Below are 112,710 nucleotides of genomic sequence, written 5' to 3'. Positions count from 1 at the left end.
AGGAGAAAGAGGTGGACGTCCACGATCCTTCTCGGGTTTCGCGGCTGCCTCGTTACAGCGGCTCTTTCGCTTTGCTGGCAACACATCCCCGACGATCACTCGCCCGAGGGAACGGCTGAGCTGTTAAGCGCATCGGCGTTGCTGCGTTTGCCGTAGCGACCCTCACGTCAATTACCGACAGTGACAACAGCTCCGGCGGTGTGGTCGCGGATTGGGCTGAACGGCGGCATAACCCGGGAGGGGGTGCCGTAGTTGAACCGGGTGCGGCCCCACGGGGTCGTAACGTCGGGGCCCCGGGCTCGATGTGCGGGGCATCTGACGTCTCTAGTGGAGTGGAGTGCCGGTATGCGCGTCACCTTCGTGTGTCCGACACCGGTTGTCGGTGCGCAGGTGATCCAGGGATATGCCGACGAGTTGGCGGCCCGTGGCCACGAGATCAGCGTGGTCCGGCTGCGCGACAGGCTCGGGCTGCGGGTGCCCGGCTGGTCGCGCAGGGGACGCGGGCCGTCCTCGGTGCGGGTCGTGACGACCGCACGGCTGTCCCCGGACGCCGTGCCCGACGGGGATGTCGTGCTGGCGACCGATGCCAGCACGTCGAAGCTGCTGCCCGAGTTGTCCGACCGCCACGGTCGGGCAGGGCAGCTGGTTCAGTCCCGTGAGCAGTGGGGGGCGGACCCTGAACTACGACTGGCCGTGCCCAAGATCGCCACGTCGGAGCGCCTCGCCGGCGTCCTGAATGGACTCGGTGTGCCCAGCTCTGCCGTGACAGTCGTGTCGCAGGGGCTCAACCTCGCGGTCTTCCGGCCGCCACATCCGGCGCTACCGCGCGGGCACCGGGTGAGTGTGCTGGTCGAACCGGACTCCGGGGCGGCGACCGCGCTGGAGGCGTTGGAACGGACCCGGGCCTTGTTGCCCACGATGGAGGTCACCGCCTTCGGCTCCGGTCGCCGCCCGGAGCAGCTCCCCAGCTGGATCCGCTATCTGAGGTCGCTGCCCACCTACGAGCTGGTGCGCCAGGTGTACCAGCGCGACGCCGTCCACCTGGGAACCGCGGCCAGCGCGGCCCGGGCGATGGCGTGCGGCTCGGCGGTGGTCGGCGTCCGCGGCAGCGCCCTGTCCGACTTCGCCGAGCACGACCGGGACAGCCTGCTGGTCGAGCCGGACGACGCCAACGCGATGGCGGAGTCGCTGGTTCGGCTGATGCTGGACCGCGAGCTGCGCACCCGGCTGGTGGCCGGGGGTTTCCACACCGCGTCGGCCATGGACAGCGAGGACTCGGTCGTGGCGCTGGAGAAGGCGCTGCGCGGGTGGACCCTCAGCTCCCAGTCTGTCGGCTCTGCCCGCGAAACTCCGCGATGACGACACCGTCCGTTCGGCTGACCGTCACGTCGTAGATGCCGTTTCGGCCAAAACGATCGCGTTCGGTCGCCCTTGCGACGAGTTCGTCCCCCAGCACGGCCGGCCGCAGGAAGGTCACCTGACCCGACTGGGCGACGGTGACGGGCCCGTAGCTGTTGCACGCATAGGCGAACGCGGTGTCGGCGAGCAGGAACACGTAACCGCCATGGACGATGTCGTGGCCGTTGAGCATCTGCTCGGTGACGGTCATGGTCGCGGTGGCGGCGCCGGGCTCGTCCTGACGGATGACGATGCCCAGGGCCTTGCTGGCGTGGTCGCGGTCGTACACCCGGTCAACGATGCCGCAGCGCGATCTCCAGTTCCAGCCGGCGGACCGGGTCGTGGATGCGGTCGCCGACGAGCTGGTCGATCTGGTGCATGCGGTAGCGGACGGTCTGCGGGTGCACGCTGAGCCGCGCGGCGATGTCGTTGACGCCACCGCGTGTGTCCAGCCAGGCCAGCAGCGTGGCCTTCAGCCGCTCGCGCTGCTTGGCCGTGAGGTCGTCGAACGGGGCGAGGCTGCGGCGGCCGAGCTCGTCGAGCAGGAACTCGTCGGCGTGGCACAGCAGCGTGAGCAGGTGGTCGTCACATCGGACGATCGGACCGTCGATGACGCCCCGTTTCGCCAGCGCCACGGCCCGGCGCGCCAGCTTCAGCGACTGCCGCGCCTGGCTCAGCGGCACGGTCGGGCCAATCGCCAGCGCCAGCGGGAGGGTCAAGCTGCGGGCCAGCAAGCGGACGGTTCGGTCCGGATCGGCGGCGAGGATGCAGCCGCCGTCGGTGAGGCAGTCCGGGGCGTGAGGCGCGGGCGTGTCATCGGCCAGGGCGATCATGGCGGCCTGGGCCGGGAGCGGCCAGTCGGCGGCGATCGCCTGAGCCTCAATCGATTCCGTAGGGCTCGGCGGGTCGGCGAGGATCAGTCGCAGCAGCTCCGCCCGCTGGCGCCCGTCGCCGGCCTCGGCCCGGCGCTGCGCGTCCGCGTAGCCCTCGACGGCCACTCGGCACAGCTCGTCGACGTAGGCGAAGATCGCCTCCGCGGTGAGCAGCAGCACCTCCGGCGGGATGCCGAGCTCGCGGCCGGCCTTGGACAGGTTGCGCCAGGCGGCGCGGGCCCCGACCCGGACCGCCGTCTGCATCGACTCGGTGGTGCGGCCCTCGGTGAACTCCACCCGGCCGACGTAGCGGAACCAGGCCGTCCACTCCTGGGACGACACCTGGGGATTGCCGACGCTGTCGAAGCAGTGCACGATCGCCCGCTCCACCCCGCCCACCAGCACCTGGCCGAATTTCCCGCGCAGCGGCCGGGCATACGCCGGCACGGACCGCTGGATCTCGTGCACGACCTCGCGGGCCAGTCGGCCGGCATAGGGTCGGAAGCGGGCCCCGAGATGGCTGGGCAGCCGGGCCCACAGCTGGTTCGCGTCATTGCGGACAGCCGTCATGGCCTCGACGATACGGTCGCGTGTCAAAAAGATTCTGAATTCTTGTCACGAATGGAGCATGTTTCGGCGGGAATTTATATGGGGCTGACAGGGAAGGCCGCCGACGGCGGCCCTCCCTCGTGCTCAACTCGCTTTCAGGGTGAGATCGATCGTGTTGCCGGGGCCGGTGGCCAGTGCGCTGATGAACGGGGTGAACGGGCCGCAGCCGGTGAGCGGGGCGAGGGCGTAGTCGCCGGCCAGGGTGCCGCCCTTGAGCACGTCGAAGCCGGGGCCGGAGGTCATCTTGACCACCGACGGCCGGCTGGTGCCGCAGGCCGCGGACCGGCTGATCGGCAGGCCGAACACGCTGATCTGCGGCATCTTCACGGTCAGCTTCGAGGTCGCGTCCAGTGCGCCGTTGGCCACCGCGCCGGTGGTCGGGCCCTGGGGCTGGAAGGCGATCTTGGTGGTGACCGGGATGAAGCCGAACATGGCGAACCGGGCGCTGGTCGGGTCCAGGGCCAGATCGGCGGTGTACCTGCTGGTGCCCAGGTCGAGCTTGGCGGTGATGCCGCCGCGGATCGGCACCGTGCCGTGCAGGCGCTTGATCTCCGAGCTGCCCTTGATCGCGTAGCTGTAGGTGATGGTGCCGGGGGCCGCGGTGGTCGTGGTCGTGGGCTTCGTCGTTGTGGTCGTCGTGGTTGTGGTGGCGGGCGGGGGAGTTGTCGTGGTCGTGGTCGTCGGGGGCGGGGTGGTGGTCGTGGTCGGCGGCGGGCCGTCAGCGACCTGGAAGCTGATCAGCTGCGCGTCCTGGCCCGGGTTGAGCGTGCAGTCCGAGGTGAAGGTGCCGAGGCCGGTCGGTGTGCCGTCGGCCTTCTTCGGCGTGAGCGTGGTGGAGAAACCGCCGACCGTCACGGTCGTGGTGCCGGCCTTGGTGATCGTCGCCGTCGGCACCGGGCCGGAGGCCACCGTGTCGAAGGCGCCGGAGTCCGGCACCGGCGTCGACGGGATCACCAGGCCGGGAATGGTGATGTCCAGCGGCGTGCCGGCCTCGTTCAGCGTCACGCCGGCCTGCGCGGAGCCCTCGATCGTCTTGGCCCCGACCAACGCCAGCCCCTGCGTGGCGGTGGGCGGAACCGTTGCCGTGGCCGAGAAATCCGTCGTCACGAGATCGCCGCCCACCGTGGCCGGCGCGGCCATGCTCGCCTGGATCCGGACGTTGAGCGTCTGGTTGCCGATCAGCGGGAAGGGACACGTGAACGCCAGCGTCTTGTCCACCGGGGTGGATGCGGCCGACGACACGCCCGCGCCGACGGCAAGGCCCGTCAGCACGAGCGCGGCCGCCGTGGCCACCCCCAATGTTCGATGATTCACAGCCGTCCTTCTTTCGTGTGTTCACACGCGATTGGAGAACGCGTTCGCCCGAAGCTAATGAGGGCGTTCCTGGTCGGCAAGAACGGCTGTGAAAGTTGCGGCCCGCTGACAGGTTTGCCCGGTGCGGAATTGCTCACGCCGTGACAAGAACCTAGGCTCCTGTCGTGACGCACGACTACCCCTCGGCGCCGGTGCAGGCCGGCCACAGCGAGCCCGTGCCGCGACGGGTTCGAGCCGTCCTCGGCGGCCGGACGGTCTTCGACACCACGAACGCCCGCTACGTCTGGGAATGGCCGTTCTATCCCCAGTACTACATCCCGCTGGCCGACATCGACACCTCGCTGCTCGTGGACGAGGACCGCGAGCAGCACCTGCGGCACGGCCTCGCTCGCCGGCACGGGCTGCCCGGAAAGCCCGGCGCCGCCCACGTGTTCTCCGACGGCCTGGTCAAGTTCGACTGGGACGCCCTGGATTCCTGGTTCGAGGAGGACGAGGAGATCTTCGTCCACCCCCGCAACCCGTACACCCGGGTCGACGCGCTGCGGTCCACCCGCACCGTCCGGGTCGAGCTGGACGGCGTGGTGCTGGCCGAGTCCTCGTCGCCGGTGATGGTCTTCGAGACGGGGCTGCCCACGCGCTACTACCTCAACCGCACCGAGGTGGACTTCGCCCACCTGGTGCCGTCGTCGACCGAGACCGCCTGCCCGTACAAGGGGCGGACCACCGGGTACTGGTCGGTGCGGACCGGGTCCGGGGTGCACCCGGATCTGGCCTGGTGCTACGACTTCCCGACCCGGCAGTTGCTGCCCATCGCCGGCATGGTCGCCTTCTACAACGAGAAGGTCGACATCTTCGTGGACGGTGTCGAGCTGGAGCGGCCGGCCACGCACTTCTCGTAGTGCTTCCGTAAGGGTTTTCCGGGCCACCGTGCGGCTACGGTGGTGTGGTGCGGAAGTTGCTGCTGGCCATGGCTTTGCTGCTCGTCGGTGGCTGCGCCGCACCGATGGCGACTGCGCTCCCCTCGCAGTCGCCGGGCGCCGCCACGTGGGCTCCCTGGCCCTCTGCGCTGCACGATGCCCGCCACAGCGGTTCGTCCACATCGGACGGCCCTGTGCGCGGCGTCGTGCGGTGGCAACGACATCTGGAAGGCGCCGTCACGCCCGGGCCGGTGATCGGGCCCGGCGGCGCCGTCTACGCCTCGTCCACGGCCGGGATCCTGCACGCCATCGACCCCGTCAGCGGCGAGGACCGGTGGACGTACGACTCGCACTACACCGGCGGCGGGGACCTCTCCGTGTCGCCGCTGGTGCTGCCCAGCGGCGACATCGTGTGGCCGCTTCCGGGTCCACGGCTGTTGGTTCTGTCTCCATCCGGTGCGCTGCTGTGGTCGGCCGCGCTGCCCGGCACCCCGACCTCACCGGCCTCCGTCGACGGCAACCGGATCTACGTCGGCGACCTCTCCGGCCACGTCAGCGCCCTCGACGTCCGTTCGCACAGTCTGCTGTGGACGGTCAGTGTCGGCGGCACCTCCTATGGTTCCGTCGTCACCGATGGATCGCGGGTCTACACCACCGCCGACTCTGGCGTCACCGCCGTCGACGCCAATGGGGCGGTGGTGTGGCACCGCGACCCGCACGACGACATCACCGAGGTCTCCGCCGGGCTCGCTCCGGACGGCACGGTGTTGTTGGGCACCAACGGTTCTCACGAGTGGGCCTACCATCCGGACGGCTCCCAGGCGTGGAGCGCGCCCCGGTTCATCACCTACTCCTCACCGGTCATCACCACCACTGGCCTGGCCTACGTCGGCGATCATGGCGGCACGGTCACCGCCTTCGACGTCCGCACCGGCTCCGTGGTCAAGTCGTATCGGCTCAACGGCGCGGAGATCTGGAGTTCCACCGTCCTCGACCGGGCCTATCGCCTGTACTACGCCACCCAGACCGGGCACGTCTACGGGCTGGCCCCGGACGGCGGCACCCTGTTCGACGTGAACGTCGGCGGGCCGGTCGACTCCTATCCGGCGCTCTCGGCCGACGGCGCGTTGATCGTAGGCTCCCGCAACGGACTTCTCACCGCCATCGGCTAGAAACTGTGCGCCAGTGACAAATTCCGTGGTGTGCCTTGTCTGGTGCCGCGAGCCGGGATGACCCTGCGTGGATGATTCGCCTCGCGCCGCTGCTCAGCCTGTTCCTGATCGCCGCTTGCGCCGCCCCACCGCCGGCCCCCGACCCGGATGCCCCCGCGATCGCCTGGGCGGCAAAGGTTTGCGCCGCCACGCCGCAGATCACCGTGGCCCCGCAGGAGACCGCCGCCGACCTCGGGGCCTTCGTCGACACGCTCGCCGGTGCCCTCACCAAGGAGGCCGCGGCCATCCGGGCCGCCGGCCCGCCGCCCGTCCCCAACGCCGGGCCGACTGTCGCGCGCGCCCTAGCCACCCTCGACGCCGCGCAGGAGTCGTTGCGTCAGGCCAGATCCCGCTTGGGCCAGGTCCGGCCCGGGGACACGGGCTCCCTCCAGCAGGCCGTCGCCGACGTCAACGCCGGCATGGCCGGACTGGCCGACGCCGGCGATCCCAAGGCCACCCTGCGCCAGAACACCGCCCTCGACCGGGCCTTCGACAAGGCCATCGGCTGTTGAGTTCGTAGTGGCCACGACGTGGAATTTGTATCGGCTTGACAATTTCTCGGGGCCGGCGGGGAATTCCTTGTCGGGCTGCCTACCCGTGAGTAGCGTCCGGCGGCAGTCAATTTCTCGTCGATGGGAAATTCATGGTTAAGCGGTGGTTGGCGCTGGCCTTCCTGATCGGCTGCGCACTCGGCACGGGCCCCTCGGCCGGTGGGGCTCCGGCTCCGGCCACCGACAATCCGCCGATGCCCGTGCACTATCGCGTGGACACCACGACCCGGGTGGCCAAGCTGGGTTCGGACCTCGTTGTCGGGCCGGGGCGGCTGGACGGGCAGTTCGTGATCGTGCCGGGCAGCAACCCGCTGCGGGTGGAGATCACCGGCGATCTGGCGCTGCCGCCGGCCGACAGCTACTTCGTCGCCTTCAGCTTCATGCCGGCCACGGCGACGATCACCGTGACCTCCACCGCCCCGGTGGAATCCGTGCTGCTGAACGGAACCCTGACCGCGACCACCCGCCTGACCTTTGCGCTGAGCAACACCAAGGTGCACGGGGTGCCGCTGGCCGTGGGCCCCAACTGCCGCACCGACGAGGTGGCGATCGTGCAGAGCGGGCCGTTCACCAGCCCGCTGTCCACCGGCACGATCTCCGGCGCCTTCGTCATCCCGCCGTTCCACCACTGCGGCGTCACCGAGAACCTCGATCCGCTGTTCACCGGCCTCGTCTCCGGCCCCGGCAACACGTTGCGCACGATGCTGACGTTCCTCTGCGGCGGCACCGCGACCTGCGAGGAGCGCTGATGGGCGTGCAGATCGACGTGCAGGGGCTGTCGAAGTCCTTCGGCCGCCAGACCATCTGGCAGGACGTGTCGATGACCCTGCCGGCCGGCGAGCTCAGTGTCCTGTTGGGACCGTCGGGCACCGGGAAGTCCGTGTTCCTCAAGTGTTTGGTCGGCCTGCTGCGGCCGGAGCACGGGCGGATCATGGTCAACGGCGTGGATCTGTGCCGCTGCACCGAATCCGAGCGCTACCAGCTGCGCAAGCTGTTCGGCGTGCTGTTCCAGGACGGTGCGCTGTTCGGCTCGATTACCGTGTACGACAACATCGCGTTCCCGCTGCGGGAGCACACCCGCCGCACCGAAGCCGAGATCCGACGGGTGGTCCACGACAAGATGGAGCTCGTCGGCCTGGCCGGGGCCGAGCACAAGCTGCCCGGTGAGATCTCCGGCGGCATGCGCAAACGCGCCGGCCTGGCCCGTGCCCTGGTGGGAGACCCGGAGATCATCCTGTGCGACGAACCCGACTCCGGACTCGACCCGGTCCGCACCGCCTACCTCAGCCAGCTGCTGGTCGACCTGAACGCGCAGATCGACGCCACGATCCTCATCGTCACCCACAACATCAGCGTGGCCAGGACCGTGCCCGACAACCTCGGCATGCTCTACCGCCGCCGCCTGGTCGGCTTCGGTCCCCGCGAGATCCTGCTGACCAGCGAGGAACCCGTCATCGCCCAGTTCCTCGGCGGCCACCGCCACGGCCCGATCGGCATGAGCGAGGAGAAGGACGCCGTGCTCGCCGCCGCCGAGGGAACGTGGACCCGGACGCTGCCGGAGATCGTCCCGCAACTGGAGCCGAGCCCGGGATTGCCGGTGCGCCAAGCGGTACGCCGTCGTCAGGAACGGGTACGGGCGATGCTGGCGGTCGGGAGCGTGCCCAGATGACCGCCGTGGGGCAGATGTTCGCGCTGGGCCTGGAGGTTCTGCGACAGCTGCTGCGTCGCCCGTTCCAGTACCGCGAGCTGGTCGAGCAGTTCTGGTTCGTGGCCAGCGTTTCCATCCTGCCCTCGATGCTGGTGTCGATCCCGTTCGGGGCGGTGATCGGGTTGGAGCTGGGCTCGCTCACCTCGCAGATTGGCGCGGAATCGTTCGACGGAGCGGCCAGCGTGCTCGCGGTCGTGCAGCAGGCCAGCCCGATCGTCACCACGCTGATCATCGCCGGGGCGGGCGGCTCGGCCATCTGCGCGGACCTGGGGTCGCGGACGATCCGCGAGGAGATCGACGCCATGGAGGTGCTGGGGGTCTCGCCCGTGCACCGGCTGGTGGTGCCGCGAGTGCTGGCGGCCACGTCGGTTGCCGTGCTGCTGAACGGAATGGTGAGCGTGGTCGGGGTGGCCGGCGGCTACTTCTTCAACGTGGTGATGCAGGGCGGAACCCCGGGCGCGTACGTGGCGAGCTTCGCGGCCTTGGCCCAGCTGCCGGACCTCTGGGTGAGCGAGCTGAAGGCGATGATCTTCGGCTTCCTGGCCGGCGTGGTCGCCTCCTACCGGGGGCTGCACCCGCGCGGCGGCCCGAAGGGCGTCGGCGACTCGGTGAACCAGTCGGTGGTCATCACGTTCCTGCTGCTGTTCCTGGTCAATGCCGTGATCACCGCGGTGTACCTGCGGATCGTGCCGGCGAAGGGAATGTGATGAAGAGGGTGGGCGTTCGGCCGCCATCGGTCCTTCCGGTCGCGGCGGCGGTGATCTGATGGAGGCGCTCGGCGATCAGCTCCTGTTCTTCCTCCGCGCGCTGGCGGCCATCCCGTTCGCTGTTCGCCGGCACTCCAAGGAGGTCGTCCGCCTGCTGGCCGAGGTGGGCTTCGGCTCCGGCGCGCTGGCGGTGATCGGCGGCACCGTGGGCGTCATGGTCGGCATGACGGTGTTCACCGGCGTTGTGGTTGGCCTGCAAGGGTATTCGGCGCTGAACCAGATCGGTGTGGCGGCGTTCTCCGGCTTCATGTCGGCCTACTTCAACACCCGGGAGATAGCGCCGCTGGTGGCCGGGCTGGCGTTGTCGGCGACGGTCGGCTCCGGCTTCACGGCCCAGCTGGGGGCGATGCGGATCGCCGAGGAGGTGGACGCGCTGGAGGTGATCGCGGTGCGGAGCCTGCCGTATCTGGTCAGCACCAGGGTGGTCGCCGGCTTCGTTGCCGTGGTTCCCTTGTACGCCATCGGCTTGCTGTGCTCGTACCTGGCGTCGCGGGAGATAACCGTGGTGTTCTACGGCCAGTCGGCCGGCACCTATGACCACTACTTCGCTTTGTTCCTGCCGCCCGACGATGTTCTCTACTCGTTCGGCAAGGTGCTGGTGTTCAGCGTGGTCGTGATGCTCGTGCACTGCTACTTCGGCTACCGTGCGACCGGCGGCCCGGCCGGTGTCGGCATCGCCGTCGGGAAAGCGGTGCGCACGACCATCGTCGCCGTGAGCATGCTGGACTTCTTCCTCAGCCTGGCCATCTGGGGCGCCACGACCACCGTCAAGGTGGCGGGATGAAGAAGCTGCTCGGCGCGGTCTACCTGACGATCATGGTCCTGGTCGTGGCGCTGTCGGTTGCCGTGTACCGCAAGGACTTCTCGTCGGTGGCGCTGGTGACGCTGCGGACCGATCGCGTCGGCAGCCAGTTGCATCTCGATGCCGAGGTGAAGCTCCGGGGCGTGGTGGTCGGCGCGGTCCGAGACGTGCATACCAATGGCAGCGGCGCGGAGGTCGATCTCGCGCTGCGGCCGGATCTGCTGCCCCGGATCCCGCGTGATGTCACCGCACGCCTGCTGCCGAAGACGCTGTTCGGCGAGCGGTACGTGGACCTCGTCGCCGGCCGGTCCGGTCCCGCGCTGGCCGACGGCGATGTGATCACCCAGGACCGGTCGGCGTCGGCCGTGGAGGTGGAGCAGGTGATCGGCGACTTGATGCCCATGTTGCAGGCTGTGCAGCCGCAGAAGCTGTCGTCGATCCTCAGCACCCTGGCGGGGGCGCTGGCCGGGCGAGGCGCGGCGCTCGGCCAGACCCTGGCCTGGCTCGGCAGCGATGTCGACGAGTTCACCCCGCACCTTGACGAGTTCACCGCGGGCCTTCGGGAACTGGCGCAGGTGACCGACAACTACAGCCGCATCGCGCCCGATGTCGTGCAGGCACTGTCGGATCTCACCACCACCAGCCGCACCATCGCCGACCAGCGGGCCAACTTGGCCAGTCTGTTCCAGAACCTCACCACCGGCGCCCAGGACCTGGAAACCTTCCTGCGGCGTAACGGAAGCAACATCATCCGCCTGTCGCAGACCAGCGTGCCGACGCTGAACCTGCTGGCCCAGTACTCGCCCGAGTATCCGTGCCTGCTGCGGGCGCTCACGGCCTTCGCGCCGGAGATGGACAAGGTGCTGGGCCAGGGCACCAACGAGCCCGGCCTGCACGTCACCGTGAATGTCCAGCCACCCAAGGGAAAGTACGTGCCGGGCCAGGATGCCCCCGTCTACGACGACAAGGGCGGCCCGTCCTGCTATCCCGTGACGGCAGCGCCGAACTCCGCGCAGGAGAACACCTTCATCGGGACGTTGCTGGGCAAGGACGTGCCGAGTTGGGGCAGCGTGCTCGTCGGGCCGCTCTACCGGGGCACGGAGGTGACGGTCGGGTGACCACTCTGCTCGAAACCGTGTTTCGGTGTGCCGGACAGCGTGACTCGCGGGGGTGGTGGGTGTGAAGGCCGCGCTGCTGAAAGGGCTGCTCTTTGTGCTGGTGACTGCGCTGGCCACGGGTGCCTTGGCGGTCGCCATTGCCGGGCCGGGTGGTGGGGAGACGGTGAACTACACCGCACAGTTCAGTAATGCCGTTGCGCTGGCGGTGGGGGACGACGTGAGGATCGCCGGGGTGAAGGTCGGGCAGGTGGAGGGGATCTCCATCGCCGACCGGAGGGTGGCGGAGGTCGAGTTTTCCGTGCAACGAGATCACCCCTTGCCTGCTTCTGTCACCGCCGCGATTAAGTACCGGAACCTGGTCGGCCAGCGGTACGTCTCCCTCGGCCAGGGGGCCGGCGACCCCAACCAGGTGCTCCCGCCCGGCGGCCAGATCCCCCTCGCCCGAACCGCCCCGGCCCTGGACCTGACCGCCCTGCTCAACGGCTTCAAGCCGCTGCTGCGGGCCCTGTCGCCCGGGGACGTCAACCAGATGGCCGGCGAGATCGTGCAGGTGCTCCAGGGCGAGGGCGGCACCGTCGACGACCTGCTGGCCCACACTGCCTCGCTCACCTCCACCCTGGCCCAGCGGGACCAGGTCATCGGCGAGGTCATCGGCCACCTCAACTCCGTGCTGACCCAGGTCAACGCCCATGACGACCAGCTGTCCACCCTCGTCACCACCACCCAGCAGTTGGTCAGCGGCCTCTCCGCCGACCGGGGCTCCCTCGGCGACGCCATCGGCGGGCTGTCCGGGCTCGCCGACGCCACCACCGCGCTGCTGGCCCAGGGCCGCCAGCCCCTCAAGGACGACATCGCCCAGCTCGGCGGCGTCGCCAGCACCCTCGCCGCCAACGAGGGGCTGGTCGACCGGTTCCTCACCAACCTCCCGGCCAAGCTCGACGCCATTGGCCGCACGGCGTCCTACGGCTCGTGGCTGAACTTCTACCTGTGCTCCGCCACCACCGACGCGCCAGCGCCGCCTGGCGGCACGACGCCGGGAATCCCCGTGACCGCCGGGAGGTGCCGATGAAACGCAGCTTCCTCGAACTCAACCCCGTTGTCGTCGCGATCGTGGGCGTGACCGTCACCGCGCTGGTCACCGCCGCTGTGTTCTTCGCCGACGAGCTGCCGTTCGGCACCACCGGCTACACCGCCTACTTCACCGAGACCGCCGGCCTGAAGCCGTCCGATGAAGTGGCGGTGGCCGGCGTGAAGGTGGGAGAGGTGACCGCTGTGACCTTGGACGGAGCCCAGGTGCGGGTCGGCTTCCGGGTCCACGGCGCCTGGATCGGGGACGCGACCACCGCGTCGATCGAGATCAAGACCCTGTTGGGGCAGAAGTATCTTCAGCTGGACCCCAAGGGAAGCGCCGACCAGAACCCCGGACAGCCCATCCCACGCCGCCGCACCGCCGCGCCGTACGACGTGGTGGCGGCGTTCGACGACCTGGCCTCGACCGTCACGCAGATCGACACCGGGCAGCTGGCCCAGAGCTTCAGCGTGCTGGCCGACACGTTCCGCAACGCCCCCGCCGAGATCAGGGCCACCGTCGACGGCCTGTCCAGCCTGTCCCGTACGATCTCCTCCCGCGACACCGAATTGCGGCAGTTGTTGGCCGGCACCAACAAGATCGGGCAGACACTGGCCGACCGGGACGAGCAGTTCCGCCGGCTCATCGGCGACGGGGCCCTGCTGCTCCAGGAGGTCAAGCAGCGCCGCCAGGCCATTGCCGGCCTGCTCACCGGGAGCGTCGCCCTGGGCCAGCAGCTCAAGGGACTCGTCGCCGACAACGCCGCCCAGCTTGGCCCCACGCTGACCCAGCTCGACCAGGTAACCGCTGTGCTGCAACGAAACCAGGCCAACCTCGACAAGGGCCTGGCGTTGCTCGGGCCCTACTACCGGCTGCTGGACAACGCCCTCGGTAACGGGCGCTGGATCGACTCCTACCTGTGCGGCCTCGTGCCGGCCACACCGGGCCGCGACTGCGTGCCGCCCGGCGCGAAGGGGAACTGATGAACCAGCTGATGAGCGTGCTCCTGGTCATCGCCAGCACGGTGTTCGGGCCGCTGCGGGTCACCGAGCCGCTGCACGTCACGGCCTACTTCGCCGAGACGGTAGGGGTGTACGCGGGCTCGGACGTGCGGGTGCTGGGCGTTCGTGTCGGCACGGTGGACGAGGTGCGCCCGGCGGGGACACAGGTGCGGGTGCGGCTCACGGTAGATCCCGGGGTGCGGATCCCGGCGGCGGTCAAGGCCGTGATCATGGCTCCCAGCCTGGTGTCGGACCGGTTCGTGCAGCTGGCGCCGGCCTACACGAGCGGACCGGAACTACCGCCCGACTCGACGATCAAGGAGGACGACACGGCCACGCCGGTGGAGCTGGACCAGCTGTACGGCAGCCTGAACCAGCTGGCCGCGGCGCTGGGCCCGAGCGGCGCGAATGCCAACGGGGCGTTGTCGGAGCTGGTGCAGACCGGAGCCGCGGTGCTCGACGGCAACGGGGCCAAGCTGAACGACACGATCAAGCAGCTGGGGGCGGCCGCCGGCACGCTGTCGGGGGCGAAGGACGACTTCACCGGCACCGTCGACACCCTCCAGAAGTTCACCGCCACGCTGGCCACCAGCGACGATCAGGTCCGCGACGTGACCGATCGGCTGGGCGAGGTGTCGGAGTTCCTGGCCCAGGACCGGGCCGATCTGGGCGCGGCCCTCCAGGAACTGGTCGGGGCGCTGGCCCAGGTGAAGCAGTTCATCCAGGACAACCGGGGCCGCATCGCGTCCAATGTGGACAAGCTGGCGGCGGTGAGTCAGGTGCTGGCCAAGGAGAAGGCCTCGCTGGACGAGGCGCTGAAGGTGGCGCCGCTGGCCGTGGGCAATGTGCTCAACGCCTACGACCCGGCGACCAAGTCCCTGTCGGGGCGGGCGAACATCCGGGAGTTCGCGCCGGGTCAGCTGCCGGTCCTGCCGCTGCCGGGGGTGGGCTGATGCGAAAGTTCTTGGTACTGGCCACAGTTCTCCTCGCCACGGCCTGTGCGCTGCCCGGCGGCGCGGATGTGGGAAGCCGGCCGTATCACGTGACGGCGCAGTTCGGGGACGTGCTGGATCTGGTGCCGCAGGCGGCGGTGAGGGTGAACGACGTGCCGGTGGGGCGAGTGGACTCGGTGCGGCTCGCGCCGGACGGGTGGAGCGCGCTGGTGGCGATGGCGGTGAACGGCAATGTGCGGCTGCCGGCCGATGCCCATGCGTACCTGAGGCAGTCGAGCCTGCTGGGGGAGAAGTTCGTGGAGCTGGCGGCCCCGGCCAACTCCCGGGCGGCCCAGCTGGCCGACGGGGCGAGCATCCCGCTCAGCCGGACGAACCGGAACCCTCAGGTGGAAGAGGTCCTGGGCGCCCTGTCGATGGTGCTGAACGGCGGTGGCGTGGCGCAGGTCCAGACGATCACTCGTGAGGTGAACAACGCCCTGAACGGCAACGAGGGCAACGTCCGGGATCTGCTGTCCAAAATAGACACCGTCGTCAGGAATGTTGACAGTCACCGGGACGACATCGTCAAGGCGCTGGACGGCATGGCCAAGCTGGCCAAGACCTTGGACGACCGGAAGGGCCAGATCACCGCGGCGATCGACGGCCTGACGCCGGGAATGACCGTGCTGGCGGAGCAACGGGACAGCCTGACCAAGATGGTGGACGCGCTGGACCGGCTGTCCGCCACCGCGGTGGACACGGTCAACCGGAGCCGGGACGACCTGGTGGCCGATCTGAAGGCCCTGCAACCGACGCTGCAACAGCTGGCCAAGGCCGGCGACACCCTGCCGAAGGCGTTGCAGGTGCTGGTCACCTTCCCCTTCACCGACCAGGTGCTCGACGACATCAAGGGCGACTACCTCAACGTCTACCTCAAGGACCACTGATGCTGACCCGTGGAGTCCGCCTCAAAGTGGTCGCGTTTCTGCTGATCGGCCTCGCGGCGGTGGCCGTCGTCGCCGCGCGGTACGTGGGCCTGTTCGGCAGCGGCGGCTACACCGTGACGATGAAGCTGGCCGACGCCGGCGGCATCTTCCCCAACGCCGAGGTGACGTACCGAGGCGTGCCGGTCGGCCGCGTCCACACGGTCGACCTCGCCGATGACGGCGTGGACGTGGCGCTGGACCTCAACCAGTACGACATCCCCCAGGACGTCGAGGCCACGGTGGCGAACCGGTCGGCGGTGGGGGAGCAGTACGTGGACCTCAAGCCGAGGAGGCCGGACGGGCCGACGCTGCACCAGGGGTCGGTGATCCCCCAGAGCGCCACCAAGATCCCGCTGCCGGCGCAGACCCTGCTGACCAACATCGACAGCCTGGTGCAGAGCGTGCCGGAGGACTCGCTGCACACCCTCGTCGACGAGCTGGACACGGCAACCCACGGCACGACCACGGATCTGCAAACCCTGTTGGACAGCACGCATTCCTTCGTCGGGGCGGCCACCGAGCACATGCCGCAGCTCACGCAGCTGGTCCAGGACTCGGCGACGGTGCTGCACACCCAGAACGACGAAGCCCAGGCGCTGACCCAGTTCGGCGCCAACGCCAAGCTCATCGCCGACCAGCTCCGGAGTTCCGACGCCGACCTGCGCAGCCTGATCGGCACCGTGCCGCAGCTGTCGGTGCAGGTCAGCCAGCTGATCCGGGACACCGACCCGAGCCTGGGCGTGCTGATCGCCAACCTGCTGAGCACCGCCACGGTGGCCCTCGGCCGGCACGACGCCCTCCAGGAGCTGCTGATCTCCGCCCCGCCGGCGATTGCCGCCGGCGCCAACGCGATCGCCGGCGGAACGGCCAACTTCGGGCTGTCGCTGACCTTCTTCGATCCCCTCGGCTGCACCGCCGGCTACGACGGCACCGACCGTCGCACCGGCCTCGACGCCGCCGCGGGCCATCCCCTGAACACCCAGGCCCGCTGCACCCTGCCGCCCAGCTCGGGCACGGGCGTCCGCGGCGCCCAGAACGCCCCCAACGGATGAGCTTGGAAGGCGGCATTCCTGGCGTTCAACGACAGGAATGCCGCCTTCCGAGCAGCAAGGAGCCGAGATGAAGATCGTGGTGGTGCTGGCGGCGGTGTTCGCGGCCTGGGGCGGATGGTCCTGGTGGAGCGCCGCCCATGACGACGCGAGGCTGTTCGCCCTCGACCGCGAAGCCGTCACGCAGGCCGCGAGCCGGGACATCGCGGCGTTGAACACCCTCGACTACCGCAAGATCGACGACGGCCTGAAGCAGTGGCTCGCGGTCTCCACGGGTACCCTGCACGACCAACTGGCCCAAACCGGCGTCGACAGCAGGAAACAGTTGGAACAGGCCAAAACCGTCACCGCCGCGCAGGTCGTGGACACCGCCGTCACGGCCCTCGACCAACGAGCCGGCACGGCCCGGCTGATCGCCGCCGTGCAGCTCGACGTCACGCCGGAAGGCGGCCAGAAGACCGCCAAACGCACGAGGTTCCAGGCCGACCTCACGCGCACGGCCAACGGCTGGCAGGTCAGTGCCCTCGCCCCTGTGCAGGTGCAGTCGTGAAGTACCGCATTGCCACGGCGATTGTCCTGGTGTCACTGGGAATCTGGTTCCGTATCGAGGCGACGGGCCTGGCCGAGGACACCACCAACCAGGCGCTGACCGACCCGGGGACCACCAGCAAGGTCATCGGGGACGTGAACTCCGCGCTGGGCAAGGTGTTCTCGTACCGCTACGACAACACGGCCGCCACCGAGCAAGCGGCGCGGCAGAACCTCCGGGGCAACGCCGAGAACCAGTACAACGACCTGTTCGCGCAGGTGAAACAGCAGGCCCCGGCGCAGAAGTTGATGCTCACCACCAAGGTCGTGGACAGCGGCGTGACCAGGCTGGAGGGCGATCACGCGCAGTTGCTGGTGTTTCTGGACCAATCGGCCACCAGGGGCGACAACAACCAGAGCAGCCTGGCCGCGGCCGAACTCACCGTGACGGCTCAGCGTCAGGGCGACCACTGGGTGATCACCGATCTGCGGACGAGGTAGCGAACCGTTGTCCCGGAACTTACCGATGGGTAGCATGGCGGCAATGAGCGCGACGGAGCAGTCTGCGGCCCATCGGATCGGCCTGGCCGACGTGGTACGGGCGCTGCCCGCTATGGCGTTGGACGCGCCCAGCCTGCTGCACGGCGCGATCGGCCTGGTCACCATCGGCCCGACCAGCCGCGATTCGCTCGGCCACGTGTTCCAGCGGGCCGCCCACCGCCACCCGGACCGGCCGTTCCTGCGCTTCGAGGACACGGAACTGTCCTACGGCGAGGCCAATCGCTGGGTGAACCGCTACGCGGCGGTGCTCAACAGCCACGGAGTGCGACCGGGCAGCACGGTGGCCATCCTGGCCGAGAACCGGCCGGAGACGTTGCTGGCCGTGCTCGCCGTGGTCAAGCTCGGCGCCACCGCCGGCATGCTCAACCACCACCAGCGCGGCGATGTGCTGAACCACAGCCAGAAACTGCTCGACAGCACCGTGCTGATCTTCGGCAGCGAGTGCCACGAGGCCCTGGAATCCATGCCGGCCAAGGAGATTCGCGGCACGGTGCTGTGCCTGCCCGAGGGCGACACCGCGCCGCACGGCTACATCGACATGGACGAGTCCGCGGTCAGCGCGGACGACCACGACCCCGTGCAGACGGCCCTGGTGCACGCCAAGGACAAGGCGTTCTACGTCTTCACCTCCGGGACCACCGGCCTGCCCAAGGCCAGCTCCATGAGCCATTTCCGGTGGCTCAAGGCGATGACCGGCCTCGGCCACCTCGGCGTGCGGCTCACCGGCGGCGACACGCTGTACTGCTGCCTTCCCCTGTACCACAACAACGCTTTGACGGTGTCGCTGTCGTCGGTGCTGGGCGCCGGCGCGACTTTGGCTCTGGGGCGCAACTTCTCGGCGTCGAGGTTCTGGGACGACATCCAGCGCACCCGCTCCACCGCCTTCTGCTACATCGGCGAACTCTGCCGATACCTGCTCAACCAGCCGGTGCGGCCCAACGAGCGCACGCATCGGGTGCGGGTCGTGGTCGGCAACGGGCTGCGGCCGGAGATCTGGGACGAGTTCACCCAGCGCTTCGGCATCGGGCGGGTCGCGGAGTTCTACGGGGCCAGCGAGTGCAACCTGGCCTTCATCAACGCCTTCAACATCGAGCGCACGGCCGGCATGTGCCCGCTGCCCTTCGCCGTCGTCGCCTTCGACGCCGAGACGGGGCAGCCCGCCCGTGACGTCGACGGCCACCTGCGCAAGGTCGGCGCGGGCAACGTCGGCCTACTGATCACCAAGGTCACCGACAAGGCCCCGTTCGACGGCTACACCGACGCCGCGGCGACCGAGAAGAAGCTGGTGCGCAACGGTTTCCGTCGCGGCGACTGCTGGTTCAACACCGGCGACCTCGTCCGCGACCAGGGCTGGGGGCACGTGGCCTTCGTGGACCGGCTGGGCGACACCTTCCGGTGGAAGGGCGAGAACGTGGCCACCACCGAGGTCGAGGCCGCGCTGGACGAGTGGCCGGCGATCGAGCAGGCCGTGGTGTACGGCGTCGAGGTGCCCGGGGCCGACGGCCGCGCCGGCATGGCGGCGGTCAAGCTCCGGGACGGCGCCGAGCTCGACGGGCCCGGCCTGGCCCGGCACCTCGCGGGACGCCTGCCCGGCTACGCGATTCCCCTGTTCCTCAGGGTGATCGACGAGGTCGAGCAGACGTCCACCTTCAAGAGCCGCAAGGTCGCCCTGCGCGAGGACGGCTTTGCCGGCGGCGGCTACGTGCTGGCCGATCGGGAGACCGGCTTCGTGCCGGCCTACGAGGGCTATGCGAACGAGGTCGCCGCCGGGCAGATCCGCGTCTAGGCGGTGGCTGCGGCCTTCTTGCGCAGCTCGACCCGGTAGCCGACGACCACCGTGCAGATCAGCGACAGCGAGATCAGCGCCTCGGCGATGAAGAACGCCGCGAAGTCGATCACCGAGCCGATCGGCGGCCCGCCCGGCACCGCGTTGCGCAGCGGCACCAGCGCGAACAGCAGGGCGCCCATGAAGCTCATGGACGGCCACAGCAGGCCGTGCCGGCCGGCGATGGCGAAGGTCGCGGCGATCACCGCGGCGATGCTCAGGCACCACATGAACAGCATGATGAACAGGGCGAAGGCGAACATGCCGACGGTGCGGCCGGTGTCGGCCGAGAAGGTCAGCACGCCGTCGTCGACCTTGGTGGCGCCCGGGCGGATGGCGAAGAACGTGTCGCCGCTGGCGAAGGTGACGTCCACCGGCGCCGCCTCGCCCGCGCTCTCGGCCAGGAAGGCGAAGTCGATCTTGTAGCTGTCGAACGGGTAGTCGGTGATGACGCCGTCGGACAGCGGCACCTGCACGTCGTTGATGGTGGGGTTCTTGCCGGCCTTGAAGGTCAGCGTGTCGCCCTTGGTCGCGGCGACGTGCAGGATCACGTCCTTGGCCGGGGCGCCGTCCGCGTCGGCGTAGCGGCCCTTGGGGTCGATGCTGACCTGGGCCGACAGGGTCTGGCTCTGCGGGTCGAGCTTCTGCACGTAGAACAGCACCTCGACCCGGTCGGCCGGGCCCGCGTCGCCGAGCACCGTCTCGGACTGGCTCTGCGCGCGTTCCGCGAAGTACACGCTCAGGCTGGCCGCGGTGACCACCACGAGCACCACCGGCGCCACGATCCACAGCCAGCGCCGACGCGGCCGGGCCGCGGTTTCCTCGCTCATTTCCACCTTCTCGAAGTCGCGCTCCACTGCGCCAGGAGAGGCGACAAAAGGCTGGGAGCAGGGAAAAGCCGTGGTGGATGTTGGACAGGCGCGTCTGGAAAGTCAAGGAGCCTTGAAAGCGCGGGCAGATCAGTTTGCCCGTCCATTCTGGACGGTCCTGGATACGTGACCTGCCTCACCTGCATAGTGTGTGCAAGTTGCACGCGCATGGGTTACGGTAGATGTGTGCAGACGGCACGCAATGCGGGATCCGAGGAGGATGTCATGGGGACCAAGCCCGTCAGGCCGGAAGATGTGCTGCCCGACGGCGCGGAGGGCGCCGAATTCGACGGCGCCTACGTCCGCAAGGGCTCGGTCGCCGCGTTCATCGGCAACGTCCGCGCGCTGTCCGAGGTTGAACCGAGCACTCCTCAGTGGGAGGAGATCGTGGGGCAGCTGCGGGAGCTCAAGCCGGCGCTGGACCGCATCGGCGTGCTCGACGTGTTCGAGATTCGCGATCCCGCGGTTCGGGCCCTGGTCGGCGGCCTGTGATCCGGGCCACGAAACCGTGAGTTCGTGCCAACTCGGACGGACGAGCGGACGGATGGGCGATCGCGCCGGATTGAAATGCCTAGAGTAGTTGCTTGGGGGAAACCACGTCGAATCGAGGCATTTCATGTTGGGCGTTGCCATGGCCCGTGCCGTTTATTCCGGCCGGCGTCCGAAAACGGGTGACAACGGCACGGTGTCCACCTCGTATTTACTTCTGGTGCGGCGTGCCGGCCGCGGCACGGCTCGGTGACCCGTCATGAGTCAGTGCACCGAGACGATCGCCGGCCTCACTGTGGCCGAGGCCGTCGAGTACCGTTCCGAGATCGAGAATTCCCGCTCTGAGCAGGGGTTCTACCGGCTGCGGCATGCCCGGGTGGCCGTCATTGGCGAGGGGCCGGCGCTGGCCGCCGTGCTGCGGGCCGGCATCGGCAGCGGATGGCGGTGGACGCAGGTCTTCACCGCCGAACCCGCGCCGGAATGCGCATTGCGCGACGAATTCCAACACGTCTTGACCGATACGGTCGACCGGATCGGTGAGCACCTCGCCGACACCGATCTGGTCGTGCACGTAACGTCCGATTTCGGCGAGTTGGTGGAGATGGCCCGCCGCTGCCGGGCCGAGAATGCGTCGTTGGCCCAGGTCTTCGTGCGCGAACAGGACGCCTGGATAACGCCAGTCCACCCCGCGGGTGGCCGCCCGATCGAGGCCGCGTGGCGTCGATTGGCGCCCGAGGAAGCCGACGAGTGGCAGGCCGCCCCGGTTGTCCATCACGTGCGGTCCGCACGTGACAATGTCGCGTTGCCGAAGCGTGTGCCCGGCGCTTTGCTCGGGCCGGCGTACGAGGGCGCCCTGGATGAGCCCGCGGTTTCGGGCGTCGCGGTGCTTGAGGCGAAGCCGAAGGCCGAGTTGGCCGGTGTCACCGCCGCGCTGATCGGGGCACAGGTGGCGCTGACCTGCTTCCGGTATCTCACGGGGGCGGCGAAGGGCACGGAGCCGATGGTGCTGCGGCTGGACCTGGAGTCGTTGGAGATCAGCGAGCACCGGTACCAGTGGGGCGGGCCGGTGGCGGAGGCGCCGTCGGCACGGCCGCTGGAGGCGGGGGAACTTCTGGACCGGCTGCCGGCGTTTGTCGATCGACACGTCGGCCTGCTCAAACCGCCGTCGAGCAGGCCGGCGTGGTCAGCTGGGTGACGGTGGCCGACCCGCGCCGCCGCTGGCCGGCGCACCAGGTGCTGGGCTGGGCCGAGGATCCGCAGACCGCGCAGGTGCGGGCCGTGCTCGCGGCGATGGCGAGCTACGGCGCGCTGGCGGCGGGGCGGGGCTGGGCGTGGGGCACCGACCTGATCACCGGTAATCGCCGCCGGGTGTGGCTGGAGCAGCGCGGCCCGCACGCCGAGGTCGGCGCCGCGGCCGGACTGTGCTGGGACGACGCCCTGGCGGCCGGCCTGCAGGCGCACCTGGAGCAGCGTCAGGACCCGATGGCTCCGGTGCGGCGGTGGGCCGACGAGACGACACCGTCCGATGTGGACGCGCTGGCCAAGGCGCTCGCCGCCGAGACCGGCTGCACCCCGGTCGCCGTGCCCCTGACCACCGACCCGGCCGCGGCCCGCCTGCTGCCCTTCGTCACGCAGGTCGTGCTGCTGCCCTGACGCAGCGGGTCATCCCTCGACTCGGGGGTCGAGGAATGACCCGCTCCAAGATCAAGGGACCGATCCTCACGTTGAACGTCAGGAAGGACCCCTTCCTGACATCACGACCAAGATCAAGGGACGGATCCTGGCGTTCAACGTCAGTAAGGGGCCCCTTCCTGACCTCAAATTAGGCCCTGAACAGCAGGGTGAAGGTGTGGGCGGCGGGCCAGTTGGCGTGTTGGGGGAGGACGTCGGGGCCGCAGGCGGCGGAGCCGAGGCCGTGTTGGGCGTTGTCGACGAACAGGTAGACCCGGTCGCTGGACGGCAGCTCGTAGGGGTGGGCGGCGGCGGCGATCTGCTGCGGGGTGTGGCGGGAGAGGCTGAAGCCGGGGCGGTGGCCGGTGCGGTCGGGCACGGTGTCGATGCGCAGCCGGCCGTCCAGCTCCAACGACCGCAGCTGCGGCCGGTGCCCGGTCTCCTGGGGCTTGGAGTAGACGACGTTGAGGTCATCCACGGAACTGGTGAACCGGCCGACCTGGGCGGCGGTTGAACTGTCCGAATAGGACTCCAGCGGCCCGGTGCCGAACCACGAAGCCTCCTCCACGGACGGCAGCTCGAACCGGACGCCGAGGCGCGGCCATGTGCAGTCCCAACCCTGGCTCGGCACAGCGTCGACCCGCAACGCGACGCCGTCCTCCACGCCGAACCAGTGGTAGGTGACCTCGACGCAGCGAGCGGCCGTCGCGGCGGCGACGCGCATGGAGACGGTGATCGAGTCGTCGCCGATGAGAATGTCCCGGACGCGGTGTTCGAGCCGGTCGAGGCCCCGCTCATGCCACATCCATCCGCCGGCCCGGATGTCGTTGTCCGTGGGCGCCCGGTAGAGCTCCAGCCGAGGCCCGGTGATTTCCACGTTTCCGATACGCAGCAGCGAACCCGTGCGCGGATCGAACACGGCCCCGCCGAGCCCCTTGGCCCGCACGAGAGATACCGACGGCCGAGAGGACAACTGGTACTGGCGCGAACCGACGACGTGGCCGGAGACGGCTTCCAAGGTCAGCCACGTCTCGCCGGACGCGGCCACGTCCAGAGCCTCCGGCGGCAGTTCGAAACGGCCGGATTCGCCCGCGGGGACGGGGAAGACCTCCAGCTCGCCCCGGCCGACCTCGACGCCGTCGTCCTCACGCCGCCAGGTGAACTGCACGGCAGCGGTGTCGATGGAGTGGTAGCGGCTGCGCAGGGTGCCGGGCTCGTCGCCGAAGACGATCGGGGCGATCACGGCGGCGTACTCGGCCAGCCCCGGCGACGGGGTGCCGTCGGGCAGCACCATGCCGTCCATGACGAAGTTGCCGTCGTGCACGACCTCGCCGAAATCCCCGCCGTAGGCGTAGAACGGGGTGCCGTCGGCGGTCTTGGTGAGAATGCCGTGATCACGCCATTCCCAGATGAAACCGCCGTGCAGCCGCGGATACTGCTCGTACACGGCCTGGTAGTCGGCCAGGCTGCCGGGGCCGTTGCCCATGGCGTGCCCGTACTCGCAGTGCACGAACGGACGATTCCGTTGCCGCACAGCCTCTTCCGGACGCAGGTTGCCCTCGCTGGCATTGCCGGTGGTGGCGATCACCGCCAGCTCCGACAGTGTGGCGTACATCCGGGAGTGCATGTCGGTGTAGGCGCTGGCATGGTCGCGCTCGAAATGCACCGGGCGGCCGGGATCGCGCTCGTGGGTCCACTGCGCCATCGCGGCCATGTTGCGGCCGGTCGCGCATTCGTTGCCCAGCGACCAGATCACGATGGACGGGTGGTTCTTGTCCCGCTCGACCGTGCGCTCCATGCGGTCCAGGAACTGCTCCCGCCAGCGCACGTCCTCGGACGGATTGTCCGTGATGGACGGATCGAACTCGAAGCCGTGGGTCTCCAGGTCGCACTCCAGCATGACCCACAGGCCGAGCTCGTCGCACAGCTCCAGCACCCGCGGATCCGGCGGGTAATGACTCGTGCGGATGGCGTTGATGTTGTGCTGCTTCATCAGCAGCAGGTCCCGGCGAGCGTGGTCGAGGTCGAACACCCGGCCCAGCACGGGATGCGTCTCGTGCCGGTTCACGCCGTAGAACATCACCTTGCGCTCGTTGACCAGGAACTGGTCGCCGTCGATGCGCACGGTCCGGAACCCGAGTCGCAAGTGGACGGACTCGCCGGCCGAGGCCACCGAGCAGTCGTAGAGCCGCGGTGACTCGGCGCTCCACGGCTCCACGGAACCGACCTCAAGCGGCGCGACCTCGGAAGGTGACTGCCACGTCACCGAAACGTCGAGTTCCGGCACGGACAAGGTGATCGGGAACGAGCCGCTGACCTCGGGCGTGACGACGCCGTGGCCGTCGGTGAACGATGCCTGCAACCACACGTCGTCGATGCGTTTCGACGGCCGGCCCAGCAGGGTGACATCACGGAAGATGCCGGGCAGCCACCACTGGTCCTGGTCCTCCAGGTAGGTCGCGGCCGACCACTGGTGCACCCGCACCAGCAGGGTGTTCTCGCCCGGCGCCAGAAGATCCGTGACGTCGAACTCGGTGGCCAGCCGGCTGCCCTTGCCCACGCCGACCTCGGTCCCGTTGACCCACACCTTGAACGTCGACTCGACACCGTCGAAGCGCAGCACGAACCGGTCGATTCCCCAGTCCGGCAACGTGAACGTGCGGAAGTGGTCGCCGGTCGGGTTCTCGTCCGGGACGTACGGCGGGTCGACCGGGAACGGGTACTTGATGTTGGTGTAGATCGGCCGGCCGTAGCGGCCGTCGCCGTGCAGCACCCAGTGCGACGGGACCGGCAGCGTGTCCCATTCGGCCGGATCCTCCAGCGGCGCGTCGGCATGCGGCCAGAGCTTGAACTTCCAGTCACCGTTCAGTGACAGAACGGGAGCACTGGAGCGCACCCACGAGCGCGGCGGCAGCCGGTTCGAACCGGGGGAGAAGTCCTCGTAGTACGTCACGCCATCAACCCTTCACAGAACCATCTGTCAGGCCGCCGCGCCAGTACCGCTGCAAGAAGATCATGGCGATCCCCAGTGGGATGACCGACACCAGCAGGCCGCCGATGGTCAGCTCGTAGAACTGCGGCGACCGGTCGACCTGGCTGCGCCAGGCGTTGAGGCCCAGCGTGATGGGGTACAGCTTGTCGTCGGCCAGCATGATCAGCGGCAGCAGGAAGTTGTTCCAGATGCCCACCAGCTGGAACAGGAACACGGTGACCAGCGCCGGGGCCATGCTGCGCAGCACCAAGGTGTGGAAGATCCGCAGCTCGCCGGCCCCGTCCAGCCGCCCCGACTCCAGCACGGAGTCGTCCACGGTGGCCTGGGCGTAGATGCGGCACAGGTACAGCCCGAACGGCGACACCATCGCCGGCAGCAGCACACCCCAGTAGGTGTTGGCCAGGCCCAGCTTGCTGAACAACAGGAACAGCGGCAGGGCGGTGGCGGTGCTGGGCACCAGCACGCCGCCGAGCACGGTGCCGAACACCAGGTTGCGGCCGGGGAAGTCGTACTTGGCCAGCGCGTAGCCGCCGGCCGCGGCCAGGTAGGTGGCGACCAGCGCGCCGCCGCCCGCGTAGATCACGCTGTTGAGCAGCCAGCGCAGGTAGATGCCGTCGGACGCGGTGAACACCTGCGCCACGTTGGTGAACAGCTCCATGGTCCGGCCGAACCAGAAGCCGGGCGTGGTGAACAGGTCGCCCGAGGACTTGGTGGACGCGATCACCACCCAGTACACGGGCACCAGGAAGTACAGCGCGACAACGGTGAGCAGGCCGGTGACCACGATGGTCCAGCCGGTGTTCCTGGTGGTCGTCATGACCGGCCCCTCCGGTTGGTCCAGGCGAGAAAGCCGAAGGACAGCACGAACGCGGCCACCGCGATGATCACGGCCTCAGCCGACGCGATGCCGTAGTCGTTGTAGGCGAAGGCGTTGTTGTAGGCGCTCAGGTTGGGCGTGTACTCGGTGACGATGGCCGGCGAGACCGTCTTGAGCACCAACGGTTCCGCGAACAGCTGGAGCGTGCCGATGATGGAGAACACCACGCTGAGGACGAGCGCCGGCCGGATGAGCGGCAGCTGGATCGACAGGGCGATGCGCAGCGGGGACGCGCCGTCCACCTTGGCCGCCTCGTAGATCTCGGACGGGATCGACTTCAGCTGGGCCACGATGATCAGCATGTTGTAGCCGGTGTAGGTCCAGGTGACGATGTTGGCGATGGACCACAGAACGGCGTTGGGGCCCAGGAAGTCGATGTCCAGGCCGACCAGCTTGCCCACGTCGATGATCGGGCTCAGGCCGGGCACGTACAGGAACGACCACAGGATGGTGGCGATCACGCCGGGAATGCCGTAGGGCAGGAAGTACGCGGCCCGGAAGAACGCGGGCCAGCGCGCGGAGGCCGACTCCAGCATCAGGGCCAGCACGGTGGCGAACACCGTCATGACCGGAACCTGCACGATGCCGAACAGCAGCACCCGGCCGATGGCGCCGATGAAGTTGCTGTCCCCCAAGGCCTGCGCGTAGTTGGCGAAGCCGGCGAAGTCGCTGGACACGCCCTTCTCGCCGAACAGGCCGGCCCGGTTGATGTGGGTGAAGCTCTGCACCACGGCCAGGACCACCGGGCCGAGAACGGTCAGCACGAACAGCAGCAGGAACGGCGCGAGCAGGATCCAGGGCGCGCCGAGCAGCTTGCGCCGGTGCCGCTGCGGTGCTGTCGCCTTGACGGCGGCCGCGGATTTCACAGCGGTGGTCACTTCGCCTCCAGCACGGTGAGCCCGATCTGCCGCATGGTGTCCACAGTGGTCTGCTGCGTCCGGTGCAGACTGTCCACGAAGGACTGGCCGGCGGTCAGCTTGCGCCGGAAGTTGTCGGACAGCGTGTTGAGGGTGCGCTGGGTGATCGGCCCCCAGTGCCAGTCCTTGGGCTGCTGCTCGGCCGCCGGCACGAAGACCTCGCTGTTGTAGTTCTGGCCGCTGAAGAACTCGCTGGGCTGCTGCCGCTGCGCCCCGATGTAGTCGCGGGCGGGCGACCAGCCGATGCCGCAGTACTTGATCAGGGCGTCGATGGCCTCCGGGCTGGTGGTCATCCACACCGCGAAGTCCAGCGCCTCCTTGGGATGCCGGCTGTTGGCCAGGATCGCCGTGCTGGACCCGCCGACCGCGGAGGACCCGGAACCGGTGGACCACCGGGGCATCGGGGCGACCCGCCACTTGCCCTTGCCGGTGCCGATCGTCTCGACCAGCGCGTCGCCCCAGGACGCCCCGGTCAGCGCGGCGATCTTGCCGTTGCCGGCGGCGGCCGTCCACCCGGGACTGTAGGGATCGAAGCCGGTCTGCGAGTAGCCCTCGTCCACGGCCTTGTCGAAGAACCGGGCCACGGCAAGGGAAGTCTCGTCGGTGAGGTTGACGATCCAGCCGTCCTCGGTGGGGGTGAACCACTTCCCGCCGGCCTGCGCCGCGTAGGCCATGAAGGTCGACGTGTCGGCCACCGAGAAGGCCTCCAGGTACACGCTGGGATCCTGCTTGTGCAGCTCCTGAGCCAAAGTGGCCCATTCGTCCCAAGTGGTCGGTGGCCGTCCGCCCACCTTGGCCAACACCTCGGGCTGGTAGTACCAGGCCATCGGGCCGGTGTCCTGCGGAATGGCGTAGACGCCGCCGTTGAAGCTGACCTGGTCCCACGCCGCCTCGTCGTAGCGCGACTGGTACTGCTTGGCGCCGTAGCGGGACAGGTCGATCAGGCCGCCGACGAGCATGAACTCCGGCACGCTGCGCAACTCGACCTGGGCCAGGTCGGGACCGCCGCCGGCGGCCAGCGCGGAGTACATCTTCTGGTAGCCGCCACTGTTGCCGCCCAGGCTGAACACCGCCTGGACCTGCACGTTCGGGTTCTTCGCGTTCCAGATGTCGGCGACGGACTGCAGATCCTTGAGCCACGCCCAGTAGGTCAGCGTGATCTTCTCGCCGGGGGCGGCGGCCGGGATCGTCGGCTCCGTGTTCACCGGGGTGGCGCCCGGCGGGGCACAGCCCGCGAGCGCGGCGGCGCCCAGTGCGCCGAGTCCGAGTCCGAGCAGGCGACGGCGACCGATGGTCACGCGCTGCCCCCTTTCCGTCACGCGGCGGCGGTGAATTTGTTCACACAATCATAGATTCGGCTCTCGTACCAGCACGCACAGTGCCGCTACGATCACGGATCCATGACCAGGGTGCTGATCATCGGGGGTGGTGTCGCCGGACCGGCGACCGCCCTGGCTTTGCACAAGGCCGGCGTCGACGTCGGCGTCTTCGAGGCCTATCCGGTCGGCGGCGACGATGTCGGCGCCTTCCTGACGATCATGAACAACGGCATGGACGCGCTGGCCGCCGTCGACGCGGCCGGGGTGGTCGAGGCCGTCTCCTTCCCGGCCACCACAGTGGAATTCCTCAGCGGCAGCGGCCAGGTGTTGGGGCGACAGCACATCGCCGGCCAGATCGAGACCCGCCACGACCCGCGGACCATGCGTCGCTCGGCGCTCTACCGGGCGCTGACCGAAGAGGCACGCCGGCGCGGCATTCCGGTCGCCAACGGCAAACGGCTGGTCGACGCCGCGCCCGAGGGCGACCGGATCCGGGCCGTCTTCGAGGACGGTTCGACCGAGCTCGGCGACGTGCTGGTCGGGGCCGACGGCATTCACTCGCGCGTGCGGTCGCTGATCGACCCCGACGCGCCGGAACCGCGGTACACCGGGCTGAACATCCTGTACGGCTACACCGACGACCCGACGCTGCCGCTGTCCACCGACGCCTACCGGATGATTCAGGGCAAGCGGGCCTTCTTCGGCTACACCACGTCCCCGCAGGGCGAGACGTTCTGGTTCGCCCGGCTGTCCGGCGCGGAGCTGACGCGGGAGAACATCGCCGGCATGACGCTCGACGGCTGGCGTCGCCGGGCCGCCGAGTTCTTCATCGCCGACACGACGCCGTCGCGGCGGATCATCGAGGCCACCTGGGACGAGATCGTCGGCGGCAACGCCTACGACGTGCCGTCGACGCCGGTGTGGCACCGCGGCGCGATGGTGCTCGTCGGCGACGCCGCCCACGCCGCCTCGCCCGCGGCCGGCCAGGGCGCGTCGATGGCGCTGGAGGACTCCGTCGTGTTGGCCAAGTGCCTGCGGGACCTGCCGCGTGACGAGGCGTTCCTGGCGTACGAGCGGATCCGCCGCGAGCGGGTGGAGCGGCTGGTGGCGACCAGTGCCAACGACGGGGCCACCCAGGACAGCGGCGACGAGGTGCTGTCCGAGCAGTTGAACGATCGGCAGCAGTCCCGTGCCTGGTTGTACGCGCATCACATCGAGTGGGCGGAAGGCGTGGTCTGAGCGATCCGTCCCCCGCTACGGTGATGCCGGGCGAGTGAACGGGGAGACACGGATGGTGACCGTCGACCGAAGCTCCGTGGAGCAGCGGGGCATCGAGCACGTGCCGGACGAGGAGCGCTACGGCGCGCCGAGCCGCCAGTTCTGGGTCTGGTCGGCGGCCAACCTGAGCATGCTGCCGGTCGGCTACGGCCTGCTCGTGGTGGCGGTCGGGCTGAACTGGTGGCAGGCCATGCTGGCCGTGGTCATCGGCATCGGCCTGTCGTATCCGCTGGTCGGGGCGGTGGCCGTGGCCGGTACGCGCGGTGGTGCGCCGGCGATGATGCTGAGCCGGGCGGCGTTCGGCGTGCTGGGCAGCCGCCTGCCGACGTTGATCACCTGGCTCACGGTCGTCGGCTGGGAGACCGTCAGCGTCGCGCTTGGGGCGCTGGCCACCCGGACCGTGTTGGAACGGCTGTCGCCGGGGCTCGGCGGCACGGCGATGGTGGCGTTGGCCTTCGCGGTGATCGCGCTGGGCACGATCGTGCTCGGTGTGTACGGATATCACGTGATCCAGCGGGTGCAGCGCTGGCTGACCCTGATCACCGCTGTGGTCACCGTCGTCTACCTGATCGTGGTCCTGCCGCGGCTGCACTTCGACCTGAGCGGCGGCAGGGCCGGCTCCGTCGTGATCTTCCTCGGCGGCATCGTGCTGGTGATGGCCGGCACCGGGCTGGGCTGGCTGGCAGCCGGGGCGGACTACTCCCGCTATCTGCCACGAAACACGCCTTCGCGGCGCATCCTCGGCTGGACCGCGGCCGGCGGCGGCGTCACCCAGGGCCTGCTGGTGCTGGTCGGCGTGCTGCTGTCGACCAGCGACCCGGTGCTGGTCGCCGCGGTCGCCAAGGACCCGATCGGCGCGCTGGCCGCGCAGGCCCCGACCTGGTTCCTCGTCCCGTACCTGATCAGCGTGATCATCAGCGTCACCGCCGCCGGCGCGGTCGACCTGTACTCCTCGGGACTGGTGCTCCAGGCCATCGGCGTGCGGCTGCCGCGGCCGGTCACCGCCGGCATCGACGGGGTGCTGATGATCATCGGCGGCGTCTACATCGTGTTCGTCGCCCCGACCTTCGCCGGCGTGTTCATCGCGTTCCTGCTGATCACCGGCGTCGCCGCGTCGGCCTGGGCCGCGGTGTTCCTGGTCGACCTGTGGATGCACCGCCGTGACGGCTACGACACCGCCGCCCTGGACGACGTCAACGGCCGCTACGGGCGGTTCAACTGGGCCGGCATCGGATCCATGGTCGTCGGCACCGTCGTCGGCCTGGGCCTGGTCACCTCGGCCGACGCGCACCTGGCGGTGATCACCGGCTTCCTGCTGCCGGCCGGCGTCGCCAACAGCCCGCTGGCCATCACCAACCTGGGCATCGTGCTGGGCTTCCTGCTGTCCGGCCTGCTGTACGCCGTGCTGACGCTGCGGACCCGGACGGCCGCGCAGGAGGCCGTCGCCGGCTGACGTACCGTTATTGCGTGGACGTGATGACGGTGCTGACCGAACCCGAGTGGCGGGCTCGGCAGCGTGCGCACGTCGACCGGGTCCGGCGCTGGACGCAGCCGCACCGGGAACGCTCCCTGGCCAAGGAAAAGCACCCGGTGCACGACTTCCTGTTCACCTACTACTCGCAGCGGCCGGGGCGGCTGGAGCGCTGGCACCCCGGCCTCGGTTTCGTGCTGGCCGGGAATGCCTCGGAGTTCCTGGCCTACAAGGGTTATCACCGAGTCGACGACGGCGTGACGCTGGATCCCGCCGCCTGCACCGAACCTCGCATCCGCACGGCCGAGTTCTACCTGGCGCTGCTGGCCGCCACCGCTTCGCGGCCGCCGCGGCTGAACTGCTTCGGGTTGCACGAGTGGGCCATGGTGTACCGGCAGACGCCGGAGCAGGTCCGCCACTTCGGCTGGCCGCTTCGCCTGGGGCACAAGGGGACCGACGAGCTGGTGGAGTCGTCCCAGGTCCGATGTGGACACTTCGACGCGTTCCGCTTCTTCACCCCGCCGGCGCGGCCCCGCAACACCCTGCAGCCGACGCGGGACGGGCAGGTCGAGCTGGAGCAGCCGGGCTGCCTGCACGGCAACATGGATCTGTACAAGGCGGCGTACAAGCTGGAGCCGTACGTGCCGTCGGAGGTGGTGGCCGACTGCTTCGAGCTGGCCGCGCAGATCCGCGAGCTGGACATGAAGGCCAGCCCGTACGACCTGTCGGAGCTGGGCTACGAGCCGCTGCCGATCGAGTCGGCGGCCGGGCGGGCCGAGTACGCGCGGCGGCAGGCCGACTTCGCCGAGCGATCGAAACCGTTGCGGCACAAGCTGATCACCTGCTGCCGGGACCTGCTGCGGTGGCAGGAAGCGCACCGGCCAGCAGCTCCCTGACCGACCGGCTGCCGGTGGTGTCGTCCAGCTCCTCGTAGAGCGCGAGGGCCTGCTGCCAGGAGGCACGGGCCTCGTCACGCCGGCCCAGCTCGATCAGCACATCGCCGCGCCGGGTCAGCGCCTCGGCCTGCGCCCAGCGGTCCCGCAGTTCCCGGCTCGTCACGACGGTGTTGTCCAGCAACGCCAACGCGTGGTTGAAGTCGCGGCGGGCCAGGTGGATCTCCACCATCTTGCGCAGCACGTGCACCTGGCCTTCGAGCGAGGCGATGTCCGACATCATGCCCAGCGCCAGCGCGCACAGGGCGAGGCCGCCGTCGAGGTCGCCCCGCAGCCGCAGCACGTCGCCCCGGGTCATCAGGCACAGCGCCTGGCCCTGAATGTCCTTGTACTGCACGAAGATCTGTGTCGCCTCGTCGGCGAACTCCTGCGCCTGACCGTCATCACGCAGATCGGCGGCCAGGAACGCCGAGCCGGCAAGGGCCCAGGCCAGTCCGTAACGATCGTCCACATCGGACCGCAGTTGGCGGGCCTCGGCGTAGAGGCGGCTGGCCTGCTCCAGCTCGCCCATCCGCCGGTAGCCCTCGGCCATGTTGGTCACGACCCAGCCCTCGGCCGCCCGGTCGCCCAGGGCCTGCGCCGCCTGCCGGGCCAGCTCGTGGCTGCGGATCCAGATCGCCCACGGGCGTCGTTGCAGCAGGTACGTCCACAGCACGATCGGCAGCTGCCAGGCCAGCTTGAAATGGCCGTGGTCCATGGCCAGCTGGATGATCGGCACGAAGTTGGGCAGCTCGGCGTCGCACCAGCGCAGGGCGTCGAGGGCGCCCGCGTCGTCGGAGGTCCAGCCCAGCGGGTGCACGCCCCGGGGCAGCTCGTCCTTGGCCATCGGGTCGAAGCGGAACGGGGCCAGCACGTGGGTGGCGGCCGTTGTCGAGTGCAGGTACCAGCTGACCAGGCGATACACCGCCGCCGGCGTGTCCGTGACCTCGCGGTCGGCCAGCTCGGCGGCGTAGTCGCGGATCAGGTCGTGGAAGGTGTAGCGGTCACGACCGACGGCCCGCAGCAGGTGGGCGTGGGTCAGCCGGGCCGTGGCGCGGCGGGCGAAGGTGTGCGGCATGCCGGCGAACGCGGCGGCGGCCCGGCCGCTGATCTGCGGGCCGGGATGCAGGCCCAGCAGCGGGAACAGGCGGGCGGCGTCGGGGTCGAGGCGCCGCAGCGACCAGGAGAACACCGTCCGCACGTCCGCGTCCTCGACACCGAGCACGTCCAGGCGCTCCGAATCCAGCTCGGAGACCAGGTCGCGCAGGTCGTAGTCCGGGGTCGTGACGGCCCGTTCGGCGGCGACCCGCAGGGCCAGCGGCAGCCGTCCGCAGCGGGCGGCCAGCGAGGCCAGCGCCGCCGGTTCGCGGTCGGCGCGCTCCTTGCCCAGCACAGTCGTCAGCAGCGCCAGCGACTCGTCCTCGGACATCGGGCCCAGCGTGAGCCGGTGCGGGCTGGCCCGCAGCGTCAGACCGGACAGCCGCTCCCGGCTGGTGATGATCACCGCGCAGCGGGCCGTGCCCGGCAGCAGCGGCTCGATCTGCGCGAAGTCGGCCGCGTTGTCCAGCACGATCAGCATCCGCCGCTCGGCCAGCGCCGACCGGTACAGCGCCGCCAGCTGCTCGACATCGGCGGTCCCGGCGGCCGGCACGCCCAGCGAGCGCAGCAGGTCGGCCAGCACCTCCTCGGGCCGGGCCGGCCGGTCGTGCGGGCTGTGTCCGCGCAGGTCGGCATACAGCTGGCCGTCCGGGAAACGCGGGATGGCCTAGTGCTGCTGCACCAGGACGATCAAAGCCCTGATTATATGATATGTATTCATTCCGGACTATGTAGAATTGACAGGTGGTGTCAGACGTCAATTTTGACGGCCGAATTTTCTGTGGTGGATTCTACAGCTGGCCGTCCGGGAAACGCGGGATGGCCTTGTGCGCGAAATGCAGCGCCAGGGTGGTCTTGCCGGCTCCCGGCGGGCCGTCGACGGCGATGATCAGCGGCACCCGGCTGTCGGTGGGGCGTTCCAGGGCCGCGGTCAGGTCCCGGATCTCCGGCTCGCGGCCGACGAAGCCGCTCATGGCCAGCGGCAGCTGGGCCGGGCGGGGGAGCTGGCCGACGGTCAGCACCGCCAGCAGGGAGCCGTTGGCGCCGAGGGCGATGTCCAGCGTGCGGGCCATGTCGACCGAGGGCAGCCGGCCGTTCTCGATCTTGCTCAGGTAGCCCGGGGTGATGTGGGCGAGGTCGGCCAGGCCGCGCAGCGACAGCGCGTGTCGGGTCCGCAGCGCCCGCACGTGCCGGCCGAAGTCTTCCACCATGCCCTACCCCCGGAATCGAGGGTATTACACATGCCGCCCCAGGTCGGCGATGTCGGCGAGCAACTCGGACAGGATCCGCGCCGTGTCCGCGGCCACAGCCACCTCGGCCGGACGGCGCTTGGGCAGCTCAGTGCCCGGCAACCGCGCCGCCCGGCGGTCGACCAGGGTCGCCCCGCGCAGGTATCCGTGCAGCTCGACGACGACTTCGTGCCGCTCGTACCGGGCCAGGCCGGGGTTCAGGGCGATCGCCGCCGCCACCGGGTCGTACAGCAGCATGCCCGGGCTGCCGTGCTCCACGGCCAGCGTGCCCGAATAGAAGTCGAGGTACTGCTTGTGCCAGGCGGTCAGCGCCCGGGCCGCCGGGTTGTCGATCTTGGCCAGCTCGGCGATCCACGCCTCGTCGGCCCAGGCCTCGGCGACGGCGTCGATCGGCACCACCGTCGTCCGGAAGCCGGCGGCCAGGACCCGCTCCGCGCCCTCAGGGTCGTGCCAGGCGTTCGGCTCCTGGGCCACGCCGACCGTGCCGGGCAGGGTGAACACCCCGCCCATCCAGATCACGTGCTCGACCAGGTTCGGCAGGTCCGGCTCGATCTCCAGAGCCTTCGCGACGTTGGTCAGCGGGCCCAGGGCCAGCACTGTGATCTCGCCGGGGTGCTGCCTGGCCAGCCGGACCAGCTGCTCGGCGGCCGATTCCTGGGTCGGCCTCCTGGTCGGCGCCGGTCCCGCGTTGCCGCCGAGGCCGTCCTCGCCGTGCACGATCTGCCCCGACTGCATCTCCGGCCCCACCAGCGGTTTGGCCTCGCCCACCGCCACGGGGATGTCCAGGTCCAGCAGCTCGGTGATCCGCAGGGCGTTGTCCGCCCCCGGCTCCGGCGGCAGGTTGCCGTGCACCGTGCCGATCCCCAGCACCCGGCAGTCGCCCCGCTTGGCCCGGGCCAGCAACCCCACGAGCGCGAACGCGTCGTCCACGCCGGGATCCGTGTCCACAACGATCAGCACCGGCCGATTATGCGAGCCCCTTCGGGCGGACACGGGGGTGTTTCCTGGGTTGGCAACGGCCAACCCCTGGCCACCGTGACCGTTGTGTCCGCATAGTTGACGTACCGGGGATTTCGGGGTTCCCGGACCCGCTGGTCGAGGGGAGCGGCGGGTCCGGACCCCTTCTTTCACACTCGCGGGGGTCTGCCCCAAACCGCATTTCGGTGTGCCGGAGAGCGTGACTCGCCGGGGTTGGGGAACCTGCTTGATAGCTGTCCGGGAGCGGGACTCGCGGTTTTCAGGGGCGGGGGATGGACCGGAGGTTGCTGCGGGCCAGGTCGATCATCCGGCCTACGCCTCCGTCCAGGACCGTGCGGGTGGCGGCGAGGGCGAAGCCGCGGACCTGGGCCGCCGTGATGTGGGGCGGGATGGACAGGGCGTTGGGGTCGGTGCGCACGTCGACCAGGAACGGGCCGGGAGAGGCCAAGGCGGTCGAGAGGACGCCGCGCAGCTGAGCCGGATCGTCGACGACCTCGGCCGGCACGCCGCAGGCCCGGGCGATGGCGGCCAGGTCGGAAACGCCGTGGTCGGTCTCGAACGACGGATATCCCGCCACCATCATCTCCAACCGGATCATGCCCAGCGACCCGTTGTTGAAAGCGATGATCTTCACGGGCACATTCCGCTCCCGCACGGTGCGCAACTCGCCCAGCAACATGGTCAGACCGCCGTCGCCGGACATGGACACCACCTGCCGGCCGGGCTGGGCATGGGCGGCCCCGATGGCGTGCGGCAGGGCATTGGCCATGGTGCCGTGACGGAACGAGCCGATGATCCGCCGCCGGCCGTTGGGCGTGAGATAGCGCGCGGCCCACACGTTGCACATACCGGTGTCCACGGTGATCACGGCGTCGTCGGCGACCAGCTCGTCCAGCACGGCGGCCACGTATTCGGGATGCACAGGCCGCAGCTTCTCCACCCGGTCCGTGTAGGCGGAGACGACCTTCTCCAGGGCGGCGGCGTGCTTGCGCAGCATCCGGTCCAGGAACGACCGGTCGGTCTTCTGCCGCAGCAACGGCAGCACGGCCCGCAGCGTTGCGCCGACATCTCCCTCGACGCCCAGCTCCAGCCGGGTACGCCGGCCGAGCCGGGAGGCGTCGCGATCGACCTGGACGGTGTGGGCCTGCGGCAGGAAGGTGTCGTACGGGAAGTCGGTGCCCAGCAGGATCAGCAGATCCGCCTCATGGGTCGCCTCGTAGCAGGCGCCGTAGCCCAGCAGCCCGCTCATGCCCACGTCGTACGGGTTGTCGTACTGGATCCACTCCTTGCCGCCGAGCGAGTGCCCGATCGGTGAATGCACGCGGGCCGCCAGCTCCAGGACCTCGGCGCGGGCGTCGCGAACGCCGGCCCCGACGAACAAGCTCACCGTGGGCGCCGAATTGATCTTGGCGGCCAATGCCCGAACGGCCTCCTCGGCCGGCTCGGCCACCGCCCGCGTCTCCACGATGTGACTGGCGCCGGTGGGAAAAGCGGCCGGCTCGGCGGTGAGGTCGCCGGGCAGCACCAGGACGGCGACGCCCTGCTTGGCCAATGCCGTCTGGATGGCGATCCGCGGCAACCGGGGCAGCTGCTCGGGCCGTGACACCAACTCGCAGTAGTCGCTGCACTCCAGGAACAGGTGCTGCGGATGCGTCTCCTGGAAGTAGTTGGTGCCGATCTGCGTCGACGGGATGTGCGAGGCGATGGCCAATACCGGGGCGCCGCTGCGATGAGCGTCGTACAGGCCCTGGACCAGGTGGGTGTTGCCGGGGCCGCAGCTGCCGGCGCACACCGCCAGCCGCCCCGTGAGCTGCGCCTCGGCCGCCGCGGCCAGCGCCGCCGCCTCCTCGTTGTGGACGTGCACCCACTCCACGTCCGGGGTCCGGCGGATGGCGTCGGCGATCGGATTCAGGCTGTCGCCCACCAGGCCGTACACCCGGCGCACGCCGGCCTGCCGGAGGACCTCGATGAGCTGGTCGGCGACGGTCTGAGCCATGGGCCACCCTTCCCCGGTCGATGTGGCGCGACTCACCTCCTATTGGCGGGGCCGCACCCGATGTTCACCGAGGAATCTAGTGGCGGACATGCCGATGGCGCCCGCGGAGAGCGGGCGCCATCGTTTGGCCTTGCCTATTTGCTCAGCGTGTTCAGCTGCCGTGAGCGGCCTGGAACTTGGCCACCAGCTCGGCCGGGATGCGGCCGCGGTCGGAGATCTTCTCCCCCTGGCTGCGGGCCCACTCGCGAATGGCCTGGTTCTGCGCGCGGTCGCCGCCGGCCTTCACCGCGGTGGTGCTGCCGCCCCGCTGCTTGCGGCCACCGACTCGCTGAGCCTTCTCGACGAACGAGGTCAGGCCCTCGCGGAGCTTCTTCGCGTTCTCCTCGGACAGGTCGATGGTGTACTCGACACCGTCGAGCCCGAAGGACACGCTCTCGTTGGCCTCACCGCCATCGAGGTCGTCGATCAGCTGGACGATGGTCTTCTGTGCCATGGACGTTTCTCCGTCTGGGTCGGAACGTGGCGTAATACTCGCTGTCAAAGAGGCGTGCCCCGTCGACGCGACTGCGGCCAGTCTAGTCGATACTTCGCACAAAATGACTCACCGACTCGAAACCAAATTGAGCGGCTAACCGGGTGGGGTCGGTCACGCCCGAGCGGCCGATCGGGCAGCAGTTGTCACCACGCCGGTCCGCCCCTGGTACGCCGAACAGACCAGCGACGACAGTTGTCGTCACCGATTCTTCACCGGATCAGGTGGCGTTAGGTCCGGATTCGCCCGTGACCGCGGATTGCTTGCCCCGCTGCGCACGGAACGTGCCTGCCGCAGGATGGAGGGGTGAGCGAACCCGATCCCCGCCGGTGGAAAGCACTGGCGGTCAGCCTCGCCGCCGGCTTCATGAGCCTGCTCGACGTGAGCATCGTGAACGTGGCGCTGCCCTCGGTGCAGAACGGTCTTGACGCCTCCGCCGGATCCGTGCAGTGGATCGTGTCCGGATATGCGCTCACGTTCGGCCTGTCCCTGGTTGCCGGCGGCCGGCTGGGCGACGTGCTCGGCCGACGGGTCATGTTCCTCGTCGCATTGACCGCATTTGTGCTGACCAGCGCGGTGGCCGGCGCGGCCCCCAACGAGACGTTCCTGATCGGCGCGCGACTGCTGCAGGGACTGGCGTCGGGGCTGCTCACTCCGCAGAACTCGGGCCTGATCCAGGATCTGTTCCGCGGCCCCGAACGCGGCAAGGCGTTCGGCCTGCTCGGCGCCACGATCGGCATTTCCACCGCGACCGGACCGGTGCTGGGCGGCCTGATCCTGGCGCTGTTCGGCGACGAGACGGGCTGGCGCTGGGTGTTCTACGTGAACGTGCCGGTCGGTGTGCTCGCGTTCGTGTTGGCCCTGCGCTGGTTGCCGCGGGTGGATCGCCGTCACGTCGTTTTGCGCCGGGAGATCGACCACATCGGCGCGTTCCTGCTCGGTGTCGCGGTGCTGGGCGTGTTGCTGCCGATCGTGGAGTCGGAGAGCGGCCCGGTCGGCTGGTGGTGGCTATTGGCGGTGCTCACGCCCGTTTTCGCGGTGCTGTTCGTGCTGTGGGAGCGCCGTGTGTCCGCCCGCGGCGGGAAGCCGCTGCTCGACCTGCGGCTGTTCACCGAGGTTTCCGGCTACTCGTCGGGTTTGCTGCTGGGATCGGTGTACTTCTGCGGGTTCGCCGGCATTTTCCTGGTGATGTCGCTGTTCCTGCAGAAGGGTTTGCACTACACACCGTTGCAGTCCGGACTCACCGTGACACCGTTCGCGGTCGGTTCCTCGATCATGGCGGCGGTCGCCGGCCGGCTGGTTTCCCGCTTGGGTCGCAAGGTGACGGTGGCCGGGCTGAGTCTCATCACGATAGGGCTGGCCGCGGTCGCGGTGGTGGTGCGACTGGTCCCGCAAGACGTGATTGGCGGCGCGATCGCGCTGCCATTGCTGGTGGCCGGAATCGGTGGTGGCGCCGTGATCTCGCCCAACACCACGTTGACGCTGGAATGTGTGCCGAACCGCATCGCCGGTGTGGCCGGCGGCGCGTTGCAGACCGGTCAGCGGATCGGCACCGCGATCGGCACGGCGGTGCTGGCGACCGTCTTCTACTCGGCGGCCGCGGCCAGCTTTCCGGCCGCCGTGTCCACGACGTTGTGGTGTGCCATCGGATTCATGCTGGTGGCAATAGTCATCGCCGTGTACGAACTGCGGCGCACCACGGTCGGCCGGGCGGCGGTCCGGCCGACCGCCGGCGATTAGGGAGTCACCGCGATGGTGGTGAGCCCCTTCACCGCATTGGTGACGGTGTTCGAGGCGTAGACCACGTTCGGCGTGCCCGCGCACTTCGACACCGATGTCACGTCGATCGCGTACTGCCCGACCCCGCCCAGATCGGAAACGTTGTTCCGCCACACGTTTGCGCACCCGCTCGGGAACGACGGCGTGGTGCTCACGTTGTGCGTCTGGTAGCCGTCGGCGAAGGTGCCGGGGCTGGCGAACGTGCCGTGGTTGCCGTCGATGAGGTAGCCGGTGCCCTTCACGTCGACCCACGAGTCGGCCGAGTTCTCGCCGGTGATGCCCTGGCCGTTGAACGTGTTGCCACTGATCAGGCCGCCGGTGGTGCCCTCCTTGACGTCGATGAGCTCGGCCGCGATGTTCGGGCCCAGATGATTGTCGAGCACCTGCACGCGGTCGCCGCGGTCGACGCCGCCGGTGTTGCCGTAGCAGGGCCAGTTCGAGACCGCGGATCCGATGTAGACACCCTCGCCGTAACCCGGCTGCACGAGGCCGGTGTCGGTGACGGTGGAGTTGCGCACCACGGAATCGGCCGACGACCGCCGGAAGTGGATGCCTTCCTCGTCGGTGCGCCTCACCGTCACGCCGTCGATGACCGTGTGCGGCGAATTGTCGGCGATGATGCCCTTCTTGGAGTCGGCGACGGTGAAACCGCTCAGATTCCAGTAGGCCGCGTTGAACAGCCAGAGTCCGTAGCCGGAGTCGTAGCCGGCGGTCGGCTGGGCGCAGTCCGGCGGGTCGCCGGCCGGGCCGTCGTTGACCAGCACGGCGTCGGCCGGGCCGGTGAGGGTGATGGGCTCGGCCGCGGTGCCGGGTCGCTGCGTGATGAAGGAGCCGTGGTACGTCCCGGACGCCAGCTTGATCACCTGGCCGGGCTCGGCGCTGCCGAGGGCGGCGATCAGCTCCGCCGCGGTGCCCACGTTCACGGTCGGCCCGCTGGGCGGCGTGGTGGTGGTGGTCGTAGTCGTTGTCGTCGTCGTGGTGGTCGTGGTTGTGGTGGTCGTCGGGCCGCCGCCGGCGCAGTCGGCGCCGTTGAGCAGGCAGCCGGTCGGGGTGGCCAGGCCGCTCACGCCGAAGCCGAAGCTGGTGGTGGCGCCGGGCTTGATCGCGCCGTTGTAGCTGACGTTGGCCAGCTTGTAGTGCTGGCCGGTGTGGGTGAGCGTGGCGTTCCAGGCCTTGGTGACGGTGGTGCCGCTGGGCAGGTCGAACTCGACGACCCAGGTGCTGCTGGCGGCCGTGCCGCCGTTGGCGATCGTGTAGCTGCCGTTGTAGCCGTTGCTCCACGTCGAGGTCTGGCTGAACTGGGCGGTCAGCGCCGGGGCCGTTGCGGACGGCGCCGTGGCGTCGGCCGGGTGGGCCACGACCAGCAGCGCGGCCACTATGCCGACCGACGCCAGCGGCGCCAGCAGTCTTGTTCGGAACACGCGAGAACCTCCGGAAACGCAGGGCGGGGTCCACGCAGTATCAAGTCGTGTTGACGCGGCGGCAATGGGCGGAACGGGTAACTCCACGTATGTGAATTAAGAAAGCGGCAGTGCCTTTCCTGACCGTTTTTGTATGGGCAAACCTGCAGGTCAGGGCCCGTCTTCGGCTATCGCCTGGTCGTAGGCCCGCAGCGTGGCCACGAACAGTTCCCGCTCGTCGGAGGTGAGTGGCGCCAGCACCTTTCGCCACGCGTTCGCGCTGCCGGCCAACCAGGCCTTGACGGCCGCGCGGTGATTCTCGGCGATGCTCACGATGGTGCGGCGGCGATCGGCCGGGTCCTCGGCTCGGTCCAGCACGCCCTGCCGGCTCAGGTCTCCCACCATCAGGCTGGCCGTCGTCGGCGCCACCTCCAGCCGGGTGGCCAGCTCGTTGACGGTGAGCGGCCCGTCGCACAGCAGGTAGGCCATCAGTGCGATGTGCCGCGGGGCCAGGGAGAAGCCGTGCAGCTCGGCCGGCACCGGCAGCTTCTTGGCCCGCCCGACCAGCCGCGGCATGAGCAGCAGCAGCTCGCGCACGGTGGCGTCCACCGTTGACATGGCTTTGACTCCAAACTAGCTTTGCTTGCAAAGCTAATATCGTTCGACGGCCCATCGTAGGGGGAGCACCACCATGACCGTCCTCGTCACGGGCGCGCACGGCCGCATCGCGCGGTCCCTCATCAGCCGCCTGACCAGCGCCGGAACGCCCTTCCGGGTCGCGAGCAGCCGCCCGGAGCCGGGAGAGGTGCGGCTCGACCTGCGGACCGGGGAGGGCCTGGCCGAGGCCCTCGACGGCGTCGACCGGGTGCTGCTCTACACCCAGCCCGGCGGCATCGAGGCCTTTCTCCAGGCGGCCCACGGCGTTCGTCACGTCGTGCAGGTTTCGTCGTCGGCGGTGCTCTACGGCGGCGGCTCGATCGCCGCGCGGCACAAGGCCGTCGAGGATGCCCTGTTGTCCTCCGGGCTGCCGGTGACCGTGTTGCGGCCCGGCGCGTTCGCCGCGAACTCCTTGCGCTGGGCGGAATCCATCCGTGCCAGGTCCACGGTGGAGTTCGCGTATCCGGACGCCCGGCACGCGCCCATCGACGAGGACGACATCGCCGCCGTCGCCCAGGCCGTGCTCGGCGCGGGCAGCCACCTCGGCGAGGCGTTGACGCTGACCGGCCCCGAGGCGCTGAGCTACCGGCAGCAGGTGGCGATCCTGGCCGAGGTGCTGGACCGGCCGATCACCGTCGGCACGATCAGCCGGCAGCAGGCCACCGAGCGGCGGCCGGCGTTCATTCCGGCGGAGGTGATGGCCGAATTGCTGGACACCGACGCCCGCCGCGCCGACGAGCCGACACTCGTCACCGACACCGTGCCGGCGGTCACGGGTGCGCCGGCTCGGGACTTTCGTCGATGGGCGGCCGACCACCGCGCGGAATTCGGGGCACCACAAGGGTGAACTCCGCGCCGCCGGGGCTGGCGACGTCGATGCGGCCGCCGTGCAGGACGGCGTTCTCGTAGGCGATGGCCAGACCGAGGCCGCTGCCCTCGCCGCGGCGGGAGCGGTCGCCCCGGACGAAGCGGTCGAAGACCACGGGCATCAGCTCGGGCGGCAGGCCCGGGCCGTGATCGCGGACGGCCACACGGACCTCGGACGGGTCGGCGCCGTCGATGGTGATGGTGATCGGCGGGGCGCCGTGGTGCAGGGCGTTGCTGACCAGGTTGCGGACGATGGTGTGCAGCCGGCGGGGATCGCCGACCAGGACGCCCTCGCCGAGCAGCCGGACGGGGATGTCGGCGGCCACCATCTCCACCACGTCCACGCAGAGCTCTTGCAGGTCAACGGGTTCGGGCCGGAACTCGGCGGCGCCGGCGTCGAAGCGGGACATCTCAAGCAGATCCTCGACCAGCGCGCTCAGCCGCCGCGACTGGGAGGCGATCAGCTCGGCCGAGCGGTCGTGGTCGGGGCCCGCGAGGCCGTCGCTGGCGGCGATCAGCACGGCCATCGGGGTCCGCAGGTCGTGGGCGACGTCGGCGACGAACTGGCGCTGCTGCTCGTCCTTGCGCCGCAGCTCCTCGATGGACTCGCCGAGCCGCCGGGCCATGGCGTTGAACTCGCCGGCCAGATCGGCGAACTCGTCCTGGCCCTGCACGGGAAGCCGCGTCTCCAGGTCGCCCGAGCCGAGCTGGCGGGCGGCCCCGGCGGCGACCCGGACCCGGCGCTGGATGCGGCGCGCGGCCAACAGCCCGAGCCCGCTGCCGACCAGGATGACCAACAAGGATGCGGCGCTGAGCTCCAGCCGCACCCGGGCGAGCTCGTGATCGGTGATGGCGGTGCTGTAGAACTCGACCAGGAGCATGTCGGGCTCGGTCTGCTTGACGAAGATCAGTTGCGTGCTGCCCTGGACGACGTCGTTGAACACCACCGTCTCCAGCTGCTTGCGGGCCCTGTCGACCTGCTCCGCGTCGAGCACCACCGGCACGCCGGCGACAGCGACATAACCGGCGCCCTCCTGCCGGGAGATGGGACCGGTGGCCGGATTGAAGTTCACGATGGCCCAGTCCAGCGCCAGCCGCCCCTTGAGGTACACGCCGGCACTGTCCACTTTGGAGCCACCGCCGGCGGTGTTCACCAGCCACTGGTGCACGCCCTGCGCGTCCGAGTCGAAGTTGGCCTTTGCCGCGGCGGCGAAACGATTGCGGATCTCGCTCTGCTGCAACTGGTACGACAGGTAGGCCATGGTTCCGGTGGCCGCCACCGTGATCGCGATGACCGACAGCACGATGGACGTGCGCAGCCCGGGATGCCAACGCCTCACGGCTTGACCAGGCGGTAGCCGAGCCCTCTCGCGGTGCGCAGCAGCGTCGGGTTGCCCGGGTCCGGCTCGATCTTGGCCCGCAGCCGGGCCACGGCCGCGTCCACCAGCCGCGAGTCGCCGGCGAAACCGTAGTCCCACACCCGCTTGAGCAGCGTCTGCCGGGACAGCACCTGGCCCACGTGGTCGGTGAACTCCAGCAGCAGCCGCATTTCCGTGGAGGTCAGGTGCAGCTCCTCGCCGGACTTGGTGACGATCATGGCCTCGGCGTCGATGGACAGGTCGCCGAACGTCTGCACGCTGGGCTGTTCCTGGCCGGTCGAGGTGCGGCGGAGAATGGTCTTCACGCGGGCGTCGAGCACCCGCGGCTCGGCCGGCTTGACCACGTAGTCGTCCGCGCCGCCTTCCAGCCCCACCACCATGTCCACCGGGTCGCCACGCGCCGTCAACAGGACGACGGGAACGGTGGACCTGGCGCGGATCCTGCGGCACACCTCGAAGCCGTCGATGCCCGGCAGCATCACGTCCAGCAGCACCAGGTCGGTCGGGACGCGGTGGTCGAACAGCTGCTCAAGGGCCAGCTCGCCGCTGTGAGCGACCGTCACCTCGTGGCCCAGCGCGGTCAGCGCCCGGGCCAGGGCCTCGGCCAGCACGGTGTCATCCTCGACGAGCAACAGCTGGGCCACCGCGCCTCCTCCGGTCGGATACACAGTGGTTAGCACGAACGGCGTACCGGCGCCGCGCCGGGATGCGGTTGACGGGCCGGCCGGGTGGCGCACAGCTCGAAGTGCCACGGCTCGTTGTCGTAACGGCGGTACAGCTTGTGCTTGTCCCCGTTGCGCTCCAGCCACGCCGCGCCCTCGGACGGGCGGACGTCCAGCGCAGTGCCCTGCACGTGGCTCGACTCGTGCGGCGGCAGCACCCAGCGGCGGGCCTCCTGGTGCGAGCCCGCGCTGCGCACCGCGTCCTTGTACAGGCGGTACTGCTCGGCCGCGTCACGGTGACCCGACGTCAGCCCGATCAGCTGGCCGTCCCGCCAGAACGCCTCGGCGCGGGCCGCCTCGAACGCGCGGCGGGTCGTCGGGTGCAGGCCGGCCAGCGACTCGCGCGGGAACCGCAGGCCCAGGGCCCACTGGGCGGCGTGATGCCGGGCCGCGCCGCGGTGGCGCAGGACGGCCACCGGCAGGAGCACGCGGGCCAGCACCTTGGTCGCGGCTTCGAGCAGGATCGTTCGGGTCATACGGACAATCGTGAAGGCGGCGTGTGCTGGCTCTGACCTAGGAGTGTCACGGCTCTGTGACAGTGGCTCACAGTGGGGCCCGCAGCGGTCGGAAAAACTCCCGGATGTCGGCTACCAGCTCCTCGGGCCGTTCCAGGGCGGCGAAGTGCCCGCCGCGCTCGAACTCGGTGAACCGGGTCAGGTTGTAACCGCGGCGCACGAACTCCTCGGGCGGCGTCATGATCTCGTGGGCGAACGAGGCGAAGCCGGTCGGCGTGTCCACGTACCCCGGCGCGAGCATGCCCTCGTTGTGCTGGGCCTCGTAGTACAGGCGGGTCGAGGTGGCGGCGGTGTTGGTCAGCCAGTAGAGGGTGATGGTGGTCAGCAGCTCGTCCTTGCTGAACACGGACTCGACGTCGCCGCCGCAGTCGCTCCAGGCCCGGAACTTCTCCACCATCCAAGCCGCGAGGCCGGCTGGGGAGTCGGACAGCGCGGCGGCCAGCGTGGCCGGCTTCGTGCCCTGGAGCAGGCTGTACGCGCCCTCCTCGGCCTGCCACTGCCCGATCTTGGCCAGGAATGCCCGCTCGGCCGACGTGAGCGGCAGCGAGTTCTCGTCCAGCACCGGCAGCGCGCCCAGCAGGTTCAGGTGGATGCCGGCCAGGTGCTCGCCGTGGTCGCGGGCGAGGGCGGTGGTGATCATCGCGCCCCAGTCGCCGCCCTGCGCGCCGTAACGCTCGTAGCCGAGCACCTCGGTCATGAGGCGGTCGAACAGGGTCGCGATGGCCTGGGGGCTCAGGCCGGGCGTGCCCGGATGGGGGGAGAAGCCGTAGCCGGGCAGGCTCGGCGCGATCAGGTCGAAGGCGTCGGCCGGGTCGCCGCCGTGGGCCGCCGGCTCGGTCAGCGGTCCGATGATCCGGTGAACCTCGAAGAACGATCCCGGCCAGCCGTGCGAGAACAGCAGCGGGAACGGCTTCGGCCCGATTCCCTTGGCGTGCACGAAATGCACGGTCGTGCCGCCGACCTCGGCCAGGAACTGGGGCAGGGCGTTGATCCGCTGCTCGGCCGCGCCCCAGTCGAACACCACCCGCCAGTACGTGAGGAGTTCTGCGAGATAGTCCGGCGGTGTGCCGTGCGTCCAGGCGGATCCGGACAGTGCTGGCGGAAAGCGCGTTCTGGCCAGCCTTTCCCGCAAATCGGTGAGCTGCTGGTAGGTGGTGACGCTCCGAAACGGACGCACCGGTGTTCCCTTCGACGGCGTTGGCTCCACGTCTACGCCTGCCGCCCCGGGTTATCCAGGCCCCGCCGCGCTCCCGTCGGCCGGCGCCGGGAATGACTGTCCGAACACGACGTTCAAGACTGCCCGTTCATGCGCTGTAGCGGATCATCCACTCCGTGTCGGGGTCGACGCCCGTGAACTCGAACCGCTCCGGCGGCACGATCTCCACGGTGTGGTCGGCCGGCACGCGCGCCGGCAGCGTGCCGAAACGCTGGCGGCGGACGGCGGCCGCTTCCTGGTCGGTGAGCTCAGCCATGACTACCTCCGGACTTCCTGGTCGGCCGGAACTTGGCCCGGTAGCTGCGGGCCGAGACGCCGACGTGCTTGGCGAAGTTGCGGCGCAGTGACTCGGCGGAGCCGAAGCCCGTCATCACCGCGATGTCGGTCACCAGGTGGTCGGTGGTCTCGAGCAGGGTCTTGGCCCGCTCGGTCCGCTCCCGGCCCACCCAGTCGAAGATGCTGGTCCCGGTGGCCTGGCGGAACTTGCGCACCAGGCTCCTCTCGCTGACGTGTGCCTGTGCCGCCAGCTGGTTCAACGTGAGCGGCTGGTGCACGTGTTCCCGCAGCCAGCTGAGAAAATCCGGCATGAGCTGACCGTGGTCGCGGGAGAGCTGCTCGCCGGACCGGTTGGGCGCGACGACCAGCAGCCGGCCGATGGCGTCGGCGTAGGCGTCCCCGATGTCCAGCGACAGCAGGTGCAGCGCAATGTCCGCAGTGGACAGTGCGCCGCCGCAGGTGTGCACCGCGCCGTCGTCGACGAAGACCCGGTCGACTTCCAGGCGGGTGGAAGGAAACTCCTCGCGGAACGCCGCCGAGTACAGCCAGTGCGTGGTGGCGCGGCGGCCGTCGAGCACGCCCGCGCGGCCGAGTAGGAAGGTGCCGCCGCACAGTCCGACCATGCGCGCGCCGCCGTGGAAGGCGGCCCGCAGCAGGGCCAGCAGTGTGCGGCTGCGTGGGGCGAACGGATTCTCGACGCCGGGGACAAAAACCGTGTCGGCCGACAGCACAGTCGCCATCGGGGCCAAGTCGCCGAGGTCTACGCCGCCGGGCAGCGGCTGGCGGCGGCGTTCGCCGCACAGCACGACCTGGTAGCGGCCGGTCAGGTCGTCCGCGCCGGGGAACGGGCGGCGACCGAACACCTGTTGCACCACAGCCACTTCCAACGCCACCGAGTCGGGCAGCACCGGCACCGCGATCACGTGGCGGTCGCGGCCGCGGGAGACCGGCGGGGACTTGACGGGGTGCATGGCTCAGGCCGCGGCGACGAGGGCGTCGCGCATGATCTGGAGCTGGCCGTGGTGCTGGACGACGTCGGTGTAGACGTGCAGCAGGGCACCCGCGCTGTCGGTGTCCTCGCGGGCCGCGGCGACGTCCTTGGACAGCTGGACGACGGTGTCGCGGACCCGGTCGAGCAGTGGAGCGACCGGCCCTTCCGCCGTGAACTCGGCGTCCCGGTCGCGGTGCGCCGGGCGGCCGGAGACGACCTCTCCGACCCAGTAGCCGATGGCGCCGACGCTGTGGTTGAGCAGCGCGTACGGGGTGTTCGCCCCGGGCAGCGGCATGCGCCGGTTGGCCAGGTCGTCGCCCAGCTCGGCGACGATGTCGGCCATCCCGTTGAGCGCGTTGGCGAAGAAGTCGAGGTACTGCTCTCGCGTGATCACTGGCGTCTCCAGTCGGCACCTGTCGGAGCGGTGTGCGATTAATGACACTTATTGCGCACCGGTTAGAACGGTGTGCAGCATTGCACGACGTCTGCGCACCTGTCAAACTGGTGCGCATGGTTCACCGCTTCCCGTGCGACCACCCGGCGCTCGACTTCGTCGGCACCCTGCGCGGCCGCCGCTTCGACGACCCGCTGGAGATGCTCGACGGGCCCGCGTCCCTGGACGCCTGGTACCGCGAGTCCTCGATCCTCGACGCCGGCCCCCCGGCCGGGCCCGCCGACCTCGTCGACGCCGTCGCCCTCCGCGAGGCCATCTACGCCCTGGTCGCCGCCCGCCTCTTCGACGAGGAGCGGCGCCCCGCCGACATCTCCCTGATCAACTCCTTCGCCCGCGCCACCCCCGCCGCCCCCCAGCTCACCCCCGCCGGCCGCCGCGTCGAGGCCACCCCCGCGCAAGCGCTTGCCACCGTCGCCCGCGCCGCCGTCGACCTCCTCGGCGGCCCCGACCTCGCCCTCCTCAAGGAGTGCCAGCGCCCCGAGTGCAACCAGGTCTTCATCGACCGCTCCCGCGGCTTCCGCCGTGAATGGTGCTCAATGACCACCTGCGGCAACAAAGTCAAAGGCGCCACCTACCGCGCCCGCCAACGCGGAAACCTCGCCCCCGCCACCTGACTCATTCGGGCGACTACCCCGCCGTCGCCCCCCGGCCCGTGCCTCGATCGCCGGGCGGCTGCATCCGACGAACGGGCCACCGCCGCCCGTCCCTTCGACGTGACCACGAGTGAGCCGCCCACGTGGGCGGCTCAGTTGACCAAGTGGGAGCGGGGCAAATCGTCCGAGGCGCTGGTGTTCGACGTGGAGGGGCAGGACTGGGTATCGGATGCGGGTGTGGCGTCGTGGCCTTGCGACACCGTTCGTGATCACTGGGCGCGGGGAAGGATGAGCGTGGACGTTCACGTGCCCGGACACGTCGGAAAGCGTTGTTTCCGCCGCCGCGAGTGGACCCTGCGCGACCCCAGCCCGAATCAGGTGACCGACCTGCTCGCCGAGCTGTGTGCTCCGTTGGACGATCCCGGGTGGTGGAACCAGGGGCTGGTCGGACGCGTGGAAGGTCCGGACGGCGTGGAGTTCGTGGTCGCGCCGGGGACCGGTTATGTGGCGTTGTCGTGGACGGGCACGGCGGAGCGGAGCAGCAGCCGAGGTCGGTGCAGTGGCAGCCGTGGGGATGGGAAGTGCGGCAGTTGCCGTTGTGGCTCAAGCCGGAGATGTCGGAGTACGGGGCGTTCCACCTCATCTCGGACTGACGAAGAAGCGGTCGCCGGTCATGAGGGAGCCTGCCTGCTTGACCTGGCGCATGACGGGGGCGACCTCGCCGACCCCGAGGCCGGACGGCTGATCGCCGGTGGCCAGTCCTCCACCTTGAAGATCGCGCCCCAGCTCATTCAGGCTGCTGCCGTGGACGGTGTGCGGGACCTGTTCCTCGTGGCCGGGATTGTCGGCCTGGCCGCCGGCGTTGCCATGTTCGCGGTGATTGGGAGCCCCCGGAAGGAGTCGTGGCATGAGTCCGGAGATGGAGCGGGCGCACCAGGCGCTGCGCGAGCTGGTCAGTTTACGGTCGGGCGGGACGGTGCGGGACTCGCGGCGGGCGTACGAGGTGTGGGTCGAGCAGTTCCCCCTGCCGGCGGAAACCGTTGTGGCAGAGTGGGAATTCGGGGAGTGGGTGCGGACGCCGTCGTCGGCGGCGGACCGGGTGGTGCTGTATCTGCACGGCGGCGCGTACCGGATGGGGTCGCCGGCGACGCATCGGACGCTCATGGCTCACGTGGCGACCGCTGCCCAAGCGGCGGTGGCGTTTGCCGATTATCCGCTCGCGCCCGAGGATCCGTTCCCGGCGGCGGTGGACTTCGCGCGTGACGCCTACGTGTCGCTGCTGGATCGCTTCCCGGCCAACAGGGTCGCTGTTGCCGGGGAGTCGGCCGGCGGCGGGCTGGGCGTGGCATTGTTGCTGCGCTTGAAGGACGAAGGCCTTCCGTTGCCGGCTGCTGTCGCCGTCAACTCGCCGTGGATGGATCTGGCCTGTGGCGGGGATTCCATGGCGCTGCGGGCGTATCGGGATCCCATGCTCTCCCGTGACTCCCTGCTGGCGGCGGCCGGGGAGTACCTGGCGGGGGAGAGCCCGCTCAACGCGTACGCGTCGCCCATCCACGGCGATCTGACGGGGTTGCCGCCGCTACTGGTGCAGGTCGGCACCGAAGAGATCCTCTATGACGACGCCGTCGCCCTGGCGGCCAAGGCCGATGCGCGGTTGATCGTCGTGCCGGACGCCCCGCATGTCTGGCACTACTTCTCCGCCTGGCTGCCCGAGGCCCGGGATGCGTTGCGGGCCATGGGTGATCACATCCTGGCGGCGACCCGATGAGCCTCCGGTGGCACGGCGAGGAACGCCCGACCTCCACCTAGGTCCAGGTCGCGCGCCTGGCCGATCCGCGCTACCTCGTGGAGATCAGCTCCGCGGCCGTCGGTCAGGGCTTGGTGTAGAGGATTTCGCGGGCTTGCTCGGCGGCGCGGGCGATGCTCTCGCCGACGAAGTCGACGAAGCGGGCGATGTTCTCCAGCCGGACGCCGGCCGGGGTGCTCGCGCCGAGCACGGTGACGCCCTGCCGGGCGGCCTCGGCCAGCTTGGCGTTGGAGCGGGCCGAGGCGATCATCGACTGGTACCAGACGTCGTCGTCGACCACGTACCGCTCGCGGCGGCCCTCGTCCCGTTCGCGGCGGACGAGATCCAGACCTTCCAGCACGGTGATCGCCTTGGAGACCGACGCCGGGCTCACCTGGAGGCGCTGCACGAGCTCGGCGGCGGTGAGGCTGCCCGTGTCGGTGGTGTAGAGGCAGGTCAGCACGCCCGCGGTCATCTTGGGTAGGCCCGACTGCATGAAGATGTCGGTGAACGTCTCCTCGAACTCGTGCACCGCCGCCGCGTCGCGCCCGTCCGACCTCGGCGTCGTCTGCTGTCTCCTGGGCGTCGCCTGCCTGCGCCGGTGGGCGCGGCGTTCGGTGGCGTGGTGGGCCAGGTCGGCGCGGTAGCCGGTGGGGCCGCCGTTGCGCATCACCTCGCGCGTGACGGTCGAGGTGGGGCGGTCGAGGCCTCGGGCGATCTCCGCGTAGGCGAGGCCGTCGGCCAGGCCCAGCGCGATCTGCCGGCGTTCCTGCTGGGTGAGCCTGCCTCCCGGCATGACGATCTCCTTCCGTTGCCGCCGACAGTAGCGTTCATCGCCCATTCATTGCAACGTCATTGCGTTAGATTTCAAACCTGTTGCAACGATTGTAGGCCTGTGAACTGCCATAATGTCGATATTGTGCAACGAATCTGTTGTCGTATCTGTGAACGCAACGTAGCGTTTGCGATGTCAGAAACAACGAGCACACGGAGTCGAAGATGCAGAAGTTCGCCACCCCCGCCCCCATCTCCGCCGTCCTGGACATCCCGGCCGGGCAGGTCCGGTTCATCGCCGCCGACCGCACCGACACCGCCGTCGAGGTCCGGCCGGCCGACGCCGGCAAGAGCCGCGACGTGAAGGTCGCCGAGCAGACCAAGGTCGAGTTCGTCGACGGTGTGCTGCGCATCGAGGCCTCGGCCCGCAACCAGATGCTCGGCAGCTCCGGCTTCATCGACGTCACCGTCCAGCTGCCGGCCGGTTCCCGCGTCGAGGCCAAGGCGGCCAGCGCCGAGTTCCGGGGCGTCGGCCGGTTCGGCGACGTCACCTTCACCGGCTCGCACGGCGCCATCAAACTCGACGAGGCCGCCAGCGTCCGCCTCTCCATCGACGCCGGCGACGTCTCCGTCGGCCGCCTCACCGGTTCCGCCGAGATCAGCACCAGCAAGGGGGACATCACCATCGCCGAGGCCTCGCGCGGCGAGCTCGTCCTCAGCACCCAGGCCGGCACCGTCTCCGTCGGCGCTGCCGCCGGCGTCTCCGCCTCGCTCGACGCCGGCACCGGCCATGGCCGTATCCATAACGCCCTGCGCAACAACGGTCCCTGCTGACCTGGTCATCCACGCCACCACCGCCTACGGCGACATCGCCGCCAGCAGCCTCTGACCGGGGTGTGGTGGCCCCGCGTATGGGCGGCTTGCTCGATGAGCCGCCCATACGCCCAGGTCAGCGCGTTGCGGGCTAGGCGAATCACCAGTTCGTCGGCTGTCTTAGACGTCCGTTCTATACACACGTCATGAACGCCTGTATGTTTTGAGCCATGACACACGCCACGCAAACACCCCGCCTCGCCGGACGGCGCGAATGGATCGGCCTGGCCGTTCTGGTGCTGCCGCTGCTCCTGGTGTCCATGGACATGACCGTCCTCTACTTCGCGATCCCCTCCATCTCGGCGGCGCTCAACCCGAGCGGCACCGAGCAGCTGTGGATCATCGACATGTACGGCTTCGTGCTGGCCGGACTCCTGATCACGATGGGCAACGTCGGCGATCGGATCGGCCGCCGAAAGCTGCTGCTGATCGGCTCGGTGATCTTCGGCCTGGCCTCCGTGGCCGCCGCGTTCGCCAGCGACCCCACCACGCTGATCGTCGCCCGGGCTATCCAGGGTGTCGGCGGCGCGACGTTGATGCCCTCGACGTTGGCGTTGGTGCGCAACATGTTCGAGGACGAGAAGCAGCGCCGCTCGGCCATCGCCGTCTGGTCCACTGGCCTGTCCGTCGGTGCCGCGCTCGGCCCGATCGTCTCAGGTGTGCTGCTCCAGTTCTTCCCGTGGGGCTCGGTCTTCCTGATCAACGCCCCCGTCATGGTCCTGCTGCTGATCCTCGTGCCCACCCTCGTTCCCGAGTACCGCCTGCCCAAGGGTCAGGCCGGCAAGTTCGACTTCGCCTCGGGTCTGCTGTCGCTGGCCGGTGTGCTGTCGGTGATCTGGGGGTTGAAGGAGGCCGCGGTCAACGGCTTCTCCACCCTGCCGGCCGTCGCCCTCGTGGTCGGTGTCGCCCTCGGCTACGTGTTCGTCCGCCGTCAGAAGACGCTCCAGCACCCGATGATCGACCCGCAGCTGTTCCGCAACCGCGACTTCGGCGCCTCCATGACCGTCAGCATCGCCTGCTCGTTCTGCCTGATCGGGTTCGGCATCTTCACCACCCAGTACATGATGGAAGTCCTGCGGATGAGCACCCTCGAAGCCGCGCTGTGGACCATGGCTTCCCCGGTCGTGGTCACGCTGGTCGTGCCGTTCGTGACGATCGTGGCCCGCACCGTACGCCCCGCCTACATCATCGCCACCGGCTTCCTTGTTGCCGCCGTCGGTTTTGTGGTCATGACTCAGCTCGGGGTCGAGCGCAACCTGTTCACGGTCATGGGTGGCGCGATCGGGATCGGCATGGGCATCGCCATCGTGCTGACCTGCATCACCGACCTGGTTGTCGCCGCTGCCCCCAAGGAGCGTGCCGGAGCTGCGTCCGCACTGCTGGAGACCGGCCAGGAACTGGGCGGTGCGTTGGGTATCGCCATCCTCGGCTCGGTCGGCGCCGCGGTGTACGGCTCGTACTTCGACGCTCACACCCCGCAGAACGTCCCGGCCGCCGCGGTGGAGGCGTCCAACCAGACCCTGGCCACCGCTTCGACCGTGGCCCACGGCCTGCCCCAGGCTCAGGCCGACTCCCTGCTGGCCGTGGCCCGCGAGGCATTCACCAGCTCCCTGCACTACTCGGCGATCGCCGGCGGCATCGTCGCGGTCGGCGCGGCGATCTTCACCATCGCTCTGCTGCGCCGGATCAAGCCCACCCCGCCGGCTCCGCAGGACGAGAACAAGACCGAAGAGACGAAGGTCCTCCAGAGCACCGTCGCCTGACAGCGGCGAGTAGGTGAGTCGGGGGCCGGCTCGTTCGTACCAGGGCGAGCCGGCCCCACAACCACCAACAGACTTCCGTCGCCGGCACCACGCGTCATGAAGGTTTGCGTGGCAGCAAAGACGCGGCGGCGACGGAACAGGATCGACCCCCACCCGGGACGGCGGGTGGGGGTCGATCCCTTTTATGCCAACAGCTTTTTCACGGCGTCGACCACCGTGCGGCGGCGGAACTCCCGGGTGGAGGCGTCGGCCAGCTCCGGGTTGGTCGTGGCCCAGGCGGCGGGGATGGCCTGGAGCAGCACGAGAAGCTGCACGGGATCGAAGTGGGTGGCCACGGCGCCGTCCACCTGCGCCTGTCGAAGCCGTTCCAGGCGAACGCTGTTGACGGCCGAGACGGCGGGCAGGACGCCGTTGCCGCGTTCGAGTCGGTACCAGGTGGACAGTCGAAGCGTCACGGGATGGGCCTCGTAGTGGTCGAACAGCCGGCCCGCGTAGGCCGGCAGGTCGCCGGCGTCGAACGGCACCAGCTCGTAGAACTCGGCGATGGTGCGGGCGAACGCCGCCTCGAACAGGTCGTCCTTGTTGCCGAAGTACGAGTAGATCAGCGCCTTGTTGCAGCCCGCGGCGGCCGCGACCCGGTCCACCCGGGCGCCGGCGATGCCGTGCTCGGCGAACTCGGCGGTCGCCGCCTCCAGCAGTCGCTGTCGGGTGGCGTGCGCGTCCCTGGCCATGGTGTGAGCGTAGCAACTAACCAGTTAGTTGACAGCACCGCGCCGGAGTGCTGTCATGGTTATGTAACTATCCAGTTAGTTAGAGAGTGAAGGCGGTAGGACGATGAGGACCTGGCTGATCACCGGAAGCTCGATCACTGAAAGTGCCGCTCCCTCTTAAGACATCGGAGCCACCCTTCATGGTCTAGATGCATGCATAGCTAGCCATTGCTAGGTTATGTGTGGGACCAGGCGGGCCCTGTAAGCTACAGATACACATGGTATCAACGCGCAGACATCAAGGGGCCGCTCGCTGTCGGCCTAGGCTTGTGCTACTTCAGCGACCTCACGAGCGGGGAACTCTTCTGATGGTAAAACGTGACAGACCAATCATTAAAACTCCTTGCCTCCCGCGATCGTTTCTGTTGAGATCGCGTTTCTTTCCACTCGCTACTTGAGACCGCCGCGCTGGCCGGCGGCGACACCGTGGTGGCGACCGCGCGCAAGCCCGAGCAGCTGGACGACCTGGTGCGGGAGTACGGCGACCGGGTGGCGCCCTTCGCCCTGGACGTCACCGACGGGGCGCAGGCCGAGGCGGCCGTGCGGTTCGCGGTGGACCGCTTCGGCCGCCTCGACGTCGTGGCCAACAACGCCGGCTACGCCGCCAGCGCGCCGATCGAGCACATGCCGGAAGCCGACTTCCGCGACCAGTTCGAGGCCAACTTCTTCGGCGTGGTCAACGTGACCCGCGCCGCGCTGCCGGTGCTGCGCAAGCAGCGCTCCGGCCACATCCTGCAGTTCTCCTCGGTCGGCGGCCGGGTCGGCGGCTCCCCGGGCATGGGCGCCTACCAGTCGGCCAAGTTCGCCGTCGAGGGCTTCTCCGAGGTGCTGAACAACGAGGTCAAGCCGTTCGGCGTGAAGGTGACGATCATCGAGCCGGGCCCGTTCCGCACCGACTGGGCGTCCTTCTCCGCCGACCAGGTGATCGACTCCGACTACGACGGCACCGTCGGCGAGATGGACCGTTTCCGCGCCAAGACCTCGGCCGACTGGCCCGGCGACCCGGTCCGCGCTGCCAAGGTGATCGTCGACGTGGTCGACGCCGACGAGCCGCCGCTGCGCCTGCTGCTCGGCGCCACCGCCGTCGACCTCGTGCGCAAGTCGCAGGATTCCCGGGCGGCCGAGGTGGAGAAGTGGGCCGACGTCAGCCGGTCGGCCGACTTTCCTCAGGCCTGAACGCGTATCGGGGCGCCCAGGCCGCCAGCACCGAGGCCACGAAATTGGCGTCGGGCTGCCGGGTCAGCAGGTGGTCGGCCCCGTCGATGGCGATGAACGACTTGGGGTGCCGCGCGGTGTCGAAGATCCGCCGGGCGTGGTCCACGCCGACCAGCTCGTCCACCGGCGAGTGCATGACCAGCAGCGCGGCGTCCAGCTTGGCGATGCACGCGGCCTGCGGCTGGGCGGCGACGTCGGCCAGGAAACTGGCCCGCACGCGGAACTTCCGCCCGCCGAGCACCACGTCCGCCTCGCCGTCGCGTTCGATGTCGTCCCGCCGGTCGCCGAGCAGGTGCAGCACGTGCTCCGGGTCCGCCGGCGCGCCGATCGTCGCCACCGCCCGTGCCTCGGGAATCCGGCGCCGCGCCGCCAACACGGCCGCCCCGCCGAGCGAATGCCCGATCAACAGGGTCGGCGCGGCGTAGGTCGTCCGCAGGTGGTCGGCGGCCAGCACGAGGTCTTCGATGTTGGACGAGAAGTCGGTGTTGCCGAAGTCGCCACCCGAACCGCCGAGACCCGTGAAGTCGAAGCGCAGCACCGCGATGTCGTAGGCGGTGAGCGCCTTGCAGATCCGGGACGCGGCCAGCACGTCCTTGCTGCACGTGAAGCAGTGCGCGAACAGCGCGTAGGCGCAGGGCGTGCCTTCCGGCAGTTCGAGCCGGGCGGCCAGCGGCTCGCCCAGCGACCCGGTGAATTCGGTCTTCGCACTGTGCATCGATCAGTCCTGACGGTGGCGCTGGTAGTGGCGGGCCACCCGCGCCCGGTTCCCGCAGCTGGGCGAGCACCACTCGCGGCGCGTGTGTTCCTTCACGAAGTACAGCACGCAGTTCGGTGCCAGACAGGCGCGCAGCCGCCTACGCTCCGCGCCGGCAAGCAATTCGAGCCCCATGGTCGCGATCACGCCCGCCGCCGGCCCGTGCAACGTGCGTTCCGGCGGCCCGCCGTCCGGCCAGATCAGCCGGGCCTGCGCCTGCTCGGCCAGCACGTTCAGGACGGCCAGCGCCGCCGGCCGCGACATCGGGTCGACGGGCGCGCGGGGGTCCTCGGTGGCGTCGGCCGCGAGCCTTCGCAGCGCCCGTCGCAGGTCACGTAGTTGGCCGAGATCCACCGGCCCGGGCAGGTCGGCCGCGTGCAGCCACGCGTCGTCCAGCACGTCCCCGTCGGGGCGGACCGTGTTCATCAGCTCAACCGGCAGCGGTTCCGGCACCCCGTCAACCTAGCACACCGCTAATGGAACCAACTCGTGCTATCCATTTGGCCCCTGTCGGCGGGTCCGGGCCGCGTGCACAATGCCTTGCCATGCAGGTGCTGGTCACAGGGGCGTTCGGCAACATAGGTTCGAGCGTGGTGGCCCAGCTGCGCCTCCAGGGTCACGAAGTTCGCCAGTTGGATGTGCCCAGCAAGGCCAACCTCCGCCGGGCTCGGGGCGCCACCAACGTCTTCTGGGCCGACATCCGCGACGCCGACGCCGTGCAGCGGGCCGTCCGCGACCAGGACGTCGTGGTCCACCTGGCCGGTCTCATCCCGCCCCAGGTCGCCGAGGCCCCCGAGGTCGCCCGGGCCGTCAACGTCGGCGGCACCCAGAACATCCTCGACGCCGTGGTGCGCCACGACTCCCGCATCCTCTTCGCGTCCACTTTGGACGTCTACGGCCACACCCAGCACCTCGTCCCGCCCCGCCGCGTCACCGACCCCGTGTCCGAGACCGACGAGTACTCCGGGCACAAGATCCGCTGCGAGCAGCTCGTCCGCGAGTCGCCACGGCCCTGGGCCATCTACCGCTTCGGCGACGTCCCGCCGGCCGAGGCCCGCCGGCCGCACCCCGTCATGTTCGCGATTCCCCTGGACAACCGCATCGAGCTCGTCCACCGGGACGACGCCGGCCTGGCCGTGGCGAATGGAATCAACGCTGCGATCTGGGGCCACACCTGGCTGATCGGTGGCGGGCCCAGTTGTCAGGTGCGGTACCGGGACATGCTCGGCCGTGCCCTGGACGCCTTCGGGCTCGGTGCCCTGCCGGACTCCGCGTTCAGCACCGAGCCGTACTGCACGGACTGGCTGGACACCGAGGAAAGCCAGCGGGTGCTTCAGTTCCAGCGCCACTCCTTCGAGGAGATCATGGCGTACGTGGTCGAGGCCTCCCGGCCGCCGCTGGCCGCTCGGCTGGTGCTGCCGTTGGTGCGGGGCATGGCCCGGAGGCAGATTCTCAAGCTGTCGCCGCATTTCTGAGCGGCTAGGTGCCGGCGCGGAGGGCGTCGACCGGCTCCAAGGTGGCGGCGCGGAGGGCGGGGTAGAGGCCGGCCAGCAGGCCGACCAGGGCGCCGGCGAAGGGCGCGCCGGCGGCAAGGGGAAGATCGAGGACGGGTGTCCAGTTGTTGAGGGCGGATATGGCGACCACGGCGACGATGCCGGCACTGGTGCCGATGACGCCGCCGATGAGGCCGACGGTGCCGGATTCGACGAGGAACTGGGCGGCGATGTGGCGGCGGCGGGCGCCGAGGGCGCGGCGGAGGCCGATCTCGCCGATGCGCTCCATGACGGTGACGAGGGTGACGTTGGCGATGCCAATGGCGCCCACGACCAGGGAAACGAGGCCCAGCACGACGAAGAGGCCGTTGACGTCATGTTCGACGCCGCCGCGCAGGGTGGCGGGGTCGGGCGGGGCGACCACCTGGAGCTGGGCGTGGTCGTTGGGGCTCAAGGCAACGGGGGCCTGACGGGCGATCAGCGGGGCGGCGCCGAGGTCGGTGCGGATCAACACCTTGCTGGGGGCGCCGATGTGCAGGCGGTCGGCGGCGGCGGTGTAGGGCAAGATCACCGAGGCGTCGAGGGCATGGTCGAGATCGAGGCCGGAAGAGGCGAGAACGCCGATCACGGTGAAGGCCTGGTCGTTGACGAACACGGCGGGCTGGTCGTCGACGCGGGTAATGCCCAGCAGCTTGGCGGCGGTGGTGCCGAGAACGGCGACACGGTCGTGCCGGGTGACGTGACCGTTGTCGAAAAAGCGGCCCAGGGCAAGGGAACCGTTCACCACCTCGGGCAGGCCGGCGGTGGCGGCGACGACGGGCAGCGAACGATCGGTGACGGTGTTGGGGTCATGCAGCTCATTGGCCCGGACGGAAGGATTGGCAGCGGGGTCCATTTCGGACACCGAGGCGGCGGCATGAACGCCGTTGAGCCGCAACAGGTCCGATAAGCCGGACCACGACACCAGCGGATGTGGCGCCGTCGGAACGGTCACGGTGACGCCGGTGGCGCTGACGGCGTCGAAACGGCCGGCGATCTGGTTGCCGGCGGTGGTGGCGACGCCGAGGGTGATGACAAGAGTGGTGATACCGATGAAAGTGCCGAGCATGGTCAGGGCGGTCCGCACGGGACGGGAGACGACGCCGGCCAGGGCCTCGTCGCCGAGATCGATCAGTCGCACAGCCGGCCGTCCTCGATCCGCACCCGACGCTGGGCGCGCCGGCTGACCTGCTCGTCATGGGTGATCACGATCAACGTCACGCCCCGCGCCGCCAACTCGTCGAACAGGTCGAGCACGCCGGACGTGTTGGCCCGGTCGAGGTTCCCGGTGGGCTCGTCGCACAACAACAGCGCCGGCCGGCCCAACAGGGCGCGGGCGATGGCCACCCGCTGACGCTCGCCGCCGGACAGCTTGTCGGGACGGAAATCCTTGCGGTGGCCCAAACCGACCTGCTCCAGGGCCTGAGAAGCCCGCTCCGAACGGTGCTTGCGATCGGAAGAGCCGTACAACTCGGCCATGGCCACATTGTCGACCGCGCTCCGATAGGACAACAGGTGAAAGGACTGGAAGACGAAGCCGATCCGGCTGCCACGCAACGAAGTGCGCTCACGGTCGCTCAAGCCGGCGGTCTCCACGCCGTCCAGCTGGTAGCTGCCGGAAGTGGGTCGATCCAACAGGCCCAAGGTGTTCAACAAGGTCGACTTGCCGGAGCCCGAGGCGCCGACGATCGACACGTACTCGCCACGGGCCACGCTCAGATGGACGTCGCTCAACGCCTCCACCGGCGGATCGGCCGGGAACACGCGGCTCACGGCGTCCAGCTTGATCACGGTCACTTGCTGCCCACCACCACGCGGTCCCCGACGGCCAGACCGGTGCCCGACACCTCGACCAAGCCGTTGGCGGTCAGACCCAACCGCACGCCGACGTCCTGCACGGAGCCGTCCTTGCGCTGCACCTGCACGCGTGTCGACCCGTCCTGGCTGGTCGCGACGGCGGCGACCGGCACCACCAGAACCTCGCCGTTCGTCTTGCCGACCTCGATGTCGATCTTCGCGGCCTTGTTGGCATAGGCGGCCAACGCGGCCGGGTCCTGGGCGACCAGACGCAGCGGCGTGGCGTCCGAAGTAGACTGTTGCTGCTGCTGGGGCTGTTGCGCCGCACTGGGTTGCACGGGCTCATCGGTGGGCGGCGGCGCGGCGTCCTTGCCGATGGCGTCCACCTTGGCCGGCATGGTGGTGCCGTCGGGCAGCGTCAAGGTGGCGTTCATGCCGGCGTGGATGAACTGGGCATCGGCCGACGGCACGGTGCTCTGGATGTTCACGGTGCTGTTGGTGACTGTGCCGATCGGCCCGGTGGCGGTCGCGCCGGCCCGCGTGGTGACGGTGTCCACGCGGACCGGAAGCGTTGGCAGGAAAAGAATCTCGCCCGACGGGACGGTCACCTTGTCGGCCTCGGCCTGCGGCTCGTAGCCGGCATGCTCGTACCAGCGCTTGACCTGGATCTGCGTCACCACGTCGAACGTGCCGCTGGTCAGGTGCCCGTAGCCCAGGGCGGTCAGCGCCTGCTGGAGCTGCTTGACGTCATCGCCCTTCATGCCGTCGGACAAGGTCCGGTACATCGGAACCTGGCCCGGCAGCAGGAAAACCGGCCGGCCGCTCACTTCGAGCAGCCGCTGGCCGGAGCCGACCGTCGTGCCCATGGCGGGGGCCCGGGTCACCAGCTGCGTCGCGGTCCCGCCGACCGTGCCGGTCAGCGTCAACGGCGTCGCGCCGGTGTAGCTGATCGTGCCCTGCGCGGTGATCGTGCTGGCCAGGGCCTGCTTGGCCACCCCGACCGTGATCAACGACGCGGGCGGCGGCTGGTGCGCGGCGGCGGCGTCGGCCGGCGAGGTGATCTGGGCGCCGACCGCCCAGCCGGCCGCGCCGGTCGCCAGGGCCACGCCGACCACCAGCAGCATCACCCGTCTCGGGTTCATCAGCCGACACCGACCTGGAGCAGCTTCTCCACGAACGGCTTCGCCGCCGCCTCATAGGCCTTGCCGCACTCCAGGTCGTCGAGGGAGATCTTGATCTCCTTGGTCAGCGCCTGCTTCTTGTCCACCGCCGGGCTGTTGGTGTGCTCCTGCTCCACCGTCTGCTCCAGGGTGTGCTCGATCACCCCGGGCTTGGTGCTGGGCACGGTGTAGCCATGCTGACGCAGGCAGTTGCCGTAGTCCTGGGCGGCGGCCAGCACGGTCGCGTCGGTGGTGAACTGCTGCTCGGCCAGGGCGGCGGCGGCCTGGGCCGTCGGGTCGGTCGTCACGGCGGGGCCGTCGTCGATGTTGCCCAGCTGCTTGCGGATCTTGTCGGAGCAGCCGCCGGTCTTGATGTCGGTCTTCTTGCTGGCGGTCGTCAGCTGCTGCCGGGCGCCGCCGTCGAAGGCCTGGTCATAGGCCTGCTGCCGGGCTGGGTCGAGGCCGGCGCGGATGGCGTTGTTGGGGTTGGACTCGGGGCCGGCGGCCGGCTTGACCACGTTCGGGTCGTTGGGGAAGACGTCGCCGGCGTAGTAGGCGCCGTAGCCGTACTTCTGCCGATACGGCTTGAGCACGTCGTACGGCACGAGCGCCGGGTCCTTGCCGGCCACGTTGCCGGCGGGCCGGCTGTAGTGCTGCGGGTGCGGCACGTACTGGAAGCCGGCGGCCTTCATGCAGTCGGCCATCAGGTTCTCGAACTTGATGGACCAGGCCTCGGCCTTGCCCTCCGGCGTGTTCGTGTCCGGGGCCGCCTCGGTAGGCGTGGATGCCGAGGAAGAGGTGCCGGCCGGGGTGGTCGAGGTGGCCGAAGGGGCACCTCCGCAGCCGGCCAGCAGCACGCCGGCCGCCCCGACGGCCAGCAGCGCCCTTATCGTGGTGGTCATGACGGTCTCGACGGGCGAGTGCGCCAAAAGGTTGAGGCAACCCCGCGCGGCCGCCCGGCGTCGGAGCAGTCATGGCCAGAGGTGACGTCGAGTTCGTGGAGTTCGTGCGGGCCAGCTCCGCGCGCCTCCAGCACGCGGCGTACCTGCTGACCGGGGACCGCCACCAGGCCGAGGACGACGTGCAGACGGTGCTGGTGCGGGTGTACACGGCGTGGCCCCGGATCCGCCGGCAGGACCCGTTCGCCTACGCCCGCAAGGTGCTGGCCAACATGGTCATCGACCGCTGGCGGCGGCCCATCCGGGAGGACGCCACCGAAGAGCTGCCCGAACGGCCGATCCCCGACCTGGCCGACGGCGTCGCGACCCAGGAGTGGCTGCTGCGGGCCCTGGCCCTGCTGTCGCCGCGGGAACGGACCATCGTCGTGCTGAGGCACTTCTGGGACCTGTCCGAGGCCGACGTCGCCGTCGAGCTGAAGGTCTCGGTCGGCACGGTGAAGAGCACGGCGTCGCGGGCGCTGGCCAAGATGCGCATGTCCGAGGCGCTCATGGAGCGTGTCTCATGAACGACGTCGACCGCCTCCGGGAGGCCATGGCCGAGCCGCCGGACCAGTGCTTCGCCCCCGTCGACGTGGCGCGGGTGATGCGGATCGGCGGTCGCCGCCGGGCCCGCCGGCGCCTGCTGACCGGGGCCGCCATGATCGTGGCGTTCATGGCCGTGGCCGGCAGCGTGCTCGGTGTCCAGATCTTCCGGGATGCCCAGGACCACAACACCGTCACCGTGTCCGCACCGCACACCGTGACCACCGATGTGGTGCCGATGGGCACGGTGGTCGACACGGGCATCGCGGACGCCGAAGGCCGCGCGGTGTTGTTCTTCGCGCACGTCCGCGACGCCACCGGATCCGCCAAGTACCAGCTGGTCCTGGCCCACAAGGCGGCCGACGGCAAGCTCACGCCCACGCTCACCGTCGACGCCGATCTCGCCGGCAACGGATTCCACAGCGTCACCACCGGCCACCCGGGCAGCTATGTGCCGCTGTTCGGCTTTTTCGTCGGGCCGGTGCAGCATTTCAAGTCCGTGTACGCGGGCACCCCGCTGCCGGTGGACGGACAGCGGGTGCCCGAGCTGAACGTCACCATGTTCTGGGCGCTGCCCAAGTACGACGCCGAGGGCATCACGCAGGCCAGCGTGGTGCAGCTGTCGGCGTTCGACGATCAGGGCGCCCTGCTCGATTACGGCCAGGGGCCCGGCCGCTAAACGGAGCGCAGCACCGTCGCCACCACGCCGAGCACTTCCGCGCGGTCGCCGTCGATCACGCTGTAGGCCGGATTCCGCGGTTCCAGATACACGTGCCCGTTTTGCTTCCGGTAAACCTTCACCGTGGCTTCACCGTCGATCATGGCGGCCACGATCTGCCCCGAATGGGCCTCCTGCTGCTTGCGGATGACGACGATGTCGCCGTCGCAGATCGCGGCGTCGACCATCGAGTCGCCGCGGACCCGCAGGCCGAATACCGTGCCGCGGCCGGTCAGTTCCCGAGGCAGGGTCAGAATGTCGTCGACGTGTTCCTCGGCCGTGATGGGAATACCGGCGGCGATGTCGCCGACCACGGGAACGCTGACGGCGCCGTCGCCGTGCTCGCGGCTGCGGCCGTTGCCGCGCAGGAAGTCCCGCACGTCGATCGGGCGCGACACCGAGGCGCTGCGCCGCAGGTAGCCCTTTTCCTCAAGGGCGGCGAGGTGCTTGGAGACCGAAGAGTTGGACTTCAGGCCGACGCGGTCCGCGATCTCGCGCGTGCTCGGCGCATAGCCGTACTCGACCACCCACTCCTTGATCGTGGCCAGGATCTTCACCTGCCGCTCGGGGAGCGACTCCACGTCCATGTCCTGGAACGGGTCGAAATCGGTGTATGCGGTCACCGGTTGATCATAGGACGGGCCCTTTTCGCGGAATCCGGCGGACACCCATTCCGGTTGTCGTCCGACACCGTCCGTCGTGATGTCGACGCCATCGCCGGCCGAAGGGCTGGCCGCGCGGTCGAACGGCCGGCAAACATGATTGATGCTCGGGCCTCCGTTTTCACACCATCGTGTCGCGGAGGGTTCGGCGTGTCGCTTGACGGCAACGCCTGTTCTGACAGAGGCGGATCGACATCCAGGAGGAGACATGAAGCGCATCGCCTTGCTCGGCGCCAGTCTGTTCGCGATGGTCGCCCTGGCCGCCGCGCCGGCCTCGGCCGCCCCCCGTCGACCACCCCGGCGACGGCGACTGCTGGACGCAGCACCACCACTACCAGTGCGACGACGACTGGTGGGGCTGGAACGACGGCATCGGCGGGCTCGGGATCGGCATCGGGATCGGGATCGGGCTCTGAGCGGGACCCGCTGCCGAGAACCGGCCCGGACCGGGTGCCGTTATGCCTAGGGTAAGGTGCTCTGATCACCCAAGCTAGACTCCACATAAACAATAACAGCAGGCCTGTGGTGTAACAGGTACTTCACATTGGAGGGATTAGGCGACGAGAAATGCCAGCAGTTGGTGTACGACTTTTGTCACGGGTTTTCATCATGGGGGATCTAGGGTGGCACCGTGCCTGCCTTCGACGACGTGCGGTTTTTCGCCATCCCGATGACGACCCGGTTCCGGGGCATCACCGTGCGGGAAGGCGCGGTGCTGCGCGGCCCGAACGGCTGGGGCGAGTTCTGCCCGTTCGACGACTACGACGACGCCGTGGCCGCGACCTGGTTGGCCACGGCGGTGGAGCAGTGCACCGAGGGCTGGCCGGCGCCGGTGCGGGACCGGATCCCGATCAACTGCACGGTGCCGGTGGTGGAGCCGGCTCGCGCGTACGAGATCGTGGCGGAGTCGGGGTGCGGCACGGCCAAGGTGAAGGTGGCCGACCACCCGGCGTCGCTGGGCGAGGACATCGAGCGGCTGGCGGCGGTCCGCGACGCCCTCGGGCCCGCCGGGAGCATTCGCATCGACGCCAACGCGGTGTGGGACGTGGACACCGCCGTCGCGCACATCCGCCGGCTGGAGCGGGCGGCCGGCGGGCTGGAGTACGTGGAGCAGCCGTGCCGCACGATCGAGGAGCTGGCGGCGGTGCGGCGCAAGGTGGACGTGCGCATCGCGGCCGACGAGTCGATCCGCCGGGCCGAGGATCCGCTGAAGGTGGCGGTGGCCGGGGCGGCCGACGTGGCGGTGATCAAGTGCACGCCGCTGGGCGGGGTGCGGCGGTCGATGCGGGTGGCCGAGGCGGCCGGCCTGCCGGTGGTGGTGTCCTCGGCGTTGGAGACGAGCGTCGGCCTGGCCGCGCAGCTGGCCCTGGCCGGTGCGCTGCCGGAGCTGGATTTCGCTTGCGGGCTGGGAACGTTGTCCCTGCTCACGGGCGACCTCGTGCGGGATTCCTTCCAGGTCGTGGACGGATTCCTGCCGGTGACGACGCAGGCGCCGACGCCGGATCCCGAGCTGTTGGAGGAGTTCGCGTTGACCGGCGACAGGCTGAAGTGGTGGCAGGAGCGGCTATCCCGCGTGCTGGCGCTGTGACTTCGGCGCTGCCAGCACGGCGGCCGGCAGGCCGATGAGCGAGGCCGTCAGTCCGAGGGCCGCCACCGCGTACCAGCCCCACGCGTCCCAGAGCTGGGCCCCGAACGCGGATCCGGCGGCGATGCCGAGGAACCGGGTGAAGAAGTACAAGGTGTTCAACCGGTTGTGGTGCGCACTGTCCAAACCGAACAGAACGGCCTGGTTCACCACCTGGTTGCCCCACACGCCGACGTCCAGCAGCACCGTGCCGATCACGAACCAGCCGATCCACTCCTGCCCGATGGACAGCGCGACCCAGGCCAGCAACACCAGGCCCACCAACGTGAACTGGCCGAGCCGAGGCCCGAAGCGGTCGGTGAGCCGGCCGGCCACCGGTGACGTCAACGCGCTGGCCGCGGCGACCAGCCCGAACAGGCCGACGATCGCCGGCCCGAGGCCGAAATCGTGCAGCAGCACGAAGGACAACGTGTTCCAGAACGTGCCGAAGGCGACCCCGACGACCACGCCGGCCGCGCACACCCCGAGCACGATCCTGTTGCCCAGCAACAGCCTCGGCAGCGACCGTAGCACCGCCGGGTAGCTCATGGACGACCGCGCCGGCGCGCTGGGCAACATCATGACCAGCACGAGGCTGACGATCACCATCATGCCCACCGAACACCAGTAGATGGCCCGCCAGCCCAGCAATTGCCCGATCGCGCCGGCGTAGGCCCGGGACGCCAGCAGCCCGACCAGCAGGCCGCCCTGGAGGATGCCGACGACGTGACCACTGCGTTCGCCGCCGGCCAGCGCCACCCCCAGCGGCAGCACCAGCTGCGGAATCGGCGTCAGCAGGCCGATCGCGAACCCGGCCGCCGCCAGCCAACCGACCGACGGTGCCAGCGCCGCCCCGGCCAGTGCCAGCGTCGTCGCCGCCATCAGCGTCAGGATCAGCGGCCGCCGGTCGCGGATGTCGCCCAGCGGCACCAGCAGCAGGATGCCCGCCGCGTAGCCGAGCTGCGTGGCCGTCGGTACGATGCCGGCCGTGCCCTCGCCGATCCGCAGGTCGGCGGCCACCTGCCCGAGCACCGGCTGGATCAGGTAGATGTTCGAGGAGGCGACCGCACAAGTGGCGGCCAGCACCGTGGTAAGGCGACGGGTGAGCATTGCACGTGAATCTAGCAGCGGGGCCGAAAGCCGGCTCGTGACCGCTCGGCCCCGCCGCTGCTTCGCCTGGTTGCCGGATTTCGACCGCCGCCACCAAACGTGCGCATCCACACGAGCTGATGCGGCGGGCGAAATCCGGCAAGGGCGAGGCAGTGGCTTAGAAGGGGCCGAGCCGCGACGCCGAAGGCGGCGCCAGTGACACGTGGAAGATCTGGTCGTTGCTGTTGTGCGGGGTGCTGTCCTTGTCCCCGTTGTTGGACGTGGTCAGCCAGATGCCGCCGTCGGGCGCGGGCTCGACGGTGCGCAGCCGGCCGTAGGTGCCGTCGAAGAACACCTGCACGTTGGTCAGGCTGTCGCCGCTGATCACCTCGCGGTAGAGGCGGGTGCCGCGCTCGCAGGCGACGTAGAGCACGTCACGGACGATGGTGATGCCGCTGCACGAGCCCTGAGCCACGGGATAGGTGTGCTTGGGCTTGAGGTAGCCGGCATTGCCGCAGCTGCCGGACGTTCCCTCGCACGAGGGCCAGCCGTAGTTGCCGCCCTTCACGATCAGGTTGGTCTCGTCCATGATGCTGTTGCCGAACTCCTGCTCCCACAGGCGTCCCTGGGAGTCGAAGGCCAGCCCCTGCACGTTGCGGTGCCCGTAGCTCCACACGGCGTTGTGGAAGGGATTGTCGGCCGGGATGCTGCCGTCCGGGCTGATCCGCAGCACCTTTCCGTTGAGGCTGCTGGTGTTCTGCGCGTTGTCGCCGTTCTGGGCGTCGCCGGTGCCAGCGTAGAGGTACTTGCCGTCGGGGCTGAAGCGCAACCGGCCGCCGTTGTGGAACTTGTTGCGCGCGATGCCGGAGACCAGGATCTGCTCGGTCGAGGTCTGCAGCGCGTCGGCGCTCGGGTCGTACTTGATGCGCACGATCCGGTTGTCGGACGGGGAAGTGTGCATGATGTAGAGCCAGTGGTCGCTGCCGAAGCTGGCCGGGTTGATCTCCAGGCCGGTCAGGCCGCCCTCGCCGTCGGTGCTCTGCACGTTGGGCACGGTGCCGATGACCTTCTTGGCCCCGGTCTTGGGGTTCAGGTGCACGATGTCGTGCACGTCCCGCTCGTTGAACAGGATCGTGCCGTCCGGCAGCGTGACGAAGCCCCACACCACGTCGTCGCTGGCCCCGACCTGGGTGACGGTGCAGATCGGTTGGGTGCAGGAGCCGCTCGTCGTCGTCACGTCCAGGGTGGCCGAGGGCGGGCTGGCGTTCTTGTTGCCGTCGGACGCGGTGACCTGGAGGTGGTAGGCCGTGTTCGGCGTCAGGGCGCTCAGCTGCGCGCTGGGCGTTGCGCCGCTGGAGGATCCGATCGCCACCGGCGAACCGTTGACGACGTTGTAGACCGTGTAGCCGGTGACGCCGACGTTGTCCGTGGAAGCGGTCCAGGCCAGGCCGATGCTCGTGCTGGTGACGCTCGTGGTGTGCACGTTGGTCGGCGCGGTCGGCGGCATGTGGTCGTCCGACGGCTGCGTGGTGACCGACAGCGTGGGGCTGGGCTGCGAGACGTTGCCGGCGCTGTCGCGGGCGTTGACGTAGAAGCCGTAGGTGGTGCTGGGGCTCAGGCCGTCGCAGGTCCCGGTCGTACCGGTGACCTGCGCGCACAGCTGGCCGTCGTGGTAGATGTCGTAGCCGGCGACGGCCACGTTGTCGGTCGAGGCCGGCCACTGGATGGCGGCGCTGGTCGGGGTGCTGCTCACCAGGGTCGGTGCGCCGGGCGGGGTTGGGGGAACGGTGTCGCCGCCCGCGCCGTAGACCTGGAACTCGTCGAGCGAATAGCCCTTGCTGGCATCGGTTCTACAGCGCGCTGTGCCGTAGACCCGGACGTAGCGGCCGGTCCCGGACAGGCCGGTGAGGTTCTCGACGCCGCCCTTGCCGGACGTGGTGGTGTAGATCGCCGTCCAGTTGGTCGTGTCGGGGGAGACCTCGATCCGGTACGCCTTGGCGCACGAGGCGTCCCAGGTCAGCTGGACCCGGTTGACGGCGTAGGTCGCGCCGAGGTCGACGTAGATCCACGACGGGTCGACGTTCGCCGCGCTGGCCCACCGGGTGGTGGTGTTGCCGTCGACCGCGTTCGCGGGCTGGCAGCAGCCCCCGGAGGAACTGGCGACGACGGGTTTTACCCTGCGACAGCAACGTGTCCGCCGCCGAGGCCGGACCCGCGGTCCCGGCGATGACGGCGAAGACCGCCACGCGCCGGCGACAAGTCTGGCTAGGCTCGTTCTGGCCACAGCCCGCACCTTCCACTCGCATCGGATGTCTGGCGCGGCGGCGGTGTGAAAACGTTTACAGGGGGAATGTACGAGGGCGGGCAGGGCGCGTCAACCGGCTGACGGGCCGGGCCCCGGGGCTGGTCGGGCGTGGGGTGTGACAAGGCGGCGGGGCGGGCTGGCGGGGCGGGGTCCGGCGGGTCAGGGCGGCCGGGCGTCAGCCCTGGCGGCGACGTCGGTAGTGGTCGGCCACCAGGGCGGCGGCGAAGGCCAGCGTCACCAGCCCGAAACCGATACCGAGCAGGACATTCTGGCCGGAAGCGGACGTCACGACGTTGGCGACGGCGCTGACGGCCAGCAGGACCCAGAGGACGGGGCGGGTTTTGGTCATGCCAAGACTCTAGGAATCGGCGTCCCCACGCACGATCCAGCGGGCGGGAGAATCGGCGGTACAGCAGGCTGTACTTATGGGTGCTCGGCGTGGCTGCGGCCCGCGCGGGTGGCTAGGGTCCGGGGCATGTCCACCCGATACGTGGTCGGCCGGGCCCGTGCCGTGCTGGACGCGCTCGAACACCTCGCCGGCGGCCTCGGCACGGCCCTGTTCGCGGTGGCGGTGCTGGCGTGGCTGCTCGTGACCGTCGCATTGTGCCTGGTCGGGGTCGGGTTCCTGCTGCTGCCGACCGCGCTGCGCATGGTGCGGGCGGTGGCCGACCGGGAGCGCGCCCGGCTGTCCCGCTGGGGGCCGGAGATCATCGGCCCGGGGCCGGTGCGGGGACTGCGGGATCCGGCCCTGCGCCGGGAGCTAGGCTGGCTGCTCTGCCACGCCTCCCTCGGCTTTCTGCTCGGGGCCACCGCGTTGACGCTGCCGATCGACGTCCTCCATGACGCCTCTTTCCCGCTGTGGTGGCAGCTGGTCCCGCCGTCCGCGGCCATGCCGGCGCAGGGATTCTTTCCCGCCACCGACTGGTCCGGCGCGTTCCTGGTGTGCCTGATCGGGCTCGCGGCGCTGGTGATCACGATCGTGGTGCTGCCGCCGATGGCGTGGTTGCAGGCATGGCCGGGGATCCGCCTGCTCTCGCCGGATCGTGGCGCCGACCTGGCCCTACGCGTGGCCCAGCTGACGGCCACCCGCGCGGCGGCGTTGGACGCCCATGCCGCCGAGCTGAGGCGGATCGAGCGGTCGCTGCACGACGGCACCCAGAACCGGCTGGTCGCCGTGACCGTGCTGATCGGTGCCGCGCAGCGCGCGTTGGATCGGGATCCGCTGGTCAGCAAGGAGATTCTCGACCGCGCGCAGGACGCCGCCGAGCAGGCGCTGGCCGAGTTGCGCGGGGTCGTGCGCAGCATCCTGCCGCCGGTGCTGGCCGACCGGAGCCTGCCCGACGCCCTCACGTCGTTGGCCGCCGCCTGCCCGGTGACCTGTCGCCTCGACGCCGATGTGGCCGACCGCTGCGCCGTTTCCGTGGAGGCGACCGCGTACTTCGTGGTGGCCGAGGCCTTGACCAACGTCGCCCGGCACAGCCGGGCCACCGCTGCGACGATTTCCCTGCGCCGACAGGAGAATCGGCTGTGCGTGGAGGTGACCGACGACGGCGCCGGCGGGGCCAGCGAGCAGGACGGCTCGGGGCTGTCGGGCATCCGCCGCCGGGTCGAGGCGCACGACGGGGCCTTCGCGTTGACCAGTCCCGTTGGGGGACCGACCGTTCTGACTGTGAGCCTGCCATGCGGATTGTGATCGCCGAAGACGACTCGCTGCTGCGCGAGGGCCTGGCCCTGCTGTTGAAGGCCGAGGGCCTCGATGTCGTGGCGACCGTGGCCAACGCGCCGGACTTCCTGGCCGCCGTGGATGAACACGGGCCCGATCTGGCCATTGTGGACGTTCGCATGCCGCCGACCAACACCGACGAAGGCATTGTGGCGGCGGTCGAGGCCCGGCGGCGGCAATCCGGCCTGGCGGTGCTCGTGCTCTCCGCGTACGTGGAGCAGGCCTTCGCCACCGAGCTGTTCACCACGGGCGGCTCAGGGCTGGGCTACCTGCTCAAGGAGCGGGTCGGGCGGGTCGAGGAGTTCCTGGACGTGCTGCGCCGGGTGGCCGGCGGCGGCACCGCCATCGACCCGGAAGTCGTTGCCCAGCTGATGGTTCGCCCCGACAACCGGTTGGAACGGCTCAGCGCCCGGGAGCGGGACGTGCTGGCGCTCATGGCCGAGGGACTGGGCAACAGCGCCATCGCCGCGCGGCTGGTCGTCACGGACGGGGCCGTGCACAAGCACATTCGCAGCATCTTCGCCAAACTGGATCTCGCGCCGACCGACAGTGCCGATCGGCGCGTGACGGCCGTGCTGCGCTACCTCAAGGCGAGGACCGGCGCCCGGTGACCCAGGCGGCCGCGGGTCGCCGCCAGCAGCACGATCGCGATCGTGCCGGAGCCGAGCAGGAACGCGTGCGAGGTGTCCTGGATCGACATCGACGGGAACATCTGCGACCAGGCGATCGAGAAGAAGTTGTTCACGCTGGTGTGCAACAGCATGGCGATCGGCAGGCTCTCCCCGGTGCGGTTGAACACCCAGGTCATGATGATGCTGAAGGTGACGCAGGTGGCCACGAACTCCACCGGCGTGAGCAGCGTCCAGTGCGGCCAGTTGCCCCAGTCCGAGAAGAACAGTGGCAGGTGCCAGACTCCCCACAGCGGCCCGAGGATCAGCGTGCCACCGAGCGGCCCGAACCGGTTCTGCAGGCGGGGCAGGGCAAAGTCGCGCCAGCCCGGCTCCTCGGCCAGACCCGTGGTGACCATCTGGAGCACCAGGCCCGGCACGTACGCCACGAGCGTCGCCACCGCCGGCAGCATCGGGTTCTGCTCCGACAATGCCACTGTGGACGCCGTCAGCACCGCCGGCACCGCCAGCACAACGCCTACGTACCAACGCCAGTTGACCCGCCACTTCGCCAGCCGCCCCACCCACAGGCGCAGCCCCGCCCGGCCGTCGGTCACTGCCGTGACCACATACGCCGAGAAGATCGGCCCCAGGTAGGCGCCCGGCAGGACCCCGGCGAGCTGGCTCGTGCCGAGCAGCTCCGGGAACCGGAAGTGCAGTAGCCCCAACCCGTTCTCGGACAGGATGTACGGCGCCCATGCCGCCCAGCTCAACGCGTTGGCCAGCACGAAGAACCAGACCAGCGGCCGGCGGCGGATGTTTTCGGTGATTGTCACCGGTTGAGCACACCAGCGCGGGCCGCGAAGGTCATTCCCGTGCGCACCCGAAATCAGGTACAGCAGGCTGTACGGGTGACCGGGCCACCAATCGGCTTGCTGGCGTCACTCACCGTGACAGTTGAAGTGACCATGGACGCCGGTGGCGTCGAGGAGCTGCTGTCCCCGCAGCGGTGGCTCGGTGAGCAGGAGGACTTCGCCGGGCTGACCCGTCTGCGGCGGACCCGAGCCCAGGCTGCTGGACACCATCACCGTCGCCGCCGGCAGCGTTCGTGCCGCCGAGCTGGCCCAGCTGCGGGAGATGGTGGCGGAGTTCTCCCGGACGCTGGACGAGGACTGAGCCGTCCGTGGCCGAGCGCAGCCTCCGGCTCGCCGACCTCGACCGGTCACGGGTGGTGCTGGTCGGCACGGCCGACCACCGGTACGGGCTGCCCGACATCGTCCGGGCCAAGAACGTGCGTTTCCCCTCCGGCTGCGCCCCCGTCCCGGTGTGGCCGCCGTTGGACTGATGCCTGCTCGGTTTGCCTGAACAGGCATCCGTGCCGGGCAATCGGGTCGCCACGCCGGTGGAGCCGACGTCACCTGCTAGCTTTCCCGCCATGGGGGTCGACCACGACTTTGTCATCGTCGGCGCCGGGACCGCGGGCTGCGTGCTCGCCGCGCGGCTGAGCGAGGATCCCGGCGTCCGCGTCCTGCTGATGGAGGCGGGGGCAGCCGAACCCGATCCGCGAAGCGCGATTCCGCCGGCCTGGCCGTTGTTGCAGGACACGGCGTCGGACTGGGGCGACCTGACGGTGCCGCAGTTGTCGGGCGCGCCGGTGAATCTGCCTCGCGGCCGCGGGCTGGGTGGTTCCTCGGCGATCAACGCGATGGTGTTCACGCGCGGACACCGCTCGGCCTACGACCGCTGGGGTGTCAAGGGATGGGGTTTCGACGACCTGCTCCCGTACTTCGGGCGCTCCGAGCGGGCGCTGTCGGTGGGCCCGGCGACGCCGGCGCATCCATGGGCGACGGCGTTCCTGGAGGCCAGCGCCCAGGCCGGTCATCCGCTCGCTGCGGACATCAGCGGCGGCACGGAGTTCGGCTTCGGGCGCACCGACGTCACCATCGCCGGCGGCCGGCGGATCAGCTCCGCCGACGCGTACCTCACACCGGCGGCGCAGCGAGCCAACCTTGAGATCATCACCGACGCCCAGGTTCGACGGATCCTCTTCGACGACACTCGCGCGGTCGGGGTCTCCTTTCGTACCAACGGAATTGACCGACAGGTCCGCTGCGAACGGGAGATCATCCTGGCCGCGGGCGCGATCGGCTCGCCGCACCTGCTGATGCTGTCCGGAGTCGGCCCGGCCGGGCATCTGCGCGACCTCGACATCGACGTGGTGGCCGACCGGCCCGGTGTCGGCTCGAACCTGCACGACCACGTCGTCACCATCCTGGTGTACGAGGCCGCCCAGGAGACGCCGCCCGCGGTCAACGGGCATGTCGACATCATCGGCCTCGCCGCCAGCACCGGCGATCTCCCCGATCTCCAGTTATTCTCGTTCGATGTGCCCTTGGTGCCCGAGGGTGTTCTCGAACACGGCTACACGATCGGAATCTCCGCGATGGCACCGTATTCACGTGGCACGGTGCGGCTGCGGTCGGCGGATCCGCGCACGCTCCCGAGCGTCGATCCGGCCTACTATCGCGATCCCCGTGACCTCGACACCATGGCCATCGGGTTGGCGATGGGCCGCGAGATCGGCCGCCAGCCCGCGCTTTCCGTTTGGCGCAAGCGCGAAGTGACACCGGGGCCGGACACCCGTGACGACCGCGCCGTGCGGGAGTACCTCCTGGCCAGCACCCATCCCTACTACCACCCGGTCGGCACCTGCCGGATGGGCGCCGACAACGACGCCGTCGTCGACTCCGAACTGCGCGTGCACGGCCTCGACGGGCTGCGCGTCGTCGACGCCTCGATCATGCCGACCATCACCAGCGGCAACACCGCCGCGCCGGTGTACGGGATCGCCGAACGGGCCGCCGAGCTGATTCGGTGACATACCGGGACGAGACGCCGGCCGCCGGTGTCGGGCTGGACGCCGACGGCCGGCGGATGTCCGGCCAGTACAGGGTCAAGGACGGCAAAGAGCTCGACCTCACGTTCCTCGCGCCGAACAGCCGGCCCAGCACCGACAGCGGCCAGCTCCTCCAGCAGCAGCCGGCCGTCATGGGCGTGAGGCTGACGCTGAACAACGCGGAGCACCGTGGCCGACTACGGCGTGGTCGGCTTCGCCGGCAATCCCGTCGACTACGCCGTGATCGGCTTCACCAAGTAGGCTATTGGTGAGGTACTTCACGAATGGAGGCGGCGGTGAGCGATGAGGCCGTGCGGGTGGGGCTGCGGTACCTGTCCCTCGCGCACCGGGTGCGCCGGCTCGTCGACGACAAGATGGTCGCCGGCGGGCTTTCGCTGGCCCGGGTGAAGATCCTGCGCATCCTCGACGAGACCGGCCCGCAGCGGCAGGTGTCGCTGGCCGAGAGCCTCGGCCAGGCCCCGCGCTCGGTGACCCAGGCGGTCGAGGCGCTGGAGCGGGACGGCCTGGTCGTCCGGACCGCCGATCCCGAGGACCAGCGGGCCAAGCTCGTCGCCCTCACGCCGGCCGGGGTGGACAGCCTCGCGGCCGGTGTGGTCGCCGGCGACGAGGCGCTCATGGAGATCTTCGGCGCCCTGGGGCCGACACGGCTGGCCCGCCTGGGCAAGCTGGTGGACGCGCTCGAAGAGGAGCTATAGCGCCATTCCGACGAGGGCGGCGGTGGCGTCCCAGAGTTCTTTCTGGATCTGCTCGCCGCGTCCGGCGGCCGGGCATTCGAGCGGTTTGGCGTCACGGTGCGAGAAGTACCCGCCGGTAGTCGTCGCGAACCGGTCGTCCGTGCACAGGCTCCTGATGATTCCCGCGCCACGACGGGGATCGCCGATCCTCAGCGCCTTGAGAACCTTCTCCAGCGGTCCGGCGAGCGGCAGCTCGCGGCCGAGGCCGCTGGTGTTGAAACCGGGGTCGCAGCAGTTGACCGTCACGTCGGTGCCGGCCAGTCGCCGGCTCAGCTCCTGCGTGAACATGATGTCCATCAGCTTGGTCCGGCCGTACCGGGCGAAGGACTCGCGCCGTGAGAAGTCTTCGGTGGCAAGGAGATCGGCCTGGGGATCCAGCGTCTTCACCTGCCGCGCCGCCTCGGAGGCGACGTTGACGACGCGGCCGGTGAGCTTGTCCCGCAACGTCGCCGTGAGCAGCCACGGCGCCAGGTAGTTGACCGCCGTCATCTCCGCGACGCCGTCTTCGGTGCGGCGCTGGGCGAAGGCGTGCAGGCCGGCATTGTTGACCAGCACGTCCACCTGGTCGTAGCGCGCGGCGATCTCGGCGCCCACCCGGCGGACATCGCTCAGCGAAGCCAGATCCGCGATGAAGACGTCCGCCTCGGTCTCCCGGCGCAACGATGCGGCCTTGTCCGGGTCGCGGGCCACCACGGCCAGCCGCGCTCCTTGCTGCGCGAGGTCGAGGGCGACCAGTCGGCCCAGGCCGTTGGTGGCCCCGGTGATGACGACAACAGGGCGCGTGCTCATGGCCGCCTCCACGATTGATGAGGTACCTCATCACTGTAGCAGTGCTGAGGTACCTCATCAAATCAGCGCGGCAGCCGCTCGACCAGAGCCCCGGCCCGGTCCACGAGCTCCCTGGCGGTGTTCCCGTTGACCACGTACAGGATCACCTCGTCGGCGCCGACGGCGGTCAGGGCGGCGACGTCCTCGGCCAGCTGGGCCGGGCTGCCCTGGAACGGCGTGCGGTCACCGGAGATGTCGGCGTCGGCGACGTAGACGTGGATCAACGGCACCAGGCGCAGGGCGTCGGCGTCACGGCCGTGGCCGTCGGCCAGCTCGCGGATGCGCTGCCAGGTCTGTCCGATCGCCTCGGCCCCCATGCCGCTGGGAATCCAGCCGTCGGCCTTGCGGGCGATTCGGTCCAGCGCGGCCGGGGCCGAGCCGCCGCCGACCAGGATCGGGATGCTGTCGACCGGCTTCGGCGTCACGAAGGCGTTGTCCACCACGGTCCTACTGTCCCGATAGGACACCGGGTTCGGTCCCCAGAGCGTGCGGCAGGCGTCGATGGTGGCCTCGAGGTCGCGGCCCCGGTTCCGCAGCTCCGCGCCGTGCGAACGGTACTCGTCCGAGGACCAGCCGGAGCCGAAGCCGGCCACCATCCGGCCGCCGCTGAGCTGGTCGATGGTCGCCAGCGTCCGGGCCAGCCGCACCGGCTGGTGCAGCGGCGCGACCAGCAGGCAGGTGCCCAGTTTGACCGTCTGCGTCACGGCGGCCGCCGCGGCCAGCACCGTCAGCGGCTCGGCGTTGAACTGGTAGGTCTCGGACCAGGCCAGTCCCGGCACGCCGTACATGCCGTCGTTGGGTTTCACCGGAAACAGCACCCGCTCGTACACCCACAGGCTGTCGTAGCCCAGGCGCTCGGCCTCGCGGGCCACGGTCGTGACATCGTGGCTGAGATCCGCTTCGCTGCCCTGCGGAAGGGACAGTCCGTACTTGGTCATGCCGCCATCATGCCCCGCGTATCGCGGGCGTATGGAAAACCGCGTACGCCGCGGCAACGTCCGGCCGTCTTCACTGGGGGCCACGGTTTGTCGAGGGGGAAGGACCGCGCTCATGGATTCCGCAGGGAGTATCGGTCGGCGGCGGTTGCTCGGGCTGACGGCCGCGGGCGTGGTGGCGGCCGCCGCACCGGTCGCCCACGCCGATCCGGTCGATTGCGACATCCCGCCGGCCACTCGGCCCGGCGGCGCCTATGACCGGTACGTGGCGCAGCTGGCGGCCGAGGGCAGGTTCTCCGGCGTGGTGACGCTGTCGCACCGGGGCCGGACCGTGCTGTCACGCAGCTACGGCCTGGCCGACCGGGAGAAGGGGATCCGTAACCACGAAGGCATCGCCTTCAGCCTCAGCTCCGCCGGCAAGCCGTTCGGCGCGGTGGCCGTCCTGCAGCTGGTGCAGCAGGGCAAGCTGAAGCTGTCCGACACCGTCGGCACGTACTTGACCGGCTACGCCAAGGGGATCGCCGACAAGGTGACCATTCACCACCTGCTCTCCGGCACTTCCGGGACGGCGAGCCCGGACGAGGACGTGCGGCGGGTCTTCCAGAGCCGGGACGAGGTGCACGCCTACTACGAACAGTGGGCTCGGCAGTCGACGCCGGTGGATCCGCCCGGCACACCCGCCGACCACGTCGCCGCCGAGGTTCAGATCCCCGCGCAGATCGTCGAGGCCGTGAGCGGTCGGTCTTACTGGGATTACGTGCAGGACAACATCTTCCGGCGTTGCGGCATGACCGGCACCGGGTTTTTCACCCGGCCTCAGTGGCTCACCGACCCCCACATCGCGCACCCGTACATGACGCTGGCCGACGGCAGCCAGGTCGATGCCGTGCGCCACCTGGACCAGGGCAGCCCCGCCCCGGACGTGCTCGGCAAGAACCCCGGCCGCGCCTTCGTCGACGCCCCCGGCGACGGCGGTTTCGCCACCGCGCCCGACCTCGTCCGCTTCGGCCAGGCCCTGTTCGACGGCACGCTGCTGGACCGTCCGTGGGCCGACGTGCTCACCGGCGCCAAGATTCCCCACGGGCCCACGTCGTTCGGCGCCTACTCGCTGCCCGTCCACATCCTCAACCGCCAGTGGGTGTTCGGGCGGGCCGGCGCCAACCCCGGCGTCGCCGCCAGCTGGAACATCTACCCCGACACCGGCTGGATCGGCGTCACCCTCGGCAACAGCGACGGCCTGCCGTTGCAGGAGATGTCCGTGCGGGAGTCGCAGGCCGTCACCGAGGCGTCGTGCTGAGGGACTGGCACGCCTGGTTCGGCACCTTCACCGGCGTCGTCGCCCTCACCGTGCTCGCTCTCCCCGTGGCAGCGCTGATGGTGTGGCTCCTCACCCTTCGCGGCAAGCTGTTGCGGATGGCCTTGGCCGAGGTCGGCCTCGTCTACGGCACCGTGCCGGGGGTGTGGCTGATCTTGCTGCCCGGCGGTCCCGCCGGTTCCAACCGGGTGAGCCTCATCCCCCTGCGCGACCTCTCCGCCGTCCTCGCCGCCGGTCCCTCCACCGCCGTCGCCCAGGTCGTCGGCAACCTCCTGGTGTTCGCCGCCCTGGGCTTCTTCGCCCCCATCCGCTTCTCCGCCCTGGCTTGCGCCCCACGGATCCTCGCCCTCGGCGCCGGCTGCTCCGTCTTCGTCGAGACCCTGCAGTACGTCCTCCAGCTGGGCCGTGTGTCCTCTGTGGACGATGTCCTCCTCAACGCCGCCGGCGCCCTCCTCGCCGCCCTGGCCTCCCGCCACTGGTGGCGGGTTTCCGTAGGCGTGAAGTCGTAGCGGCGGTCGGGCCGATGGCGTTCCGGACCACCGGCCCGACCCTCCCCCTGGTGCCGCCGGGATGGCAACATCCCGACGGGTCACCCTTGCGCACCGCGTTCAGATCTGGGTCAGATGGACGTTGGACCGCAGCTCAGGGGGTGGGCGTGGAACTTCGGTTGCTCGGGCCGATGGAGGCCCGAAGCGGTGAGAGGGCGCTGCCGCTCGGGCCGCGGCAGCAGCGGCTTCTGCTCGCGGTGCTGGCCTACGAGGTCAACCGGGTGGTGACGATCGATCGGCTGATCGAGTGGCTGTGGCCCGACGAACCGCCGCGCCGGGCGACCCATGCCGTGCGGGTCATGGTGTCCAAGATCCGTGCACAACTGCCTGAGCTGGAGCTGGCCACCCGGGGCAGCGGTTACGTTCTGTGCGCGGATCCGATGACCGTCGACGTGCACAGGTTCCTGGCCCTGGTCGAGCAGTCGCGGGAGATCCGGACCGACCAGCGGCGGGTCCAGGTGCTGGATGAGGCGCTGGCGCTGTGGCGTGGTCCCGTATTGGCCGATACCGTCCCGGCTGAGACGCGCGAGCAGCTGTTCGGCGGCTTGGCGGAGAGCCGGCTCCTGGCGATCGAGGACAGGTTCGATGCCCTGCTCCGGCTGGGCCGTCACCGCGAGGTCCTGGGCGACATCACGGTGGAGGCTCGTGCGTATCCGATCAGGGAGCGGCTGACCGGGCAGCTGATGCTCGCGCTGGTTCGAAACGGCCAGGTCGGCGCCGCCCTCGACGCGGCCCGGCGTATTCGCGAGCACCTGGCCGACGAGCTCGGCGTGGATCCCGGGCGGGAGCTCCAGGAGTTGGAGCTGGCCATCCTGCGCAACGAATTTACTATCCGTCGGGGTGGTTATGCGCGCCGCTTCGGCCTTATTTTATGCTAGACGCTTTCGTAAAAGCCATATTTCGTCGGTATCGCCAAACGACGGGGAATACAATTACGTCCCTCAAGCATACTTGCGTGGACCTCAATACGAAGGTAGAGAAGCCGGTGACATAGCATCTATCCCTGCGATGGTTCTCCGAACCTTAAGCCGCGGAACCTCTGATCTCAAAGACCTAGGTTTTCCAGAACAATAAGCGACTGCCCGAATGTCCGGAACTTCTTCTCCTGCTGCGAAGCACAATCGAAATTATACTTGATATACATGACATCTGGACAATTTGAAGGTGAGGTATTGCATCATGTCGCCGCCCGCTTCGAGAGCGTCTTCATCCCGCTCGCCGGGCTGACCGAGCCGGGCCTCCTGCTGGCCACGATCGCGGCCGGCCTGGGCACCCAGGACGTCGGCGGGTTGACGCTGGCCGATCGGCAGCTGCTGCTGGTGCTGGACAACATGGAGCACCTGCTCGACGCGGCGCCGGACGTCGGTCGGTTGCTGGAGGACGTGCCCGGCCTGACGGTCCTGGTCACCAGCCGGTCGCCGCTGCGGATACATGGCGAATCCCTCCATGTGGTGCGGCCCCTACGATCCGACGCGGCCATGGAGCTGTTCGCCGAGCGATCCCGCCATGCCGGCGCGCCCGAGCCGGAGACGTCCATGGCGGCCGCGATCTGTGACCGGCTGGACCAGCTGCCGCTGGCCATCGAGCTCGCCGCGGCGCGGACCCGACAGCTGTCCGCGCCGACCCTGCTGGCCCTGCTCGACGAGTCGCCGCAGGTCCTGGTCGGGCCGCTGGATCTGCCGGAACGCCACCGCACGCTGCGTGACACGATCGCCTGGAGCTACCGCCTGCTCGCCGCTGCTGAACGCGAAATGCTGCATGCCGTGGCGGTCTTCGCCGGAGGCTGGACGCTGCCGGCCGCCGCCGCGGTCGGCGGCGTCGACAGCGCGGTTGACCTGCACATCCGGCTGGTCGACGCCAGCCTGATCGTCCGGGACGACGACCGATACACGATGCTCGACACCATCCGGGCATTCGCCCGTGACGACGTGGACCTCGAGCCGGCGCGGGCCCGGCACGCCGCCTACTTCGAGAATCTCGTTGCGGAGGCGCGAATCGGCGCGCAGGGCCGTGATCAGCGCATGTGGTTGGGCCGGCTGCGGGAGGAGCACGACAACCTCCGCGCCGCGATGCGCTGGCTGCTCGATCACCGCGAGACCGACCGGTTCGCCGCCGTTTTCGTGTTCTGGCACTGGCTCATCGAGGGCCGGTTCTTCGAATGCCGCCGGTGGGCGGTCGAGGCACTGGCGGTGGGGGAGATGACCGATTCCAGTCGTGCCGGTGTGCTTGCGATGCACGGAATAGCCGTCGCGGGCACCGATCCGATGGAGGCGCTGCGATTGACCGGCGAGAGCGTTCGACTCGCTGCCGGCGACGTCGAACCGGCCGCGCGGGCAACCGCGTTCATGGCACAGGGCAACGTCGCCGTCTGGCTGGCCCAGCACGAGCTGGCAATGCACGCCTTCGACGAGGCGGAATCCGTCTTGCGGCAACTGGGTTGGGCCAGCTCGTGGGCCGGAGTCCGAGCCGGCAAGGCCTATGTCCTGCTGATGACGGGCGAGGCTGCCCGCGCGGAACGCCAACTCGCCGACATGGTGGCCCGGCTACGCCTGGACGGCGGCGACTGGGACCTCGCCCTGGCTCTGAACTACCAGGGACACGCGCTGCTCCGGCTCGGCGATGCCGCTGCGGCGCAACGGGTCGTGCGCGAGGCGATCCCACTCTGGGACCGCCTCGACGCCACCTTCACGATGATGTACGCCCTGACCTTCCTGGCCGTCGCCGCCGCGGAGGCTGACCCGCACCGGTCCGCCCTGCTGACCGGTGCGGCCTCCGTCCTGGTCGACCAGTTCGGGCCGGCCATGATCGGTGACGCCGCACGCGACGCGGGAGAGGCGGCATCCCGTGTCATCACCCGACTAGGCCGCGCGACGTTCGACGACCTGATCGCCCAGGGCCGATCGCTCAGCCGCGCCGAAGTCGTCGATCTGGCAATCGGCGCTACGCCTCGATCGGGGTGAGCACGAAGATGGGCATCTTGCGGGTGGTCTTGGTCTGGTAGTCGGCGTAGTCGGGCCAGACCTCGACGGCGCGCCGGAGCCAGGTGTCGTATTCCTCCCCGTGCACCTCGCGGGCGGCGTAGTCCTTCTTCACGGGGCCGTCCTGCAGTTCCACGTGCGGGTTGGCGGTCAGGTTGAAGTACCAGACCGGGTGCTTGGGGGCGCCGCCGAGCGAGGCGACGACGGCGTACTGGCCCTCGTGCTCCACTCGCATCAGGGGCGTCTTGCGGATCTTGCCGCTCTTCGCGCCGAGCGAGGTCAAGATGATCACCGGGCCGCCCTTGTCGCCCATGTTGAGCAGGCCCTTCGTGCCGCCGGAGCTCTCGTACAGCGCGACCTGATCACGGGCGAAATCGAAGGCGCTCGGCTCGTATTCCCCGGTCAAAGGCATGTGGACACCTCTCGCAGTCGGGTGCAGCGGATAAGTGGACTATACCCCGCTTGGGTGCGCGGGTGGCATCCGTCGGCCACGGCGGGCCGGTGTCCGGGCGCGGAAAGTCCTCAATGGATGGTCACGACCCGGCGCGCTCGCGCTCGACGAGCCGCGCAAAACCACTGTTCAGAGCCAGTGACTGACTTTTGGAATCCCGCGGCCGTCCCCGCGGACCCTTGACGAGGGAACTACCGGCCTGCATACTCGCTTAACCTCAAGTTAATCGATTAAACAGCTGGAAGCCGGGAAGGGGGCGCCGCGATGGCCCGAATCCGGATGTCCGACGTGGCGGCCCGTGCCGGGGTCTCCACGGCAACCGTGTCGATGGTCCTCAACGGCGTGAACTCCACGCGCATCTCGTCGCAGACCCAGCAACGCGTGCGCGAGGCGGCCGAGGCGGTCGGCTACGAGCCGAACTCCGTGGCCCGCAGCCTGCGGACGCAGCAGACCCGCCTGGTCGGCCTGGTCTCGGACACCATCGCCACCACGCCGTTCGCCGGGCGGATGCTGGCCGGGGCCAACGAGGTGGCGCGCGAGCAGGGAAATCTGGTGATCCTGGTCGACACCGAGGGCGATGTCGGCGCCGAGCGGCAGGCGTTGCAGGCCCTGAGCGGCCACCAGGTCGACGCCATGATCTACGCGTGCATGTGGCACCGCGTGGTCGAGGTGCCGAACGGTCTGCCCGAGGACGCGGTCCTGCTCGACTGCGCGCCGGCGACGGCGGACCGTGCCGCGGTCGTGCCGGACGAGCGGGCCGGCGGGATGGCCGCGGTGCGGGAGCTGGTGGCCGCCGGCCACCGCCGGATCGCGTTTCTGGACGCCGAGGAACGGTTCGACCTCGTCGCCTCACGGCTGCGGCACGAGGGGTACCTCAGCGTCCTGGCGGAGGCCGGAATCGAGCCGGACCCGATCCTGCACGCCCGGGCCGATCCGGTGGCCGGCGGCGGGCGGGAGGCGGCCCGGCGGTTGCTGGACCTGCCGGCCGATCGACGCCCCACGGCGATGTTCTGCTTCAACGACCGCATGGCGATGGGCGCCTACGCCGCCGCGCACCAGCGAGGCCTGTCGGTTCCCGGTGATCTGTCCGTCGTCGGCTACGACGACCAGCAACTGGTCGCGGCCGAGCTCGACCCGCCGCTGACGACGGTGGCGCTCCCGCACTACGAGATGGGCCGATGGGCGATGGAGGTCGCTCTCGGACTGCGCCGGGCGGACCCGGCGGCTCCGCATCTCATGCCGTGCCCGATCGTCCGACGGGCCTCGGTGGGCCCGCCGCCGGCCCAGTTTGGCGACTGAGCCGGCGGCGGATCTCTGCACTCCACATGGCAGTTGGCGCTGCCATCCGGCACGGAGGCGACGGCCGGTCGCGCTCCGAGAAAGAGACACCTACGGTGAAGCGTAAGTCCCTCACGGTCATAGTAGCGGCGGCCCTGTCCGCGACAGTCGCGCTCGGCGGCTGCGCCCGCGCGAGCCAGGACTCCTCCTCGTCCGGTGGTCCCGGCGAGATCACGATGTGGACGCACTCGGCCGGCAATCCCGGAGAGTTGGCGGTGTACAAGCGGATCATCGCCGACTTCAACGCGTCCCAGCACCAGTACAAGATCGTCCAGCAGAACTTCCCCCAGGGCTCCTACAACGACGCGATCACCGCGGCCGCCGCCGCGCACAAGCTGCCCTGCCTGCTGGACATGGACGGCCCGGTGATGCCGAACTGGGCCTGGGCGGGCTATCTCCAGCCGCTGGGCCTGCCGGACAGCCTGATCAACTCACTGCTGCCCACCACCGTCGGCCGCTACAAGAACACCGTCTACTCGGCCGGCTACTGGGACGCGGCGCTGTCGATCTTCGCCCGCAAGTCCGTGCTGGACAAGAACAACATCAGGATCCCCACCGTCGACAAGCCGTGGACGCTCGACGAGTTCACCGCGGCCGTCACCACGCTGAAGGCGAACGGCTACCCCACGCCGCTGGACCTGGGCGCCGCCGACACCGGCGAGTGGTGGTCCTACGCGTACTCGCCGATGCTGCAGAGCGCCGGCGGCGACCTGATCAACCGCGGCACGATGAAGTCCGCGGACGGCGCGCTGAACGGCCCGGGCGCGGTGACGTTCTTCACCTGGTTCCAACAGGCGTTCAAGAACAAGTGGGTGGACAACGCCGGCCCGGTCGGCAATCAGCGCTTCATCGACAACAAGGTGGCTCTGAGCTACACCGGCGTGTGGAACGCCAAGGACGCGCTGGCCGCCGTCGGCAGCGACCTGCTGGTCCTGCCGCCGGTGGACTTCGGCAAGGGACCGAAGATCGGCGGCGGGTCCTGGCAGTGGGGCATCTCGGCCGGCTGCCGGAACGCCGACGGCGCACGGGCGTACCTGAAGTTCAGCTTCCAGGACTCCTACCTAACCGCGTTCGCCGACAGCCAGGTGGTCATCCCGAGCACCGCCTCGGCCGCGGCGGCGTCGAAATACTTCAGCGACAACGGTGCGCTGCACCAGTTCGCGGTGTTGTCCCAGAAGTTCGCGCTGGCCCGGCCGGCCACCCCCGGCTACCCGGTGATCTCCTCGACCTTCGAGAAGGCGGCCAAGGACATCATGAACGGCGCCGCCGTGAAGTCGACGCTGGACACCGCCGTGCAGGCGATCGACACCGACATCACCTCGCAGAACGGCTACGGCTTCTAGATCGTCGCCCCCCGCCCGGCGGCGACGTCGGGCGGGCCAAGAGGGAAGGCACCTCCCATGACGGCGATCTCCCCGCCGGACACCCGCGCGACGAGCGTGGCCCCGAGCTCCGTCCCGCGCCGCCGGATCCGCGCCGACCTGCGCTCCGAACGCCGCGCCGGCTGGGCCATGGTCGCCCCGGCGGTGCTGCTGCTGGCGGCGTTCCTGATCGTCCCGGTGATCCTCGGCTTCGTCCTGTCGTTCACCAACGCCCGGCTGGTCTCGCCGGAGCCGATCAGCTTCACCGGCCTCGACAACTTCGTCCGGGCCTTCACCGCCGACCCCACCTTCGTCCGCTCGCTGCTGAACACGTTCTGCTTCGCCGCCGTCGTGGTGCCGGCGCAGGCCGGGTTCGGGCTGCTGCTGGCCCTGCTGGTGAACCAGAAGATCCGCGGGGCGGTCGCGTTCCGGGTCATCTTCTTCATCCCGGTCGTGACCTCGATCGTCGTGGTCTCGATCCTGTGGAAGTTCATGTACCAGCCGGACGGGCTGATCAACTCCTTCATCAACTCGATCACCTTCGGCGCCTGGCAGGGCACCGCCTGGCTGAACAACCCGAGCACCGCGCTGGCCGCCATCATCGTGCTGTCGATCTGGCAGGCGGTCGGCTTCCACATGCTGATCTGGCTGTCCGGGCTGCAGACCATCCCCGAGGAGCTGTACGAGGCCGCGCGGATCGACGGCGCCGGCGCCTGGCGGCAGTTCCGCGACGTGACGTGGCCGTGCCTGCGCTCGACCCGGGTGTTCGTGCTGATCACCATCACGATCGCCGCGCTCGGCCTGTTCGTGCAGATCGACGTGATGACCCAGGGCGGACCGGTGGACGCCACCTCGACGCTGGTCTACCACGCCGTCCGCATGGGGTATCACCAGCAGCAGATCGGTTACGGCTCGGCGCTGTCGCTGGTGTTCTTCGTGCTGGTGCTCATCGTCGCGCTGGTGCAGCGCTTCCTGACCCGAGACAAGGACTGAGCCATGGCCGTGCGCGACCCGGGCGAGCGCCTGCTGCGCCGCCGTCGGCGGGTCTGGTCCTACCTGGTGCTGGTCGGGCTCGCCGTGTTCTTCCTGTTCCCGCTGGTGTTCATGTTCGTCTCCAGCCTCAAACCCGACGGCCAGATCCTGTCCGACCTCGGCGGCTGGCGGGCGTTCCTGCCGCTGGGCGACATCAGCCTCCGCAACTACGCCGGGGTGTTCGACCGGGTCCCGGTCGGCCGGTTCCTGCTCAACTCGGTGATCGTCACGGTGGCGATCGTGGGCGCCGGGCTGGTGGTGAACTCCATGGCCGGCTTCGCGATCTCCCGGCTGCGCTGGACCGGCCGGGGCGTGGTGCTCAGCGTCGTCATCGCCACGCTGATCGTGCCGTTCGAGACCATCGCGGTGCCGATGGTGTACTGGGTCTCGCAGTTGCCGACCCTGGTGTTGCAGCACGGGCAGATCGAGTACGACTTCGGCTGGCTGGACTCCTACCAGGTGCAGATCGTCCCGTTCATCGCCAACGGTTTCTCGGTCTTCCTGTTCTCCCAGTACTTCTCGACCATCCCGACCGCGATCGACGAGGCGGCGCGGATCGACGGCGCGGGCTGGTTCACCATCTACCGGCGGATCGTCGTGCCGCTGTCCGGGCCGGCGTTCGCCACCGTCGCCATCCTGACGTTCCTGCCGGCCTGGAACCAGTACCTGTGGCCGAGCATGGTGGTGCAGGACGAGAGCCTGCGGCCGGTCATGGTCGGCATGCAGTACTTCTTCCAGGACAACACCGCCTGGGGCGAGGTCATGGCGTACACCTCGATGATCACGCTGCCGGTGCTCGTGGTGTTCCTCGGCTGCCAACGCGCATTCGTCAGCAGCGTCGCCGCCAGCGGAGTCAAGGGGTGACACCCCGTCCGGCCAGATCTTGACGCGACCACCGTTGCCCGGCGCCGATGCCACCTCACCGTGCCCCGCCGACCTTTCCGAAAGGCTCGTGGATGTTCTCGCTGCCCGATTCCTGGGTCTGGGACTTCTGGTTCGCCGACGACGGCGACCGCTACCACCTCTTCTTCCTCTACGCCTCCCGGGCCCTGCGGGATCCCGAGGCCCGGCACTACCGCGCCTCGATCGGCCACGCGGTCTCGACCGACCTGGTCAGCTGGACCCGAATCCAGGACGCGCTGGTCCGCGCGGACGCCCCGGCGTTCGACGACATGGCGACGTGGACCGGCTCAGTGGTGCGACACTCGGACGGGACCTGGTTCCTGTTCTACACCGGCGCGACGTCCGCCCCCGACGGCAGGAACGTCCAGCGCATCGGCTACGCCACCTCGCAGGACCTGGTCACGTGGCAACGGAATCCGGAGAATCCGGTGCTGTCCGCCGATTCCCCGTGGTACGAGACCCTGGACGCCGGCGTCTGGCACGACGAGGCGTTCCGCGACCCGTGGGTGTTCGCAGACCCGGACGGCGACGGCTGGCACATGCTCATCACCGCCCGCACCACCGCCGGCGAGCCGTTCGAACGCGGCGTGGTCGGCCACGCGGTCTCCGCCGACCTGCGGCGCTGGGAGCCGCGCCCGCCGCTGACGGTGCCTGGTCCTCGGGGATTCGGGCAGCTGGAGGTCACCCAGGTCGAGGTGGTGGACGGCCGGCCGGTCCTGGTGTTCTCCTGCCTGGCCGAGCATGCCTCGGCCGACCGACGGGCGACCGGCGCCACCGGGGGCATCTGGGCCGCCCCGGCCGGCGGCCCGCTCGGGCCGTTCGACATCGCGGCGGCCGAGCCCGTCACCGACGACCGTTTCTACAGCGGACGCCTGATCCGCCGCCGGTCCGACGACCGGTGGGTGCTGCTCGCCTTCCACAACCGCGGCGGGGACGGCTTCGTCGGCGCCATCAGCGATCCCATGCCCGTGGCGTGGGACGGCAAACGCCTGAGTGTTCTCTAGTTCTCCTGAAGTTCTGGAGGTTGGCATGAGCTCAAAGACGAGCGGGCCTCGACTGGCGCGGACCGTGCTCGCGGTCGCTCTCGCGGTGACCGTGGTGGCAACAGGCTTATGCGGTCCCGGCGGCGCCACCGCGGCGTCGTCAGCGACCACATATCGTGCCCAGTACCACTTCACGGTGCCCGACCACTGGAAGAACGACCCCCAGCGGCCGGTGTACGTCAACGGGAAGTACAACTACTACTACCTGTACGACGCCGACTACCCGACCCAGGTCGGCACCGCCTGGCGGCTGGCGACGACCACCGACGGCGTCGCCTTCGCCGACCAGGGCGTCGCCGCGCCGAAGAAGACGAACGCGAACTACGACCTCTGGTCGGGCTCCACGGTCGTGGACACCAAGAACACGGCCGGTTTCGGTGCCGGCGCAGTGGTCCAGCTGGTCACGCAGATGGATCATCCGACCCCCGCGCAGATCGCCAACGGCTCCGGGCCACAGGCACAGTTCCTCTGGTACTCCATCGACGGCGGCCGGACTTTCCGGCCCTACGGCGAGACGCCGGTGATCCCCAACGGCGGCCGCGGCGCCTTCCGGGACCCGAAGGTCAGCTGGGACTCCGCGCGTGGCCGGTGGGTCGCGGCGATCACCGAGGGCGACCGGATCGGGTTGTTCACCTCGCCGGACCTGAAGACCTGGACGGAGCGGTCGGACTTCGTGACCACCTACGGCACGCTGGAATGCCCGGACCTGTTCCAGATCCGCGCCGACGACGGCACCACGCACTGGGTGTTGGGCCTGAGCGCCAACGGGATGTCGGCGGGGATGCCCAACACCTATGCGTACTGGACCGGATCCTTCGACGGGGCCTCCTTCACCGCCGACTCCGCCACGCCGCAGTGGCTGGACCAGGGCTTCGACTGGTACGCCGGCGTCACGTGGGAAGATCCGGCCGCGCCGCTGGACCGGCGGTTCGGGATGGCGTGGATGAACAACTGGGCGTACCCGGACACCACGCCGACCTGGGCGTCGGACGGCTTCAACGGAACCGACTCGATCGTCCGCCAGATCACGCTGAAGCACTACGCGGACGGGTATGCGCTGGCCTCGCAGCCGACGCCCGCACTGGCGTCCCACGCCGCCTCCGTGTCCAACCTCGGCACCATCCAGGTCAACGGCGGCCCGGTGCCGCTGGCCTACCACGGGACCGCCTACGAGCTGGACACCGATGTCAGCTGGACCCAGCTGGACAACATCGGGTTGCAGCTGCGGGCGTCGGCCGACGGCACGCGCCACGCGGATGTCGGGATATACCACGACTACAGCTACCTGAACCGGCGGCAGACCGGGGAGCCTGACACCACCGGCGCGCGGGGCGAGAGCCACGCGCCGTGGAATCCGGCGAAGACCAGCGTGCATCTGCGGATCCTGGTCGACCGGACCACGATCGAGGTGTTCGTGGACGACGGGCGCTACGTGCACTCCAGCGAGGTGTTCGCCGACCCGTCCGACACCGGCGTCAACCTCTACACCAGCGGCGGCAGCGGCACGTTCGCCAACACCACGATCACCGAGTTCCAGAACCTGGCTCAGCGCCCGGCGGATACGATCTCGGGGTTCGAGGGCACCTCCTTCGACCCGGGCTGGACCACCACCGGCAGCTTCGCCGGCACCGGGCCGTCGGTCGAACACCTGCCCGGCATGGTCGGCAACGCCGTGCTGGACACGGCCGCCGGCGGCGGCGACCCGGCCACCGGCACGATCACCTCACCGACGTTCACCCTGGATCGCAACCACCTGCACTTCCTGGTCGCCGGCGGAGACCAGCCGCACGGCCGGCACGGGGAGACCTCGATCAACCTGGTCGTGAACGGCGCCGTGGTGCGGACAGCGACCGGCGACGACACCGGGGTGCTCAAACCCGTCGACTGGGATGTCAGCAAACTACAGGGGCAGAGCGCCCAGGTGCGGGTGATCGACCAGGCGACCGGCAAGTGGGGACACCTCGTGGTCGACCAACTGCTGCTGAGCGACTGAGCAGATCGACAGGTGCGAGGGCGGCGCGTCCGTCCTCGCACCAGTCCCTGCCCACGTCGCCATGATTCAGGTTCGACGAACACCCCGCTCCGACAGTCTTGATCCGGTCGTCGTGCGAAGTTGCGAAGCCACTGCTTGTCCGCTTCGGCGGCGGAGCTGCCACTTGTCCACTGTGGATGGTGAAAAACAAATCAGCTCCACCTGAATACACAGGTGGAGCCGAATGTCGCATTGTGCGGCGCCAGGGACTCGAACCCCGAACCCGCTGATTAAGAGTCAGCTGCTCTGCCAGTTGAGCTAGCGCCGCTCATCGAGGTTCCCTTGCGGGTTTCCCTCGCTGACGGGAGAAAGATTAGCACACGCGTCGCGGCGATTCCCAATCGGCTGGTCAGGGGTGGTATGCCCAGGTCAGGGCGGGGATTTCGACCAGGCGGGGGGAGGGTGATCCGCGTCACTGGACTAGGGTTGACGGTTCGGTCGGGGGAGGTGCGGCAGTGGGGCACGGAAGGTCGCCGAGGGGCCGCCCTAATCGGCGGCAGGAGCCGGAGCTGGGCCGGGTGCCGGTCCGTTTCGGGGAGGCGGAACTGTCGCGGGACCCGGATCGGCCGTCGGGGTGGCTGCTGTCGGTGAACGGCGTCGCGCAGTCCTATGTGGACCTGGAAGACCCGACGCATCTGGAGTTCGACTACGTCCGCCGGATCGGGGATGTGGTGGATCTCGCCCACCCGGCGGGAGAGCCGCTCGACGTGCTGCACATCGGCGGCGGGGCGTGCACGGTTGCGAGGTATGTGGCGGCGACGAGGCGCGGATCGCGGCAGCTGGTGATCGAGGCCGACGGCCCGCTGGTGGACCTGGTGCGCGAGCACATGGACCTGAGATCGGTGCCACAGCTGAAGGTCCGGGTCGGCGACGGCCGTCAGGAGACGGCGACGCGCCGGGACGACACGGCCGACCTGGTGGTCGTCGACGCGTTCGAAAGCGCGCTGATGCCGGGCCCGCTGGCGACCCGGGAGTACACCCGCGAGGTACGGAGAGTGCTGCGCCCGCAAGGAACCTACGTGGCGAACCTGGCCGACGGGGGCGGCCTGCACTTCGCCCGACGGTTCGTGGCGACGCTGGGTGAGGTGTTCGAGCACGTGCTGGTGATGGCCGAGCCGGGGGTGTTCCGCGGCCGGCGGTTCGGCAACATCGTGGCGGCCGCCTCGGGGGCGGAGCTACCGGTGGCGGAGCTGACGCGGCGCACCGCCGGTTCGGCCTTTCCGGCCCGCTGCGTCGCAGGTCAGGAGTTCGCGCGCAACGCGAAGGCCCTGTCCGACGATGAACCGGTCATCCCACCGCAACCGCCGCCGGACGCGCTGGGCCGGAGCTGACCGACCACTTTCACACGTTCGGGGGAGCGTTTCCACCACCCAGACCGAGTAAACACTGCCAGGGTACGTCCGCTCGGACGCTTGTGAGCCGATCCCCGACCAAAGGAGCGAGCCGACCGGCGTGAACGATCACCCGCAGCGAGGTCCCGTCGACGACAGCTGGCGGACGGATCTGGCACGCACCTGGGCGGCGGAGATCGCGAAGACGGTCTTCATCCCCATGTCGCACGCCAAGATCGTGCGGCTGCTGGCGCGGATGACGAACACGCTCGCGGACGCCGTGTGCGCGGACCGGCCGGACCCGGGCCCGGTCGGCGAGATCGGCACCGCCCTGGTCAACCGGGCCATCTCCGGCAAGGCCACGCTGGCCACCAGCCTCGGCGTGCTCGGCCGCGGCCTGCTGGCCATGCCCGATGCCCCGCCGGACCTGCCGGAACGCGTCGTCACGGTGCTGAGCACGTTCGCCGCCAGCTATGCGGAAGCGCTGCGGGAACGCACGTACATCAGCCAGGAAGCCCTGAAGCGCTCACTGATCAAGGCCAAGCGCGACACCGAGCGCAGCCTCGCCGACAGCGACGCCCGCCTGCGCGCGATCTTCTCCTCCTCGGCCGTGGGCATCGCGATCAGCGAGCCCAGCGGCAAGTTCGCCCAGACCAACGCCGCGCTGACCGAGATTCTCGGCTACGGGCCGCCGGATCTGGCCGGAATGAGCGTGCAGGACCTGGCCCACGAGGACGCCGCCGGCTGGCTCGCGGACAGCATCGCCGACCTGCTTTCCGGGCGTAGGGCCAACTTCCGCGAGCGCTGCCGGCTCAGCCACCAGGACGGCGAGTCCGTCTGGGCCTACCTGGCCGTGTCGCTGCTGCGGGACGACCACGACCAGCCGGCGTACCTGGTGACCATGGTCGAGGACGTCACCGAGCTGCACCTGCTGGGCGACCGCCTCGGCCACCAGTCGCTGCACGACATGCTGACCGGGCTGCCCAACCGGCAGTACTTCGTGTCCACGCTGGAGAGCACGCTCGGCCGGTCGCCCGCCGGCGGCCGGATCACGTTGTTCCACTTCGGACTCGACCGGTTCACGGTTGTCAACGACGGCCTCGGCCAGCACGTGGGAGACCAGCTGCTGCGGGCCGTCGGCCAGCGACTGGAGAGCGTGTTCGCCGGCGAGACGGCGATGGTGGCCCGGCTGGGCGGCGACGAGTTCGCGGTCCTGTTGGAGGGCAAGGAGAACACGCCCGGCGTCGGCGAGTACGCGGGGCTGGTGCTGGACGCGTTGGCCGACCCGATGTTCATCGGCGGTGACGGCATCGCCGTCTCGACCTGCATGGGCATCGTGGACCGCATCGGCGCCGGCGCCGATCCGGCCGAGCTGCTGCGGGCCGCCGACATGACCCTGCACCGGGCCAAGCGTCGCGGCGCCGGTCAGTGGGAGCTGTTCGACCCGCAGCAGGACGCCGCCGACCGGGCCCGCTTCCGGCTGGCCGCGACCATCCCCGGCGCGCTGCAGGCCGATCAGCTGGACGTCGTCTACCAGCCGCTGCTGCGTTTCTCCGACGAGACGACGATCGGCATCACCGCCCGGCTGGCCTGGCGACCGCCGGCCCAGCAGCCGCAGGCGCACTGCGAGGTGCTGGCCCTGGCTCTGGAGACCGGCGTCGTGCTGCCGGTCGGCCGGTGGGTGATCCGCAAGGCCTGCCAGCAGGCCGCGGCGTGGTGGCGTCAGCACGGGGCGGCCGCGCCGGCAGTGGTCGTCGACCTGTCCGCCGGCCAGGCCCGCGATCCCGACCTGGTCGGTGTGGTCCGCCGCGAGCTGGACGCCGTAGAGCTGCCGGCCGAGCAGCTCCGGCTCGGGGTGGCGCTCGGCACGGACGCACAGAACGACGAAATCATCGACAACATCCTGGTGCTGGCTGAGATGGGCGTCTCATCGTCCCTTTTGGACTATGGCACCGAGCATGCCGATCTGTTGCTGCGCGGCGAGTTCACGCTGCGGGCCGTGGTCCTCGACGGCCGCCTCGGCGACTCGCTGGCCGAGGAGCGCACCGCCGTGATCACCGAGCCGGTGGTGCGCAGCCTCGTCGAGTTCGCCCACAGTCTCGGCCTGCCGGTGGCCGTCACCGGCATCCGGCACGGACAGCACCTGCGCCGGCTGCGTGCCGTCGGCGTGGACGCCGGACAGGGTGAGCCGCTCTCGCCGTCGGTGAGCGCGGACAAGATCAGGCTGGGGCGATAGGGAAAGCGGAGGAGCCATGTCAGGTGCGGTGGACTGGGTGCCGGCCGAGGTCGACATCGACGTTCCCAGCTCGGCCCGGATCTACGACTACGTCCTGGGCGGAGCCCACAACTTCGAGCGCGACCGCATGATCGGCGACCAGCTGGCCCAGGTCGTGCCGGTCCGGGAGATGGCCCGGCTCAACCGTTCCTTCCTGCGTCGGGCCGTGCTGTTCCTCATCGACAGCGGCGTCCGCCAGTTCCTCGACATCGGCTCCGGCATTCCCACCGTCGGCAACGTGCACGAGATCGCCCACGAGGCCGACCCCTCCTGCCGTGTCGTCTACGTCGACTACGAGCCGGTGGCCGTCGCCCACAGCCAGCTCATCCTGCGCGACAACCCACAGGCCGTGATGGTCCAGTCCGACCTCCGCGATCCGGAGCGCATCCTCAACGACCCCGAGACCCGCCGGATGCTGGACTTCACCCAGCCCATCGGCCTGCTCATGGTCGGCGTGCTCCAGTTCGTCGGCGACGCCGACAACCCGCCCGCGGTGATCACCCGCTTCCGCGACGCCCTGCCCTCCGGCAGCTACCTCGCGCTGTCCCACTTCACCCCGGACAACATGGAGGAGGGCATGGCCAGGGCCGTCGATGTCTTCTCCCACAGCGCCGAGCCCATCCACCCCCGCACCCACGCCCAGGTCACCGCCATGTTCGACGGCTTCGACCTGGTCGACCCGGGCGTGGTCTTCACCGCCAACTGGCGCCCGCAGTCCGCCGCCGACCTGGGCGACGACCCCACCCACTCCGGCATCTACGCCGGCGTGGCCCGCAAACCCTGACCGTCACAACGCCTGCGCCGCGGCCGCCATCCGCAGTTTCCGCGTCTCCGGCTCCTGATGCGGGCAGCTGGCACAGGCGGCGAACCCCGCGTGGTCGATGAGGCAGCAGGAAACCCGCCGCACCAACACCTTTCCCTCCAGCTCCACGAACCGGGCCGCCGGCAGCGGCGATCCCATGCCCGCCACCAACCACGACGCCTGCTCCATGCCCTTGGCCGGCGCCCCCAGCTCCCGCCAGGCCCGCAGGAGGGTGTTGGCCACCGCATCCGTGGTGATGGCCCACAACGGCGGCAGCCGTACACCGGACACCTCGGACAGCGTGGCCAACACCGGGCTCAGCGCCGCCCGCAACGCCCCCGGCAGCTCCGCCACTTCGGGCAGCAACCCGCCGGGGTAGGCGTTGACGATCCGCCCGTCCGCGCCGACGTGCACGCGAAGTCGTTCCAGGGCCGGATCGGCGGCCAGGTCGATCTCGGCCAGCCGGGTCAGCAACGCCGTCAGCACGATGCTGCTGGTGCTGTACCACCACAGGGTGCCGGCGACGCGATCGTCCTTGGTCGACCAGCGCTGACGGCAGTCGGCCACGAACTGGGCCATGACGTCCGGATCGGTCAACGCCGTCCCGGACAGGACGTCCTGCATCCGCCGCGCCTGTTCGTCGTCGGCCGCGTCGGTGGTGATCACCTCCGGCGCGGCGAAATGCCCCGAGGACAGCGGTTGCTCGTCCCGCGGCAATCGTAGTGGAACACCTTCGCCGGGGTCGCCGGCCGAAGCTGCGCGGCCGGCACGGACGGATCACCGGACGCGGCAAAGGATCTGCCGCGCCGACCGAGGCGCCGGAGCTGACCCCAGCAGACACGGATCGGCCAAAGCGTTGCGAACCGGTGCCTGAACGGCCACGCCCGTCGCCGACAGACCCGCCCTAGCAGAACCCGGGGCGCTCGCGCCTCCCGGACGACGGCATCACCCGGGCGGGTGGTCCCGCCGACAAAATGGGCAGCCGGCGTGGAGAGGGTGTCGGTGACCGGCAGTGACACCGGTCCCAACCCGGCGCCGGCCTCAATCACCTCGTGGACGCGCCTTGCGGTGCCGTGGCTGGTCTCCTGGCCGACGGGTGGTGCGCGTGGCGAGAGGCCTTCCCCGGCGGTGAAACACCCAGTGACGATGTCAACGTGACCTGGTCGGGGGACGCTCAGGTTGACAGCGGTGCGGTCGCTCGGGAGCATTCGCGCAGGCGAGTCGGGGAGTGAGTGGTGACCCAGCTGCGTCAAGCCGAGGTGGTGCTGCCGGTCGTCGAGTGCGGTCCGAGCGGCCCGGTGTCGGCTCTTGGTGCGATAGGAGCGGTGCCGTGGCCGCGGCGGACGGCCCGACCTCGGGACCCGCGTCCGGTGCGGGCCGTGGTGCTCGAGAACGAGCGGTTGATCGCGACCGTCCTCATCGGACGGGGCGGTCGGCTGCATTCGTTGTGGCACAGACGGGAACACCGTCCGGTGCCGTTCTCCGCGCCCACGTTCCAGCCGGTCAGCGGCGGCCCGGTGTTCGCCGCCCCGGTCGGGGAGGACACGCTGCGGGTGTGGGAGTGGGACGTCTCGCGCGACCTGCCGTACCAGATCGACTTCGTGCTGCCCGAGGGTGAGGCGCTCCAGGTCGACACCAAGGTCCGGGACCCGCGCGGCCACACGGAGTGGGACGAGCTGCCGCCCGGTGACCTGATCGCCGCCGGCTCCGGCTGGGGCGCGCTGGAGCTGACCCGCCTCGGCGTCCGGCTGCCCGGCACGCCGTTCACGGGGCTGGGGCCCGATCAGCGGCCGTGGCTGGAGTTGTTGCGCGGCAACATGACCGCCACCGATCCCGAGCTGCCGCCCGGGCGCAGCCTGGTGTCCGCGCCGTGGCGGCAGATGCTGGAATCCGCGCCGGAGAACTGGCTGACCGCCTACCACCTCGGCGTCGCCCGGTGGCAGGCAAGGGAAAACGAGGCCGCCATCGCCGCGTGGCGGCGGTCCATCGAGCTGGACGTGTCGCCGTGGGCGCTGCGCAACCTGGCGGTCGCGGAGTTCGGCTGCGGTCACGTCCGCGAGGCCGCCGAGCTGCTCACTGCCGCCGCCTGGTCCACGCCCGCGGTGCCGGACCTGTCGGTGGAGGCCGTCGACCTGCTGCTGGCCGCCGGCCAGGCCGACGAGGCCGCCACGCTGCTGCGCCGGGTGCCCCCCCTGGGATTCCTACACACATGCAGCAGTCTCGGACTTGCTATGTAGACGGGTTTTCGGCTCCAGAGCTCCACGAGTTCGGGTTCAATTCAGGACACAAGAGAGTACAAGGGAGGCATTAGTCCGAAGACCCGTAGAGCCCTTGCTGAATGCAAATTGAGGGAAGCAGCCCGCAACGGCGGCAAAGGCTGCGTGTTAGCGTACACCTTATGCACCTGATAGGGTGCGCGAATTAACAACGGATCGCTCCCGTTAAAGCAGAAGCTTTCCATACCCATCTCCCGGCGATATTGAGCCCGGATCGACTCCACTGTTGCCATCGAATAGGATACGTGGTTTGCGTTCCTCGTAAGGCGTCCTTCCCTGCATCACGGCGGTCAGACCGCGAACGGGGCCAGGGTCAGTCCCGCTTCGAGCAGGCCGGCGCGGACGCGGCGGGCGATCTCCACCGCGCCGGGGGTGTCGCCGTGCACGCACAACGACTGCGGCACAACGGAAACGACCGTGCCGTCGATCGCGGCAACGGTGCCGTCCACCGCCATTCGCCGACAGCGGGCGACAATCGCCTCCACGTCGTGCAGCACCGCCCCGTCCAGCCGCCGTGACACCAGCTCGCCGGACGGCGTGTAGGCGCGGTCGGCGAACGCCTCCCGTACGGGCGTCAACCCGGCGGATTCGGCCTGCCGCAAGGATTCCGAGCCCGGCAGCCCGAGGATCGGCAGCGACGGGTCGTACCGGCGCACGGCGTCCACCACCGCCGCCGCCTGCGCCGCGTTCGTCACGATCGCGTTGTACAGGGCCCCGTGCGGCTTGACGTAGCGAACCCGCGTGCCGGCGATGCGGGCGAAGCCGTCCAGCGCGGCGATCTGGTAGATGACGTCGTTGACCAGCTCGGCCGGGTCGACGTCGATGAAGCGGCGGCCGAAGCCGGGCAGGTCCCGGTAGCCGACCTGGGCCCCGATGGCGACGCCGCGCTCGGCCGCCCGCTCGGTCACCCGACGCAGCACGGTCGGGTCACCGGCGTGGAAGCCACAGGCGACGTTCGCGCTGGTCACGACGTCGAGCAGGGCGTCGTCGTCGCCGAGCTGCCAGGCCCCGAAACCCTCGCCGAGATCGCTGTTCAAGTCGATGACCGTCATGGCCACCAACCTAGGGCAGCAGCCCGTGCCGCCGTGCGGCCACCACAGCGGCCAGCCGCGAGTGCACGTCCAGCTTGCGCATGGCGCTGCGCAGGTAGGCCTTGACGGTCTCCGGCCGCACGCCCAGACCGCACGCCACCTCCGCGTTGGTCTGCCCCAGCGCGATTGCCGCCAGCACGTCCAGCTCACGTACCGACAGGGATGGAACCGGCGCGTCCGGTGGCGCCCACGAGGCGGCCAGCCGTGCGCAGACCTCGTGCACCCGTTGCCGCAAGGCCTCGTCGGTGACCTCGGACGCCAGCTGCCGCAGTTCGGCGTGGGCGGCCCGGACCTCTTCCCAGCCGCGAGGGACCATCACGTCCTCGACGCGGCTCCGTTGCGCGTCCCGCACCGCGAGCCCCTGCTCCAGGTCCCGCGCCGCGTCTCGGGCGGCGGTGAGCACCCGGTCACCCAGCGGCAACGCCTGGCGCAGCGCCCCGTACAACACGGCCCGCACCACCCGGTTGACCACGACCGGCACGGCCACGATGGACCGCAACCCCTCGGCCGTCACCGGCAGGTCGTACTGGTGGCTGATGCCGGCGGCGTGTGAATAGTCGGTCACCGCAATCGGCTTGGCCAGGGCCAACGCCTTGCCGCCGAGGCCGTTGCCCCGCGTGACGACCAGGTTGGACAGTGAGGTGGTGCTGGTCCCGATCAGCTCGGTCAGCCGCACGCCGCCCGGCTGCACGACGCCGCCGAAGGCGACCGGCAGCCCGGTGACGGTCCGTATCGTGGCCAGGGCACGGCGCACCTCGACCGCGTCACCCTGCATCGGTCCCCCTTTCCGGGGGTAGCGGACTGCGCCGTCCGGCACCACCATCGCCTGCGTGACCGATACCGCATTCCGGGCGGCCCGCGACCTGCTGCTCGCCCACGGATCAGAATACGCCGTCGCCAGGGAGCGTTTCCGCTGGCCAGAGCTCGGCGAGTTCAACTGGGCGCTGGACTGGTTCGACACGATCGCCGCCGACAACGAGCGTCCGGCGCTGTGGATCGTGGAGCAGGACGGCAGCGAGCGCAAGGTCTCGTTCGCCGAGATGTCGCGGCGGTCGAACCAGGTGGCGAACTGGTTGCGTGGGCACGGGGTGCGCCGCGGCGACCGGGTCATCCTCATGCTCGGCAACCAGGTCGAGCTGTGGGAGACGATCCTGGCGGCCATGAAGCTCGGGGCCGTGCTGATCCCGGCCAGCACCCTGCTCGGTGCCGCTGACCTGCGGGATCGAGTCTCGCGGGGCGAGGCCAAGCATGTCGTCACGGGCCTGCCCGGCAGTTACGCGGACGTGCCGGGCGACTACACCCGGATCGCCGTGGGGGCCGCCGCCGACGGGTGGCTGGACTACGCCGACTCGGTGAACGCGCCGGTGCAGTTCGAGCCCGTCGGCGTGACCCGGGCCGAGGACACCCTGCTGCTGTACTTCACCTCCGGCACCACGGCCAAGCCGAAGCTGGTGGAGCACACCCACGCCTCGTACCCGGCCGGGCATCTGTCCACTATGTACTGGATCGGGCTGGAGCCCGGCGACGTGCACCTGAACATCTCCTCGCCGGGCTGGGCGAAACACGCGTGGAGCAACGTGTTCGCGCCATGGAACGCCGAGGCCACGGTCTTCATCTACAACTACACCCGGTTCGACCCGGCCCGGCTGATGGCCGAGATGGACCGCTGTGGGGTGACGAGCTTCTGCGCGCCGCCGACGGTGTGGCGCATGCTGATCCAGGCCGACCTCACGGCGTTGACCACGCCGCCGCGCAAGGTCGTCGGCGCGGGTGAGCCGTTGAACCCCGAGGTGATCGACCAGGTGCGGAAGGCCTGGGGCGTCACGGTTCGCGACGGCTTCGGGCAGACCGAGACGACCGTGATGGTGGCCAACACGCCCGGCCAGCCGATCAAGCCGGGCGCGATGGGCCGGCCGGTGCCCGGCTACGAGGTCGTGCTGGTCGACCCCGCTTCCGGCGAGCTCGGCGACGAGGGTGAGATCTGCGTCGACCTGTCGAAGCGGCCTCTGGGCCTGATGGTCGGGTACCACGGCGACGACGAGCGCAACGCCGAGGCGATGCGTGACGGCTACTACCACACCGGCGACGTCGGTTCCCGCGATGTGGACGGCTACATCACCTACGTCGGCCGGGCCGACGACGTCTTCAAGGCCTCGGACTACCGGATCTCGCCGTTCGAGCTGGAGAGTGTGCTGCTGGAGCACGAGGCCGTCGCCGAGGCCGCAGTGGTGCCGTCGCCGGACCCGGTGCGGCTGGCCGTTCCCAAGGCCTACATCGTCCTTACCGCAGGCTGGGCCGCCGACGCGACCACCGCGGAGGCGATCTTCGCCCACTCCCGCGAGCACCTGGCTCCGTACAAGCGAATCCGCCGGCTGGAGTTCGCCGAGCTGCCCAAGACGATCTCCGGCAAGATCCGCCGGGTCGAGCTGCGCGGCGCCGAGCGGGACAAGCACGACGGCGACCAGCGTCCACATGGTGAACATCGCGAGGAGGACTTCCCCGCACTTCGGAACGGCTGAATTCTCACTCTCTAGGATTCGTTGACGTGTCGGTGGGCGCGCTGTTCGGATGGGCCGCGTGACCCTGTCCGTTCCGCGCCCCACCACGTCGGCGCCCGCCGACCTCCGCGTGGTGCCCGCCCGCTATCCGTTGCGGTGGGCCGGCATCGCCGTCGTGCTCGTGCTGCTCGCGCAGTTCGCGCACGGCCTGGCCACCAATCCCGGCTGGGACTGGCCGACCTTCGCCGCCTTCTTCGCCAGCGGCGCCGTGGTCAGCGCCCTCGGCGTGACCCTGCAGCTCACCGCCTACGCCACCGTGCTCGGCTTCGCCGTCGGCGCGGTGCTGGCGGTGATGCGCCTGTCGCACAGCCGTTTCCTGCGGACGGTCGCGTGGGGCTACGTGTGGGCTTTCCGCTCCATCCCGCTGATCGTGCAGATCATCTTCTGGTTCAACGTCTCGTACCTCTATCCCCAGCTGGGGTTCGGCATCCCGTTCGGGCCGGTGTTGTTCACCGTGCCGACCCAGGACCTGTTCTCTCCCCTGGGTGCGGCCGTGATCGGCCTGACCCTGCATCAGGCCGCCTACTCGGCCGAGATCATCCGTTCCGGCGTGCTCGCCGTGGACCCGGGCCAGCTGCAGGCCGCCGCCGCGCTCGGCATTCCCCGCTTCCGCCAGTTCCGGCGAATCGTTCTCCCGCAGGCGATGCGATCGATCCTGCCCACCGCCGCCAACGAGGTGATCGGGCTGCTCAAGGGCACGTCGATCGTGTCGGTGGTGGCCATCAACGAGCTCTTCTACCAGGTCCAGGTGATCTACGGCCGCAACGCCCGCGTGGTGGCGCTGCTGATGGTCGCCACCGTCTGGTACGTGGTGCTGACCTCCGTGCTCTCGCTCGTGCAGCACTACGTGGAACGCCACTACGCCAAGGGGTCCCGATGATCGAGATTCGGGACGTGCACAAGAGTTTCGGCGCCCACGGGGTGCTCAAGGGGATCGACCTGGACGTCGCCGCCGGCGAGGTGGCCGTGGTGCTCGGGCCGTCCGGCTCCGGCAAGTCCACGCTGCTGCGCAGCGTGAACCACCTGGAGAAGGTGGACCGCGGGCAGATCCGGGTGGACGGCGAGCTCATCGGCTATCGCCGTCGCGGCAACCGGTTGCACGAGCTCAAGGAACGCGATGTGCTCAAGCAGCGCAGCGCCATCGGCTTCGTGTTCCAGAACTTCAACCTGTTCCCGCATCTGACCGTGCTCGACAACATCGCCGAGGCTCCGGTCGCGAATGGACGGTTGTCCAAGGATCGGGCCCGGGTCAGGGCTGTGGAGCTCCTCGGCCGGGTCGGGCTGGTGGACAAGGCCGACGCCTATCCGCGCCAGCTGTCCGGCGGCCAGCAGCAGCGGGTGGCCATCGCCCGCGCGTTGGCCTTGGACCCCAAGGTGGTGCTGTTCGACGAGCCAACCTCCGCCCTCGATCCGGAGCTGGTCGGCGAGGTGCTGGACGTGATGAGGGATCTCGCCCGCAGCGGCACCACCATGATCGTCGTCACGCACGAGATCGGCTTCGCCCGCGAGGTCGCCGACACCGTCGTGTTCATGGACGACGGCCGCGTGCTCGAACAGGGGCCGCCCTCGCTGGTGCTGGACAGCCCGTCCCACGAGCGCACCAGATCGTTCCTTTCCAAGGTCCTGTAGGAGGAATGCGTTGTACAGCAAGGTATTAGCCCTGGTTTTGGCCGCGGCAACGCTGACCGCCTGCGGCGCCGCGGCGGGGGAGCAGAGCCAGCAGCAGCCCCGGATCACCACCGCCAAGGTCGACCGGATCGCCGCCGAGGTGCCGTCGGCCATCCGCGATCGCGGCGCCCTCCAGGTGATCACCAACGCCGGCACCGTGCCCCCGTTGACCTTCTACGACACCGACAACAAGACCCCCATCGGCGTCGAGGTCGACCTGGCCGGCCTGGTGGCCGACGTGCTCGGGCTCAGGACCCAGGTCACCGTCGCCTCGTGGGAGAACGTGTTCGTGGGCCTCGACTCCGGCAAGTACGACGCCGGCTTCACCAACATCACCGTCACCGAGGAGCGCAAGGAGAAGTACGACTTCGCCACCTACCGCCTGGACAACGTCTCCTTCGAGGCGCGCAGGGGCGGCAACTGGAAGATCGCCGGCGCCGCCGACGTCGCCGGCCGGACCATCGCCGTGGCGTCGGGCACCAACCAGGAGAAGCTCCTGCTCGACTGGAACGCCCAGAACGTGGCCAAGGGCCTCAAACCCGTTGACGTCAAGTACTTCCAGAACTCCACCGACTACTACCTGGCCCTGCAGTCCGGGCGCATCGACGCCTACCTCGGGCCCAACCCCACCGCCGCCTATCACGCCAAGTCCTCCGGCCAGACCGAGATCATCGGCACCGTCTCCGGAGCCGGCCCCACCCTCCAGGGTGAGATCGCCGCCACCACCAAGAAGGGCAACGGCTTCGTGCAGGCCCTCGCCGACGCCCTGAACCAGATCATCGCCGACGGCAGCTATCGCAAGGTCCTGGACCGCTGGGGCCTGGCCAACGAGGCCGTGCCGCGCTCCGAGATCAACCCGCCCGGCCTCCCCAAGTCCTGAATCACCACTCCAACCACTCCTCTCGCCCCTCCCGCCGCCGCTGTCCCGACCGCTTTAATGCAGGCATGGTGGAGTTGGTGATCCTGGGGCTGCTCGCCGCCGGCCCGGCGCACGGGTACGAGCTCCGGCTGCGGATTCCCCAGATCACCGGGCATGGCCGGCCGGTGGCGGACGGCACGCTGTACCCGGCGATCAAGCGGCTCACGGCGGCGGGCCTGGTCACCAGGCAGACCCGGCCAGGACGAGTGGCAGCGCCCAGGCAGGTGCTCACCCTTACGCCGGCCGGACACCTCGAACTGGTCCGCCGGCTGGCCTCCGTCGACGTCGCGGACGATCCGGCCTGGCTGACGGCGCTGGCTTTCCTGGCCGTGCTGCCCAATGCCGGCGAGCTCCTGCGGCGGCGGCTCGCGGTGCTGGAGTCCCGGGGGCTGCCGGCGGCGGCGGATCCGTACCAGCAGTGCCGACAGGCGGTCCTGGCCGCCGGGCGGGAGGCGGAACTGGCCTGGTTGCGGGCCCGCGTCGCCTAGCCCGAGCGGGTGATCCCCGCCGTTGGGTTCGCGGTGTGGTGATGATCGCGTACCGTTAACCTCCGTGTCGGACGAGTCGGTCAGCAACGAGTTCTCGGGCGACAACGCCGGTAATATCGTTCAGGCTGGCGAGATCGGGTCGGTCACGATCTACCAGGGCGGAGCGCCGCTGATCCCGCGCCAGCTTCCGGCCCGGCTGCCGCATTTCGTGAACCGCGTGGATCTGCTGGCCCGCGCCGAGAGCCTGCTGTCGGCCGATCCCGGTGCGCCGACACGGGTTGCCGTGTTGACGGGCCTGGCTGGCAGTGGAAAGACGCGTGCGGCCGGTGAACTGGCGGGCAGTCGGCCGGCTCCCTTTCCCGGCGGCGAGTTGTACGTCGACCTCCGGGGCCGGACCGTCGGCGACGCACTGAGCGCGTGCGTGCGGAGCTACGGCGTCAAGGACGACCTGATCCCGGAGAGCCTGCCGGAGCTGACCAACCTCTACCGCAGCTGCGCGGCCGGCCGGGCGTCGCTGGTGGTGCTGGACGACGTCACCGAGCCGGCGCAGGTGTATCCCTTCCTGCCCAACGGCTCCGGCAGCGTCGTGCTGGTCACCAGCAACGACCGATTGGCGGAACTGATCGGCCAGCTCGGCGCCGAAGTGCTGGTGGTGGAGCCGTTGAACGCCGAGCACGGCCGCGACCTGCTGGCCAGCATCTGCGGTCCGGACCGCTTGGACGCGGAGCCGGCGGAGACCGCCGAGCTGGTCGCGCTGTGTGAGGGACTGCCGATCGCCTTGCGCACGGCCGGCACGCGGCTGGTGGAGCGGCGGTCGTTGCGCGTCGGCAAGCTCGTGGCCGACATCAGGGCCCGGGGCATCGACTCGGTGTCGGCCCTGTTCTCCGTGGTGTACCAGGATCTTTCCGACGAGACCGCGCGGCTCTACCGGCGGCTGAGCATGCTGCCGGTGGTGGAATTCGGGGAGCAGCTGGCCGAGGAGGCCACGGGCTCGCACGGTTCGCTGGACCGGCTGGTCGCCGTGAACCTGCTGACCGAGCAGGACAACGGCCGCTTTCGCTTCCACAGCCTGGTGTTGCGGCACGCCGAGGAGCAGGCGCTGGCCGGTGAGTCGGCGACCGCGCGTGAAGGTGTTGTGCTGCGGGCGATCCAGTACTACCTGCGACGGGCGGCCCTGGCCGACCACCAACTTCTCGGCCCCGGTCGGCTGCGCTTCACGCCGGCGCCCGAGCCGCTCGACGATCCCTGGGACGGCGTCGATCCCTATGCCTGGTTGGACGCCGAGCGGACCAACGTGTTGGCGACCGTGCGCGCCGCCTACTCGTTCGGCTGGCACGACGAGGCCTGGCAGCTGGCGGAGAGCCTGACCGCCCTGTATCTGGGGCAGCGGTACCTCTCGGACTGGATCGAGTCCAGCGAGGTGGGAGCGCTCGCCGCGCACAGGGTCGGCAATCGCCGCGTCGAGGCGCGGCTGCGCAGCTTCATGTCGCGGGCGCTGCTGGATCTCGGGTACGTCGACCGCGCGCGGCAGCAGTTGGATCTGGCGCTGCCGTTGGCCGAGGAGTCCGGTGACGGGCGGCTGTCGGCCTCGGTGTGGGAGCTGATCGGCCGGTTCCGCGACACGACCGGGGATCCGGCGGCCGCGATCACCGCGTACGAACAGGCCATCGCCGAGTTCACCAAGGAGCACGACGAGCGCGGTGTCGCCTTCGTGACGATGTTCGTGGGCACCGCGCTGCTCGCGCAGGAGCGTTACGCCGAAGCGGAATTCACGCTGCGCCGGGCGATCGAGCTGTGCCGTGCGGTGGGCGACCAGCGGATGGCGGCGCGGGCGGGCATCGGGCTCGGCACTGTCCACATGCGACTCGGGCGACTCGACGACGCCCGAACTGAACTGGACAGTTCATTGGCGGCGCTGCTGGCCGGCGGTCATCTGAACTACGTGGTACAGGTCCGGGAAGCGTTGGCCGACCTGGCCGTCCTTCGTGGCGACGACGCGGAGCGGCGGGTCCAGCTGAGCGCGGCGCTGAAGATCCAGGAGCAGTTCGGCGGCCCCGAGGCGGAACGGCTACGGGCCAAGCTCGGCGAGTGAAACCCGTTGTCCGGCAACGGTGATCTCCTGGGTGAGCGGGCGGCGGGCGGTCACGCAGGCGTAGACGGCCGAAGCCAGCAGCAGGGGATCGAGTGAGCCGGTGACGGCGACCCGACGGCCGTCCCGGATGGCGGCATGGCAGCCGGTGGGGGTGGCGGCCGCGACGACCAAGGCGCCGTACAGGGCCAGGCTCCGGGTCGCCCACGCCGCCGGATCGTCCATGATCTCGGCCCTGACCAGCACCGATGCCAACTCGGCCAAGCGCAGGTCCTCCTCGTCCTCGCGGACGGCGAGATGCTGGTCGGCCTCGCGGGTGGTGGCGGCGCGGGGAAAGCGTTCGATGGTGAGCGTGGACGGCCCGGTGAACGAGGCCCGCACGTTGAACGCGGTCACCGGCTCCGCATAAGGCCGGGCGTCCGGGAAGCGGGGGAGCGGCAGATCCTCCGACGGCTCCAGGTCGAGCTCCCGGTACAGGGCGTCCCGCAGGCGGAGGGGGGACGTGCCGACGTGGGCGAACACCCGGCCGGTCAACGGCGCGAACACCGAAGGATCGTGCTCGGCCATCGCCTGGTCGACCTGTTTGCGCAGGTCACCGCCCAGATCGAGGTGTGGGGCCAGCCGGCCCAGCGAATCGATCGGGGTGGCCTCGACCACCTCGTCGCCGTAGCCGGTCAGCAGCAGCGGCTTGCCCAGTGCGGCGGCGTACAGGGAAATCGAGCCATGGTCGCCGATGACCAGGTGGGCGGCGACCAGCGCCGCGTGCCAGCCCCGCTCGGGCGGCAGCAGAAGCAAACCCGCCTTCACTGCGTGGTGCAGCCACCGGCGCACGTCCACGTCGTGCTCCACCCACACGTTCGGGTGCACCGCCATGGCCAGCTGGTACCGGTCGGCCGGCAGCGTGCCGAGGAGCCGGGATGCGAGATCACGGGCGCGGCCCAGCTGTGATTCCTGGCCCCAGGTCGAGGACAGGAACACCAGCCTCCGCCCGCCCGTGCCCAGACGATGCCGGTAGTGCTCGGCCAGCCGGACACTGCCGCGCAGCTGGTCGAAGACGGGGTCGCCGGTGACCACCGTGTGCCCGTCGATCTCCGGGCAGGCGGCCAACAACTGTTCGTGCTGGTCGGGATGGGCCAGCACGACCTTCACCCGGCCGGTGCGCAGCGCCTCGGCCGGCGGCAGGCCGGCCAGCCGAGGCCCCTCGGCCGAGGGCACGATCTTGTTGAAGCCGATGCCGTGCGGCAGCACCAGCACCCGCTGCTCGGCGTGCAGCTCGTGGAAGTCGATGTTCTCGCTGGCCGACACCAGCAGCCCGTAGCGGGTCTCCCGGATCGCCGGCCACGGGATCAGCCGCCGCACGCCGGCCGCGCCGAGCACCTCACGCGCACCTGTACTGAACCGGCTGGTTTCGTTCACCGTGAAGCGGAGCTGCACGCGATCGTCCGCGCCGAAGTACCACGTCGTGTCCAGCAGCCGGATCGTCGACGTGGTGGTGCGGCCGGCCAGCACGACCGTGCGCGCGGGCGAGCGCGTCTGCCACCGCGACTCGTCACCACCGGACAATTCCATTGCCCCGCAACACTAGCGGGTCAGCTCCGGTCGAACACCTTGCCGTCGACCACTTCGAGCCGCCGTGTGGTGTGCACCGCCGTCAGCATCCGCCGGTCGTGTGTGACCAGCAGCAACGTGCCTCGGTAGTTGGCCAGGGCCGACTCCAGCTGCTCGATTGCCACCAGGTCCAGGTGGTTGGTCGGCTCGTCCAACACCAGCAGGTTCACGCCACGGGCCTGCAACAGCGCCAGGGCGGCCCGGGTGCGCTCGCCGGGGGAGAGCGTGACGGCCGGCCGCAGCACGTGGTTGGCCCCGAGTCCGAACTTGGCCAGCAGGGTCCGGACCTCGGCCGGCGCCAGCTCCGGCACGGCCGCCTCGAACGCCGACAGCAGCGCGGCGTCGCCGAAGAACAGCTGCCTCGCCTGGTCCACCTCGCCGACGACCACGCCGTGCCCCAGCGCCGCGTCGCCCTCGTCCAACTCCAGCCGCCCGAGCAGGGCCGCGAGCAACGTGGACTTGCCGGCGCCGTTCGCGCCCGTGATCGCGACCTTGTCGGCCCAGTCGATCTGGAGGTCCACCGGACCCAGCGTGAAGGCGCCGCGCCGGACCACCGCGCCACGCAGCGTCGCCACCACCGAGCCCGAGCGGGGCGCGGCGGCGATCTCCATCCGCAGCTCCCACTCCTTGCGTGGCTCCTCGACGACGTCCAGCCGTTCGAGCATCCGGTCCGTCTGCTTGGCCTTGGACGCCTGCTTCTCGCTGGAGGCGACCCGGGCCGCGCGGATGTTCTTGTCGTTGTCCGGGGACTTCTTCATGGCGTTGCGGACGCCCTTGTCGGCCCAGCCCCGCTGCATCCGGGCCCGCGCCTCCAGCGACGACTTCGTGTCGGCGTAGTCCTCGTACTCGTCACGAGCGTGCTGACGGGCCCGCGCCCGCTCCTCCAGGTACGACTCGTAGCCGCCGCCGTAGGTGTTGACCTGCTGCTGGGCCAGGTCCAGCTCGACCACCCTGGTCACCGTGCGGGCCAGGAACTCGCGGTCGTGGCTGACCAGCACCGTGCCGGCCCGCAGCTCCGCGACGAACCGCTCCAGCCGGTGCAGGCCGTCCAGGTCCAGGTCGTTGGTCGGCTCGTCGAGCAGGAAGATGTCGTACCGGCTCAGCAGCAGCGACGCCATGCTGGTGCGGGCCGCCTGACCGCCCGACAGCGAGGTCATCGCCTGGTCGAGGCCGATGCTCAGGCCCAGGTCGGCGATCACCTCGTCGACACGCTCGTCCAGGTCGGCGCCGCCGAGCGCCAGCCAGCGGTCCAGGCTCGTCGCGTACGCGTCGTCCGAGCCGGGCCGGCCCTCGGTCAGCGCCTCCGTGGCATTGTCCAGGTCCAGCTGGGCCTGCGTGACGCCGGTGCGGCGGCCCAGGAACTCCCGGACCGTCTCTCCCGGGCGGCGCTCCGGCTCCTGTGGCAGGTGCCCGACCGTCGCGGACGGCGGGTTCAGGCGGATCGACCCCTGCTCGGGCGGGATCAGCCCGGCCAGCGTGCGCAGCAGGGTCGACTTGCCCGCGCCGTTCACGCCGACCAGCCCGATCACGTCGCCCGGGGCGACGACCAGGTCCAGTCCGGAGAACAGCACACGGTCCCCATGCCCGGCGGCCAGGTCCTTGGCTACGAGTGTGGCGCTCATCAGAGCGGAGATTCTACTGGAGGCCCCGCGCGGTTTTCCTTGCGCCTCAGCGGTTGGAGGAGGGGAACCGGCCGTCCCGGCGGCCGATCGCGATCAACTCCGTGTACTGGTCCTGCCAGGACCGCTCGGTGGCCAGCAGGTCGGACAGCCGCTGCACCCAGAGCTCGTCGACCGGGGGCTCGGCGGTGGCCAGGTGCCGCTCGGTCTCCTCGCGGGCCTTGATCCACTCGTCCAGGGTCGGACCGAGCACGGGACCGCCTGCTTGTTCGGGCATGCGAAGACCGTACTGCGCTGATTCTCCGCTGTCCGCCCCCGCTGGGGTACAGTCAGCAGGTCAGGGTGTCAGTGGGCGGCAGTCCGCCGTCACGAGGCCCGGACCCAGCCCGGCTCGGTGGTTACCGGCCGGAGACGGGAGTACCGGCTTGTTGCCGGAATGCCTGCTCGAGGTTTGTTTTTCGCCTTCTTCTTCGAAGTCGCGGTGCCGGTCATGAGGCGCATCGCGCGGACGGACCGGTCACGCAGCATGGCCGGGGGAATCGGTCAGGAGCGCGCCGACGCGGCGGAGGTGGTGCGCGCGGACCAGCAGGCCCGGGCCAGCATCACGGTCGCCGGCAACGCCCTCGACGCCGGTGACTGTCGGGAGCTGCTCTGCATGCTGGGGTTGGACGAGCCACCCCGGGCCGTGCGCGTCCACGTCTGACCGGTTCGCCGGCTCGCGCTCCCCGACCACGGCGTCGGGTCCTTGAGCGCGCGCCCACAACGAGGAAGAGGACTCGCATGTCTCAGGGAACTGTCAAGTGGTTCAGCGGCGCCAAGGGATTCGGGTTCATCAAGCCCGCCGAGGGTGGCCCGGACCTGTTCATGCACCACACGGAGATCGAGGGCTACGACTCCGGCGGCATCGCCGAGGACCAGGTCGTCGAGTTCGAGGTCGGTGAGGGACGCAAGGGGCCGCAGGCCGTCGGCGTCCGCATGCTCTGAGCATCGCGCGCTCGGCCCGTGCCCGTTCCGGGTCTCACGGGTCGAGCGTCAGCCAGGCGGCGATGGCCGCATGCAACTCCGCCTTGCTCGCATCCGACGCGAACGAGGCGTCGACCCCGGCCCGGGCCAGCGCGGCCAGCGCCTCGTCGTCGTAGCCGAAGACCTCGCGGATCCGCGCGAACTCGGTGACCAGGTCCGTGCCCACCGACGCCGGCACGTCCGTGTTCACGGTGACCAGCAGCCCGGCGTCGACCAGCCGCGGCAGCGGATGCTCCGGCCAGGACGGCACCAGCCCTAGGCCCACGTTCGAGGACGGGCACACCTCCAGCGGCGCCTGCTCGTCCCGGAGACGGGCCACGAGACCGGGTGACTCCAGGCAGCGGATGCCGTGCCCGATGCGGGCGGCGTGGCCGAGGTCCAGTGCCTCCAGGATGCTGTCCGGCCCGGCGTCCTCGCCGGCGTGGTGCACCAACTTGATGCCGGAATCCCTTGCGGCGTCGAGAAGTTCCGCAAACGGCGCCATCGAGTGCCGCTCCTCGCCGGCCATGCCGATCGCCACCACCCGGTCGTGACGGCGAGCCAGATCGAGCGTCTTCGCGAAGCGTTCGACCCCGCGCCGCCGGGAATGGTCCAGTATCACGGAGAACTCCGGCGTGAGGCCGTCGAGCACGGCCTCCAGCGGCATCTCCGGATCGCCGAGCCGTTCCCCGTGCGCGGCGGCCGTGAACGTCACCTCGCCGTGGTGAACCCCTTGTGCCCGTTGGTCTTCGCAGAACTCGGCGGCGATCCGGGTGAAGTGCTCCGGCCTGGTCAGGCACTGGCGTACCAGCGAGTTGTGGTCGGCGAACGACCGGAAACCGTCGAACTCCGTGGCGTGCGAGGCGAAACCGAACTCGGCCAGCGTCGACGGCCGGATCGAGCTCTCCAGGTGGACGTGCAGGTGGGCCTTGGGCAGCGCGGTCAGGTCACGCATGCGAGTACTGGTCGGCGTAGCGGCGGGCCAGCCAGGCGCAGACCATCAGCTGCATCTGGTGGAACAGCATCAGCGGCAGCACGGTCAGGCCGACCGAGGCCGCCGGGAACAGCACGCTGGCCATGGGCAGCCCGCTGGCCAGCGACTTCTTCGAGCCGCAGAACACGATGGCGATCTCGTCCGCCTTGCCGAACTTGAGCCGTCGGGCCAGCACCGTCGTCGCGACGAGCACGACTGCGAGCAACACGGTGTTGCATGCGAGCAACAGGGCGAGCGAGACGACCGACAGCCGGCCCCAGATGCCGGCGGCCACGCCCTCGCTGAATGCGGCGTACACGACCAACAGGATGGATCCCCGGTCCACGTAGCCCAACACCTTTTTGTGCCGGGTGAGGAAGCCGGCGATCCAGCGCCGCAACACCTGGCCGGCGACGAACGGGGCCAGAAGTTGCAGCAGGATGTCGCGGATCGAGTCGAAGGACACGCCGCCGCTTCCGTTCACGATGAACACCGTGACCAGCAACGGCGTCAGCACGATGCCGATCAGGTTGGAGAACGAGGCGCTGCAGATCGCCGCCGCCACGTTGCCGCGGGCGATCGACGTGAACGCGATCGACGACTGCACCGTCGACGGCAGGCAGCACAGGAACATCACGCCCGTGTACAGGTCCGGGGTCAGCAGGTGCGGCACCAGCAGCTGGCACAGCAGGCCCAGCACCGGGAACAACACGAAGGTGCAGGCCAACACCAGCGTGTGCAGGCGCCAGTGCTTCAGGCCGTCCAGCGCCTCCCGGGTCGACAGCCGCGCGCCGTAGAGGAAGAACAGGAAGCCGATCGCGATCGTCGTCACGTGGCCGAGCCCGGTCGCCACGACCCCGCGCGCGGGCAGGACGGCGGCCAGGCCCACCGTGGCCAGCAGCGCGAGGATGTACGGATCTATCCGCAACCTGGACATCAGGGGAGCATAAGCACGGGATTGACCTGGAGCGCGCTCCAGCGCCTAGCGTTGTGGCGACACTCACGACCGAATGGGAGACGACCGTGCGAGTCGGCGTCCACGTCACCAAGTTCGACAATCCCGCGGGTTCGGCCGGCGTTGCCGCGGAGCTGGCCGCCGTCGCCCGCAACGCCGAGGCCGCCGGCGTCGGCTGGATCTCCGTCATGGACCACTACTTCCAGATGGAGCACAACGGCGGCGCGGCCGACGACATGCTGGAGGGCTACACCACGCTCGGCTTCCTCGCCGCGCAGACGTCCAGTGTCGAGCTCAGCCTGCTCGTCACCGGCGTCACCTACCGCAACCCCGGCCTGCTGGCCAAGATCGTCACGACGCTGGACGTCCTGTCCAACGGCCGCGGCACCCTGGGCATCGGAGCCGCTTGGTACGACCGCGAGCACCACGGCCTCGGCGTGGCGTTCCCGCCGCTCAAGGAGCGGTTCGAGCGGTTGGAGGAGACGCTGCAGATCTGCCTGCAGATGTTCGACCAGAGCAACGACGGGCCGTACGAGGGCAAGCACTACCAGCTGGCCGAGACCATCAACCACCCGCCGGCCGTGCGCTCCCCGCGCCCGCGCATCCTCATCGGCGGTGGCGGCGAGAAGAAGACCTTGCGCCTGGTCGCCCAGTACGCCGACGCCTGCAACCTGTTCCCCACCTCCATCGAGGAGGTCAGCCACAAGCTCGACGTCATCAAGGCCCACTGCGACACCGTCGGCCGCGACTACGCCGAGATCGAGGCCACCATCACCACTCGCGCCGCCGACCTGGACACCTTCGTCGCGCAGATGCAGGAGTACGCCAAGATCGGCATCAAGACCGTGATCGTCGCCCCGCCCACCGGCACGCCGGCCCGGTGGATCGAGGAGTTCGTCGCGCCCGCGGTGCAGCGCGTCGCCGAGCTCTGATCCCGTTCACAGCGCGGAACCACCGGTCGCGTCCAGCACGCGGCCGGTGACCCAGCGGGCGTCGTCCGAGGCCAGGAAGGCCACCACGTCGGCGATGTCCTCCGGCCGGCCCACCCGGCCCAGCGCCGAGATCGACGCCGCGTGGGCCTGCGCCGCCGGATTTCCCCGCAGCCAGCCCGCGTTCACGTCGGTGTCGACGATGCCTGGGGCCACCGAGTTGACCGTGATGCCCCGGGGGCCGAGTTCCTTGGCCAGGTTCAGGGTGAACGTGTCCAGGGCGCCCTTGGTCGAGCCGTAGGCCATGATCTCCGGCATGGCCACCCGGGCCAGGCCGCTGGA

112 protein-coding genes and 1 tRNA gene are annotated in these 112,710 nt (G+C 69.7%); 64 read left to right on the top strand and 49 right to left on the bottom strand.

Translation table 11 applies throughout. The features are described 5' to 3' along the window. The first annotated feature begins 345 nt into the window (after positions 1-345). Positions 346-1,359 carry a glycosyltransferase gene (locus KUTG_RS18455; RefSeq protein ID WP_043718444.1) on the top strand — a complete coding sequence of 338 codons (1,014 nt, stop codon included), beginning with the start codon at positions 346-348 and terminating at the stop codon, positions 1,357-1,359. On the opposite strand, the gene paaI is transcribed toward KUTG_RS18455, so the two are convergent. From paaI to KUTG_RS61405, 3 genes are all read right to left on the bottom strand, one after another. Then, positions 1,316-1,687, bottom strand: a complete 372-nt coding sequence (gene paaI, locus KUTG_RS18450) for a hydroxyphenylacetyl-CoA thioesterase PaaI (RefSeq protein ID WP_043718442.1) — start codon at positions 1,685-1,687, stop codon at positions 1,316-1,318. The two genes, KUTG_RS18455 and paaI, sit on opposite strands and share 44 nt — an antisense overlap. A gap of 4 nt (positions 1,688-1,691) precedes the next feature. Then, a complete protein-coding gene (locus KUTG_RS18445; protein WP_043718440.1) occupies positions 1,692-2,840 on the bottom strand; it encodes a PucR family transcriptional regulator in 1,149 nt (382 codons plus the stop codon). Between the two features lie 123 nt (positions 2,841-2,963). Then, complete coding sequence (locus KUTG_RS61405) at positions 2,964-4,193, bottom strand: DUF6801 domain-containing protein (protein ID WP_043718439.1); 1,230 nt, start codon at positions 4,191-4,193, stop codon at positions 2,964-2,966. Positions 4,194-4,357: 164 nt separating this feature from the next. Here KUTG_RS61405 and KUTG_RS18435 point away from each other — a divergent pair, with 164 nt between their 5' ends. The 16 genes from KUTG_RS18435 to KUTG_RS18355 all read left to right on the top strand — a co-directional run bounded on the left by KUTG_RS18435 (position 4,358) and on the right by KUTG_RS18355 (position 19,179). Next, positions 4,358-5,092: a DUF427 domain-containing protein gene (locus tag KUTG_RS18435; protein ID WP_052394880.1), complete on the top strand. Its 735-nt coding sequence runs from the start codon at positions 4,358-4,360 to the stop codon at positions 5,090-5,092. 47 nt (positions 5,093-5,139) lie between these two features. After that, positions 5,140-6,282, top strand: a complete 1,143-nt coding sequence (locus KUTG_RS53585) for an outer membrane protein assembly factor BamB family protein (protein ID WP_157494617.1) — start codon at positions 5,140-5,142, stop codon at positions 6,280-6,282. Between the two features lie 71 nt (positions 6,283-6,353). Next, positions 6,354-6,833, top strand: a complete 480-nt coding sequence (locus KUTG_RS18420; RefSeq protein WP_043718437.1) for a hypothetical protein — start codon at positions 6,354-6,356, stop codon at positions 6,831-6,833. Between the two features lie 131 nt (positions 6,834-6,964). Beyond that, entirely contained in the window at positions 6,965-7,621 is a 657-nt protein-coding gene (locus KUTG_RS18415; protein WP_157494616.1) for a hypothetical protein, read from the top strand. Continuing rightward, positions 7,621-8,541, top strand: coding sequence for an ABC transporter ATP-binding protein (locus tag KUTG_RS18410; RefSeq protein WP_052394870.1), 921 nt, complete (start codon positions 7,621-7,623; stop codon positions 8,539-8,541). Before KUTG_RS18415 ends, KUTG_RS18410 begins: the two co-directional genes overlap by 1 nt. Further along, on the top strand, positions 8,538-9,287 hold the full coding sequence (locus KUTG_RS18405; RefSeq protein ID WP_043718436.1) for an MlaE family ABC transporter permease: 750 nt from the start codon (positions 8,538-8,540) through the stop codon (positions 9,285-9,287). The genes KUTG_RS18410 and KUTG_RS18405 overlap by 4 nt, the downstream gene beginning before the upstream one ends. Positions 9,288-9,345: 58 nt before the next feature. Then, positions 9,346-10,131: an MlaE family ABC transporter permease gene (locus KUTG_RS18400; RefSeq protein WP_052394868.1), complete on the top strand. Its 786-nt coding sequence runs from the start codon at positions 9,346-9,348 to the stop codon at positions 10,129-10,131. Then, positions 10,128-11,267, top strand: a complete 1,140-nt coding sequence (locus tag KUTG_RS18395; protein ID WP_043718432.1) for an MCE family protein — start codon at positions 10,128-10,130, stop codon at positions 11,265-11,267. Before KUTG_RS18400 ends, KUTG_RS18395 begins: the two co-directional genes overlap by 4 nt. A 52-nt stretch (positions 11,268-11,319) precedes the next feature. Continuing rightward, the gene (locus KUTG_RS18390) at positions 11,320-12,336 is read left to right on the top strand and encodes an MCE family protein (RefSeq protein WP_043718431.1); all 1,017 of its coding nucleotides are present in this window, start codon (positions 11,320-11,322) and stop codon (positions 12,334-12,336) included. Then, positions 12,333-13,319, top strand: coding sequence for an MCE family protein (locus KUTG_RS18385; protein WP_043729791.1), 987 nt, complete (start codon positions 12,333-12,335; stop codon positions 13,317-13,319). Before KUTG_RS18390 ends, KUTG_RS18385 begins: the two co-directional genes overlap by 4 nt. After that, entirely contained in the window at positions 13,319-14,290 is a 972-nt protein-coding gene (locus tag KUTG_RS18380; RefSeq protein WP_052396612.1) for an MCE family protein, read from the top strand. The genes KUTG_RS18385 and KUTG_RS18380 overlap by 1 nt, the downstream gene beginning before the upstream one ends. Further along, on the top strand, positions 14,290-15,216 hold the full coding sequence (locus tag KUTG_RS18375) for an MCE family protein (RefSeq protein WP_043718429.1): 927 nt from the start codon (positions 14,290-14,292) through the stop codon (positions 15,214-15,216). Before KUTG_RS18380 ends, KUTG_RS18375 begins: the two co-directional genes overlap by 1 nt. Further along, positions 15,216-16,307, top strand: coding sequence for an MCE family protein (locus KUTG_RS18370; RefSeq protein ID WP_043718427.1), 1,092 nt, complete (start codon positions 15,216-15,218; stop codon positions 16,305-16,307). Before KUTG_RS18375 ends, KUTG_RS18370 begins: the two co-directional genes overlap by 1 nt. A gap of 67 nt (positions 16,308-16,374) precedes the next feature. Next, the gene (locus KUTG_RS18365) at positions 16,375-16,854 is read left to right on the top strand and encodes a hypothetical protein (protein WP_043729786.1); all 480 of its coding nucleotides are present in this window, start codon (positions 16,375-16,377) and stop codon (positions 16,852-16,854) included. Continuing rightward, on the top strand, positions 16,851-17,333 hold the full coding sequence (locus tag KUTG_RS18360) for a hypothetical protein (protein WP_043718425.1): 483 nt from the start codon (positions 16,851-16,853) through the stop codon (positions 17,331-17,333). Before KUTG_RS18365 ends, KUTG_RS18360 begins: the two co-directional genes overlap by 4 nt. A gap of 43 nt (positions 17,334-17,376) precedes the next feature. Beyond that, on the top strand, positions 17,377-19,179 hold the full coding sequence (locus KUTG_RS18355) for a long-chain-acyl-CoA synthetase (protein WP_043718423.1): 1,803 nt from the start codon (positions 17,377-17,379) through the stop codon (positions 19,177-19,179). On the opposite strand, the gene KUTG_RS18350 is transcribed toward KUTG_RS18355, so the two are convergent. Then, the gene (locus KUTG_RS18350; protein ID WP_157494615.1) at positions 19,176-20,048 is read right to left on the bottom strand and encodes a DUF4436 family protein; all 873 of its coding nucleotides are present in this window, start codon (positions 20,046-20,048) and stop codon (positions 19,176-19,178) included. The two genes, KUTG_RS18355 and KUTG_RS18350, sit on opposite strands and share 4 nt — an antisense overlap. A 264-nt stretch (positions 20,049-20,312) precedes the next feature. On the opposite strand from KUTG_RS18350, the gene KUTG_RS18345 reads away from it, so the two are divergent. The 3 genes from KUTG_RS18345 to KUTG_RS18335 all read left to right on the top strand — a co-directional run bounded on the left by KUTG_RS18345 (position 20,313) and on the right by KUTG_RS18335 (position 22,229). Next, a complete protein-coding gene (locus KUTG_RS18345; RefSeq protein WP_043718422.1) occupies positions 20,313-20,579 on the top strand; it encodes a hypothetical protein in 267 nt (88 codons plus the stop codon). Between the two features lie 256 nt (positions 20,580-20,835). Beyond that, positions 20,836-21,771, top strand: a complete 936-nt coding sequence (locus tag KUTG_RS18340) for a hypothetical protein (RefSeq protein ID WP_043718420.1) — start codon at positions 20,836-20,838, stop codon at positions 21,769-21,771. Then, entirely contained in the window at positions 21,756-22,229 is a 474-nt protein-coding gene (locus tag KUTG_RS18335; protein ID WP_157494614.1) for a hypothetical protein, read from the top strand. Before KUTG_RS18340 ends, KUTG_RS18335 begins: the two co-directional genes overlap by 16 nt. 169 nt (positions 22,230-22,398) lie before the next feature. Here the strand turns inward: KUTG_RS18335 and KUTG_RS18330 are convergent, their stop codons facing one another. The 4 genes from KUTG_RS18330 to KUTG_RS61395 are packed head-to-tail and all read right to left on the bottom strand — an operon-like array spanning position 22,399 to position 28,331. After that, positions 22,399-25,200: a glycoside hydrolase family 2 TIM barrel-domain containing protein gene (locus KUTG_RS18330; protein ID WP_043718417.1), complete on the bottom strand. Its 2,802-nt coding sequence runs from the start codon at positions 25,198-25,200 to the stop codon at positions 22,399-22,401. 4 nt (positions 25,201-25,204) lie between these two features. Next, on the bottom strand, positions 25,205-26,056 hold the full coding sequence (locus tag KUTG_RS18325; RefSeq protein ID WP_043718415.1) for a carbohydrate ABC transporter permease: 852 nt from the start codon (positions 26,054-26,056) through the stop codon (positions 25,205-25,207). Then, positions 26,053-26,994 carry a carbohydrate ABC transporter permease gene (locus tag KUTG_RS61400; protein ID WP_043718414.1) on the bottom strand — a complete coding sequence of 314 codons (942 nt, stop codon included), beginning with the start codon at positions 26,992-26,994 and terminating at the stop codon, positions 26,053-26,055. The genes KUTG_RS18325 and KUTG_RS61400 overlap by 4 nt, the downstream gene beginning before the upstream one ends. Next, positions 26,991-28,331, bottom strand: a complete 1,341-nt coding sequence (locus tag KUTG_RS61395; protein WP_043718412.1) for an extracellular solute-binding protein — start codon at positions 28,329-28,331, stop codon at positions 26,991-26,993. The genes KUTG_RS61400 and KUTG_RS61395 overlap by 4 nt, the downstream gene beginning before the upstream one ends. 102 nt (positions 28,332-28,433) lie before the next feature. Between KUTG_RS61395 and KUTG_RS18310 the strand changes: the two genes are divergently transcribed. Genes KUTG_RS18310 through KUTG_RS18300 form a run of 3 tightly spaced genes read left to right on the top strand, consistent with a single transcriptional unit; the run spans position 28,434 to position 31,997 of the window. Continuing rightward, positions 28,434-29,591: an FAD-dependent monooxygenase gene (locus KUTG_RS18310; RefSeq protein WP_043718411.1), complete on the top strand. Its 1,158-nt coding sequence runs from the start codon at positions 28,434-28,436 to the stop codon at positions 29,589-29,591. Positions 29,592-29,643: 52 nt separating this feature from the next. Then, positions 29,644-31,083, top strand: coding sequence for a purine-cytosine permease family protein (locus tag KUTG_RS18305; RefSeq protein WP_043718409.1), 1,440 nt, complete (start codon positions 29,644-29,646; stop codon positions 31,081-31,083). Positions 31,084-31,106: 23 nt separating this feature from the next. After that, positions 31,107-31,997 (top strand): hypothetical protein, encoded by an 891-nt coding sequence (locus KUTG_RS18300; protein WP_043729782.1) that lies wholly within the window; start codon positions 31,107-31,109, stop codon positions 31,995-31,997. Here the strand turns inward: KUTG_RS18300 and KUTG_RS18295 are convergent. The 5 genes from KUTG_RS18295 to KUTG_RS18275 all read right to left on the bottom strand — a co-directional run bounded on the left by KUTG_RS18295 (position 31,939) and on the right by KUTG_RS18275 (position 37,848). After that, positions 31,939-33,714: a tetratricopeptide repeat protein gene (locus KUTG_RS18295; RefSeq protein ID WP_043718407.1), complete on the bottom strand. Its 1,776-nt coding sequence runs from the start codon at positions 33,712-33,714 to the stop codon at positions 31,939-31,941. The two genes, KUTG_RS18300 and KUTG_RS18295, sit on opposite strands and share 59 nt — an antisense overlap. 208 nt (positions 33,715-33,922) lie before the next feature. Next, positions 33,923-34,342 (bottom strand): helix-turn-helix domain-containing protein, encoded by a 420-nt coding sequence (locus KUTG_RS18290; protein WP_043718406.1) that lies wholly within the window; start codon positions 34,340-34,342, stop codon positions 33,923-33,925. Positions 34,343-34,366: 24 nt separating this feature from the next. After that, the gene (locus KUTG_RS18285; protein WP_043718405.1) at positions 34,367-35,341 is read right to left on the bottom strand and encodes a nucleoside hydrolase; all 975 of its coding nucleotides are present in this window, start codon (positions 35,339-35,341) and stop codon (positions 34,367-34,369) included. Between the two features lie 277 nt (positions 35,342-35,618). Continuing rightward, positions 35,619-37,355 (bottom strand): pyruvate dehydrogenase, encoded by a 1,737-nt coding sequence (locus tag KUTG_RS18280; RefSeq protein WP_043718403.1) that lies wholly within the window; start codon positions 37,353-37,355, stop codon positions 35,619-35,621. Between the two features lie 151 nt (positions 37,356-37,506). Then, positions 37,507-37,848 (bottom strand): histone-like nucleoid-structuring protein Lsr2, encoded by a 342-nt coding sequence (locus tag KUTG_RS18275; RefSeq protein WP_043718402.1) that lies wholly within the window; start codon positions 37,846-37,848, stop codon positions 37,507-37,509. A gap of 345 nt (positions 37,849-38,193) precedes the next feature. Between KUTG_RS18275 and KUTG_RS18270 the strand changes: the two genes are divergently transcribed. Next, positions 38,194-39,627, top strand: coding sequence for an MFS transporter (locus KUTG_RS18270; protein ID WP_052394851.1), 1,434 nt, complete (start codon positions 38,194-38,196; stop codon positions 39,625-39,627). Here the strand turns inward: KUTG_RS18270 and KUTG_RS18265 are convergent. Then, positions 39,624-41,087, bottom strand: coding sequence for a cellulose binding domain-containing protein (locus KUTG_RS18265; protein WP_043718401.1), 1,464 nt, complete (start codon positions 41,085-41,087; stop codon positions 39,624-39,626). The two genes, KUTG_RS18270 and KUTG_RS18265, sit on opposite strands and share 4 nt — an antisense overlap. Before the next feature lie 150 nt (positions 41,088-41,237). Beyond that, entirely contained in the window at positions 41,238-41,684 is a 447-nt protein-coding gene (locus tag KUTG_RS18260) for a MarR family winged helix-turn-helix transcriptional regulator (RefSeq protein ID WP_043718399.1), read from the bottom strand. 73 nt (positions 41,685-41,757) lie between these two features. Between KUTG_RS18260 and KUTG_RS18255 the strand changes: the two genes are divergently transcribed. After that, on the top strand, positions 41,758-42,570 hold the full coding sequence (locus KUTG_RS18255) for an SDR family oxidoreductase (protein ID WP_043718397.1): 813 nt from the start codon (positions 41,758-41,760) through the stop codon (positions 42,568-42,570). On the opposite strand, the gene KUTG_RS18250 is transcribed toward KUTG_RS18255, so the two are convergent. The 7 genes from KUTG_RS18250 to KUTG_RS18225 all read right to left on the bottom strand — a co-directional run bounded on the left by KUTG_RS18250 (position 42,494) and on the right by KUTG_RS18225 (position 48,083). Continuing rightward, the gene (locus KUTG_RS18250) at positions 42,494-43,930 is read right to left on the bottom strand and encodes a sensor histidine kinase (protein ID WP_052394849.1); all 1,437 of its coding nucleotides are present in this window, start codon (positions 43,928-43,930) and stop codon (positions 42,494-42,496) included. The two genes, KUTG_RS18255 and KUTG_RS18250, sit on opposite strands and share 77 nt — an antisense overlap. Next, the gene (locus KUTG_RS18245) at positions 43,927-44,613 is read right to left on the bottom strand and encodes a response regulator transcription factor (protein ID WP_043718394.1); all 687 of its coding nucleotides are present in this window, start codon (positions 44,611-44,613) and stop codon (positions 43,927-43,929) included. Before KUTG_RS18245 ends, KUTG_RS18250 begins: the two co-directional genes overlap by 4 nt. 29 nt (positions 44,614-44,642) lie before the next feature. Further along, the gene (locus KUTG_RS18240; protein ID WP_043718390.1) at positions 44,643-45,167 is read right to left on the bottom strand and encodes a D-alanyl-D-alanine carboxypeptidase family protein; all 525 of its coding nucleotides are present in this window, start codon (positions 45,165-45,167) and stop codon (positions 44,643-44,645) included. Between the two features lie 67 nt (positions 45,168-45,234). Next, positions 45,235-46,383, bottom strand: a complete 1,149-nt coding sequence (locus tag KUTG_RS18235; protein WP_043718388.1) for an epoxide hydrolase family protein — start codon at positions 46,381-46,383, stop codon at positions 45,235-45,237. A 127-nt stretch (positions 46,384-46,510) separates the two neighbouring features. Then, entirely contained in the window at positions 46,511-46,678 is a 168-nt protein-coding gene (locus KUTG_RS58610) for a hypothetical protein (protein ID WP_157494612.1), read from the bottom strand. Next, a complete protein-coding gene (locus tag KUTG_RS18230) occupies positions 46,671-47,669 on the bottom strand; it encodes a GlxA family transcriptional regulator (protein WP_052394846.1) in 999 nt (332 codons plus the stop codon). The genes KUTG_RS58610 and KUTG_RS18230 overlap by 8 nt, the downstream gene beginning before the upstream one ends. A 3-nt stretch (positions 47,670-47,672) precedes the next feature. After that, positions 47,673-48,083, bottom strand: coding sequence for a mycothiol transferase (locus tag KUTG_RS18225; protein WP_043718386.1), 411 nt, complete (start codon positions 48,081-48,083; stop codon positions 47,673-47,675). A gap of 116 nt (positions 48,084-48,199) precedes the next feature. Here KUTG_RS18225 and KUTG_RS18220 point away from each other — a divergent pair, with 116 nt between their 5' ends. Further along, positions 48,200-48,757, top strand: a complete 558-nt coding sequence (locus KUTG_RS18220) for a CGNR zinc finger domain-containing protein (RefSeq protein ID WP_198047220.1) — start codon at positions 48,200-48,202, stop codon at positions 48,755-48,757. A gap of 494 nt (positions 48,758-49,251) precedes the next feature. Then, positions 49,252-49,389: a hypothetical protein gene (locus KUTG_RS58605; protein WP_157494611.1), complete on the top strand. Its 138-nt coding sequence runs from the start codon at positions 49,252-49,254 to the stop codon at positions 49,387-49,389. Here the strand turns inward: KUTG_RS58605 and KUTG_RS18215 are convergent. Next, positions 49,376-49,645 carry a hypothetical protein gene (locus KUTG_RS18215; protein WP_043718383.1) on the bottom strand — a complete coding sequence of 90 codons (270 nt, stop codon included), beginning with the start codon at positions 49,643-49,645 and terminating at the stop codon, positions 49,376-49,378. The genes KUTG_RS58605 and KUTG_RS18215 overlap by 14 nt on opposite strands. On the opposite strand from KUTG_RS18215, the gene KUTG_RS18210 reads away from it, so the two are divergent. Continuing rightward, complete coding sequence (locus tag KUTG_RS18210) at positions 49,644-50,504, top strand: alpha/beta hydrolase fold domain-containing protein (protein WP_043718380.1); 861 nt, start codon at positions 49,644-49,646, stop codon at positions 50,502-50,504. The genes KUTG_RS18215 and KUTG_RS18210 overlap by 2 nt on opposite strands. A gap of 103 nt (positions 50,505-50,607) precedes the next feature. Here the strand turns inward: KUTG_RS18210 and KUTG_RS18205 are convergent, their stop codons facing one another. Then, positions 50,608-51,318 (bottom strand): MarR family transcriptional regulator, encoded by a 711-nt coding sequence (locus KUTG_RS18205; RefSeq protein ID WP_043729776.1) that lies wholly within the window; start codon positions 51,316-51,318, stop codon positions 50,608-50,610. 203 nt (positions 51,319-51,521) lie between these two features. Here KUTG_RS18205 and KUTG_RS18200 point away from each other — a divergent pair, with 203 nt between their 5' ends. Next, on the top strand, positions 51,522-52,130 hold the full coding sequence (locus KUTG_RS18200) for a DUF4097 family beta strand repeat-containing protein (RefSeq protein ID WP_369794479.1): 609 nt from the start codon (positions 51,522-51,524) through the stop codon (positions 52,128-52,130). Between the two features lie 209 nt (positions 52,131-52,339). Next, positions 52,340-53,932 (top strand): MFS transporter, encoded by a 1,593-nt coding sequence (locus KUTG_RS18195; RefSeq protein ID WP_052394843.1) that lies wholly within the window; start codon positions 52,340-52,342, stop codon positions 53,930-53,932. Positions 53,933-54,114: 182 nt separating this feature from the next. Here KUTG_RS18195 and KUTG_RS18190 read toward each other — a convergent pair whose 3' ends face one another. Further along, positions 54,115-54,663 carry a TetR family transcriptional regulator gene (locus tag KUTG_RS18190; RefSeq protein WP_043718377.1) on the bottom strand — a complete coding sequence of 183 codons (549 nt, stop codon included), beginning with the start codon at positions 54,661-54,663 and terminating at the stop codon, positions 54,115-54,117. Between the two features lie 447 nt (positions 54,664-55,110). Here KUTG_RS18190 and KUTG_RS18185 point away from each other — a divergent pair, with 447 nt between their 5' ends. After that, the gene (locus KUTG_RS18185; protein ID WP_084579460.1) at positions 55,111-55,878 is read left to right on the top strand and encodes an SDR family NAD(P)-dependent oxidoreductase; all 768 of its coding nucleotides are present in this window, start codon (positions 55,111-55,113) and stop codon (positions 55,876-55,878) included. Here the strand turns inward: KUTG_RS18185 and KUTG_RS18180 are convergent. Next, positions 55,847-56,632 carry an alpha/beta hydrolase family protein gene (locus tag KUTG_RS18180; RefSeq protein ID WP_043718375.1) on the bottom strand — a complete coding sequence of 262 codons (786 nt, stop codon included), beginning with the start codon at positions 56,630-56,632 and terminating at the stop codon, positions 55,847-55,849. The two genes, KUTG_RS18185 and KUTG_RS18180, sit on opposite strands and share 32 nt — an antisense overlap. Positions 56,633-56,635: 3 nt before the next feature. Beyond that, positions 56,636-57,124, bottom strand: a complete 489-nt coding sequence (locus KUTG_RS18175; RefSeq protein WP_052394842.1) for a CGNR zinc finger domain-containing protein — start codon at positions 57,122-57,124, stop codon at positions 56,636-56,638. 92 nt (positions 57,125-57,216) lie between these two features. Here KUTG_RS18175 and KUTG_RS18170 point away from each other — a divergent pair, with 92 nt between their 5' ends. Continuing rightward, positions 57,217-58,146: an NAD-dependent epimerase/dehydratase family protein gene (locus KUTG_RS18170; protein ID WP_043718372.1), complete on the top strand. Its 930-nt coding sequence runs from the start codon at positions 57,217-57,219 to the stop codon at positions 58,144-58,146. A gap of 4 nt (positions 58,147-58,150) precedes the next feature. Here the strand turns inward: KUTG_RS18170 and KUTG_RS18165 are convergent, their stop codons facing one another. The 4 genes from KUTG_RS18165 to KUTG_RS18150 are packed head-to-tail and all read right to left on the bottom strand — an operon-like array spanning position 58,151 to position 62,062. Continuing rightward, a complete protein-coding gene (locus KUTG_RS18165; RefSeq protein ID WP_043718369.1) occupies positions 58,151-59,344 on the bottom strand; it encodes an ABC transporter permease in 1,194 nt (397 codons plus the stop codon). Further along, positions 59,335-60,000, bottom strand: a complete 666-nt coding sequence (locus tag KUTG_RS18160) for an ABC transporter ATP-binding protein (RefSeq protein ID WP_043718367.1) — start codon at positions 59,998-60,000, stop codon at positions 59,335-59,337. The genes KUTG_RS18165 and KUTG_RS18160 overlap by 10 nt, the downstream gene beginning before the upstream one ends. Continuing rightward, positions 59,997-61,142 (bottom strand): peptidoglycan-binding domain-containing protein, encoded by a 1,146-nt coding sequence (locus KUTG_RS53580; protein ID WP_157494610.1) that lies wholly within the window; start codon positions 61,140-61,142, stop codon positions 59,997-59,999. The genes KUTG_RS18160 and KUTG_RS53580 overlap by 4 nt, the downstream gene beginning before the upstream one ends. Then, entirely contained in the window at positions 61,142-62,062 is a 921-nt protein-coding gene (locus KUTG_RS18150; RefSeq protein ID WP_043718365.1) for a DUF3558 domain-containing protein, read from the bottom strand. The genes KUTG_RS53580 and KUTG_RS18150 overlap by 1 nt, the downstream gene beginning before the upstream one ends. A gap of 71 nt (positions 62,063-62,133) precedes the next feature. Here KUTG_RS18150 and KUTG_RS18145 point away from each other — a divergent pair, with 71 nt between their 5' ends. Then, positions 62,134-62,625, top strand: coding sequence for a SigE family RNA polymerase sigma factor (locus tag KUTG_RS18145; RefSeq protein WP_043718363.1), 492 nt, complete (start codon positions 62,134-62,136; stop codon positions 62,623-62,625). After that, positions 62,622-63,320: a hypothetical protein gene (locus KUTG_RS53575; protein ID WP_052394837.1), complete on the top strand. Its 699-nt coding sequence runs from the start codon at positions 62,622-62,624 to the stop codon at positions 63,318-63,320. The genes KUTG_RS18145 and KUTG_RS53575 overlap by 4 nt, the downstream gene beginning before the upstream one ends. Here the strand turns inward: KUTG_RS53575 and lexA are convergent. Then, positions 63,317-63,982 carry a transcriptional repressor LexA gene (gene lexA, locus KUTG_RS18135; protein ID WP_043718362.1) on the bottom strand — a complete coding sequence of 222 codons (666 nt, stop codon included), beginning with the start codon at positions 63,980-63,982 and terminating at the stop codon, positions 63,317-63,319. The two genes, KUTG_RS53575 and lexA, sit on opposite strands and share 4 nt — an antisense overlap. Positions 63,983-64,691: 709 nt before the next feature. Between lexA and KUTG_RS18130 the strand changes: the two genes are divergently transcribed. Then, positions 64,692-65,609 carry an o-succinylbenzoate synthase gene (locus tag KUTG_RS18130; RefSeq protein ID WP_052396611.1) on the top strand — a complete coding sequence of 306 codons (918 nt, stop codon included), beginning with the start codon at positions 64,692-64,694 and terminating at the stop codon, positions 65,607-65,609. Here KUTG_RS18130 and KUTG_RS18125 read toward each other — a convergent pair. The 3 genes from KUTG_RS18125 to KUTG_RS61390 form a co-directional block, all read right to left on the bottom strand. Beyond that, the gene (locus KUTG_RS18125; protein WP_052394835.1) at positions 65,586-66,755 is read right to left on the bottom strand and encodes an MFS transporter; all 1,170 of its coding nucleotides are present in this window, start codon (positions 66,753-66,755) and stop codon (positions 65,586-65,588) included. The genes KUTG_RS18130 and KUTG_RS18125 overlap by 24 nt on opposite strands. Before the next feature lie 157 nt (positions 66,756-66,912). Then, positions 66,913-69,018: a PQQ-dependent sugar dehydrogenase gene (locus KUTG_RS18120; protein WP_198047219.1), complete on the bottom strand. Its 2,106-nt coding sequence runs from the start codon at positions 69,016-69,018 to the stop codon at positions 66,913-66,915. Positions 69,019-69,214: 196 nt separating this feature from the next. Further along, positions 69,215-69,388, bottom strand: coding sequence for a hypothetical protein (locus KUTG_RS61390; RefSeq protein WP_198047218.1), 174 nt, complete (start codon positions 69,386-69,388; stop codon positions 69,215-69,217). Positions 69,389-69,514: 126 nt separating this feature from the next. Here KUTG_RS61390 and KUTG_RS18115 point away from each other — a divergent pair, with 126 nt between their 5' ends. Next, the gene (locus KUTG_RS18115; protein ID WP_043718359.1) at positions 69,515-70,732 is read left to right on the top strand and encodes a sensor histidine kinase; all 1,218 of its coding nucleotides are present in this window, start codon (positions 69,515-69,517) and stop codon (positions 70,730-70,732) included. Beyond that, a complete protein-coding gene (locus KUTG_RS18110; protein WP_043718357.1) occupies positions 70,720-71,373 on the top strand; it encodes a response regulator in 654 nt (217 codons plus the stop codon). The genes KUTG_RS18115 and KUTG_RS18110 overlap by 13 nt, the downstream gene beginning before the upstream one ends. Here the strand turns inward: KUTG_RS18110 and KUTG_RS18105 are convergent. Beyond that, positions 71,343-72,206: a CPBP family intramembrane glutamic endopeptidase gene (locus KUTG_RS18105; RefSeq protein WP_043718355.1), complete on the bottom strand. Its 864-nt coding sequence runs from the start codon at positions 72,204-72,206 to the stop codon at positions 71,343-71,345. The two genes, KUTG_RS18110 and KUTG_RS18105, sit on opposite strands and share 31 nt — an antisense overlap. 347 nt (positions 72,207-72,553) lie before the next feature. Here KUTG_RS18105 and KUTG_RS58600 point away from each other — a divergent pair, with 347 nt between their 5' ends. The 4 genes from KUTG_RS58600 to KUTG_RS18090 all read left to right on the top strand — a co-directional run bounded on the left by KUTG_RS58600 (position 72,554) and on the right by KUTG_RS18090 (position 74,982). Beyond that, a complete protein-coding gene (locus tag KUTG_RS58600) occupies positions 72,554-72,715 on the top strand; it encodes a hypothetical protein (protein WP_157494609.1) in 162 nt (53 codons plus the stop codon). Between the two features lie 90 nt (positions 72,716-72,805). Beyond that, positions 72,806-74,248, top strand: coding sequence for a GMC family oxidoreductase (locus KUTG_RS18100; RefSeq protein WP_043718353.1), 1,443 nt, complete (start codon positions 72,806-72,808; stop codon positions 74,246-74,248). Continuing rightward, the gene (locus KUTG_RS18095) at positions 74,245-74,538 is read left to right on the top strand and encodes a hypothetical protein (protein WP_043718350.1); all 294 of its coding nucleotides are present in this window, start codon (positions 74,245-74,247) and stop codon (positions 74,536-74,538) included. Before KUTG_RS18100 ends, KUTG_RS18095 begins: the two co-directional genes overlap by 4 nt. 24 nt (positions 74,539-74,562) lie before the next feature. Beyond that, positions 74,563-74,982 (top strand): MarR family winged helix-turn-helix transcriptional regulator, encoded by a 420-nt coding sequence (locus tag KUTG_RS18090; protein WP_198047217.1) that lies wholly within the window; start codon positions 74,563-74,565, stop codon positions 74,980-74,982. Here the strand turns inward: KUTG_RS18090 and KUTG_RS18085 are convergent. Both KUTG_RS18085 and KUTG_RS18080 read right to left on the bottom strand, forming a co-directional pair. Continuing rightward, complete coding sequence (locus KUTG_RS18085) at positions 74,977-75,810, bottom strand: SDR family NAD(P)-dependent oxidoreductase (RefSeq protein WP_043729763.1); 834 nt, start codon at positions 75,808-75,810, stop codon at positions 74,977-74,979. The genes KUTG_RS18090 and KUTG_RS18085 overlap by 6 nt on opposite strands. Before the next feature lie 62 nt (positions 75,811-75,872). Continuing rightward, positions 75,873-76,787: a TIGR03619 family F420-dependent LLM class oxidoreductase gene (locus KUTG_RS18080; protein WP_043718348.1), complete on the bottom strand. Its 915-nt coding sequence runs from the start codon at positions 76,785-76,787 to the stop codon at positions 75,873-75,875. Positions 76,788-76,899: 112 nt separating this feature from the next. Between KUTG_RS18080 and KUTG_RS18075 the strand changes: the two genes are divergently transcribed. From KUTG_RS18075 to KUTG_RS18060, 4 genes are all read left to right on the top strand, one after another. Next, the gene (locus KUTG_RS18075; protein ID WP_043718346.1) at positions 76,900-78,081 is read left to right on the top strand and encodes a serine hydrolase domain-containing protein; all 1,182 of its coding nucleotides are present in this window, start codon (positions 76,900-76,902) and stop codon (positions 78,079-78,081) included. Continuing rightward, a complete protein-coding gene (locus KUTG_RS18070; protein ID WP_043718343.1) occupies positions 78,075-78,608 on the top strand; it encodes a VanZ family protein in 534 nt (177 codons plus the stop codon). The genes KUTG_RS18075 and KUTG_RS18070 overlap by 7 nt, the downstream gene beginning before the upstream one ends. Positions 78,609-78,754: 146 nt before the next feature. Next, on the top strand, positions 78,755-79,525 hold the full coding sequence (locus KUTG_RS18065; RefSeq protein ID WP_198047216.1) for an AfsR/SARP family transcriptional regulator: 771 nt from the start codon (positions 78,755-78,757) through the stop codon (positions 79,523-79,525). Positions 79,526-79,819: 294 nt separating this feature from the next. Then, a complete protein-coding gene (locus tag KUTG_RS18060; RefSeq protein WP_043718341.1) occupies positions 79,820-81,607 on the top strand; it encodes an ATP-binding protein in 1,788 nt (595 codons plus the stop codon). On the opposite strand, the gene KUTG_RS18055 is transcribed toward KUTG_RS18060, so the two are convergent. After that, positions 81,588-82,037, bottom strand: coding sequence for a nitroreductase family deazaflavin-dependent oxidoreductase (locus KUTG_RS18055; RefSeq protein WP_043718338.1), 450 nt, complete (start codon positions 82,035-82,037; stop codon positions 81,588-81,590). The genes KUTG_RS18060 and KUTG_RS18055 overlap by 20 nt on opposite strands. A gap of 303 nt (positions 82,038-82,340) precedes the next feature. Here KUTG_RS18055 and KUTG_RS18050 point away from each other — a divergent pair, with 303 nt between their 5' ends. The 6 genes from KUTG_RS18050 to KUTG_RS18025 all read left to right on the top strand — a co-directional run bounded on the left by KUTG_RS18050 (position 82,341) and on the right by KUTG_RS18025 (position 89,746). Then, complete coding sequence (locus KUTG_RS18050) at positions 82,341-83,375, top strand: LacI family DNA-binding transcriptional regulator (RefSeq protein WP_043718335.1); 1,035 nt, start codon at positions 82,341-82,343, stop codon at positions 83,373-83,375. 95 nt (positions 83,376-83,470) lie between these two features. After that, a complete protein-coding gene (locus tag KUTG_RS18045) occupies positions 83,471-84,757 on the top strand; it encodes a sugar ABC transporter substrate-binding protein (protein WP_043718333.1) in 1,287 nt (428 codons plus the stop codon). Between the two features lie 57 nt (positions 84,758-84,814). Beyond that, on the top strand, positions 84,815-85,768 hold the full coding sequence (locus KUTG_RS18040) for a carbohydrate ABC transporter permease (RefSeq protein WP_052394830.1): 954 nt from the start codon (positions 84,815-84,817) through the stop codon (positions 85,766-85,768). Positions 85,769-85,771: 3 nt separating this feature from the next. Continuing rightward, complete coding sequence (locus KUTG_RS18035; RefSeq protein ID WP_043718331.1) at positions 85,772-86,671, top strand: carbohydrate ABC transporter permease; 900 nt, start codon at positions 85,772-85,774, stop codon at positions 86,669-86,671. 92 nt (positions 86,672-86,763) lie between these two features. Beyond that, positions 86,764-87,714, top strand: a complete 951-nt coding sequence (locus KUTG_RS18030) for a glycoside hydrolase family protein (protein ID WP_043718330.1) — start codon at positions 86,764-86,766, stop codon at positions 87,712-87,714. Between the two features lie 25 nt (positions 87,715-87,739). After that, positions 87,740-89,746: a glycoside hydrolase family 32 protein gene (locus KUTG_RS18025; protein WP_043718328.1), complete on the top strand. Its 2,007-nt coding sequence runs from the start codon at positions 87,740-87,742 to the stop codon at positions 89,744-89,746. A gap of 234 nt (positions 89,747-89,980) precedes the next feature. Here KUTG_RS18025 and KUTG_RS18020 read toward each other — a convergent pair. Then, positions 89,981-90,053, bottom strand: a tRNA-Lys gene (locus KUTG_RS18020). A gap of 241 nt (positions 90,054-90,294) precedes the next feature. Here KUTG_RS18020 and KUTG_RS18015 point away from each other — a divergent pair. From KUTG_RS18015 to KUTG_RS18005, 3 genes are all read left to right on the top strand, one after another. Continuing rightward, positions 90,295-91,116: a spermidine synthase gene (locus KUTG_RS18015; protein ID WP_043729758.1), complete on the top strand. Its 822-nt coding sequence runs from the start codon at positions 90,295-90,297 to the stop codon at positions 91,114-91,116. A 121-nt stretch (positions 91,117-91,237) separates the two neighbouring features. Further along, a complete protein-coding gene (locus KUTG_RS18010) occupies positions 91,238-93,352 on the top strand; it encodes a putative bifunctional diguanylate cyclase/phosphodiesterase (protein WP_052394827.1) in 2,115 nt (704 codons plus the stop codon). A 16-nt stretch (positions 93,353-93,368) separates the two neighbouring features. Next, entirely contained in the window at positions 93,369-94,175 is an 807-nt protein-coding gene (locus KUTG_RS18005; protein ID WP_043718326.1) for an SAM-dependent methyltransferase, read from the top strand. A gap of 3 nt (positions 94,176-94,178) precedes the next feature. Here KUTG_RS18005 and KUTG_RS18000 read toward each other — a convergent pair whose 3' ends face one another. Then, the gene (locus KUTG_RS18000; RefSeq protein ID WP_052394826.1) at positions 94,179-94,910 is read right to left on the bottom strand and encodes a (2Fe-2S)-binding protein; all 732 of its coding nucleotides are present in this window, start codon (positions 94,908-94,910) and stop codon (positions 94,179-94,181) included. Positions 94,911-95,428: 518 nt separating this feature from the next. Between KUTG_RS18000 and KUTG_RS17995 the strand changes: the two genes are divergently transcribed. Further along, complete coding sequence (locus KUTG_RS17995) at positions 95,429-96,430, top strand: tetratricopeptide repeat protein (protein WP_157494608.1); 1,002 nt, start codon at positions 95,429-95,431, stop codon at positions 96,428-96,430. A 329-nt stretch (positions 96,431-96,759) separates the two neighbouring features. Here KUTG_RS17995 and KUTG_RS17990 read toward each other — a convergent pair whose 3' ends face one another. After that, positions 96,760-97,521, bottom strand: coding sequence for a LamB/YcsF family protein (locus tag KUTG_RS17990; protein ID WP_043729755.1), 762 nt, complete (start codon positions 97,519-97,521; stop codon positions 96,760-96,762). Positions 97,522-97,531: 10 nt separating this feature from the next. Further along, positions 97,532-98,335: a helix-turn-helix transcriptional regulator gene (locus KUTG_RS17985; RefSeq protein WP_043718321.1), complete on the bottom strand. Its 804-nt coding sequence runs from the start codon at positions 98,333-98,335 to the stop codon at positions 97,532-97,534. 55 nt (positions 98,336-98,390) lie between these two features. Between KUTG_RS17985 and KUTG_RS17980 the strand changes: the two genes are divergently transcribed. From KUTG_RS17980 to KUTG_RS17955, 6 genes are all read left to right on the top strand, one after another. Further along, complete coding sequence (locus tag KUTG_RS17980) at positions 98,391-100,079, top strand: AMP-binding protein (RefSeq protein ID WP_084579446.1); 1,689 nt, start codon at positions 98,391-98,393, stop codon at positions 100,077-100,079. 58 nt (positions 100,080-100,137) lie between these two features. After that, positions 100,138-100,998: an amino acid ABC transporter permease gene (locus KUTG_RS17975; protein ID WP_232240844.1), complete on the top strand. Its 861-nt coding sequence runs from the start codon at positions 100,138-100,140 to the stop codon at positions 100,996-100,998. After that, complete coding sequence (locus KUTG_RS17970) at positions 100,995-101,747, top strand: amino acid ABC transporter ATP-binding protein (RefSeq protein ID WP_043718313.1); 753 nt, start codon at positions 100,995-100,997, stop codon at positions 101,745-101,747. Before KUTG_RS17975 ends, KUTG_RS17970 begins: the two co-directional genes overlap by 4 nt. Positions 101,748-101,757: 10 nt before the next feature. Next, on the top strand, positions 101,758-102,666 hold the full coding sequence (locus KUTG_RS17965; RefSeq protein WP_043718311.1) for an ABC transporter substrate-binding protein: 909 nt from the start codon (positions 101,758-101,760) through the stop codon (positions 102,664-102,666). Between the two features lie 65 nt (positions 102,667-102,731). Beyond that, positions 102,732-103,193, top strand: coding sequence for a PadR family transcriptional regulator (locus KUTG_RS17960; protein WP_043718309.1), 462 nt, complete (start codon positions 102,732-102,734; stop codon positions 103,191-103,193). 64 nt (positions 103,194-103,257) lie between these two features. Beyond that, a complete protein-coding gene (locus tag KUTG_RS17955) occupies positions 103,258-105,285 on the top strand; it encodes an NB-ARC domain-containing protein (protein WP_043729754.1) in 2,028 nt (675 codons plus the stop codon). On the opposite strand, the gene KUTG_RS17950 is transcribed toward KUTG_RS17955, so the two are convergent. Genes KUTG_RS17950 through KUTG_RS17940 form a run of 3 tightly spaced genes read right to left on the bottom strand, consistent with a single transcriptional unit; the run spans position 105,262 to position 108,786 of the window. Next, a complete protein-coding gene (locus KUTG_RS17950) occupies positions 105,262-106,851 on the bottom strand; it encodes a UDP-N-acetyl glucosamine 2-epimerase (RefSeq protein ID WP_043718308.1) in 1,590 nt (529 codons plus the stop codon). The two genes, KUTG_RS17955 and KUTG_RS17950, sit on opposite strands and share 24 nt — an antisense overlap. Positions 106,852-106,871: 20 nt before the next feature. Then, positions 106,872-108,512, bottom strand: coding sequence for an ABC-F family ATP-binding cassette domain-containing protein (locus KUTG_RS17945; protein WP_043718306.1), 1,641 nt, complete (start codon positions 108,510-108,512; stop codon positions 106,872-106,874). 46 nt (positions 108,513-108,558) lie between these two features. Beyond that, a complete protein-coding gene (locus KUTG_RS17940; protein ID WP_157494606.1) occupies positions 108,559-108,786 on the bottom strand; it encodes a hypothetical protein in 228 nt (75 codons plus the stop codon). 213 nt (positions 108,787-108,999) lie between these two features. Here KUTG_RS17940 and KUTG_RS17935 point away from each other — a divergent pair, with 213 nt between their 5' ends. Together KUTG_RS17935 and KUTG_RS17930 are read left to right on the top strand one after the other, a co-directional pair. Further along, the gene (locus tag KUTG_RS17935; RefSeq protein ID WP_157494605.1) at positions 109,000-109,212 is read left to right on the top strand and encodes a hypothetical protein; all 213 of its coding nucleotides are present in this window, start codon (positions 109,000-109,002) and stop codon (positions 109,210-109,212) included. A 77-nt stretch (positions 109,213-109,289) separates the two neighbouring features. Then, the gene (locus tag KUTG_RS17930) at positions 109,290-109,493 is read left to right on the top strand and encodes a cold-shock protein (protein WP_043718299.1); all 204 of its coding nucleotides are present in this window, start codon (positions 109,290-109,292) and stop codon (positions 109,491-109,493) included. 34 nt (positions 109,494-109,527) lie between these two features. On the opposite strand, the gene KUTG_RS17925 is transcribed toward KUTG_RS17930, so the two are convergent. Both KUTG_RS17925 and KUTG_RS17920 read right to left on the bottom strand, forming a co-directional pair. Continuing rightward, a complete protein-coding gene (locus KUTG_RS17925) occupies positions 109,528-110,466 on the bottom strand; it encodes an adenosine deaminase family protein (RefSeq protein WP_043718297.1) in 939 nt (312 codons plus the stop codon). Then, on the bottom strand, positions 110,459-111,421 hold the full coding sequence (locus KUTG_RS17920; RefSeq protein WP_043718295.1) for a bile acid:sodium symporter family protein: 963 nt from the start codon (positions 111,419-111,421) through the stop codon (positions 110,459-110,461). The genes KUTG_RS17925 and KUTG_RS17920 overlap by 8 nt, the downstream gene beginning before the upstream one ends. 86 nt (positions 111,422-111,507) lie before the next feature. Here KUTG_RS17920 and KUTG_RS17915 point away from each other — a divergent pair, with 86 nt between their 5' ends. Further along, positions 111,508-112,371: an LLM class F420-dependent oxidoreductase gene (locus tag KUTG_RS17915; RefSeq protein WP_043729753.1), complete on the top strand. Its 864-nt coding sequence runs from the start codon at positions 111,508-111,510 to the stop codon at positions 112,369-112,371. A 6-nt stretch (positions 112,372-112,377) separates the two neighbouring features. Here KUTG_RS17915 and KUTG_RS17910 read toward each other — a convergent pair. Beyond that, positions 112,378-112,710, bottom strand: a 333-nt coding sequence (locus KUTG_RS17910; RefSeq protein ID WP_157495573.1) for an SDR family NAD(P)-dependent oxidoreductase, incomplete at its 5' end; no start/stop codon positions are given.

This window comes from Kutzneria sp. 744 (genome assembly GCF_000568255.1).
GTDB lineage: Bacteria > Actinomycetota > Actinomycetes > Mycobacteriales > Pseudonocardiaceae > Kutzneria.
This window is presented reverse-complemented; position numbering and strand designations above follow the sequence as displayed.

Coding starts and splice junctions, on each gene's coding strand:
- KUTG_RS18455 (WP_043718444.1), top strand. CDS start 346: ATGCGCGTCACCTTCGTGTGTCCGACACCGGTTGTCGGTGCGCAGGTG.
- KUTG_RS18445 (WP_043718440.1), bottom strand. CDS start 2,840: ATGACGGCTGTCCGCAATGACGCGAACCAGCTGTGGGCCCGGCTGCCC.
- KUTG_RS18420 (WP_043718437.1), top strand. CDS start 6,354: ATGATTCGCCTCGCGCCGCTGCTCAGCCTGTTCCTGATCGCCGCTTGC.
- KUTG_RS18415 (WP_157494616.1), top strand. CDS start 6,965: ATGGTTAAGCGGTGGTTGGCGCTGGCCTTCCTGATCGGCTGCGCACTC.
- KUTG_RS18410 (WP_052394870.1), top strand. CDS start 7,621: ATGGGCGTGCAGATCGACGTGCAGGGGCTGTCGAAGTCCTTCGGCCGC.
- KUTG_RS18405 (WP_043718436.1), top strand. CDS start 8,538: ATGACCGCCGTGGGGCAGATGTTCGCGCTGGGCCTGGAGGTTCTGCGA.
- KUTG_RS18400 (WP_052394868.1), top strand. CDS start 9,346: ATGGAGGCGCTCGGCGATCAGCTCCTGTTCTTCCTCCGCGCGCTGGCG.
- KUTG_RS18395 (WP_043718432.1), top strand. CDS start 10,128: ATGAAGAAGCTGCTCGGCGCGGTCTACCTGACGATCATGGTCCTGGTC.
- KUTG_RS18385 (WP_043729791.1), top strand. CDS start 12,333: ATGAAACGCAGCTTCCTCGAACTCAACCCCGTTGTCGTCGCGATCGTG.
- KUTG_RS18380 (WP_052396612.1), top strand. CDS start 13,319: ATGAACCAGCTGATGAGCGTGCTCCTGGTCATCGCCAGCACGGTGTTC.
- KUTG_RS18375 (WP_043718429.1), top strand. CDS start 14,290: ATGCGAAAGTTCTTGGTACTGGCCACAGTTCTCCTCGCCACGGCCTGT.
- KUTG_RS18370 (WP_043718427.1), top strand. CDS start 15,216: ATGCTGACCCGTGGAGTCCGCCTCAAAGTGGTCGCGTTTCTGCTGATC.
- KUTG_RS18365 (WP_043729786.1), top strand. CDS start 16,375: ATGAAGATCGTGGTGGTGCTGGCGGCGGTGTTCGCGGCCTGGGGCGGA.
- KUTG_RS18355 (WP_043718423.1), top strand. CDS start 17,377: ATGAGCGCGACGGAGCAGTCTGCGGCCCATCGGATCGGCCTGGCCGAC.
- KUTG_RS18350 (WP_157494615.1), bottom strand. CDS start 20,048: ATGAGCGAGGAAACCGCGGCCCGGCCGCGTCGGCGCTGGCTGTGGATC.
- KUTG_RS18345 (WP_043718422.1), top strand. CDS start 20,313: ATGGGGACCAAGCCCGTCAGGCCGGAAGATGTGCTGCCCGACGGCGCG.
- KUTG_RS18340 (WP_043718420.1), top strand. CDS start 20,836: ATGAGTCAGTGCACCGAGACGATCGCCGGCCTCACTGTGGCCGAGGCC.
- KUTG_RS18325 (WP_043718415.1), bottom strand. CDS start 26,056: ATGACGACCACCAGGAACACCGGCTGGACCATCGTGGTCACCGGCCTG.
- KUTG_RS18310 (WP_043718411.1), top strand. CDS start 28,434: ATGACCAGGGTGCTGATCATCGGGGGTGGTGTCGCCGGACCGGCGACC.
- KUTG_RS18305 (WP_043718409.1), top strand. CDS start 29,644: ATGGTGACCGTCGACCGAAGCTCCGTGGAGCAGCGGGGCATCGAGCAC.
- KUTG_RS18300 (WP_043729782.1), top strand. CDS start 31,107: ATGACGGTGCTGACCGAACCCGAGTGGCGGGCTCGGCAGCGTGCGCAC.
- KUTG_RS18290 (WP_043718406.1), bottom strand. CDS start 34,342: ATGGTGGAAGACTTCGGCCGGCACGTGCGGGCGCTGCGGACCCGACAC.
- KUTG_RS18280 (WP_043718403.1), bottom strand. CDS start 37,355: ATGGCTCAGACCGTCGCCGACCAGCTCATCGAGGTCCTCCGGCAGGCC.
- KUTG_RS18275 (WP_043718402.1), bottom strand. CDS start 37,848: ATGGCACAGAAGACCATCGTCCAGCTGATCGACGACCTCGATGGCGGT.
- KUTG_RS18260 (WP_043718399.1), bottom strand. CDS start 41,684: ATGTCAACGGTGGACGCCACCGTGCGCGAGCTGCTGCTGCTCATGCCG.
- KUTG_RS18255 (WP_043718397.1), top strand. CDS start 41,758: ATGACCGTCCTCGTCACGGGCGCGCACGGCCGCATCGCGCGGTCCCTC.
- KUTG_RS18240 (WP_043718390.1), bottom strand. CDS start 45,167: ATGACCCGAACGATCCTGCTCGAAGCCGCGACCAAGGTGCTGGCCCGC.
- KUTG_RS58610 (WP_157494612.1), bottom strand. CDS start 46,678: ATGGCTGAGCTCACCGACCAGGAAGCGGCCGCCGTCCGCCGCCAGCGT.
- KUTG_RS18230 (WP_052394846.1), bottom strand. CDS start 47,669: ATGCACCCCGTCAAGTCCCCGCCGGTCTCCCGCGGCCGCGACCGCCAC.
- KUTG_RS18220 (WP_198047220.1), top strand. CDS start 48,200: ATGGTTCACCGCTTCCCGTGCGACCACCCGGCGCTCGACTTCGTCGGC.
- KUTG_RS18210 (WP_043718380.1), top strand. CDS start 49,644: ATGAGTCCGGAGATGGAGCGGGCGCACCAGGCGCTGCGCGAGCTGGTC.
- KUTG_RS18215 (WP_043718383.1), bottom strand. CDS start 49,645: ATGCCACGACTCCTTCCGGGGGCTCCCAATCACCGCGAACATGGCAAC.
- KUTG_RS18205 (WP_043729776.1), bottom strand. CDS start 51,318: ATGCCGGGAGGCAGGCTCACCCAGCAGGAACGCCGGCAGATCGCGCTG.
- KUTG_RS18200 (WP_369794479.1), top strand. CDS start 51,522: ATGCAGAAGTTCGCCACCCCCGCCCCCATCTCCGCCGTCCTGGACATC.
- KUTG_RS18195 (WP_052394843.1), top strand. CDS start 52,340: ATGACACACGCCACGCAAACACCCCGCCTCGCCGGACGGCGCGAATGG.
- KUTG_RS18190 (WP_043718377.1), bottom strand. CDS start 54,663: ATGGCCAGGGACGCGCACGCCACCCGACAGCGACTGCTGGAGGCGGCG.
- KUTG_RS18180 (WP_043718375.1), bottom strand. CDS start 56,632: ATGCACAGTGCGAAGACCGAATTCACCGGGTCGCTGGGCGAGCCGCTG.
- KUTG_RS18170 (WP_043718372.1), top strand. CDS start 57,217: ATGCAGGTGCTGGTCACAGGGGCGTTCGGCAACATAGGTTCGAGCGTG.
- KUTG_RS53580 (WP_157494610.1), bottom strand. CDS start 61,142: ATGAACCCGAGACGGGTGATGCTGCTGGTGGTCGGCGTGGCCCTGGCG.
- KUTG_RS18150 (WP_043718365.1), bottom strand. CDS start 62,062: ATGACCACCACGATAAGGGCGCTGCTGGCCGTCGGGGCGGCCGGCGTG.
- KUTG_RS18145 (WP_043718363.1), top strand. CDS start 62,134: ATGGCCAGAGGTGACGTCGAGTTCGTGGAGTTCGTGCGGGCCAGCTCC.
- KUTG_RS53575 (WP_052394837.1), top strand. CDS start 62,622: ATGAACGACGTCGACCGCCTCCGGGAGGCCATGGCCGAGCCGCCGGAC.
- KUTG_RS18130 (WP_052396611.1), top strand. CDS start 64,692: ATGACGACCCGGTTCCGGGGCATCACCGTGCGGGAAGGCGCGGTGCTG.
- KUTG_RS18125 (WP_052394835.1), bottom strand. CDS start 66,755: ATGCTCACCCGTCGCCTTACCACGGTGCTGGCCGCCACTTGTGCGGTC.
- KUTG_RS61390 (WP_198047218.1), bottom strand. CDS start 69,388: ATGACCAAAACCCGCCCCGTCCTCTGGGTCCTGCTGGCCGTCAGCGCC.
- KUTG_RS18115 (WP_043718359.1), top strand. CDS start 69,515: ATGTCCACCCGATACGTGGTCGGCCGGGCCCGTGCCGTGCTGGACGCG.
- KUTG_RS18110 (WP_043718357.1), top strand. CDS start 70,720: ATGCGGATTGTGATCGCCGAAGACGACTCGCTGCTGCGCGAGGGCCTG.
- KUTG_RS18100 (WP_043718353.1), top strand. CDS start 72,806: ATGGGGGTCGACCACGACTTTGTCATCGTCGGCGCCGGGACCGCGGGC.
- KUTG_RS18085 (WP_043729763.1), bottom strand. CDS start 75,810: ATGAGCACGCGCCCTGTTGTCGTCATCACCGGGGCCACCAACGGCCTG.
- KUTG_RS18080 (WP_043718348.1), bottom strand. CDS start 76,787: ATGACCAAGTACGGACTGTCCCTTCCGCAGGGCAGCGAAGCGGATCTC.
- KUTG_RS18075 (WP_043718346.1), top strand. CDS start 76,900: ATGGATTCCGCAGGGAGTATCGGTCGGCGGCGGTTGCTCGGGCTGACG.
- KUTG_RS18055 (WP_043718338.1), bottom strand. CDS start 82,037: ATGCCTTTGACCGGGGAATACGAGCCGAGCGCCTTCGATTTCGCCCGT.
- KUTG_RS18050 (WP_043718335.1), top strand. CDS start 82,341: ATGGCCCGAATCCGGATGTCCGACGTGGCGGCCCGTGCCGGGGTCTCC.
- KUTG_RS18040 (WP_052394830.1), top strand. CDS start 84,815: ATGACGGCGATCTCCCCGCCGGACACCCGCGCGACGAGCGTGGCCCCG.
- KUTG_RS18035 (WP_043718331.1), top strand. CDS start 85,772: ATGGCCGTGCGCGACCCGGGCGAGCGCCTGCTGCGCCGCCGTCGGCGG.
- KUTG_RS18030 (WP_043718330.1), top strand. CDS start 86,764: ATGTTCTCGCTGCCCGATTCCTGGGTCTGGGACTTCTGGTTCGCCGAC.
- KUTG_RS18025 (WP_043718328.1), top strand. CDS start 87,740: ATGAGCTCAAAGACGAGCGGGCCTCGACTGGCGCGGACCGTGCTCGCG.
- KUTG_RS18005 (WP_043718326.1), top strand. CDS start 93,369: ATGTCAGGTGCGGTGGACTGGGTGCCGGCCGAGGTCGACATCGACGTT.
- KUTG_RS17990 (WP_043729755.1), bottom strand. CDS start 97,521: ATGACGGTCATCGACTTGAACAGCGATCTCGGCGAGGGTTTCGGGGCC.
- KUTG_RS17985 (WP_043718321.1), bottom strand. CDS start 98,335: ATGCAGGGTGACGCGGTCGAGGTGCGCCGTGCCCTGGCCACGATACGG.
- KUTG_RS17970 (WP_043718313.1), top strand. CDS start 100,995: ATGATCGAGATTCGGGACGTGCACAAGAGTTTCGGCGCCCACGGGGTG.
- KUTG_RS17960 (WP_043718309.1), top strand. CDS start 102,732: ATGGTGGAGTTGGTGATCCTGGGGCTGCTCGCCGCCGGCCCGGCGCAC.
- KUTG_RS17950 (WP_043718308.1), bottom strand. CDS start 106,851: ATGGAATTGTCCGGTGGTGACGAGTCGCGGTGGCAGACGCGCTCGCCC.
- KUTG_RS17945 (WP_043718306.1), bottom strand. CDS start 108,512: ATGAGCGCCACACTCGTAGCCAAGGACCTGGCCGCCGGGCATGGGGAC.
- KUTG_RS17940 (WP_157494606.1), bottom strand. CDS start 108,786: ATGCCCGAACAAGCAGGCGGTCCCGTGCTCGGTCCGACCCTGGACGAG.
- KUTG_RS17935 (WP_157494605.1), top strand. CDS start 109,000: ATGAGGCGCATCGCGCGGACGGACCGGTCACGCAGCATGGCCGGGGGA.
- KUTG_RS17930 (WP_043718299.1), top strand. CDS start 109,290: ATGTCTCAGGGAACTGTCAAGTGGTTCAGCGGCGCCAAGGGATTCGGG.
- KUTG_RS17925 (WP_043718297.1), bottom strand. CDS start 110,466: ATGCGTGACCTGACCGCGCTGCCCAAGGCCCACCTGCACGTCCACCTG.
- KUTG_RS17920 (WP_043718295.1), bottom strand. CDS start 111,421: ATGTCCAGGTTGCGGATAGATCCGTACATCCTCGCGCTGCTGGCCACG.